At 55.2% G+C, this 115,343-nt stretch carries 93 protein-coding genes, 3 pseudogenes and 1 riboswitch (1 of these 97 running past the window's edge); of the genes and pseudogenes, 44 read left to right on the top strand and 52 right to left on the bottom strand.

The features are described 5' to 3' along the window. Both ABIB18_RS17265 and pagP read left to right on the top strand, forming a co-directional pair. A partial coding sequence (locus ABIB18_RS17265; protein WP_001401901.1) for an IS1 family transposase occupies positions 1 to 80 on the top strand: 80 nt, incomplete at its 5' end. After that, on the top strand, positions 73 to 624 hold the full coding sequence (gene pagP / locus ABIB18_RS17270) for a lipid IV(A) palmitoyltransferase PagP (protein ID WP_502922717.1): 552 nt from the start codon (positions 73 to 75) through the stop codon (positions 622 to 624). The genes ABIB18_RS17265 and pagP, both read left to right, overlap by 8 nt. Before the next feature lie 17 nt (positions 625 to 641). Here the strand turns inward: pagP and ABIB18_RS17275 are convergent, their stop codons facing one another. From ABIB18_RS17275 to ABIB18_RS17290, 4 genes and pseudogenes are all read right to left on the bottom strand, one after another. Continuing rightward, complete coding sequence (locus ABIB18_RS17275; RefSeq protein WP_354474957.1) at positions 642 to 1,736, bottom strand: tyrosine-type recombinase/integrase; 1,095 nt, start codon at positions 1,734 to 1,736, stop codon at positions 642 to 644. 189 nt (positions 1,737 to 1,925) lie between these two features. Next, a pseudogene (locus ABIB18_RS17280) lies at positions 1,926 to 2,393 on the bottom strand (LysR substrate-binding domain-containing protein). Positions 2,394 to 2,548: 155 nt separating this feature from the next. Then, entirely contained in the window at positions 2,549 to 3,760 is a 1,212-nt protein-coding gene (locus tag ABIB18_RS17285; protein WP_354474959.1) for an MFS transporter, read from the bottom strand. Positions 3,761 to 3,892: 132 nt separating this feature from the next. Beyond that, positions 3,893 to 4,810, bottom strand: a complete 918-nt coding sequence (locus ABIB18_RS17290) for a LysR family transcriptional regulator (protein WP_069729299.1) — start codon at positions 4,808 to 4,810, stop codon at positions 3,893 to 3,895. A 432-nt stretch (positions 4,811 to 5,242) separates the two neighbouring features. On the opposite strand from ABIB18_RS17290, the pseudogene ABIB18_RS17295 reads away from it, so the two are divergent. Then, positions 5,243 to 7,420: pseudogene (locus ABIB18_RS17295) on the top strand (TonB-dependent siderophore receptor). Between the two features lie 223 nt (positions 7,421 to 7,643). Here ABIB18_RS17295 and ABIB18_RS17300 read toward each other — a convergent pair. After that, positions 7,644 to 9,635 (bottom strand): BCCT family transporter, encoded by a 1,992-nt coding sequence (locus tag ABIB18_RS17300; RefSeq protein ID WP_046289327.1) that lies wholly within the window; start codon positions 9,633 to 9,635, stop codon positions 7,644 to 7,646. A 797-nt stretch (positions 9,636 to 10,432) separates the two neighbouring features. Between ABIB18_RS17300 and ABIB18_RS17305 the strand changes: the two genes are divergently transcribed. After that, a complete protein-coding gene (locus tag ABIB18_RS17305) occupies positions 10,433 to 10,678 on the top strand; it encodes a ParD-like family protein (protein WP_031377533.1) in 246 nt (81 codons plus the stop codon). Then, complete coding sequence (gene map, locus ABIB18_RS17310; RefSeq protein ID WP_069729297.1) at positions 10,675 to 11,460, top strand: type I methionyl aminopeptidase; 786 nt, start codon at positions 10,675 to 10,677, stop codon at positions 11,458 to 11,460. Before ABIB18_RS17305 ends, map begins: the two co-directional genes overlap by 4 nt. A gap of 58 nt (positions 11,461 to 11,518) precedes the next feature. On the opposite strand, the gene ABIB18_RS17315 is transcribed toward map, so the two are convergent. After that, a complete protein-coding gene (locus ABIB18_RS17315; protein ID WP_031377531.1) occupies positions 11,519 to 11,827 on the bottom strand; it encodes a hypothetical protein in 309 nt (102 codons plus the stop codon). 241 nt (positions 11,828 to 12,068) lie between these two features. Between ABIB18_RS17315 and ABIB18_RS17320 the strand changes: the two genes are divergently transcribed. Together ABIB18_RS17320 and ABIB18_RS17325 are read left to right on the top strand one after the other, a co-directional pair. Next, on the top strand, positions 12,069 to 12,290 hold the full coding sequence (locus ABIB18_RS17320; protein ID WP_031377530.1) for a hypothetical protein: 222 nt from the start codon (positions 12,069 to 12,071) through the stop codon (positions 12,288 to 12,290). A 210-nt stretch (positions 12,291 to 12,500) separates the two neighbouring features. After that, positions 12,501 to 13,199: a RipA family octameric membrane protein gene (locus ABIB18_RS17325; protein ID WP_354474964.1), complete on the top strand. Its 699-nt coding sequence runs from the start codon at positions 12,501 to 12,503 to the stop codon at positions 13,197 to 13,199. 91 nt (positions 13,200 to 13,290) lie between these two features. On the opposite strand, the gene ABIB18_RS17330 is transcribed toward ABIB18_RS17325, so the two are convergent. Then, positions 13,291 to 14,193 carry an AraC family transcriptional regulator gene (locus ABIB18_RS17330; protein ID WP_354474966.1) on the bottom strand — a complete coding sequence of 301 codons (903 nt, stop codon included), beginning with the start codon at positions 14,191 to 14,193 and terminating at the stop codon, positions 13,291 to 13,293. A gap of 193 nt (positions 14,194 to 14,386) precedes the next feature. Here ABIB18_RS17330 and ABIB18_RS17335 point away from each other — a divergent pair, with 193 nt between their 5' ends. Both ABIB18_RS17335 and ABIB18_RS17340 read left to right on the top strand, forming a co-directional pair. Further along, entirely contained in the window at positions 14,387 to 15,481 is a 1,095-nt protein-coding gene (locus ABIB18_RS17335; RefSeq protein WP_354474968.1) for an NADH:flavin oxidoreductase/NADH oxidase, read from the top strand. A gap of 109 nt (positions 15,482 to 15,590) precedes the next feature. Beyond that, positions 15,591 to 16,337: an SDR family oxidoreductase gene (locus ABIB18_RS17340; RefSeq protein ID WP_354474971.1), complete on the top strand. Its 747-nt coding sequence runs from the start codon at positions 15,591 to 15,593 to the stop codon at positions 16,335 to 16,337. A gap of 268 nt (positions 16,338 to 16,605) precedes the next feature. Here the strand turns inward: ABIB18_RS17340 and ABIB18_RS17345 are convergent, their stop codons facing one another. Next, on the bottom strand, positions 16,606 to 17,655 hold the full coding sequence (locus tag ABIB18_RS17345; RefSeq protein WP_354474974.1) for an NAD(P)-dependent alcohol dehydrogenase: 1,050 nt from the start codon (positions 17,653 to 17,655) through the stop codon (positions 16,606 to 16,608). A gap of 110 nt (positions 17,656 to 17,765) precedes the next feature. On the opposite strand from ABIB18_RS17345, the gene ABIB18_RS17350 reads away from it, so the two are divergent. After that, complete coding sequence (locus tag ABIB18_RS17350; RefSeq protein WP_354474976.1) at positions 17,766 to 18,158, top strand: winged helix-turn-helix transcriptional regulator; 393 nt, start codon at positions 17,766 to 17,768, stop codon at positions 18,156 to 18,158. Positions 18,159 to 18,236: 78 nt separating this feature from the next. Here the strand turns inward: ABIB18_RS17350 and ABIB18_RS17355 are convergent, their stop codons facing one another. After that, positions 18,237 to 19,058, bottom strand: a complete 822-nt coding sequence (locus tag ABIB18_RS17355; protein WP_143811584.1) for a Cof-type HAD-IIB family hydrolase — start codon at positions 19,056 to 19,058, stop codon at positions 18,237 to 18,239. 255 nt (positions 19,059 to 19,313) lie between these two features. Here ABIB18_RS17355 and ABIB18_RS17360 point away from each other — a divergent pair. Beyond that, positions 19,314 to 20,576, top strand: a pseudogene (locus ABIB18_RS17360) (DUF1479 domain-containing protein). Between the two features lie 75 nt (positions 20,577 to 20,651). Continuing rightward, complete coding sequence (locus ABIB18_RS17365) at positions 20,652 to 21,401, top strand: DeoR family transcriptional regulator (protein WP_354474978.1); 750 nt, start codon at positions 20,652 to 20,654, stop codon at positions 21,399 to 21,401. Positions 21,402 to 21,404: 3 nt separating this feature from the next. On the opposite strand, the gene ABIB18_RS17370 is transcribed toward ABIB18_RS17365, so the two are convergent. Then, complete coding sequence (locus ABIB18_RS17370) at positions 21,405 to 22,418, bottom strand: LacI family DNA-binding transcriptional regulator (protein ID WP_354474980.1); 1,014 nt, start codon at positions 22,416 to 22,418, stop codon at positions 21,405 to 21,407. A 253-nt stretch (positions 22,419 to 22,671) separates the two neighbouring features. Here ABIB18_RS17370 and ascF point away from each other — a divergent pair, with 253 nt between their 5' ends. The 6 genes from ascF to ABIB18_RS17400 all read left to right on the top strand — a co-directional run bounded on the left by ascF (position 22,672) and on the right by ABIB18_RS17400 (position 29,044). After that, entirely contained in the window at positions 22,672 to 24,123 is a 1,452-nt protein-coding gene (gene ascF, locus ABIB18_RS17375) for a PTS cellobiose/arbutin/salicin transporter subunit IIBC (RefSeq protein ID WP_354474982.1), read from the top strand. 31 nt (positions 24,124 to 24,154) lie between these two features. Continuing rightward, positions 24,155 to 25,585, top strand: coding sequence for a 6-phospho-beta-glucosidase (locus tag ABIB18_RS17380; RefSeq protein ID WP_089561818.1), 1,431 nt, complete (start codon positions 24,155 to 24,157; stop codon positions 25,583 to 25,585). A gap of 123 nt (positions 25,586 to 25,708) precedes the next feature. Then, positions 25,709 to 25,811, top strand: a riboswitch (TPP riboswitch). An 81-nt stretch (positions 25,812 to 25,892) separates the two neighbouring features. Next, positions 25,893 to 26,588 carry a thiaminase II gene (tenA, locus tag ABIB18_RS17385; protein ID WP_031377518.1) on the top strand — a complete coding sequence of 232 codons (696 nt, stop codon included), beginning with the start codon at positions 25,893 to 25,895 and terminating at the stop codon, positions 26,586 to 26,588. Then, entirely contained in the window at positions 26,585 to 27,325 is a 741-nt protein-coding gene (locus ABIB18_RS17390; RefSeq protein ID WP_354474985.1) for an ABC transporter ATP-binding protein, read from the top strand. Before tenA ends, ABIB18_RS17390 begins: the two co-directional genes overlap by 4 nt. Next, entirely contained in the window at positions 27,322 to 28,086 is a 765-nt protein-coding gene (locus ABIB18_RS17395) for an ABC transporter permease (protein ID WP_031377517.1), read from the top strand. Before ABIB18_RS17390 ends, ABIB18_RS17395 begins: the two co-directional genes overlap by 4 nt. Positions 28,087 to 28,108: 22 nt before the next feature. Beyond that, complete coding sequence (locus ABIB18_RS17400) at positions 28,109 to 29,044, top strand: ABC transporter substrate-binding protein (protein ID WP_354474987.1); 936 nt, start codon at positions 28,109 to 28,111, stop codon at positions 29,042 to 29,044. 36 nt (positions 29,045 to 29,080) lie between these two features. Here ABIB18_RS17400 and ABIB18_RS17405 read toward each other — a convergent pair whose 3' ends face one another. Both ABIB18_RS17405 and ABIB18_RS17410 read right to left on the bottom strand, forming a co-directional pair. Further along, positions 29,081 to 30,853 (bottom strand): sensor domain-containing phosphodiesterase, encoded by a 1,773-nt coding sequence (locus tag ABIB18_RS17405; protein WP_354474989.1) that lies wholly within the window; start codon positions 30,851 to 30,853, stop codon positions 29,081 to 29,083. A gap of 165 nt (positions 30,854 to 31,018) precedes the next feature. Then, positions 31,019 to 32,230, bottom strand: a complete 1,212-nt coding sequence (locus ABIB18_RS17410; protein ID WP_354474991.1) for an FAD-dependent oxidoreductase — start codon at positions 32,228 to 32,230, stop codon at positions 31,019 to 31,021. A gap of 165 nt (positions 32,231 to 32,395) precedes the next feature. On the opposite strand from ABIB18_RS17410, the gene ABIB18_RS17415 reads away from it, so the two are divergent. Continuing rightward, positions 32,396 to 32,695, top strand: coding sequence for a YicS family protein (locus ABIB18_RS17415; protein WP_180217262.1), 300 nt, complete (start codon positions 32,396 to 32,398; stop codon positions 32,693 to 32,695). 107 nt (positions 32,696 to 32,802) lie between these two features. Then, positions 32,803 to 34,203, top strand: coding sequence for a H(+)/Cl(-) exchange transporter ClcA (gene clcA, locus ABIB18_RS17420; protein ID WP_354474993.1), 1,401 nt, complete (start codon positions 32,803 to 32,805; stop codon positions 34,201 to 34,203). Positions 34,204 to 34,212: 9 nt separating this feature from the next. Here clcA and ABIB18_RS17425 read toward each other — a convergent pair whose 3' ends face one another. Then, entirely contained in the window at positions 34,213 to 34,737 is a 525-nt protein-coding gene (locus ABIB18_RS17425; protein ID WP_279809892.1) for a phenolic acid decarboxylase, read from the bottom strand. A gap of 443 nt (positions 34,738 to 35,180) precedes the next feature. On the opposite strand from ABIB18_RS17425, the gene aspT reads away from it, so the two are divergent. Then, positions 35,181 to 36,872, top strand: coding sequence for an aspartate-alanine antiporter (aspT, locus tag ABIB18_RS17430; RefSeq protein ID WP_069729701.1), 1,692 nt, complete (start codon positions 35,181 to 35,183; stop codon positions 36,870 to 36,872). A 45-nt stretch (positions 36,873 to 36,917) separates the two neighbouring features. Then, positions 36,918 to 38,522 (top strand): bifunctional aspartate transaminase/aspartate 4-decarboxylase, encoded by a 1,605-nt coding sequence (locus tag ABIB18_RS17435; RefSeq protein ID WP_069729702.1) that lies wholly within the window; start codon positions 36,918 to 36,920, stop codon positions 38,520 to 38,522. 59 nt (positions 38,523 to 38,581) lie between these two features. Here the strand turns inward: ABIB18_RS17435 and ABIB18_RS17440 are convergent, their stop codons facing one another. Beyond that, positions 38,582 to 39,097, bottom strand: coding sequence for an SRPBCC family protein (locus tag ABIB18_RS17440; RefSeq protein ID WP_354475126.1), 516 nt, complete (start codon positions 39,095 to 39,097; stop codon positions 38,582 to 38,584). Between the two features lie 168 nt (positions 39,098 to 39,265). Here ABIB18_RS17440 and ABIB18_RS17445 point away from each other — a divergent pair, with 168 nt between their 5' ends. Next, positions 39,266 to 40,192: a LysR family transcriptional regulator gene (locus ABIB18_RS17445; RefSeq protein ID WP_046289333.1), complete on the top strand. Its 927-nt coding sequence runs from the start codon at positions 39,266 to 39,268 to the stop codon at positions 40,190 to 40,192. A gap of 324 nt (positions 40,193 to 40,516) precedes the next feature. On the opposite strand, the gene ABIB18_RS17450 is transcribed toward ABIB18_RS17445, so the two are convergent. Further along, positions 40,517 to 40,696: a con-10 family general stress protein gene (locus ABIB18_RS17450; protein WP_031377499.1), complete on the bottom strand. Its 180-nt coding sequence runs from the start codon at positions 40,694 to 40,696 to the stop codon at positions 40,517 to 40,519. A 2,003-nt stretch (positions 40,697 to 42,699) separates the two neighbouring features. After that, complete coding sequence (locus ABIB18_RS17455) at positions 42,700 to 43,380, bottom strand: type 1 glutamine amidotransferase domain-containing protein (protein ID WP_031375547.1); 681 nt, start codon at positions 43,378 to 43,380, stop codon at positions 42,700 to 42,702. A 161-nt stretch (positions 43,381 to 43,541) separates the two neighbouring features. Between ABIB18_RS17455 and ABIB18_RS17460 the strand changes: the two genes are divergently transcribed. Continuing rightward, positions 43,542 to 44,459: a LysR family transcriptional regulator gene (locus tag ABIB18_RS17460; RefSeq protein ID WP_354474998.1), complete on the top strand. Its 918-nt coding sequence runs from the start codon at positions 43,542 to 43,544 to the stop codon at positions 44,457 to 44,459. Positions 44,460 to 44,565: 106 nt separating this feature from the next. Continuing rightward, positions 44,566 to 44,781, top strand: coding sequence for a YdgH/BhsA/McbA-like domain containing protein (locus ABIB18_RS17465; RefSeq protein ID WP_354475000.1), 216 nt, complete (start codon positions 44,566 to 44,568; stop codon positions 44,779 to 44,781). A 63-nt stretch (positions 44,782 to 44,844) separates the two neighbouring features. Here the strand turns inward: ABIB18_RS17465 and ABIB18_RS17470 are convergent, their stop codons facing one another. The 6 genes from ABIB18_RS17470 to pdxR all read right to left on the bottom strand — a co-directional run bounded on the left by ABIB18_RS17470 (position 44,845) and on the right by pdxR (position 53,487). Beyond that, on the bottom strand, positions 44,845 to 46,047 hold the full coding sequence (locus ABIB18_RS17470) for an MFS transporter (protein ID WP_354475002.1): 1,203 nt from the start codon (positions 46,045 to 46,047) through the stop codon (positions 44,845 to 44,847). A gap of 179 nt (positions 46,048 to 46,226) precedes the next feature. After that, positions 46,227 to 46,967 carry a nitroreductase family protein gene (locus tag ABIB18_RS17475; protein ID WP_031375551.1) on the bottom strand — a complete coding sequence of 247 codons (741 nt, stop codon included), beginning with the start codon at positions 46,965 to 46,967 and terminating at the stop codon, positions 46,227 to 46,229. Positions 46,968 to 47,050: 83 nt separating this feature from the next. Beyond that, positions 47,051 to 48,418, bottom strand: a complete 1,368-nt coding sequence (locus ABIB18_RS17480) for a glycoside hydrolase family 10-like protein (RefSeq protein WP_407719900.1) — start codon at positions 48,416 to 48,418, stop codon at positions 47,051 to 47,053. Positions 48,419 to 48,524: 106 nt separating this feature from the next. Continuing rightward, positions 48,525 to 50,672, bottom strand: coding sequence for a glycoside hydrolase family 3 C-terminal domain-containing protein (locus tag ABIB18_RS17485; protein WP_354475005.1), 2,148 nt, complete (start codon positions 50,670 to 50,672; stop codon positions 48,525 to 48,527). A 298-nt stretch (positions 50,673 to 50,970) separates the two neighbouring features. Further along, a complete protein-coding gene (locus ABIB18_RS17490) occupies positions 50,971 to 51,195 on the bottom strand; it encodes a hypothetical protein (protein ID WP_128088269.1) in 225 nt (74 codons plus the stop codon). Between the two features lie 801 nt (positions 51,196 to 51,996). Further along, positions 51,997 to 53,487 (bottom strand): MocR-like pyridoxine biosynthesis transcription factor PdxR, encoded by a 1,491-nt coding sequence (gene pdxR / locus ABIB18_RS17495; RefSeq protein WP_031375555.1) that lies wholly within the window; start codon positions 53,485 to 53,487, stop codon positions 51,997 to 51,999. Between the two features lie 110 nt (positions 53,488 to 53,597). On the opposite strand from pdxR, the gene gabT reads away from it, so the two are divergent. Both gabT and gabP read left to right on the top strand, forming a co-directional pair. Beyond that, positions 53,598 to 54,884, top strand: coding sequence for a 4-aminobutyrate--2-oxoglutarate transaminase (gene gabT, locus ABIB18_RS17500; protein ID WP_046289335.1), 1,287 nt, complete (start codon positions 53,598 to 53,600; stop codon positions 54,882 to 54,884). Positions 54,885 to 54,963: 79 nt separating this feature from the next. After that, complete coding sequence (gene gabP, locus ABIB18_RS17505) at positions 54,964 to 56,379, top strand: GABA permease (protein WP_279809884.1); 1,416 nt, start codon at positions 54,964 to 54,966, stop codon at positions 56,377 to 56,379. Positions 56,380 to 56,711: 332 nt separating this feature from the next. Here gabP and ABIB18_RS17510 read toward each other — a convergent pair whose 3' ends face one another. After that, positions 56,712 to 57,023 (bottom strand): YmdA family protein, encoded by a 312-nt coding sequence (locus ABIB18_RS17510; protein ID WP_089561831.1) that lies wholly within the window; start codon positions 57,021 to 57,023, stop codon positions 56,712 to 56,714. A 421-nt stretch (positions 57,024 to 57,444) separates the two neighbouring features. Next, on the bottom strand, positions 57,445 to 58,329 hold the full coding sequence (locus ABIB18_RS17515; RefSeq protein WP_046289357.1) for a LysR family transcriptional regulator: 885 nt from the start codon (positions 58,327 to 58,329) through the stop codon (positions 57,445 to 57,447). Between the two features lie 201 nt (positions 58,330 to 58,530). Here ABIB18_RS17515 and ABIB18_RS17520 point away from each other — a divergent pair, with 201 nt between their 5' ends. Then, complete coding sequence (locus ABIB18_RS17520; protein ID WP_069729712.1) at positions 58,531 to 59,382, top strand: Vmh family MBL fold metallo-hydrolase; 852 nt, start codon at positions 58,531 to 58,533, stop codon at positions 59,380 to 59,382. 81 nt (positions 59,383 to 59,463) lie between these two features. On the opposite strand, the gene ABIB18_RS17525 is transcribed toward ABIB18_RS17520, so the two are convergent. Continuing rightward, complete coding sequence (locus tag ABIB18_RS17525) at positions 59,464 to 60,888, bottom strand: amidase (protein WP_354475009.1); 1,425 nt, start codon at positions 60,886 to 60,888, stop codon at positions 59,464 to 59,466. A gap of 103 nt (positions 60,889 to 60,991) precedes the next feature. Here ABIB18_RS17525 and ABIB18_RS17530 point away from each other — a divergent pair, with 103 nt between their 5' ends. Beyond that, a complete protein-coding gene (locus tag ABIB18_RS17530) occupies positions 60,992 to 61,555 on the top strand; it encodes a TetR/AcrR family transcriptional regulator (protein ID WP_069729714.1) in 564 nt (187 codons plus the stop codon). An 88-nt stretch (positions 61,556 to 61,643) separates the two neighbouring features. Here ABIB18_RS17530 and ABIB18_RS17535 read toward each other — a convergent pair whose 3' ends face one another. The 6 genes from ABIB18_RS17535 to ABIB18_RS17560 all read right to left on the bottom strand — a co-directional run bounded on the left by ABIB18_RS17535 (position 61,644) and on the right by ABIB18_RS17560 (position 82,239). Further along, complete coding sequence (locus ABIB18_RS17535) at positions 61,644 to 62,834, bottom strand: beta-barrel domain-containing protein (RefSeq protein ID WP_084227939.1); 1,191 nt, start codon at positions 62,832 to 62,834, stop codon at positions 61,644 to 61,646. Further along, positions 62,831 to 65,041, bottom strand: coding sequence for a type I secretion system permease/ATPase (locus ABIB18_RS17540; protein WP_354475012.1), 2,211 nt, complete (start codon positions 65,039 to 65,041; stop codon positions 62,831 to 62,833). The genes ABIB18_RS17535 and ABIB18_RS17540 overlap by 4 nt, the downstream gene beginning before the upstream one ends. Positions 65,042 to 65,072: 31 nt before the next feature. Beyond that, a complete protein-coding gene (locus tag ABIB18_RS17545) occupies positions 65,073 to 66,395 on the bottom strand; it encodes a TolC family outer membrane protein (protein WP_354475014.1) in 1,323 nt (440 codons plus the stop codon). 281 nt (positions 66,396 to 66,676) lie between these two features. Then, a complete protein-coding gene (locus ABIB18_RS17550) occupies positions 66,677 to 79,219 on the bottom strand; it encodes a BapA/Bap/LapF family large adhesin (protein ID WP_354475016.1) in 12,543 nt (4,180 codons plus the stop codon). Positions 79,220 to 80,543: 1,324 nt separating this feature from the next. Continuing rightward, complete coding sequence (locus ABIB18_RS17555) at positions 80,544 to 81,215, bottom strand: hypothetical protein (protein WP_354475018.1); 672 nt, start codon at positions 81,213 to 81,215, stop codon at positions 80,544 to 80,546. A gap of 109 nt (positions 81,216 to 81,324) precedes the next feature. After that, on the bottom strand, positions 81,325 to 82,239 hold the full coding sequence (locus ABIB18_RS17560; RefSeq protein WP_354475020.1) for a LysR family transcriptional regulator: 915 nt from the start codon (positions 82,237 to 82,239) through the stop codon (positions 81,325 to 81,327). A gap of 98 nt (positions 82,240 to 82,337) precedes the next feature. On the opposite strand from ABIB18_RS17560, the gene ABIB18_RS17565 reads away from it, so the two are divergent. Beyond that, entirely contained in the window at positions 82,338 to 83,396 is a 1,059-nt protein-coding gene (locus ABIB18_RS17565) for an SDR family oxidoreductase (protein WP_354475022.1), read from the top strand. Between the two features lie 69 nt (positions 83,397 to 83,465). Here ABIB18_RS17565 and rluF read toward each other — a convergent pair whose 3' ends face one another. From rluF to ABIB18_RS17585, 4 genes are all read right to left on the bottom strand, one after another. After that, on the bottom strand, positions 83,466 to 84,341 hold the full coding sequence (gene rluF / locus ABIB18_RS17570) for a 23S rRNA pseudouridine(2604) synthase RluF (RefSeq protein WP_031375967.1): 876 nt from the start codon (positions 84,339 to 84,341) through the stop codon (positions 83,466 to 83,468). Between the two features lie 111 nt (positions 84,342 to 84,452). Next, positions 84,453 to 84,938: a GNAT family N-acetyltransferase gene (locus ABIB18_RS17575; RefSeq protein WP_031375966.1), complete on the bottom strand. Its 486-nt coding sequence runs from the start codon at positions 84,936 to 84,938 to the stop codon at positions 84,453 to 84,455. Between the two features lie 76 nt (positions 84,939 to 85,014). After that, positions 85,015 to 86,997 carry an autotransporter outer membrane beta-barrel domain-containing protein gene (locus tag ABIB18_RS17580; protein WP_354475129.1) on the bottom strand — a complete coding sequence of 661 codons (1,983 nt, stop codon included), beginning with the start codon at positions 86,995 to 86,997 and terminating at the stop codon, positions 85,015 to 85,017. A gap of 191 nt (positions 86,998 to 87,188) precedes the next feature. Continuing rightward, positions 87,189 to 88,079 carry a MurR/RpiR family transcriptional regulator gene (locus ABIB18_RS17585; RefSeq protein WP_031375964.1) on the bottom strand — a complete coding sequence of 297 codons (891 nt, stop codon included), beginning with the start codon at positions 88,077 to 88,079 and terminating at the stop codon, positions 87,189 to 87,191. Between the two features lie 471 nt (positions 88,080 to 88,550). Here ABIB18_RS17585 and ABIB18_RS17590 point away from each other — a divergent pair, with 471 nt between their 5' ends. Both ABIB18_RS17590 and ABIB18_RS17595 read left to right on the top strand, forming a co-directional pair. Further along, positions 88,551 to 90,680: a TonB-dependent siderophore receptor gene (locus ABIB18_RS17590; protein ID WP_354475024.1), complete on the top strand. Its 2,130-nt coding sequence runs from the start codon at positions 88,551 to 88,553 to the stop codon at positions 90,678 to 90,680. Beyond that, a complete protein-coding gene (locus ABIB18_RS17595) occupies positions 90,667 to 91,872 on the top strand; it encodes an ABC transporter substrate-binding protein (protein WP_046289546.1) in 1,206 nt (401 codons plus the stop codon). Before ABIB18_RS17590 ends, ABIB18_RS17595 begins: the two co-directional genes overlap by 14 nt. Here the strand turns inward: ABIB18_RS17595 and ABIB18_RS17600 are convergent. The 5 genes from ABIB18_RS17600 to ABIB18_RS17620 form a co-directional block, all read right to left on the bottom strand. Continuing rightward, a complete protein-coding gene (locus ABIB18_RS17600) occupies positions 91,810 to 92,799 on the bottom strand; it encodes an XdhC family protein (RefSeq protein ID WP_279810618.1) in 990 nt (329 codons plus the stop codon). The two genes, ABIB18_RS17595 and ABIB18_RS17600, sit on opposite strands and share 63 nt — an antisense overlap. Beyond that, complete coding sequence (locus tag ABIB18_RS17605) at positions 92,796 to 93,362, bottom strand: nucleotidyltransferase family protein (protein ID WP_279810621.1); 567 nt, start codon at positions 93,360 to 93,362, stop codon at positions 92,796 to 92,798. The genes ABIB18_RS17600 and ABIB18_RS17605 overlap by 4 nt, the downstream gene beginning before the upstream one ends. A gap of 110 nt (positions 93,363 to 93,472) precedes the next feature. Then, positions 93,473 to 95,800, bottom strand: coding sequence for a xanthine dehydrogenase family protein molybdopterin-binding subunit (locus ABIB18_RS17610; RefSeq protein WP_354475027.1), 2,328 nt, complete (start codon positions 95,798 to 95,800; stop codon positions 93,473 to 93,475). Beyond that, complete coding sequence (locus tag ABIB18_RS17615; RefSeq protein WP_031375960.1) at positions 95,797 to 96,789, bottom strand: FAD binding domain-containing protein; 993 nt, start codon at positions 96,787 to 96,789, stop codon at positions 95,797 to 95,799. Before ABIB18_RS17615 ends, ABIB18_RS17610 begins: the two co-directional genes overlap by 4 nt. Further along, complete coding sequence (locus ABIB18_RS17620; RefSeq protein ID WP_201306432.1) at positions 96,786 to 97,250, bottom strand: (2Fe-2S)-binding protein; 465 nt, start codon at positions 97,248 to 97,250, stop codon at positions 96,786 to 96,788. The genes ABIB18_RS17615 and ABIB18_RS17620 overlap by 4 nt, the downstream gene beginning before the upstream one ends. 458 nt (positions 97,251 to 97,708) lie before the next feature. Between ABIB18_RS17620 and ABIB18_RS17625 the strand changes: the two genes are divergently transcribed. After that, a complete protein-coding gene (locus tag ABIB18_RS17625) occupies positions 97,709 to 98,605 on the top strand; it encodes a LysR family transcriptional regulator (protein ID WP_354475131.1) in 897 nt (298 codons plus the stop codon). 22 nt (positions 98,606 to 98,627) lie between these two features. Here ABIB18_RS17625 and ABIB18_RS17630 read toward each other — a convergent pair whose 3' ends face one another. The 4 genes from ABIB18_RS17630 to ABIB18_RS17645 are packed head-to-tail and all read right to left on the bottom strand — an operon-like array spanning position 98,628 to position 102,056. Then, entirely contained in the window at positions 98,628 to 99,467 is an 840-nt protein-coding gene (locus ABIB18_RS17630; RefSeq protein WP_354475029.1) for a metal ABC transporter permease, read from the bottom strand. After that, positions 99,467 to 100,327, bottom strand: coding sequence for an iron/manganese ABC transporter permease subunit SitC (gene sitC, locus ABIB18_RS17635; RefSeq protein ID WP_089562259.1), 861 nt, complete (start codon positions 100,325 to 100,327; stop codon positions 99,467 to 99,469). The genes ABIB18_RS17630 and sitC overlap by 1 nt, the downstream gene beginning before the upstream one ends. Before the next feature lie 2 nt (positions 100,328 to 100,329). Further along, positions 100,330 to 101,145: a manganese/iron ABC transporter ATP-binding protein gene (locus tag ABIB18_RS17640; RefSeq protein WP_069729631.1), complete on the bottom strand. Its 816-nt coding sequence runs from the start codon at positions 101,143 to 101,145 to the stop codon at positions 100,330 to 100,332. After that, complete coding sequence (locus ABIB18_RS17645; RefSeq protein ID WP_354475032.1) at positions 101,142 to 102,056, bottom strand: metal ABC transporter substrate-binding protein; 915 nt, start codon at positions 102,054 to 102,056, stop codon at positions 101,142 to 101,144. Before ABIB18_RS17645 ends, ABIB18_RS17640 begins: the two co-directional genes overlap by 4 nt. Positions 102,057 to 102,405: 349 nt before the next feature. Here ABIB18_RS17645 and ABIB18_RS17650 point away from each other — a divergent pair, with 349 nt between their 5' ends. The 4 genes from ABIB18_RS17650 to ABIB18_RS17665 all read left to right on the top strand — a co-directional run bounded on the left by ABIB18_RS17650 (position 102,406) and on the right by ABIB18_RS17665 (position 104,208). Next, positions 102,406 to 102,810: a hypothetical protein gene (locus ABIB18_RS17650; protein ID WP_240493219.1), complete on the top strand. Its 405-nt coding sequence runs from the start codon at positions 102,406 to 102,408 to the stop codon at positions 102,808 to 102,810. 251 nt (positions 102,811 to 103,061) lie between these two features. Continuing rightward, entirely contained in the window at positions 103,062 to 103,307 is a 246-nt protein-coding gene (ycgZ, locus tag ABIB18_RS17655; protein ID WP_031375952.1) for a regulatory protein YcgZ, read from the top strand. A gap of 182 nt (positions 103,308 to 103,489) precedes the next feature. Beyond that, positions 103,490 to 103,783 (top strand): hypothetical protein, encoded by a 294-nt coding sequence (locus ABIB18_RS17660; protein WP_031375951.1) that lies wholly within the window; start codon positions 103,490 to 103,492, stop codon positions 103,781 to 103,783. A 170-nt stretch (positions 103,784 to 103,953) separates the two neighbouring features. Beyond that, on the top strand, positions 103,954 to 104,208 hold the full coding sequence (locus ABIB18_RS17665) for a biofilm/acid-resistance regulator YmgB/AriR (protein ID WP_046289544.1): 255 nt from the start codon (positions 103,954 to 103,956) through the stop codon (positions 104,206 to 104,208). A gap of 140 nt (positions 104,209 to 104,348) precedes the next feature. On the opposite strand, the gene ABIB18_RS17670 is transcribed toward ABIB18_RS17665, so the two are convergent. Both ABIB18_RS17670 and ABIB18_RS17675 read right to left on the bottom strand, forming a co-directional pair. Further along, positions 104,349 to 104,648, bottom strand: coding sequence for a hypothetical protein (locus ABIB18_RS17670; RefSeq protein ID WP_031375950.1), 300 nt, complete (start codon positions 104,646 to 104,648; stop codon positions 104,349 to 104,351). Between the two features lie 659 nt (positions 104,649 to 105,307). Continuing rightward, the gene (locus tag ABIB18_RS17675) at positions 105,308 to 105,502 is read right to left on the bottom strand and encodes a hypothetical protein (protein WP_354475035.1); all 195 of its coding nucleotides are present in this window, start codon (positions 105,500 to 105,502) and stop codon (positions 105,308 to 105,310) included. A 464-nt stretch (positions 105,503 to 105,966) separates the two neighbouring features. Between ABIB18_RS17675 and ABIB18_RS17680 the strand changes: the two genes are divergently transcribed. Further along, positions 105,967 to 106,983, top strand: a complete 1,017-nt coding sequence (locus ABIB18_RS17680) for a substrate-binding domain-containing protein (protein ID WP_031375948.1) — start codon at positions 105,967 to 105,969, stop codon at positions 106,981 to 106,983. A gap of 24 nt (positions 106,984 to 107,007) precedes the next feature. Here ABIB18_RS17680 and ABIB18_RS17685 read toward each other — a convergent pair whose 3' ends face one another. After that, positions 107,008 to 107,892 (bottom strand): LysR family transcriptional regulator, encoded by an 885-nt coding sequence (locus ABIB18_RS17685; RefSeq protein ID WP_316553337.1) that lies wholly within the window; start codon positions 107,890 to 107,892, stop codon positions 107,008 to 107,010. 99 nt (positions 107,893 to 107,991) lie between these two features. Here ABIB18_RS17685 and ABIB18_RS17690 point away from each other — a divergent pair, with 99 nt between their 5' ends. Continuing rightward, entirely contained in the window at positions 107,992 to 108,717 is a 726-nt protein-coding gene (locus ABIB18_RS17690) for an SDR family oxidoreductase (protein ID WP_354475038.1), read from the top strand. Positions 108,718 to 108,762: 45 nt separating this feature from the next. Here ABIB18_RS17690 and ABIB18_RS17695 read toward each other — a convergent pair whose 3' ends face one another. From ABIB18_RS17695 to ABIB18_RS17710, 4 genes are all read right to left on the bottom strand, one after another. Continuing rightward, the gene (locus ABIB18_RS17695; protein ID WP_089562256.1) at positions 108,763 to 109,494 is read right to left on the bottom strand and encodes a YoaK family protein; all 732 of its coding nucleotides are present in this window, start codon (positions 109,492 to 109,494) and stop codon (positions 108,763 to 108,765) included. A 207-nt stretch (positions 109,495 to 109,701) separates the two neighbouring features. Beyond that, complete coding sequence (locus ABIB18_RS17700; protein WP_031375945.1) at positions 109,702 to 110,031, bottom strand: DHCW motif cupin fold protein; 330 nt, start codon at positions 110,029 to 110,031, stop codon at positions 109,702 to 109,704. A 49-nt stretch (positions 110,032 to 110,080) separates the two neighbouring features. Next, positions 110,081 to 110,773 (bottom strand): aspartate/glutamate racemase family protein, encoded by a 693-nt coding sequence (locus tag ABIB18_RS17705; RefSeq protein WP_089562255.1) that lies wholly within the window; start codon positions 110,771 to 110,773, stop codon positions 110,081 to 110,083. A gap of 78 nt (positions 110,774 to 110,851) precedes the next feature. Further along, on the bottom strand, positions 110,852 to 112,006 hold the full coding sequence (locus tag ABIB18_RS17710) for an MFS transporter (protein ID WP_354475041.1): 1,155 nt from the start codon (positions 112,004 to 112,006) through the stop codon (positions 110,852 to 110,854). A 136-nt stretch (positions 112,007 to 112,142) separates the two neighbouring features. Between ABIB18_RS17710 and ABIB18_RS17715 the strand changes: the two genes are divergently transcribed. After that, positions 112,143 to 112,661, top strand: coding sequence for a MarR family winged helix-turn-helix transcriptional regulator (locus tag ABIB18_RS17715; RefSeq protein WP_354475133.1), 519 nt, complete (start codon positions 112,143 to 112,145; stop codon positions 112,659 to 112,661). On the opposite strand, the gene ABIB18_RS17720 is transcribed toward ABIB18_RS17715, so the two are convergent. Next, entirely contained in the window at positions 112,658 to 113,260 is a 603-nt protein-coding gene (locus ABIB18_RS17720) for an XRE family transcriptional regulator (RefSeq protein WP_069729622.1), read from the bottom strand. The genes ABIB18_RS17715 and ABIB18_RS17720 overlap by 4 nt on opposite strands. A 43-nt stretch (positions 113,261 to 113,303) precedes the next feature. On the opposite strand from ABIB18_RS17720, the gene ABIB18_RS17725 reads away from it, so the two are divergent. From ABIB18_RS17725 to ABIB18_RS17740, 4 genes are all read left to right on the top strand, one after another. Further along, a complete protein-coding gene (locus ABIB18_RS17725) occupies positions 113,304 to 113,999 on the top strand; it encodes a B3/B4 domain-containing protein (RefSeq protein ID WP_031375942.1) in 696 nt (231 codons plus the stop codon). Positions 114,000 to 114,116: 117 nt separating this feature from the next. After that, positions 114,117 to 114,443: a hypothetical protein gene (locus ABIB18_RS17730; RefSeq protein WP_031375941.1), complete on the top strand. Its 327-nt coding sequence runs from the start codon at positions 114,117 to 114,119 to the stop codon at positions 114,441 to 114,443. Between the two features lie 52 nt (positions 114,444 to 114,495). Then, positions 114,496 to 114,873 carry a RidA family protein gene (locus ABIB18_RS17735; protein WP_354475045.1) on the top strand — a complete coding sequence of 126 codons (378 nt, stop codon included), beginning with the start codon at positions 114,496 to 114,498 and terminating at the stop codon, positions 114,871 to 114,873. Between the two features lie 32 nt (positions 114,874 to 114,905). Beyond that, positions 114,906 to 115,343, top strand: partial view of a LysE family translocator gene (locus ABIB18_RS17740; protein ID WP_354475047.1) — the 5' portion only. It continues 165 nt past the right edge of the window; the window shows 438 of its 603 coding nt (coding positions 1-438); its start codon is at positions 114,906 to 114,908; its stop codon lies beyond the right edge, outside the window.

The raw sequence follows: 115,343 nt of genomic DNA on the forward strand, positions 1-115,343 counted from the left end.
AGTCGCTGTCGTTCTCAAAATCGGTGGAGCTGCATGATAAAGTCATCGGGCATTATCTGAACATAAAACACTATCAATAAGTTGGGACCATTACCCGTTTGCAGTGCTCTCCCGGCGGGTGCGGCTTCTGTTGCGCACAGTGTCAGTGCCGGTTGGGAGAATTTCAGTAACAACGTCGCCACCACATGGCAGCAGCCAGACGGCATCGACTTTTATCTGCCGGCGATTACCTGGCATAACCGGGCAACCTACGATCGTGAACACATTGATAAGTATAATGAAAGGCCGTGGGGTGCCGGCGGAGGGATATCCCGTTATGACCAAAAAGGTAACTGGCATGGCCTCTATGTTATGACCTTCAGGGATTCTTTTAATCAGTGGGAACCCTTTGGTGGTTATGGCTGGCTAGCGACCTGGCGGCCATTATCGGATGAAAAATTCCACTGGGGGGCCGGATATACCGCTGGTGTTACCGCCAGGCATAACTGGCAATATATTCCGCTACCGGCAATATTGCCGCTGGCGTCTGTCGGATACGGTAAGCTCGACTTTCAAATGACCTATATTCCCGGCACGCACAATAATGGCAACGTCTATTTCGCCTGGCTACGCTACCATTTCTGAAAATAAGGCAAGAACGATTAGGCTGACATGGCCATAATTGAACTTTCATTCAGAATCAGCGTTTCGCCGTCGAAGCGATGGCGTAACGCCAGGTAACTTTCGCAACCGATGATCTGTTCTACCGCCGCCGAATAAGCGTTCATTGCGCTGCGCATTTGCGTCAGATAATCGTGCGTGTCATACACCTTATCTATCCCTTCCAGCGCGTGATTCATGATTTTTCTGGCGACGTCGTTCGGGGTATCCAGCGCGGAAAGTTTGGAACGCGCGGTGCGGCGTAAATCGCGTGGGGTAAAGGCGTCGAGTCCCAGCCCACGCGGGGCGCGGATCATGCGACGTAATGCCTGATTCAGCGCACCTTTTGACAGGGGTAACTGCGGATCGCGCGGTGCCGGTACCAGCCAGGGTGAGTCAGCATCGGCGGCGCGCATCAGCGCATCGATGCACTGACGCATCAGTGGCGAAATCGGCAGGATATGTTCCCGCTGTGATTTGTTGCGGGTGCCCTGCTTCCACAGGCCGAGTGACAGATCAAATTCCGCTTTTTGCGCCTGTACAATTTCATCGGGCCGTCGTGCGCTGACCAGGCACAAGCGCAGCGCCCAGCGCGCCTGGTCAGACAAAGCCCAGTTATCCAGTCCGTGCCAGAACACCCAGATTTCAGCATCGCTCAGCTGGCGACTGCGGGGCGGCGTCGCGCGTCCGGCGACATCACGTTTTTTCATTGAGGCGATCGGAGAATGATCCAGATAGCCCTGCATCTCAGCCCAGGCGAGGAACTGTTTAGTCAGGGCAAATACCCGCCGCGCCTCTTCTTTCTTACCGTCGGCAATCAAAATGTTATACAGGCGGTTGAGCCGTAAACGGGTGATCGATTTAAGCGGCTGCGATCCGATATTCGGCAGGACATGTTTCAGCAGCGATGACACGGCAATTTCGGGGCGGCGCCGACTGACCAGCAACGATAATTTGACCCAGACTTTCATCACCTGCTCGACCGAGCCTTCATCGCCAAAGTTATCCAGCTCACCCAAAGAGGCTGCTCTGACCTGATCCAGCCAGATCAACACATGGCGGCCAACATGGGGCGAACGTAATTCTGCTACCGTCACAATGATCCTTTACCTGTTCTCTTCTGCGCTGCAAGGCGGCAAATTCTAACGTGTATCGTTGTGTGACTCCAGACCTAATAAGTCTGGAGTCACAGTGACGCGTTCTGGTGAAATCTGCGACTGCTGGCGGGGTTTTCTCCCGGTCGCTGTTTTAACAAAAATTGCCGTTAAATGTGACCACGGAACCCGCTACTCCCAGGGTAATTGGTGCTGCCAGCGCTCAACCAGCAAATCGATAAAAGCGCGTATCCGCGGTGATAAATGGCGTTTACTGGGATAGATAAGGCGAATCGGTTCGGCAGTAAAGGGATAGTCCTGAAGAATGGGGACCCGTCTTCCTTTGCGGAGGGCCTCACCGATCAGATAAGTTGGCAAATGCACAATATGATAACGCCGGGGCTCTTATTGCTTCAGAACTATCGAGATTTATCGGCCGGCTCCCTCATAGATAAAAGTGCCCTGCGGCGTTCCAAACCGCCAGCTACGCCCTTTTTCCGCGCTCAGCAGAAAGAGGGTGTCATGCTCGTTTAACGCCTGCGGCGTCTCAGGTTCCCCCCGCGAGCTGAGATATTCCGGTGAGGCACAAGTGACAATTTTCTGGGTGGCAATGGTTCGGGTCAGAATAGGTGAATCATCTCGTGGCTCGCCGATGCGCACGGCAATATCAACATATAATCTTTTTCAACAGGCTTATGGCAGGTGTTATTAGCACGATAACACAGGGTGTTAATCATTATTAAATGGCTTAGCAGCAATTATTTTATCATTCTCTTATCGGAGATTGTGGTTATCACTTTCACGGTATCGGACAGTCAAACCATCGGTGATTGATATAATTTTCGCGCTGAAACCTGCGCGGCTAAAGCAATACAAAATGCTAGCAGGCTACAGACTATTAAGTAATCGCTCAGGGCTTTTAGCAGCGGATAGTGATCCATCATAATGCTCAGCGCAAAGGGCAGCCAGTTACCCACATAGCCGGTGATATACAGCAGGTTGATAAGGTGTGTCCGCTGTTTCTGGCGGGCAACCTGATTCACAATGGTTGCCGCACCGACCAGTATCGCCCCATAAGCAAAGCCTTCTGCAATCACTGCAACCAGAACCAGGGCGGGACTGATAAGCTGCACGCTGACCAGGGCGAGTAATATCGCCGCCAGTTGAGTGCTCACCCCGATTTTTAGTGAAGAGTAATGGTGCCTTTTTCTCATCAGCCACTGGGTGATGCCCGCCGTAAGCAGGAATAGCGACAGGCAATAACTGACGATCTGCACGCTGCCGATCGCATACCCGTTGTGGGCCAGCGTCGGACCCTGTGACATCAGGGTTGATGCCATTGCCCACGAAAGAAAGATCGCCATGCAGCAGAGGTAAACATCTCTGAGAGTGAGCGGACGATGGCGGTGGAGCGTCAGGTTTTGCTGCGGCTCAGCAACCGGCTGGATTGGTTTATTCACCCATTCACGGCAACGCCAGATGGCGAAAAGGGAGAGTAAAACCAGCACCAGTAAAATAATGAACGGCGCTTTTAAACTGTAAAAATTATGCTGTACGATATTGCCGGTAATAAACGGGCCGATGGCCTGACCCAGAATTAAGGCGGCGGAGGCGATCAGCGCAGCATGATTACTGACCTCCGTTGCGAATATTTTTATCAGCGAGCGGTTAATATAGGCCATTAATATACCTGAACCTAAACCCGTTATTAATCGGGCAATCAGCAGCAGCGTAATATTATCGGCAAACATCATCAGCAGTGATGAAATCAATACGCATCCCAGTCCAGTATAAACAGGTCGGGTATAGGCTTCCGGCCGGACGTTAACTTTTGCGGTAAACAGCAGTGCGAGCAGAACACCGGCGGCGTAAACGCCAAATACTACCATGATCTGTGAGGCGCTGAACCGGTATAAGCTGATATAAACCGGATACAGCGGCGTTGGCAGACTGCTGCTGAGCATGCCTGAAAAAAAGGCCAGCGCCAGGGCCAGTCCTGCCTGTGAGGATTTTGTCGTCGGGATCATCAGTTTTGCTATCCAGGAAAGTCGTGAAACGTCGACAGAACGTTATCACAGCCCCTTCTGGATGGGATTCGATCCGCAGGCAAACCCACTGTGACCAGGATTCACAGTGGTCTTTGAAGAGGAGCGCGAAGGTTAACCGGCGGTGGTCTCAATGTGCCACGGATGCAGGGCAAGTTGCTGTTCCATGAAGTCGATAAAACAGCGGATGCGTGGGCTGAGATGCTGTCTTTTGGCGTAGATCAGATAGAGCGGCTCTCTGATCGGCGACTGGAAATCGGTCAATAGCGGCACCAGTTTTCCCTGCTTGATATCGCGGTGGATATGAAAATCAGCCAGCCGGACAATACCCTCGCCCTGAATAGCCAGATCGCGCAGTAAATCACCCTGCGACAGAGAAGCCACCGGCGTTACCGGAAAAACCCGGCTCTGACCGTCTTCAGCATAAACCCACTGGTTCCAGTGGCTTTCAAAGTTGAAATGAAAACAGCGATGTTCAATCAGATCACGCGGATGGGACGGGATGCCGTACCGGCTGAGGTATGCCGGTGAAGCACAGGTAATCCACTGGCTTTCGCCGATACGACGGGCAATACGTGATGAGCTGGCCAGCACGCCACCATAGATGGCCAGGTCCAGACCTTTGTCGAACTGATCCTGATAGAGCGGCCCGGTTTCAATATCCACTTTCAGCGCGGGATAAGCCGCAATAAAAGCAGGCAGCCAGGGCAGAATCTGGTAGCGAGCAAAGGTGGTCATGGTCCGTATCTTTAGCTGCCCGCTGATCTGATTAGGCATATCTTCGGCCAGTGAATCAGCTTCGGCCATCGCATCCACCACCGCACGGGCGCTTTTGAGATAGACATGCCCTTCTTCCGTCAGCTTTAACGCGCGCGTTCCGCGAACGAACAGCCTGACCTGCAGTCTGGCCTCCAGCCGACCAATCAGTTTACTCATCGCGGAAGGCGTTAATCCCTTAGCCCGTGCGGCAGCAGAGAAGTTGCCATATTCATAGGCCCAGATGAAAGCCAGTAGCTGATTGTAATTATCCATTCTGTTCCTGGTGAACTGTCGTGAAAATGTGGGGACGCGTGATATTACCTAAATAACCCGGTGCGAAAAGGGCTACCGCGGCGCTGACTGAATGAAACCGCCAGCGTTCACCGCCGGATCGCTTTACTGCCCGACTGACGCAGAGGCTTGTCTGTTGCAGCCAGCCCACCAATCTCTGTTGTTTTCCGGCAGCTTTCGCCGCCTGTGTTTCGCGAAGATCTTTAGTGCCTTTCCCTGCTGAACGAAAGGAACTGACGACCTGCTCTGTTCAGTCATCCGCCTGTCAGCAACCCGCAACGTACATTAAACGGCCTAATGTGAAGGAATGTAAAGTTACGCAGATCGCATATACAATGATAACTATTCTCATTATTATACGCATTTGCTTACATACCTTAACGATTCAGGGAGATTTTCTAAGTGAATGTAACTATGCATGTCCGGAAGCGCCCCATTGCGCTGCTGCTGGCGGGAATATTGAGTACCTCCGCCTCCGCCGCCAACGAGGCTGAGACAGAAAAGCTGGCTGATGACCAAACGATGCTGGTCACTGCTGAACAGGAGTTAAAGCAACAGCCGGGCGTTTCGGTGATTTCCGCGCAGGATATTGAAAAAAATCCGCCGGTCAATGACCTTTCCGACATCATTCGCAAAATGCCGGGCGTTAACCTGACCGGTAACAGCGCTAACGGGGTACGCGGTAATAATCGTCAGATCGACATTCGCGGCATGGGGCCAGAAAATACCCTGATCCTGATTGATGGCGTACCCACTACCTCGCGAAATTCAGTACGTTACAGCTGGCGTGGCGAGCGCGATTCCCGTGGCGACTCTAACTGGGTTCCGGCCGAAATGGTTGAACGTATCGAAGTGATCCGCGGTCCGGCGGCTGCCCGCTACGGCTCTGGCGCTGCGGGCGGCGTGGTCAATATTATTACTAAGCGTCCGACCAATGACTGGCACGGTTCACTGTCGCTGTTCACCAATCAGCCGGAAGATGACAAAGAAGGTGCTACCCGCCGCGCTAACTTTAACCTCAGTGGCCCGCTGGCCGGTGACGCGCTGACCATGCGGTTATATGGCAACATTAACAAAACCGACAGTGATGCATTCGATATTAACCAGTCGCAGAACGGTTCCGCTGCGGCTGGCCGCGAAGGGGTGCGCAACAAAGATATTAACGGCGTGCTGTCGTGGAAACTGACTCCGTTACAGGTGATTGATTTCAGCTACGGTTACAGTCGTCAGGGGAATATCTACGCTGGCGATACCCAATACAGCAACGGTGCCGGCAATGCCCTGATTGAATCACTGGATGGATCAGAAACCAACCGCCTCTACCGTCAGACCTACGGCATCGCCCACAACGGTATCTGGGACTGGGGACAGTCGAAGCTGACCTTCAATTATGAAAAAACCAACAATACCCGCCTGAACGAAGGGACCGCCGGCAGCGGTGAAGGACGAATTAACAGCAACACCTTTTCAACCAGTCGCTTCGAGAGTTACCGGGCCGGTGGTGAAGTCAGTTTCCCGCTGGAGCTGGTGCGGGAACAGACCGTCACGCTGGGGGCTGAGTGAAACCGCGATGAACTGAACGATCCCAACTCAATGAATGGCACCAGCGCGCCGAATGTGACCATTGGCGATGTGAGCGGCAACCCAGGTGCGCGCAACAGTAAAAACAGCGCTACCCTGAGTTCGCTCTATTTTGAAGACAACATTGCGGCTACTGACAGCACAGAAGTGATCCCCGGTCTGCGTTTTGATTATCATGATAGTTTCGGTGCAAACTGGAGCCCATCACTCAATATTTCACAGGGATTAGGCGATAACTTCACGCTAAAAGCCGGTATTGCGCGAGCGTTTAAAGCCCCTAACCTCTACCAGTCAACTGAAGGCTATTTACTGGCTACCCGCGGTAACGGTTGCCCGATAGGGGTGACGACCGGCAGCTGCTATTTGCTCGGTAATGAAAATCTTGATCCGGAAGTCAGCGTAAATAAAGAGCTGGGCATTGAGTATAGCCAGAACGGTTATATCGCAGGGCTTACCTGGTTCCGCAACGATTATAAGAACAAGATCGTCGCCGGTACCGAGCGTATTGGTTTTGCCTCTAACGGCAACAATATTCTGCAATGGTCCAACGGTGGTAAAGCCGTGGTCGAGGGGCTGGAAGGTAATATGACCATTCCGCTGGTGCGCGACACGCTGGAATGGCGTACCAACGCGACTTATATGATTGAGTCGAAGGATAAGAAGACCGGTAATCCGCTGTCGATCATCCCGGAATACACCATTAATACTATGCTCGACTGGCAGGTGACTCAGGACTTTTCAACCAACCTGAACTGGACGATGTATGGCCGCCAGAAACCGCGCGAAAATGCAGAGTCACGAACCGAAGCAAGTTCGCCGATGTCGACGCGTGAAGTCGGTGCCTATTCCGTCTTTGGGCTGAATCTCAATTACGACATCACTAAAAATCTGCGCGCCAATGCCGGTATTAACAACCTGCTGGATAAGCGTATCTACCGTGAAGCCGAAGGTGCCTCAACCTATAATGAGCCAGGCCGGGCTTATTATGCTGGCCTGACCATGTCCTTCTGATTGTGACAGGCGCTTCCGGCTGGAAGCGCTTTTTCATCATTACGGATCAACCCCTTCCGTCTTATCGCGCCTGCGCGCAGCGTTGAAATGTGAAACGGGGGATTGAGCAGGATACAGAGACGACACATCTGACCATAAAAAAGCCCGGGCAAAGAAGCCTGGGCTGAATCGACACACTATGCATCATAATCGGGGCCAGACGCAGTGAGCCAGGCCCCGATTATTAACGTACCAGATGCAGGAAATGCAGGTGTTTTTCGTACTGATCCAGAATATCGTTGATAATCTGCTCCTGCGTCCAGCTCATCACATCGTAATCCTGCCCGCCTTCCTTCAGGTATACCTCTGCACGGTAATAGCGATGCTCTTCTTTTTTCTCATCGCCTAATGCAGCAAGAGCAAAAGTTGGCTGGATATACGAGCGGAGGCGAACTTCATAAACAAAGTTGAGTTCATTTCCCAAATCCACTTCAAAATGTACCCGGTCGTCTGCACTATCATTGAGATGAGAAACGGTGCCTTGCTTGAGCAGTTCGCCGCTGACCATATGCATGGCAGGCTGAATAACTTCATTCATAAATCGTTTTACGTTTGAACGCTTGGGAAAATAGGCAATGTTCCTCAACCGGCGTTGCCAGGAAATAGGATTTCGTGAAGCCGGTGAGGCTATGGTGGTGATCTGCTTACTCTCACGTTTGTAATAATCAATTCGCAACGCTTTAAAAAGCCCGTAAATCGACGCCAGAAGAATAATCGCAAAGGGCAACGCACTGGCGATGGTGACCGTTTGCAGCGCTTTCATGCCGCCTGCCAGTAACAGCACGATGGCAACAACACCCATCATCGATGCCCAGAAAATACGCTGCCAGACCGGCGTATTATCGGTACCTCCTGACGCTAAGGTATCAACCACCATCGCGCCGGAATCAGCTGACGTCACGAAAAAGACGACAACCATGGCCATAGCAATAAACGACAGAACTGAGCTGAAGGGGAAGTGCTCAAGAAAGTTAAACAATGCGAGGGTCTGATCGGACTGTACGGTCTCTGCCAGGTCGCGAGCGCCTTTCCTCATGATCAGCCAGATAGCGCTGTTACCGAAAAACGTCATCCACAGCAATGTGAAACCGGCTGGCACAAACAATACACCGGTAACGAACTCACGGATGGTTCGTCCACGCGAAACGCGGGCAATAAACATCCCGACGAAGGGCGACCAGGCCAGCCACCAACCCCAATAAAACAGGGTCCAGCCTCCCAGCCACTTGCTGGATTTAGGCTCATAGGCATACAGATTAAAGGTCTTGTTTACTATTTCTGAAAGGTAACCGCCGGTATTCTCAACAAACGATTTCAGCAGCAGAACCGTTGGCCCCATCGCACCAACCAGAACCAGCAACAGCACCGCCAGCGTCAGATTAATTTCTGAAAGGATACGGATCCCTTTATCCAGTCCCGATACCACTGACAAGGTGGCGAGGCCGGTAATAACAACAATCAGTATCACCTGTATGGTTTGGTTAACCGGAATTCCGAAGAGATGGTTGAGTCCGGCATTGACCTGCAGGACACCATAACCCAGCGAGGTTGCTACACCGAGCACGGTACCGATAACGGCAAAAACATCCACGGCATGCCCTATCGGCCCATAAATTTTTTCGCCAATAATCGGATAGAGTGCTGAGCGCAGCGTCAGCGGCAGGCCGTGGCGATAACTGAAGAAGGCCAGTATCAATGCAACGATGGCGTAGATTGACCAGGCATGCAGCCCCCAGTGAAAGAAGGTAATGCGCAGAGCTTCCTTAGCGGCCTCAACACTCTCCGGTGTGCCTGACGGCGGTGCCATGTAGTGCATTACCGGCTCCGCCACGCCAAAGAACATCAGCCCTATGCCCATACCCGCTGAAAACAGCATGGCAAACCACGAGACATAGCTGAAATCGGGTTCAGAATGGTCGGGGCCCAGCTTGATGTCACCAAACCGCGACATGCCCAGATAGGCGACGCTCATGAGTATCAGGGCAACAGTCAGTATATAAAACCAACTGGCATTGGCGAAGATGCCGCTTTGCAGCGCGCTGAGCTGCTTGTCAGCTTGTTCAGGAAAAATTGCGGCAAAAGCAACGATAATAAATATCAGTATGGCGGAGCTGTAAAACACCGGAGGATTGATTTTACTTCGCTGAGTCTGCTCTGTTATTTTTGGTTGAGACATATAACCTCTCTGCTGGACCATTTCTGAATGTAACAGCCATTATGACAGAGCATATGAAAATTTCAGGAAACGAACGGATTTTATAGGATTTTTTTCCGCGCCTGACATAACTTCCTGACAACGTTTATTAAAATGTATTTTTATGCACACGGAATGATGGGCATTGTTCATATCGTCATGCGCCATAAAAAAAACCATGACTGATTCAGGCGTCACTGAGTAAAAGGTGAAACAATAAGAATTAAACCAGAATGGCCCTGAAGTGTTTAGCGGGGTCGTCTCAGGTCATAATCGCCACTGTATTGACACCTCGACACGCCAGAATCATCGAATGTTCGGAACCAGTCTACTTTTACCTGCTGAAACAGTGGCAAATGGCCTCACCAAACGCATCGATGAGATGATGATATTCTAATCGCTATGACGCTGAGTGACGTCATCGGAATCTGTCGCCAGGACTACCTTTCTCAGCACCCCCTTTATTCAGCTATCCACCGTCACGGGCGTTATCCCGGCCCTGTGCGTCCGGAAAAACTGACGCCGGCATTTACACGGGTTTAGGCGCAGTACGGTTTAAGTGAGGAGGCGAACCCGCTGACCTTCTATGAAATCAGAAACATTTCGATGTCCAAAAAGTATCCCGATTCATGCGCAGATGAATATCAGCTGATATAAGTCATGTCGGTGATGTTCGGACAAATTTCATACCTTTTCACATCGGTGAGAAAGTCTCCTTGCAAATCATATCGTTCTCATTAAGCTATATATAAAACATATACGTTTCATATAGGGCTTACATGGGCATCGTTAAAATTTCCGACCTGATGCATGAAAATCTGCGCATTGCCAGCCAGGCGATGAGTCGATCGATCAATGCACAGGCAGAGCACTGGCTAAAGCTGGGGATGCTGGCGGAGTTCTATCCGCAACTCACTCAACAGCAGCTTGCACAGATGCTGATTCGATTAGAACTGGAAGGCAGTTCTGATATCCGACATTTACTTCATAAAGAAAGTCTCACTTCACAAGGAGATGTGTCATGAACACCGTTAAAATTCATACTGCCGAAGAGATCGAAAAGGCACGCGCGGCCGGACACGCCGCCGCACAGGTGCTGGCGATGATTACCCCGCACGTTCGGCCCGGTATCACTACCGAAGAGCTTGATGATATCTGCCACGATTTCATTGTGAATGAGCTGAAGGTGATTCCGGCCAATATCGGCTATCACGGTTATACCCGTACCACCTGTACCTCGGTTAACCACGTGGTTTGCCACGGTATCCCTGCCAGCAAGAAGTTGAAAGATGGCGATATCGTGAATATCGATGTGGCGATCATCAAAGATGGCTGGTACGGCGATACCAGCCGGATGTATTTCGTCGGTACGCCGTCAGTACGCGCTAAACGCCTGGTTGATATTACCTATCAGTCGATGGTGGCCGGCATTAAAACGGTTCGTCCGGGCGCAACGCTGGGCGACATCGGTGCGGCGATTCAGCGTGTGGCGGAATCGGCTGGCTTCTCGGTGGTACGTGAATATTGCGGTCACGGCGTGGGCGAAATCTATCATACCGATCCGCAGGTGCTGCATTACGGTACGCCGGGAGAAGGGATGCCGCTTAAAGCCGGGATGATATTTACCATCGAGCCGATGATTAATGCCGGTAAAGCGGGCACCAGCGTGCTATCGGATGGCTGGACGGTGGTGACCAAAGATCGGTCTTTATCAGCGCAGTGGGAGCATACCGTGGCGGTGACCGAGGAGGGATTTGATTTGTTGACGCCGTGGCCCGAGGGCACTGGCGACTATGCGCCAATCTGAACCTGCAGCCTGAGGGTAATACCTCAGGCTCATTCTGACCTGATAACGCAGAGAGTGGCTATCTGCGGCCTTTAACCACTGAGGCTGCCCAGTTGAAATCACCCACTTCACTCGCCGCCAGCGAAGAAGGTTTCTTGCGGCGCAGGGGTTTTTTCTTTTCCTTTTCTGCCTGTGCTCTCTCTTTCTCAAGCTTGTTTGACATGATGAGCTGTCGCGCTTCCGTATTGAATTCTTTCTCTTTTTTACTATCAGGCTCTTTGCCGGTCCGTTGGCGATACTTCTGCACCAGCCCGTTGAACGTTTCCTCTACAGCCAGTCGTTCATCAGCGTTGAACTGATCAATCGAGATCATCTTCTTGTCGTTCATAGCATCGTGTCCAGTGGTGAATTCACCGGGCAAGTGTACCGCATCCGCGGCCGCTTCAGTGGGCTGTTTAGCATTAATCCGGCATAAGTCAGGTAATAGCTGCTGACATCGTTAACATCAGCACGATTCTCACCGAAAATGCGCGCTTTGCCCCTGTTAAAAATAAGGACATCTCTTAATATAAAACTCATCTTTATCAGGTTTAATAGCAGTGACCACGTACTGCCGGGGAGCTGAGGCTATGGCACAAGAGACCGACCGACTGTCGCAGGCTTTATTGCGACGGCATGGGATAGGCGTAAAGCAGAAACGCATCCATTTTCGCGGCAAAGATTTGCTGTTTCAGTTACATAACGCCCATTACGAGGTGTTCAATGGTAATCAATGCATTGCCACTCTCGACACCAACAACATTAATGATGCTATAAAGCAGTTTAAATTACGCAGTTTGTCGGCGGAATAAGGGTTACGCCTCCGCTCAGCCGGGCTGCTTAACCGCATCGCGGTCAGTAACAATGACCGGCCTGCGAGCTGATAATCAGTGGACATCCACCTGCTCTGCTGGCCTGGCTTGATAGATAAAAATCGGCGAAAGGGTTTCGTCATAAAGTTTCTGTTATTTCAGGCGAGGCTGATTAGAATAACCGGACATCCTTTCTGATACAGGTATCCGATGAAAATCTCTATCCACAAAGAAGATGAGCGGTTCATGAACGACTTCTTTGCTGCGCCCTGCCAGACTCTGGACGCTGATTCGCCGCAGGCCGGGCAAATCCAGCAGTCGCTGCAGTTAGCCATCCAACAAAAAAACATCGAAGCCGAAGGTGACTGGAAGCGCAGCCTGACCTTTCTGTTACTGTTTATCTTTCTCTATGCCGCACTGGGTGCCTCATTAACCCTGGATCTCAGCAGCAGCAGTGGTCATAAAAGTATTGAATATGCCCTTGAGGCGATTCCGGTATTGATCGCCTTCTCCGGCTTCTTTATGTCGATTCTGTTTGTATTTCTGACCCGCGCCAGCGCCCGTAAGCAGCGCAACTGGGAAAAAACTATTCTGGTGCTGGAAAAATATTCCATCGGCAACCTGTTTAAAGTGACACACACCCAGGGCGCAGGCACCAGTAACTATTCCGTCGCTAACCTGACCATTTCACTGGCGCTGTTTATTTGCCTCACCTGGCTGGTGATCTACAACTATCTTACCTTCACCACCAGCGGCGTGTTTGGCAGTGTGATCTCGCTGTTTATCAGTACCATGGTGTACGTCATTCTGGATATCCAGTTACTTAAGCCGTTCAGCCACGTTGCAGATAATGATGAAGCCGATAAAACGGATGCGGAGAAGGAAAAAGAGCACAAATCCGAAGAGTAATGCCTGCTCAGGCTGACTGACTACAGACTATCCGGCAGCTTTGCCGGATAGTTATTTTTACCCTTAGGGTGGCTGATTAGATCGCGACAGCTTACTCACCCTGTAAACGAAGACGTTTGATATCACGCTGCGGTGCTTCTCCAAACTCCCGGCTATATTCGCGGCTAAACTGTGAGGCACTTTCATAACCGACGCTTAACGCCGCGCTGCTGGCATCCAGATTGTGACTTAACATCTGCTGCCGGGCTTCCTGTAAGCGGAGTTTCTTCTGGTACTGTAGTGGGCTCAAGCCGGTAACAGCCCGGAAATGCTGGCGAAAGGTGGACGGACTCATGTAGGCATTCGCCGCTAATTCATCAATACAGACGGGGCGGGCAAAATTCTGCTTAAGCCAGCCCACAACTCTTGAAATATGCTGCCCGGGCGATCCGGCCGTGGCCAGATGACGGAGTTGCGGCCCATGATAACTGGCTAATAAGCGAATAATAATCTCCTGCAGGATCAGAGGCGCCAGCTGGCCCGCCAACGCTGGCTCATCAGTGAGTTTGATCAGACGACATAACGCATCAGTCAGCGCCTCGTCGAGCGAATCAACAGAAAGCGGATTAAACGGGATGTCTCTGACAGGTTTACCTGGTGTCATCAAGGCAGCCGTCTGAACCACTGTCTGCGGATCGAGCGTCAGCATCAGCCCGAGAAACGGTTGCTCAGGACTTGCCTGAGTGACATGGGATACCACCGGCAGATCGATAGTCGTGAGCAACGATTCACCGGCACCATAGTGAGTAGATTTACCCGCCAGCATAATAGTTTTTGAGCCCTGCACCACCACTCCCAGTCCCATCTGATAAATGCAATGCACTGGCGAGGTCGGAATACTGCGGCGATGTAGGGTGAGGCCTTCGATTGCAGTTGAGAAATCGCCATCATTTTGGGCAATTCTCTTAATCAGGTCAGCTAGAGACACTGGTTGTGAAAGTGAGTTTTGTGCCACGTAAATGCCCTTTATTCGCTGCAGCAGTACAGGTAAGCAAAGATAAGACTAACCCAGCCTCGCAGCAACCCATTTGCTTTATTCAAGCCACAGAAATCATTTCGTGCAAACATTTCAGCAGATCTGGCAAGCACATCAGAGTCTGAAAGGCGAATAATCAGTATCTGCCCATTGTTAATAAATGAGAGGACAAATGGCTGATTTATTTGAAAGCTACAATATTAAAGATATCACTTTGCGTAACCGGATTGTCGCATCGCCCATGTGTCAGTATCAGGCTAAGAAAGGTCTGGTTAATGACTGGCACCGGTCACATTATGCAATGCTGGCCCGCGGCGGCGTTGGCCTGCTGATTGTGGAAGCGACGGCCGTTACCCCGGAAGGACGTATCACACCGGGCGATCTGGGCCTGTGGAATGATGACCAAATCGAAGGGTTTTCCGCTATTGCTACTGCAATCCGGCAAGCGGGCGCGGTTGCCGGGATACAGCTTGGCCATGCGGGCAGAAAGGCGGGATGTACGCCGCCGTGGCAAGGGGGTGCGCCGCTGGATCGACAGGATCCCCAGGCCTGGACGCCGGTTGCGGCCAGTGCCATTCCTTACCTGCCTGACAGTGACTATATTCCTGATGAAATGTCATTGGCTGACATCCGCCAAACGATAAATGCTTTCAGAGATGCTGCCCTTCGCGCTGTAACGGCCGGATTCGAGTGGCTCGAATTACATTTTGCACACGGTTTCCTGGCGCAGTCGTTCCTTTCGGCGAAGACTAACCGTCGTCAGGATCAGTACGGTGGCTCCCTGCAAAATCGCGCCCGCTTTATGCTGGAAGTGGTAGAAGCGGTGAAAACTGTCTGGCCAGTTGCTCTGCCGCTTACTGTCCGGCTGGGCGTTGTTGAGTTTGATACCTGTGCAGAAAACCATTTTGGTGAATCTCTTGAAGTGATTCGCTGGCTGAAAGAGGCGGGCGTTGATTTGATTGACGTCAGTCTGGCGCTCTCCACCCCCGATGAGCAAATTCCATGGGCACCTGACTTTATGGTTCCTTACGCAGAACGGATACGCAGTGAAACAGGTATCGCCGTTTCGTCCAGCTGGATGATCAGCCGCGCTACTCAGGCCAGCCATTTTATTCAGGAGGGAAAACTAGACCTGGTATTTTTTGCCCGCCGACTGCTAAGTAACCCTCATTGGGTCTTTGAGGCCGCTCGTGAACTAAAACTCACTGCACCGGAATCAGTTTTACCTGAGCCTTACGCTTACTGGTTAAAGGAGTGGGCAGAATAAGTGATTGCCGCTAAACCTGGTTATAACCAGGAAGTGACAGCGCAAAACACCTGCTCTTTAAACTGCGCCAGCCAATGTGCCCTGTTTAATCTGAAGAAGAGGAAATTCCATGACTGACAATATTAAAGATAAAGTTATCGTTATCACCGGTGCGTCAAGTGGCATGGGTGAAGCTGCCGCGCGTCACCTTGCGCAAAAAGGGGCTCGGGTGGTACTGGCTGCCCGTCGGTCTGATCGCATCGATGCTGTAGCGAATGAAATTAATGAGCTCGGCGGATCGGCGATAGCGATGGCCACCGACGTCACTCTTGAAGATGATGTTAAGGCTCTGGTTGATGCCGCCGTTAAGCAATGGGGCCGTATTGATGTGCTGATTAATAATGCCGGTGTAATGCCTCTATCTACGCTTGATCAGGCTAAGGTCAGTGAATGGAATCAGATGATTGATGTTAACCTTCGCGGTGTTTTACATGGCATTGCGGCCGCGTTGCCTTATATGAAAGCGCAAAAATCGGGTCAGATTATCAATACCGCTTCTGTCGCCGCCCATCTGGTGTTTCCGGCATCGGCAGTTTACTCGGCGACTAAATATGCCGTTCGTGCGCTGACTGAAGGATTACGTAAAGAAGCCAGTGAGTATAACGTCAGAGCAACCCTCATCTCTCCGGGCGCTGTTTCAACAGAGCTGCTTGACCATATCAGCGACAAAGACGTCCAGTCGGCAAATCAGGCCTACGTGGGTAAAGTCGGCATTCCCGCCGAGACTTTTGCCCGAATGGTCGCATTTGCGATAAACGAGCCTGAAGATGTCGGCGTGAACGAAATTATATTTCGGCCCACCGCTCAGGACCTGTAAGCAGCGGAGCGGGCAAGTCAGGTATGATTTCGCCCGCAGTTGATGTGCTGAATAAATAACATTGAGCGGCCTGTTGTACTGCTGAAATGATGTCAGCACTGAAGCTGAAGTTTGAGTTACTGAATCGACTAAAAGTATGTTGTAACTATGAGCACTAACCATTTGAACCCATTCACTGCCCTTTCCTTCAGTGGTGCTTGTCTGTGACCTACTATGCGAGCTGCCTACCCAAAACTTACGGCCTGCCCACAGGCAGACCGTATTGCCGTTACCAGCCGGTTTTCTGCATATCAATCACAAAGCGATATTTCACATCGCTGGTCAGCATACGCGCGAAGGCGGTTTCAACCTCTTCGCCGGTAATCATCTCGACGTCAGCGGTAATATTGTGCTGACCACAGAAATCGAGCATCTCCTGCGTCTCTTTAATGCTGCCAATCGAGGTGCCGCTGATGCTAAGCCGACGAAATACCATCGGTGTGACGTTCGGTGAGGGATGCGGTTGATCGGGAATGCCGACCAGCACCAGCTGACCATTGGTTTTTAACGTCGCCAGATACGGATCAAGATCGTGCGGAGCCGCAACACAATCCAGAATGATATCCAGTGAAGTCTGGCACTCTGCCATCTGCGCGGCATCACGTGAAACGACGACCTGGCTGGCGCCAAGACGACGCGCATCAGCTCCTTTCTCAGGCGAAGTGGTAAATAAAGTGACCTCTGCGCCCAGCGCGCTGGCCAGTTTAACCGCCATATGCCCTAACCCACCCAGACCGACCACGCCAACCCGATCGCCGGCTTTGACATTGAAATGACGCAGCGGCGACCAGACGGTAACGCCGGCGCAAAGTAACGGAGCCACCGCGTTCAATGCCAGGTTATCGGGCACCGAAACCACAAAATTCTGGTCAGCGATCACCTGTCCGGCATAACCGCCAAAGGTAGACGCGCCGGTATATTTATCGATGCCGTTATATGTCGGCGTGAAGCCCGCCTCACAATACTGCTCTTCCTGCTGCTGACAAAAATGACATTGCCCGCAGGCGTCAACCATCACACCAACCCCGACAGTCTGCCCCATCGCAAACTGTGTCACATTGTCACCCACTGCGGCTACCCGACCGACAATTTCATGGCCAGCAACTAATGGATAGCGGCTGACGCCCCATTCGTTGCGTGCCATGTGCAGGTCTGAGTGACAAACGCCACAGTAAAGTACCTCAATCATGACGTCGTACGGCTGTAAATCGCGAATCTCAACCTGCCCTGCTCGTAACGGCTGGCTGGCCTGTGATGCAACCAGTGCATTAATTTTCATCTGTCGCCTCCTGGTGGCTTATAGCGCTAAAGAAAGCGGCACACTATAGACACAAGGTTACCATTTTGGTAGTAGTTACCCTTTGGTAACCATGCTAATGGAGAAAGGTTATGCCGGTCTGGGTTGATGGAAAACTCTGCTTTTATGCCGATTCACCGCCGCGCCGCCTGCTGGAATTGTTTGCGGTAAAATGGAGCACCATGGTGCTGCACGCGCTTTATCACTGGCCAGAAAACCGTGCCAGGACGGGTGAACTGGAACGCAGCCTGCAGGGTATTTCGAAGAAGATGCTGATTCAGACGCTGCGGGAACTGGAGCAACGAGGGCTGGTTTCACGTCAGGTATATCAGGTGGTACCGCCAAAGGTCGAATATAGCCTGACTGCGCTGGGTCATCGGTTCGCGGAACCGATTGAACAGATGTATCAGTGGGGACTGGAAAATCAGGCAGCGCTGGATGAGATGGAGCGCCATGCGCGAGAAAGTCAGGATACCGCAGGGTAACGATATCGCCGCTACCCTGCCGTTAGTGCAAAGAATCACGACCAGATGCCACGCGTTGATTCTTCGCACTGATGAGAATCAGTCGAAGGGGAATTCGCGAGCCAGTACCCGGGAAATGACGTTCAGCGCGCCTTCGTCATTGTTGCTCTGGGTCTGATAGCGTGCGACGGCAGCCACCGAATCAACCGCATTCGCCATTGAAAAACTGAAGCAGGCCTGTCGCAACATCTCAATGTCGTTAGCGCTGTCACCAATCGCCAGCACTTCGCAATCGCTGATGCCCCATTTTTCCTGCAGCAGCGCAATGCCGTGCGCCTTGTGACAGCCGGGAATAATCAGGTCGATAAAACCAAAGCCACTCGAAACCGGATGCATGATGTTCTCCAGTTCGCCCAGCTGGTTGTGCAGCCGTTGCAGCAGCGCATCCACATCTTCATGCGCCAGGTTAAGGGAGAATTTGAAAATGGTGTCGTCGATGTCATATAAATCATCACGCTTTTCCAGCCGGTGATAATGATTCGCCAGCATCGCCAGCACCTCATCCGAGGCGGATGAATGCACATAGGCACCGTTACGGCCGCAGACCACTACTGCAATATCCGGTTCGTGCGCCAGGATATCGAGGATCTGATGGACTTTTTCTTTGGCTAATTCGCCACAAAAAATCTCTTCGTTGCAGTCAGAGACCCACGCCCCGTTTTCCGCCACAAAGGCAATTTCATCTTTAATGTCGGGAAAATAGCGCTGCAACTGGTAATACTGATTCCCGCTTGCGACCACAAAGCGGATCCCCTTCTGCTTCAGCAATGCATACTGACGTGAGAACCGCTGGACATTGTACTGCTTGTTGTCATCCAGAAAGGTGCCATCCATATCCACCGCAATCATCTTAACCGCCATCTTGCCTGCCCCTATACCTGCGCCGTCGTATCCTTTCGGCTGATTGAATTGATTCATAAAGCTTACTCGCTGTGTGGATTATTGAGAATGCTGATAGTGAGTTTGTTAACGGCTTTCAGAGCGTTCCGGTTTGGAACATGTGTTACAGCGCACGTTTTTAATGGTTACAAGGATGTTAATCTCAGCCGTAATTTACGAATGAAGGTTAAATAATTTTCACTCGTAACTCAACCCTGACAAGTTAAGGAGCATGAGATGACGGTTAATTCCCGGGCTACCCCTCTGCCTGCTGACGTAAAAGCAGCGATTCGCCAGATGAAACAGCAGTTGCGCAGCCAGATTGGTGATGTGGAAGCGCTGTTCCGCCAGGTGTGTGACAAAATTGAAGCGGCAATTGCCGACGCTAAGGCTGATGAGCAGCGAACAGGCAGTGCCTGGCCCATGGTGGAGATGCAGACTCTGGCCAGAGGCGAGGTTTCAGATGAAACCCGGGCGCAGATCAAACGACGCGGCTGCGTGATCATCAAACAGCATTTTGCCCGCGAGCAGGCTCTGGCGTGGGATAAGTCGATGCTTGATTACCTCGAGCTGAACCACTTCGACCAGCAGTATCGCGGTCCTGGCGACAATTTTTTTGGCAGCCTGGAAGCATCCCGGCCAGAAATCTATCCGATTTACTGGTCGCAGGCGCAGATGCAGGCGCGTCAGAGTGATGCGATGATCCAGGCGCAATCCTTCCTCAATCGCCTGTGGACCTTCGATTCGCAGGGACAGCAGTGGTTTGATCCGGATGTCAGCGTGATCTATCCCGACCGTATCCGTCGCCGGCTGCCGGGCACCACCTCAAAAGGGCTGGGTGCGCATACTGATTCCGGCGCGCTTGAACGCTGGCTGCTGCCCGCTTATCAGCAGGTCTTTGCCAGACTGTTCAGCGGTGATTTCGCTGCATACGATCCGTGGGATGCCGCGCATCGTACTGAAGTGGATGAATATGACGTGCCAGATACCACCAAATGCTCGGTGTTCCGCACCTTCCAGGGCTGGACCGCCCTGTCAGATATGATTCCGGGCCAGGGTCTGCTGCATGTGGTGCCGGTACCAGAAGCGATGGCTTATGTGCTGCTGCGTCCGCTGTTATCCGATGTCCCGGAAGATGAGCTGTGCGGCGTAGAGCCAGGCCGGGTTTTGCCGATCAATGAGAAATGGCACCCACACCTGATTGCCGGACTCAGTTCCATCCCCGCTTTAGAGGCGGGCGATTCCGTCTGGTGGCATTGCGATGTGATTCACGCGGTGGCGCCGGTTGAGAATCAACGGGGCTGGGGCAATGTGATGTACATCCCGGCCGCGCCGATGTGCGACAAGAATCGGGCTTATGCCCGGCAGGTTGCCGAGGCGCTGGAATAGGGTCGTTCGCCCGCTGATTTTCCGCCTGAAGATTACGAAGCGAACTGGCAGCAGCGCTTCACGCTGGCCGATCTGAATCAGAATGGCCGCCGGGCGCTGGATTTAGCCTGATTTATCACCGCGTCGGCTCCGGCGCGGTCCTTTCCCTGTTAAACTGCGGCGATTATTATTCTGCGAAGCGGGCTTATGAATCCACGTCATCATCAGATTATTCAACTGGTTAATACCCGGGGCACCATCGCTGTCAGCGAACTGGCGCAGCTAACGGGCGTCTCAGAAGTCACGGTGCGTCAGGATCTGACCCTGCTGGAACGCGATCGCTTATTGCGGCGGATCCACGGCTCTGCGCTGGCGATCGACAGTGACAATGTGGGAACCCGGATGAATACCCGCTACCCGATTAAACAGGCGCTGGCCGATCGTGCCGCCAGCCTGGTGAAGGCGGGCGAGTCGGTGTTTATTGAAGGTGGCAGTACAAATGCTTTGCTGGCGCGCGCGCTGGCGGACCGCAGTGATATCACCCTGATTACCGTCAGTCACTACATCGCCCAATTACTGCGCGATGCCGCCTGCGAAGTGATAGTGCTGGGCGGCCTGCTACAAAAAAGCAGTGAGTCGATGGTCGGTCCGCTGACCCGTTACTGTATTCAGCAGACGCATTTTCATAAGGCGTTTGTTGGGGTCGATGGCTGGCACCCGGAAAGCGGCTTTACCGGTCGTAATATGCTGCGCTGCGATGTGGTTGATGCGGTGCTGGCAAAAGGTGTTGAAAGCTATGCACTGACCGACAGCTCGAAATTTGGTCAGATTCAGCCCTATCCGCTGTCGCCGGGTTACCAGGTCCGTCAGGTCATTACCGACGATCAGCTTGATGCCGCCATCCTGTTGCAACTGCAGGAGCAGCAGATTGAGGTGATTCAGGTCAGCACGGGCTAAGCCCTACGCCGCAGGGCAGTCAGCAACCGAATCACGCAGTATCAGGCTGCCGTTAAACGGCGGCCGCGGTCGCCACTCACCGCCATCCAGCATGGTGACCAGCCGGCCAATGGTTTCGTTGATCATTTCGGTGACCGGCAGTTTGATGCTCGACAGCGAAGGCGTGATGTAGGGTGCCAGCGGAATATCATCAAAACCCAGCACCGACACCTGCTGCGGAACGGCAATACCGCATTCGGTCAGCCGCTTGATGGCACCGATCGCCATCTCATCGTTGCTGGCAACAATCGCAGTAAACCCCACCTTGCGCGCCAGCAGGCTATCGACCGCCGCCATGCCGCTCTGTGCTGTCCACTTCCCTTGCACGATCCGCTGCGGATCAAGCGCAATCTTCGCATCTTTCAGCGCGGCCTGATAACCCGACAAGCGTTCCATACCGGTCGGTGAATCCAGCGATCCGGTTATAAAGGCGATCTCACGATGTCCACGGGCCAGCAACTGGCTGACAGCATCGGCGCTGGTGGCGTGCTGGTCGATGTAAATGCAGTAGCTGTCGTTAACGCGCAGGCGGCGATTGATCACCAGGATCGGCTGGCGATGCTGGGAGATGATGGCATCAAGCGCATCGATAGAGAGAAAGCGCGGATAGATAATAATCCCGTCACAGCGCAGATCGAGCAGGAACTGGATCGCCGCCCGCTCCTGCTCCGCAGTATGCTTGCCGTCGGCCAGAATAAGCTGACGCCCCTGCTGCTCCATCATCCGCGCCGAGTGGGCCATCAGTTCAGTGAAGTAACTGCCGCTGTAGAGCGTGTTGGTAATCACCAGGCCAATCGTCTGGCTGGATTTGGTCGCCAGGTTACGCGCCAGTAGATTCGGCCGGTAGTCGGTTTCAGCTATCGCCTGCAGTACCCGTTCGCGCTTCTCCTGCCCGACATAACCGTTGCCGGACAACACCCGCGACACCGTGGCTTTTGAAACGCCTGCCCGCGCGGCTACTTCCTGAATCGTTGCCATTTCACTGCTCCTTCACTGCGTCGGTTTCCAGTCTACCTAAGCCTCTCATTATTGGAAATATTTTCACCGGCACGCCGCCGCTTTTCATCCACCCGCGTGGTGACATCCATCACAAAACCGAAAATTGAGTATTTTTAGCGCTTGTCGCATCCAATAAAGATCTTCATGATTTTGTGAAACCGGTTTCCTATTCGCCGCTTAGTCAGGGCATAAAACATAACACTGACCGATTACCCTACAGAGAAGATCCATCATGCCCAGAAACTATGCCGAGGTTTCACGCGCTATCGTCGACGCGTTAGGTGGCCTCACCAATATTGACGCGCTCACCCACTGCATGACTCGCCTGCGCTTTGTGGTTAAAGATCAGACGCAGGTCGATCTTGTGCGATTAAAAGCCATTGATGGCGTGATGGGCGTGGTGCACAACGACAGCCAGTGCCAGGTGATTATTGGCAACAATGTGTCACAGGCTTATCAGGCGGTATTGCAGCTGGGTTCGCCTGGCGGTGCCTCTGCGCCGGTGAAGCGTAAGCTGACCTTAAAAGGGATTGGCGCAGGGATTCTCGATGCGCTGGTGGGCACCATGTCACCGTTAATTCCGGCCATTATCGGCGGATCGATGGTCAAACTGCTGGCGATGATCCTCGACATGGCTGGAGTCTTTGAAAAAGGCTCATCAACCCTGGTGATCCTGAATGTGATTGGCGACGGGGCGTTCTTCTTCCTGCCGGTGATGGTGGCGGCGTCGGCGGCGCTGAAATTTAAAACCAACATGTCGCTGGCGATTGCCATTGCCGGGGTGCTGGTGCACCCCAATTTCATCGAGCTGATGGCTAAAGCGGCGCAGGGCCAGCCGGTAGAATTTGCCTTCATTCCGGTCACCGCGGTGAAATATACCTACACGGTTATTCCGGCGCTGGTGATGACCTGGATCCTGTCGCACATTGAACGCGGCGTCGATCGCATCACCCCGGCGGTGACAAAAAACTTCCTTAAACCGATGCTGATTGTGCTGATTGCTGCACCGATCGCCATCGTCCTGATCGGGCCGATTGGTATCTGGATCGGCAGCGGGATTTCGGCGCTGGTGTATACCGTTCACGGCTATCTCGGCTGGCTGTCGGTGGCAATTATGGGTGCCATCTGGCCGCTGCTGGTGATGACCGGAATGCACCGGGTGTTTACGCCGACCATCATCCAGACCATTGCTGAAACCGGCAAAGAGGGAATGGTGATGCCGTCCGAAATCGGTGCCAACCTGTCACTGGGTGGCTCGTCGCTGGCGGTGGCGTTCAAAACCAAAAACCGTGAACTGCGTCAGACCGCGCTGGCCGCGGCGGCGTCGGCGATTATCGCTGGCATTTCAGAACCGGCGCTGTATGGCGTGGCGGTCCGGCTGAAACGTCCGCTGATCGCCTGTTTAATCAGCGGCTTTATCTGTGGCGCAGTAGCCGGTATTGGCGGCCTGGCCAGCCATTCGATGGCCTCGCCCGGCCTGTTTACCAGCGTACAATTTTTTGATCCCGCTAATCCGATGACTATCGTCTGGGTCGCGGCGGTGATGGTGCTGTCGGTCGTGCTGTCATTTGTGCTGACGCTGATTTTAGGTTTCGAGGACATTCCTGAAACCGAGCCGGCCACAGCGGCTGCACCAGCACCGGCTGCGGTGACCGAGCGAACCAACGCGATTAACGCCAACTAACGGGCAATGCTGACCCGAAACAGAGGATTTCATGTCTGAATCAAGATTCCCGCAAGGATTTTTATGGGGCGGCGCGTTAGCCGCCAATCAGGCTGAGGGGGGCTATCGTGAAGGCGGAAAGGGCTTAACCACCGTTGACATGATCCCCCACGGTCCGCACCGGATGCCGGTAAAGTTAGGCCTGGAGCAGCGCTTCACCCTGCGTGACGATGAGTTTTACCCCAGCCACGACGCAATTGATTTCTATCATCGCTATCCGGAAGACATCGCACTGATGGCGGAAATGGGATTCAGCGTATTTCGTACCTCCATTGCGTGGAGCCGTCTCTATCCGAATGGGGATGAACTGACGCCTAATCCGCAGGGGATCGCCTTTTACCGCGCGGTGTTTGAAGAGTGCCGGAAATACAATATCGAACCGCTGGTAACGCTCTGCCACTTTGATGTACCGATGCATCTGGTTACTGAATATGGCTCATGGCGCAACCGCAAGATGATCGACTTTTTTGCCCGCTATGCTCGCAGCTGCTTTGAAGCGTTTGACGGTCTGGTGAAGTACTGGCTGACCTTTAATGAGATCAATATTCTGCTGCACAGTCCGTTCTCCGGCGCCGGGCTGGTGTTTGAAGAAGGTGAAAATCATGAGCAGGTTAAGTATCAGGCAGCCCATCATGAGCTGGTGGCAAGCGCGCTGGTGACCAGAATCGCCCATGAAATAAATCCGGCTAATCAGGTCGGTTGCATGCTGGCAGGCGGCAACTTCTATCCGTGGTCAAGCAAACCGGAAGATGTCTGGGCGGCGCTGGAAAAAGACCGGGAAAACCTGTTCTTCATTGATGTGCAGGCGCGCGGGTACTATCCCGCCTACGCGGCCCGCCTGTTTCGTGAAAAAGGAGTCAGCCTGCAGATTGATGACGGCGATGCGGAGATCCTGAAAAACAGCGTCGATTTTGTTTCGTTCAGCTACTACGCCTCGCGTTGCGCGTCGGCGGAGATGAACGAACTTAACAGCAGCGCCGCCAACGTGGTGAAATCTCTGACCAACCCGCATCTGACGCGCAGTGAATGGGGCTGGGGCATTGACCCTCTTGGCTTACGCATCACCATGAATATGATGTATGACCGCTACCAGAAGCCGCTGTTTCTGGTCGAAAATGGTCTGGGCGCACGCGATACCTTCAATGATGCCGGTGAGATTGAAGATGATTACCGCATCAGCTATCTGCGTGAACATATCCGGGCGATGGGCGATGCGATTGCCGACGGTGTGCCGGTGATGGGTTACACCAGTTGGGGCTGCATCGATCTGGTTGCCGCCTCGACCGGCGAAATGAGTAAACGTTACGGATTTGTTTATGTCGATCGTGACGATCTGGGCAACGGCACGCTGGCGCGCAGCCGGAAAAAATCGTTCTGGTGGTATAAAAAAGTCATCGCCAGCAATGGTGAAGATCTGGAGTGACGCTGTCACCTTGTATCGACAGAAAAGGCTATTATGGTCAGCCGACCCGCAGCAACAAGCGGGCTGCTGGTTGAGCTGGCCTGCGGCCTGCCGTTGTATTCAGCTAACAATTATCGTATAACAAACGTCTCCGAGGGGTGTCCTGTAATGGGCTGAGATGGCGCAAGCCGAACCCTTTGAACCTGATCTGGGTCATGCCAGCGAAGGGACGGGTCGGCAGCGTTTCTGCACCATCTTCTGCGTTTTTGCCTGTTCTTCATCGTATGCCCGGATCTCCTTATGTTAACGAACCGTTAATGGGGATCCTATGTCACTTGCACTTTTCGAGACCGGCTTTTATGGCCGCCTGCGTCAACAGGCTGGCGATCACTGGCACGCCTACGTGTCGCACGATTTTGTGCAGCAACTCGGTCAGGGTCAGTTGCCTCCCGCCGCTTTTCGTCATTACCTCACCCAGGATTATCTGTTCCTGCTGCACTTTGCCCGCGCCTATGGACTGCTGGTCAGTAAACTGCAGGACCCGGCAGCACTGCGCGCGGCTACGGCTTCTCTCAACGCCATCGTCAATGAACTGCCGCTGCATGTGGCTTACTGCCAGCAGTGGGGAATCAGCGAAGCTGCGCTGGCCCGCCAGGCCGAAGCCGTTGAAACAATCAACTACACCCGTTACGTGCTGGATGTCGGCCACAGCGGAGATGCACTTGAATTGATGACCGCGTTAATGCCATGCGTTGCCGGCTATGCTGAAATCGGCCTGACGCTGTTACATCATCCCGCGACGGTGCTCGCAGACAATCCTTACGCCGACTGGATCCGCAATTACGGCGATGCCGATTATCTGGCCGGCGTCAGCGCCGCGCTGAATCTGTTTGAAACCCTGGCCCACCAGCGCGCCGGGGCTGAACGATTCGATCAGCTGGCGACGATATTTACCACCGCCACCCGACTGGAATCTGCCTTCTGGCAGATGGGCCTCGACCCGCAACTGACGTCATCCCAATGAGCCGTTCAACACTGTTATCACCGCCGGGCATCTCTGTCCGTCAGCTCAGGCTGGATTTTGGATCGCATCGGCTATTCGACTCACTCAACCTGGAGATCCCTGCGGCGGCCTGCACTGCGCTGCTGGGTGCCAGCGGCGTCGGGAAAAGTAGCCTGATGCGGGTCATTGCTGGCCTGACGCCGCCGACTTCCGGGCAGATCAGCGGCAGTGATGGCCTGCCGCTGGCCGGTCGGATCGCCTGGATGGGCCAGCAGGATTTGCTCTATCCGTGGCTGAACGTGGAGCAGAATGTTTGCCTCGCCAGCCGTCTGCATGGCGAAAAACCGGACCGCGACTGGGCGCATCATCTGCTGGCACGGGTCGGTCTGACTCGCTACGCAACGGCGCGGCCCGCCACGCTATCTGGCGGCATGCGGCAGCGGGCTGCGCTGGCGCGCACCTTATATGCACGAAAGCCGATCGTCCTGATGGACGAGCCCTTTTCCGCGCTCGACGCGCTGACCCGCAGCCAGATTCAGACCCTCGCCGCCGGGGTGCTGGCGCAGCATACCGTGTTGCTGATTACCCACGACGCGGCGGAAGCCTGCCGACTCAGCCATCATATGCGGGTGCTTACCGGCTCAGGCATTGAACCCTGCCCGCCATTAGCGGGTCAGCCGCCGCGCGCGCCTGATGATGCTGGCGTGATGCGCAGCCAGGCCGCTTTGCTGCAACAGCTGGCTAAGGTGGCGCTATGAAACACCTCAGCCGCTTTGCCCCGCTGTGGCGTGGTATCACTCTGTTCTGCGGCCTGATTGCGCTGTGGTGGCTGGTGACGTTGCTGCCGGTGCCGGCGTTTTTGCTGCCTTCGCCAGCAGCGGTCGCGCAGGCGTTATGGACCAGTAAGAGCTGGCTCGGCTATCACAGCCTGATTACCTTCACTGAAATTCTGAGCGGTATGATGATTGGCGTGGCGCTGGGTTGCCTGCTGGCGCTCGGCATGACTTTTTCGTCGCGTCTGCAGCGCTGGATGATGCCGCTGGTGCTCACCAGTCAGGCGATCCCGGTATTTGCGCTGGCACCGCTGTTAGTACTGTGGTTTGGCTTCGGCATGAGCGCCAAAGTGGCGATGGCGGTACTGGTGATTTTCTTCCCGGTGACCTCGGCATTTTACGATGGCCTGCGCCGCGTCAGTCCGGGTTATCTCGATCTGGCTCGCACGCTGGGTGCCTCGCACGGATCGCAACTGCGTCATGTCCGGTTGCTGGCCGCCCTGCCGGCGCTCGGCTCTGGTCTGCGAATGGCGGCGGCCGTGGCACCGATTGGCGCGATTATTGGCGAATGGGTCGGTTCGGCCGAAGGGCTGGGTTACGTAATGCTTAATGCCAACGCCCGGATGCAGAGTGATATCTGTTTTGCCGCGCTGTTTATTCTGGTGCTGATGACGCTGGCGCTGTGGCTGGCCGTCGATGCCCTGCTTCGCCGCCTGATCGACTGGGCGCCGGAGAGTTCCTCATGACCTCTACCCTGCGAGAAAACTGATGCTTAAACCTTTTCTGTCGACGCTGATCATCAGCGCCGCACTCACCAGCCCGCTTCATGCAGCAGAAAAACTGACGCTGATGCTCGACTGGTATATCAACCCAGACCATGCGCCGATTATGGTGGCGCAGCAAATCGGCGCATTTAAAGCGGAAGGACTGGATGTCACCCTGGTTCCACCGTCCGACCCGGCGCTACCTCCACGGCTGGTGGCGGCGAAGCAGGCAGATTTAGCCATTACCTATCAACCGCAGCTGCATTTCTTTGCTGACCAGGGATTACCGCTGATGCGGGTCGGCACCCTGATAAACACACCGCTGAATACCCTGATTACGCTGGATAAGACGGTAAAAAAACCGGCAGACTTAAAGGGTAAACGGATCGGCTATTCGGTCAGCGGGATTGAGCAGGCCACGCTGGAGGCGATGCTGCAGCATGACGGGGTGAAGGCCAGCGAGGTGAAGCTGATTAACGTCAATTTCCAGCTGACCAGTGCCCTGCTGACCGGCCAGGTGGATGCGGTAATTGGCGGCTATCGGAATATTGAAGCGCTGGAAATCAGGCTGCAGGGTAAAGTTCCGGTGGTGTTTAAGGTCGAGGATTATGGCGTGCCGGCCTATGACGAGCTGATTATTGTCGCTAACCGCGATGAAGCGCACGCAGAGAAAATCAAAAAGTTCATGCGGGCGCTTAAACGCGGCAACGCGGAATTGCAGGCTCATCCTGAAGCCAGCTGGCAGACTTTTGCCGCCCGGCATCCTGAACTGAATACGCCGCTGAACCATCAGGCGTGGCAGGCTTCGCTGCCGCTGTTTGCTGCCGATCCGGCGAAGCTGGACCGTGCCCGTTATCAGGCCTATGAGCAGTTTTTGTTTGATAACCGGCTGATTAAAAAGATTACACCGGTTGAGCGTTACGCTATCGACGGGCAGTGATCGGCTAAGCCCGCAGCGATTGCTGCGGGCTTAGTATCACAACGGTTTCTGATAGAGCCAGTGTTCGATGTCGCTGGCAGGCAGTGGTTTAGAGAAGAAGTAGCCCTGAATTTGATCGCATCCGTACTCTTTCAGTAATGACAGCGTCGCCTCGGTCTCCACCCCTTCCGCCAGCACGGTATAATTCAGCTCTTTCAGCATCTGAATAATCCGTTTAACGATAATTTTTGATGAGTCATCTTCAGCCATACGGGATATCAGCGACATGTCGATTTTGATCACGTCCAGCGGGATATCCTGCAGATAGCTGATGTTGCTGTAGCCGGTACCAAAATCGTCGAGCGAAATAACAAACCCGTGCGATTTCAGCGCTTCCAGACCGCGGATAGCGACGTTGCTCTCGGTGATCAGCTCATTTTCCAGACACTCAATGCCAATCACCGAAGCTGGCAGTTGTGCCGCCTGCAGTTTCGCCAGCAGCGAATCGGCAAACTCCACTTTAGAGAAGTCCCGCTCACTGACGTTAATCGACACCGGAATCAGGCTGTACTCGCGGTTCCAGCGCGCGAGTTGCTCGATAAGATGATCGATGACCCAGTTAGTCAGGTCGGAGATCAGATTGGTTTTGCCGGCTAAAGGGACAAACTCAGACGGGAACAGCTCGCCACGTTCGGCATGATGCCAGCGAATCAGCGCCTCCAGCCCGACAGTTTTACCGGTTTTAAGGCAGACTTTCGGCTGATACGCCAGATAGAGGCCTTCATCCTTTTTCAGCGCCTGCGCCAGATCGTTCATGATCATAAAGTCGTCGGTACGGCGGGTGTCGTAACTTTCATCAAAAGACATCGCGCTGATGTTTTCATCTATCGCTTCATGCAGCGCGCTGACCGCCTGACGGACCATCTCATTGGCGTTAATCTGGCCGGGCACGAACCCGGTTTCGCCGGTAAAGATATCCAGATCGAGGGTAATGTTTTCCGACAGATCGGCTTTCATTCCCTGCAGCACGTCGATCATATTGTGTGCCGTATAGCGGCCCGACCACGGCTGAATCAGCGCAAAACGACCGGGGGCAAAGGAATAAAGCGTATCCCCGGCGGGCAGGTTGAGTCGGGCGGCTACCTGCTCAGCCATCTGCCGCAGCAGTTTTTCCATCGGCGCAATGCCGACGGTGCGGGAGAGTTCATAAGCGCGTGGAATATCGATGCAGTCGATCAGAATCAGGCGGAAACGGCTGTGCGGCGCAGTAACCGACAGCTGCTGGATATCACGAATTAACCGTGGGCGATTGGGCAGATGGGTAATCACATCGGCGAAACCGGCATTGTTCCACGCATCCAGAAACGACGTGACCAGTCTGGCCAGCAACTTCAGGGTGTCGAGTTTTTCTGAGCAAAAAGTGTGTGGCTGGGTGTCGGTCACGCAGAGTGTGCCCAGTACGGCACCGTCGAGATTCTCCAGAGACACACCCGCATAAAAGCGAATATGCGGTTCGCCTTCGACAAACGGGTGCACGGCAAAGCGTGGATCCAGCAGCGTATCAACCACCACCAGCTGCCCCTCACCATCAATGACGTGGCGGCACAGGGATTCATCGCGGGTCGACTGCTTAAGATCGAAGTTACGTGACGCCTTAATATATTGATTGTGGTCGTCAATAATCGAAATAAAACTGCCCGAGATCCCTAACACCTGGCTGGCAAGATGAACAAACTTCTCCAGCACTTCATCCCTGGCTTCATCAGGCGTCAGAAGTGCTTTAATCGCATTGAGACGTTTTTCGTCACTGCCATTTTGTTCGTTATGCACTGAAATCTCCCCTCTACAGGCGCAAAAACTGAAAATAATTTAGTTTAATAAGACTTAATTAGCGCCCAAATTTCAGATAAGTAGCGACACTGGCTGACATTAATTTCAGCGTGAAACAGTGTCGCATGATATCTGATCGCTGTCGAAATCATTTACGTCTTTCCTTTACTTGTGCAACATCGGCGATTCGGGGCGGAAGCCCAGCCCAATCAGCCGGCCAAAGATAAATCGCAGAAACGGAAGGCGGCGGATGATTGACGGAATTTTGCTGCCGCGAGTGGATTTTCGTCTGGCTTTGTTGCTGCTCATTTTGATTTGCAGGAACTGCGTGGCAACCGTCGGGAATTGACGGCGCTGCTGAACCTTTTCCAGATCGCCGAGGCTCAGCTCACCGGCCAGCAAAGGTGCCGTGAGAAGGTTGGCGGTCGCTACCGCATCCTGAATCGCCAGATTGACCCCGACCCCGCCAATCGGCGACATCGCATGGGCAGCATCACCGATACACAACACGCCCGGTTTCGCCCATTTATCCAGCCGGTCGATGCGTATCGACAGCAGCCTGAACTGCTCCCAGCTGCTGATTTCGTCCAGACGCTGCGCGCCAAACGGCGAGACGGCGGCCACCTGCGCAATGAAGGCCTTAAGCCCTGCCGCTTTCTGCGCCTCGAATTCGCCTTTCGGGATCGTCAGGCCGCACTGCCAGTAGTCACCCCGGTCAATCACGATGAAGTTTTGCCGCGGTCCTTTGTGGCCCATGCCTGAGACCGGATCGTCTGGCTGTTTGCTCAGCCGGAACCAGATGACATCACGCGCTACGCCGAAAGTCTGGCTGGTGAGGTTGGCTCGCGCCCGGACCTGCGAGTGACGGCCATCTGCGCCAATCACCACTTTGCAGCGGATATGGAGTCGCTGGTCGCCGCGGCTGGCAATCACGCCGCTGACGCTGTCGTTATCGTAGAGAAAGTCCTCAAACGCCGTCGATTGCAGCAGCGTGAAGCCCGGATAGCGGGCGCTTTGACCGGCGAGGAAATTAAGGAAGTCCCACTGTGGCATAAAGGCAATAAACCGGCACTGCACCGGCAGCCGCGAAAAATCTGCCATGGTGATGCTCTGACCGGCGATCTCCGCTTCCAGTTTTTCCGCGCGCTGGTGCGGCAGTTTCAGCAATCCGTCCAGCAGACCAAGCTGATGCATGATCTCCAGCGTGGAGGGATGAATAGTATCGCCGCGAAAATCGTGCAGAAAATCGCCGTGCTTTTCAATGACGACCACCCGCAGGCCAGACCGGGCGAACAGATATCCCAGCATCAGTCCGGCTGGGCCGCCGCCGACAATACAACAGTCTGCGGCGAGAATTTCAGTGGAATGTGGCTGCATCTCAGCTCCCTCTGGCACCAGTATTGCTATGATTAGTGAGTCATTCGTGGCGCGTTGGCCGTCAGCCCTCAACGATTCAGCTGTCAGGCTACGCACTCATCGCGATTAATTCTAACTGAAAACGACGCAGGACCCGCTGTAGGTCGACCGTCGCTGGAGATCATCATGATTAACGTTGTCCGCAGTGCCCTGGTCATTTCGCTGCTGTTAAGCCCACTGGCCCAGGCAGACTCCGCTTACGAAACGCTGCAATTTGCTCTGAGAGAGCAGCAGATCACCAACGATCTCCGTGAAAAATGCCAGCTGCCGCCGTCGCTGTCGGATGAAGCGCTGCGCCAGACCTTTCTGAACGATAAAAACGATAAAGCGCCCTTGATTGCAGCGGCGCAGGCGCTCAAAAATAACGATAACTCAGCCTACCGCGAACGGATGGCGCAAGTGGTATGTCCACCGCAGGCGGGCTAATCATCAAACCCGAAGAGTTGAGATATTCATTGATCTGAGGTTTTGCTTTACGGACATCCCTCAGTACACTGTGTGGCCTGGTCCGATTCAAACAAGAACTCTCCCGCATGAATGAAGAAACACCGCAAACGGTGTATGTTCCCCGCACGCTGGCTGCTCGCAGCCGGATGTTCCGCGCTCTACTCTATCGCGATAAAACCCCGCTGGCGGTGCTGTTCTGTGCTGCACTGGTCGGTACGCTGGTGGGCCTGGCTGGCGTGGCGTTTGCCCGCGCCGTTGAGGCGATCCAGCAGTGGCGTGCCGTCACAATTTCTCCGGCGTTGATTCAGGGCTGGCCGCTTTATGCTGCTGCGTTTGCTGTCTCTGCCCTGCTGGCAATGGTTGGCTATCTGCTGGTGAAGCGGTTCGCGCCTGAAGCAGGTGGCTCAGGGATCCCTGAAATCGAAGGGGCACTGGAAGAACTCAGGCCGGTGCGCTGGTGGCGGGTGATTCCGGTTAAGTTTTTTGGCGGCATGGGCACGCTCGGCGCCGGTATGGTGCTGGGACGGGAAGGCCCTACCGTTCAGTTGGGCGGAAATATTGGTCGTATGGTGATTGATATCATCGGCTTACGCAGCAACGAGTCGCGCCATACGCTGCTGGCGACCGGGGCGGCCGCCGGGCTGGCTGCGGCATTCAACGCGCCGCTGGCTGGCATTCTGTTCATTATTGAAGAGATGCGTCCTCAGTTCCGTTACAACCTGATTTCCATAAAAGCGGTGTTCACCGGGGTGATCATGGCGAGTATTGTTTATCGCTGTTTCAACGGTGAGCAGGCGGTAATCTCGGTCGGCAAACTGGCTAATGCGCCGGTTCAGACGCTGTGGCTCTATCTGGTGCTGGGGATGATCATCGGCCTGGTGGGCGTATTATTCAACCGCCTGATATTCCTGACCCAGGATCTGTTTGCCCGTCTGTATGCCGGTAAAACGGCTCGTGTAGTGCTGACAGGCGCTCTGCTCGGCGGCGGATGTGGGGTGATGTCGCTGTTGTTTGCACCTGGCGCGGGCGGCGGGTCAGAACTGATACCGCAGGCGGTACACGGGATGTTCCCTCTCGCCCTGCTGCTGCTGATCTTTATCGTCCGGCTGATAACCACCCTGCTTTGCTTCGGCTCCGGTGCGCCCGGTGGCATATTTGCGCCGATGCTGGCACTCGGCACGCTGCTCGGTACCGCATTTGGCGTGGCAATGACGCAGGTTTTTCCACTCTACCAACTCGATCCGGGCACCTTCGCTATCGCCGGTATGGGCGCGCTGTTTGCTGCATCGGTGCGTGCGCCACTGACCGGCATTGTACTGGTGCTGGAGATGACCGATAACTATCAGCTGATCCTGCCCATGATTATCACCTGTCTCGGTGCCACGCTGCTGGCCCAGTTTCTGGGCGGCAAACCGCTTTATTCCTCGATTCTGGCCCGAACGCTGGCTCGTCAGCAACAGGTTACCCGCCCGCAACAAGGCGGATAACCTGACCCGCTATTTCCCGTCAAAAAAGTCGCTGGGCAACTGGCCCGGCGCTTTATCGATGACCGCGTCGTTATCCGCGCCCTCATTTTTCATGTAAGTCACCTGAGCAAATTCAGGAATAATCACATAGGGATAGGCGGGGCCTTCATCGCGGAAGCGATGCATATCCTCGATAAAATCGTTCTGGTAGCAAATCGTCTTCTCCGGATGCTGGCCTTCACCGGCAATCCACTGCGGGAAGAAAATGGTGCCGTGGACGATCTTACGTGACAGATCAAATAGCAGGCTGACGCAGGTTCCGGTGGGTTCGTGCCAGTCGACCTTATAAATTCCCGGTGCAAACTGAACCGCATTCATTTTCTGGTTAGTGACCCAGCGTCCTCCTACCAGCCCCTGATGAATGCGATAATCGCAGGTGGTTTCATTGCGCGCATACCATTCATATTTCCAGCCATTATCGTAGGTATAGACAAAATGTGTGCCGACAAACTGTGATAAATCGTTGGATATATCGTTAACAGATTCAGTGGTCATATTAGTCCTTTACATCATCAGGTATTTAGAAAATAACAGGAAAGAAACGGGCATAAGTCATAAAACAGGCTGTCCGGACCGGAGTAATTAATATGGACCAGGAATTTTTTTTTGCCATTCGAAACCGATAAAAGCGTAAAAATACAGTTGTCAGATTATTTCTTCACACACACTCTGCAATGCGCAATACATTTACAACCTCTTGTTTTTTAAGAGTTGTGTAATATTTTTACTGTTAACAGCGATATTACATTGCTGACCATATTCGCCACCTCACTACATAATTAATCATTATAAATCATGGAGATAAAAATATAATTTGCATTAATCCTGATTGCGACCAGACTTTTTTATGCTTTTTCCATAACGGGCTCCGCCATATTTTTTTACTCTGATGCAGCTGCCTTTGCTGTCCGTTCAACCTGACTTCAGGATACGTTTCTATGGATTTGCTTCATGAACTTTTCCGACTCTCGCCTGAACTGGCTCTGTTTCTTTCTCTCGCGATAGGGACCTGGATTGGTAAATTCAAACTGGGTGCGTTCCAGCTTGGCGGTGTCGCAGGCGCGCTGCTGATTGCCGTCATTATTAGTCAGGTCGGCGTTACAATTGACAGCGGAATTAAAAACGTGCTGTTCGCAGTATTTATTTATGCAGTTGGTTTTGAAAGCGGACCTAAATTTTTCTCCTCGCTGGGGCGGCGCACGTTGCGCGAGATCGCCCTGGCGCTGATTCTGGTGGTTACTTCGCTGGCAACGCTGTTGGTGATGGCGCGGCTGTTCTCGCTGGATAAGGGAATAGCGGCCGGGATCGCCGCGGGTGCGCTGACCCAGTCGGCGATAATCGGTACCGCCAGCGCGGCGATCGCCAAACTCAACCTTGATCCCGCCCAATTACAGCAAATGCAGGGGAACGTCGCCGTTGGTTACGCCGTGACCTACATTTTTGGTTCACTCGGCGCCATCATCATCTGCGTCAATATCCTGCCTAAAATCATGGGCCGTTCGATTCGTGAAGATGCGATTAAAGCTGAGCTGGAGCAGATGCGGGGCGCGCCGGTGCTGGCGCCAGGACAGCAACCCGCGCTGCCGGGTCTGGTCGGGCGGGTGTTTCTGGCCGGACCGGCGGCCGGTAAACGCGTTGCCGAAGTTGAAGCCGGTGCCGATCCGCATTTCCCGGTCACCGTCGAGCGGCTTAAACGTGACGACAAAGTGATCGCCGTCACCCCGGAGATGCAGCTTAACGAAAACGATGCGCTGCTGCTGGTTGGTCGTCGTAAGGGCATCATCGCGCTGGCCACATCACTCGGTAAGGAACTTGATGCTGCGGAAGGGCCGGAAATGACGATGCAGACCACCGAGGTGCTGCTAACCAACCCGGCGCTGGTCGGTAAGCGCATTGATGCGCTCCGTAAGGAAATTTCAGGTGACGTGCGTCATGGCATTTACATCGCCACCCTGAAGCGTGGCGATCTGCCGGTGCCCGTCACCGATGACACGGTCATTCAGCACAATGATGTGGTCACCCTGTACGGCAGTGAGCAGGATATCCAGCGAGCGGCCGCGCTGGCCGGTCCGGTGCTGATTAAAAGCCTGAAAACCGACCTGATGTTTCACGGCCTCGGCCTCTCCTTCGGTTTGCTGATCGGCCTGCTGGTGCTGCGTATCGGTTCCGTCCCACTGACGCTTGGCAGCGGCGGTGGCGCGCTGCTTTCCGGCCTGCTGTTCGGCTGGTATCAGGCCCGTAAACCGCTGAGTGGAAACATGCCGCTAGCAGCCTCCGGCCTGCTGCGCGATCTGGGACTGGCCGGCTTTGTCGCCGTGGTCGGTCTGCAGTCGGGATTGCAGGCCGTCGAAACGGTGCGCCAGAACGGTCTCTCTATTTTCCTGATCGGCATCGTCGTCACCGTGGTCCCTTTAATGCTGACCTTGCTGATTGGACGTTACCTGTTGCGTTACGACAACACCGCTATTTTTGCGGGCGCCCTGTCTGGCACCCGCAGTGCGAACCCTGCCTTTGGGGAAATCCTCGACAAAGCAGGTAATGCCATCCCGACCGCACCGTTCGCGGTGACCTACGGTCTGGCCAATGTATTTCTTACCCTACTGGGCCCGCTGATTGTCGCGCTGGTCTGATAGCGACCTGCTAATCGATGCGTCCTTATCCGGAGAACTATTCCTATGTCGAATCCTTACGAAAAATACGCCGCGCTGAGTCCGTTTGAACTGAAAGATGCGCTGATTACGCTGGCTTCAGGCAAACCAGACCGCATGATGCTAAATGCCGGACGCGGCAATCCCAATTTTCTCGCCACCCTGCCGCGCCGTGCCTTCTGGCGGCTGGGACTGTTTGCCACTGAAGAAGCCGAGCTTTCATATTCCTACCTGCCGCACGGTATCGGTGGTCTGCCGCGCATTGAAGGGATTGAGGCACGTTTTGACGCCTTTCTCTCCCGTGAGCATCAGCAGCCTGGCGTCGCCTTTTTATCGCGCGCGGTGAGCTATGTTCGCGATCAGTTGGGCCTTTCGGCCTCGGCATTTTTACATGAGATGGTAGAAGGGATCCTTGGCGCCAACTATCCGGTTCCGCCACGCATGCTCCATCTGAGCGAGAAAATCACCCGTGAATACATTGTTAAAGAGATGATTGGCGGCCTGATATCGGCAGAAGATGTTGACCTGTTTGCGGTGGAGGGCGGCACGGCGGCAATGACCTATCTGTTTAACACCTTACGCACCAACGGCCTGGTGACCGCCGGTGACAAAGTGGCAATGGGCGCGCCAATTTTTACCCCGTACATCGAAATTCCCCATCTGGAGGATTACCGGCTTGAAAGCGTGATGATTAACGCTTCTCCCGAGGAAAACTGGCAGTATCCGGACCACGAACTGGATAAGCTGCTCGATCCGGCGGTTAAGATCTTTTTCTGCGTCAATCCGAGTAATCCGGCATCGGTAAAAATGGACCAGCGTTCGCTGGACAAGATGGTCAAAATTATCGAGCAGCGGCCCGATTTGATTATTCTGACCGACGATGTTTACGGCACCTTTGCGCACGATTTCAAATCGCTGTTTGCGACCTGCCCGAAGAACACCATTCTGGTCTACTCCTTTTCAAAATATTTTGGTGCTACCGGCTGGCGGCTGGGGGTGATCGCTACCCATCAGCAAAATATTCTGGAGCAGCAGCTGAGTGACCTGAGTGCGGAAGAGAAGCAGCGTCTTGAGCTGCGTTATGGCTCACTAACGCCAGACGTGCCGGGCCTGAGCTTCCTCGATCGCGTGGTCGCGGATAGCCGCAGCGTAGCGCTTAATCATACGGCGGGCCTCTCTACGCCCCAGCAGGTACAGATGGTGCTGTTCAGCCTGTTTGCCCTGATGGATGGCGAAAATGGCTATAAGTCTGCCGTCTCAGAGATCATTCGCCGTCGTCAGGCGGTGCTTTATCGTGAACTCGGCATTCCTCATCATGAAACTGAAGAGGCGGTTGACTACTATACCCTGCTGGATCTGGGGGCGATTTCGCGTCAGGTGTACGGCGATGAGTTTGCTAACTGGGTCAACGCTACCCTTAATCCCACCGACCTGCTGTTCCGTATTGCGGAAGAGACCGGCATCGTGATGTTGCCCGGCACCGGATTCGGCACACAAAAACCTGCGGGCCGGATCTCACTGGCTAACCTCAACGAATATGAGTATGCGGCCATTGGTAAAGCCTTGCGGCAAATGATGGAGCATTATCATGACGAGTTCATTGCGCGCGGCAAAGATCAGCCCAGCGCGTAGTGACTGGACGGAGTAATGTCTGACGGTCTGGCACCGCGCAGAGTGCCAGACCATTCGCCTCAGGCTCTGGCCGCTTTCGCTGCTGCCACCAGCCCATCCAGCCAGTCCTGATGACCATTGATCATCGGATTCGGTTTGGTGACCGCCAGCTCGCGAGCCGGTTGTCCGTTTTGCGTCTCCTGAGTCAGGATGCGTACCCGGTTACCCGGCAGAGCCTCAATCAGCCAGGCATGCAGAACATCAAGGCGATCGGCGGCACCCGCTTCACCCGCCCAACCGTGCCAGGTCAGGCGTGCGGCCTCGCCTTCTGTCGGGGCAATACACTCTGTCACCTGAGCCTCAACCGGGAAGCCAAAGGTCTCGAAATAGAAGCGTACTCCCTGCTCCAGTACCGGACCTTTGTTGTCGTGAAAGCGCGCATTGGCTGAGTTAGCGTAATAGTCAGACCAGCGTGCGGGTTCACTCAACAAGCGCCAGATTTCCTGCACCGTCAGGTCGGCGACAATCACTTCATTTGAGCAAAAATTATCGGTATAGCCCGGTACAAAACCTTCCGGCCAGTTAATCGCGTTCATTTTCATTTTATCCTGCCTTATCTGATTAAGTGGTACATCACGCCTGTGCAGCGAACAGGGGCAGTATCATGCCGCTGCTGAAATAACGCCAATCGCAATATTTTATCCGTGATATCATTCCAGCTAATATCAAATCCACATTGTCTGCTGGTCAGCTGCGAGAATAAAATGAGCACTCTTCACAACGTGGACTTGAATCTGTTGAAGACGCTGGACGCCTTACTGGATGAGCGCAGCGTTACCCGGGCTGCCGAGCGCTTATCGCTGACCCAGCCTGCGGTGAGCGGCATGTTAACCCGGCTACGTGAGAGTTTTGACGATCCGCTGTTTACCCGGGCGCAGCGCGGTATCGTGCCGACTTTGCGGGCGCTTGAACTGGCTGCACCGGTTAAAGCGATACTGGCAGAAGTGGAGGGGTTGCTGCAGCCACAACAGTTTGATCCGTTGACGGCCGATATGACGTTGCACATCGCCGCGACAGATTATGCGTTGCGCGCGGTGATCGTCCCGTTTATGGCCCGGTTACGGCGTGAGGCTCCAGGCATTCGGGTGGCGGTGGTCCCGGTCAATAATGAAACCTTGCAGGATCAGTTTGAACGTGGAGCGGTCGATTTAGCCTTGCTGACGCCGGACACTACGCCGCAGGAGTTGCATACCCGCCGCTTATTTGATGAGGAGTATGTCTGTTTGCTGCGCGACGATCATCCGCTGATCAGCACCGGACCGCTGACGCTGGATGCTTTTTGTGCGCTGGAGCATGCCCTGGTTTCCTATCCTGGCGGTAATTTCAGCGGTGTGACAGATACGGCGCTGGCAGCACTGGGCCGCAGCCGCCGGGTCACTCTGTCAATATGCAGCTTCCTGGTGTTGCCCGAGATCCTGCGCCTGAGTGATTTAATCAGTGTGGTACCACGTCGTCTGGCGATTGCTGGCGCGGGCCTGACTCAACTTCCGCCGCCGCTGACCATACCGGGCTTTACCAAAACACTGGCCTGGCATGAACGAACCCACCGGCATAAAGGTCATCAATGGTTGCGTCAGTTGTTAATCACCATTGCTGATGAGACGACAAATCCTGTTACATCTCTACCCTGACTGGGTTACCTGAGCGAGCCGGCTGCGCATTTTTTGTCCCTCCGCGCAGCCGCTGGCAAGAATAAGCGAATGGATAATGCAAACTACAGGCAAGGCGTTTTATATCTGGAAGTCAGATAAGAAAATTTGCACAGCATTATTCTGCTTTCAGCGGATTGATATTATTCAGAGATAGGTTAGAGGGAATATATAGCAGGAGTGAAAATCAATAGATATCAGCGTAACCAAAGAATAAACCACAGCGCATTAACTTTTAATATTGGTTATAACAGGCCCCGGCAAAATGCCGGGGCTGATGGTTAAAAAGTCCGCATCAGCGACTTTCTATTCGGACTTACGTCCACCACCATGGCTGTTTTGGCCACCTTTCTTACCGGCTTCTGAAGCCTTTTCACGGTCATTAGCGAAGTTACCGCCGCTGTTTTGTCCGCCTTTTTTACCTGCTTCAGATGCTTTTTCACGATCTTCTGCGAAGTTACCGGAACCACCACGATGTTCGGCCATAATTTCCTCCTGAACATATTGTCATTTGATTAATGGCAACCAGCATAATTCTATTACGCCAGCCGTTTTCGTGTTGCAGTGATAAGTCTAGCCGGGCCTTTTCGGGCTGCAAGTCTATTACAACCTTCTGGTCCTGATTTATATTTAGCCGAAGCGAGACAGCGCCATGAATAAGCAAAACGGTAAACGGGAAAAATTTATTGAGGCTAAGCACTTACCCAGGGCGATCAATTATCGCCCCCTCGCCTGGCGATTAACATTTTTTTACTTTTGATTAAAAAGTTAAATGCCATGTAAAACGCAGCGGCCTGATGTTCAGCGGTTGGCTTAGTCTTGCAGCGCGCAGCCCGGCTGCGGCATCAGCCTGTTAACCCGCTGATCATCAGTCTCAACCCACCTGACAAGATGAAGATAAACGCCGTTCTGAGGCGCTTTCCCCGCCAGGCAACAGCGCCCGGGCGCGTTAAACGTCTCGCTAAATGTCTCGTTAAGCGCTATGACCGATTCCGATACTTCATCTCAACAAGCTTTGGCTCTGAGGTATGGCAGCGATAAGAAGCTTCAGCTGAGTACACGCCTGGAGAAACGATCGTGAGCAAAGGATTGATGTCAGCGGAATGGCCTTGTTTTGAGGTGGACTGGGTTGCCGGACTGATTGGTTAGGGGGTGCGATTACCGGGCTGGTTCTTTGGGTTGGCGGTTTGATTAGTTAGCTGCGGGACTGCCGGGCTGATTCCTGGGATTCGGCGGTTTGATTAGTTAGATGCAGGATTACAAGCCGGGTGCTGAAGAGTGGCGGATTTCTTATGTAGCGGGTGGGATTGCCTGGCGGGAGCTGTGGATTTGCCGGTTGATTTGTAAGTTGGTGATATTGCCGGGCGGTTGCCCTGGAGTGGAAGGTTGTTGGGTTGCTGGGTTGTTGGGTTGTTGGGTTGTTGGATTGTTGGATTGCCGGGTTGCTGGCTTGGTTAGCCGTATTAAGCAAAATTTTTTCCTCTCTTGCTGATCCTTTCTGTGCCTATCCCTTTCTGTGCCTGATGGTAATCCAGCAAAAATGTCGCCTGGCCAGCTACTTCCACCCTGCGCGCAATGATAAAAGCCCTGACTGAGATAGCCAGGGCTTTTAAGTTACTACCGATTTAACATTTACCATTAAGGAACTTAATTGAGATTTACTGCTTCGGTACTGCTATTTATGAACAGGTCCTGCGGATAATAATGAACACCAGAAGTCACTCATTATCATTAGCGGTTTTCACCACCTGATAGTCTTTTATGAGACAAAGACAGGTCAGGCCCGGATAAACCTGCACACCCCCATCGCGATATATACTCTTTGATGCGTTGCCTTACTTTCATTACGACGTTTAAACCGCAATCGTATCCTGTCGTAACGTAAACGTTCAGAACTACGAGGCCTTACATCATCGCGAATACTTTTTACTGCAATAACATCAACTTACTAAAAATGCTTTACTGACTACAGGTTACTGCTTTGTTACTAACGATACTCCATTCAACAGTGCTATTAATACATAACTCAATTTAACAGGAGTGCTTACTAATTTAACTCAAACTTCAACTTCATATTACTTTATCAGTGACGTCTTGTTTGCCGCTGATGTGTCTTACTTTACGGTTTTAAATTTCAAAGTCAACACTGTTTTTAAAAACATGTTTATATCTTCAGTAGCTTAGCAATAGCGTTAATAATCATTCTCAGGCAGGATGAGAACCCCCGCTGTTTTATTATCACTACGACTAAAAATAGAATTCTAATCTATTTATACTGAATAATTAGCCTGGTGATTATATCATTATTGCCCCCCCTGCCTTCGGGTACGAACCGTCGAGACATTCTCCGTTCAGGGACTGCGCGCTTAGCCATTCTGGTGCTCAGCGAAGTGCACAGAGCACTGTACAATAAGCGACCTGTGAGACACGAAAAAAGGCACCTTATCGGTGCCTTTTAGCGGTCCATCTTTAGTAATACAATCAGCGAATTAGTTCGACAGCTGGGTCATCAGCAGTTTAGCTGTCTCAACCGAGGAACCTGGGTTCTGACCGGTAATCAGCAGACCATCCTGCACCGCATAAGATTGCCAGTCATCACCGCGAGAGTAAATGCCGCCATTCTGTTTCAGCACATCTTCCACCAGGAACGGCACCACGTTGGTCAGGCCAACGCCCTCTTCTTCAGTGTTAGTAAAGCCGGTCACTTTCTTACCTTTTACCAGTGGTTCGCCATCGGCGCTTTTGACATCGCGCAGTACGCCCGGCGCATGACAGACCAGCGCTACCGGTTTACCCGCCTGCAGAGTCTGTTCAATCAATGCAATTGAGTTTTTGTCGTTGGCCAGATCCCACAGCGGACCGTGACCGCCAGGATAGAAAACAGCGTCAAACGCATCCTGCGAAACTGAATCGAGGCGGACGGTAGCAGCCAGTACTGCCTGAGTCTCTTTGTCGCCATGGAAGCGACGTGTCTGTTCAGTTTGTGAACCAGGCTCATCACTTTTTGGGTCGAGCGGCGGCTGACCGCCTTTTGGTGATGCCAGCGTGACCTCAACGCCGGCATCGGTAAAAGCGTAATAAGGGGCGGCAAACTCCTCCAGCCAGAAACCAGTTTTCTTGCCGGTGTTGCCGAGTTCATCATGCGAGGTGAGTACCATTAAAATTTTCATATTTGCTCCGTCTCTGTGTATCGGTTCAGGCTAAAATTTAGGGTTCGGAACCGGCCGCTGTTCAGCCGTATTCTCTGTTGACCGGACCATCATTACCTGGCTGGACATATTTCTGAAATTTATTTCTTCAATTTCAGCTATTCACATAGCATTATAGCTCAATGAAATACGATCTGAATTTACTGCCTGTCCTGCTGGTGATGATGGAGGAGCGCAACGTCACCCGCGCTGCGGAGCGGCTCGGGATTACCCAGCCGGCGCTTTCCAATGCGTTAAACCGGCTGCGGGAAACGCTCAACGATCCGCTATTTATTCGCGAGCGCTATGGTATGCGCCCAACGCCAATGGCGGAACAGCTGGCCGAAGTGGTTGCGGCTTCGCTGGGCGCTATTGATAAAGTTATCCTCGGTCAGCAGGATTTTGACCCACGCCACGCTACCCGGCTCTTTACACTGGCCCCCAACAGCTACGTTGAATTCGTCATGATGCCGACCATCGTGGCACGCCTGCGCACCACCGCCCCGGGCATTCGCCTGCGACTGACGCCGTTTGGCAATGACATTGCCGAAACCGGGGTGATCTCCGGTAACACGGACATGGTGTTGGGTCGTATCGTTGAGCCGCCGGATAATCTGGTGGTACAGCATCTGATGGATGAAGGACTGGCATGCGTAGTCCGGGCCGATCATCCTGAGGTTACTGACGAGCTGAGCGCGGAACAGTATGAGCAACTCCGGCATGTCAATGTACTGCCGCCCGGCCGGATGCGAGCCGGTTTATACCAGGCACTGGAACAGCGCGGACTACGCCGCCAGGTCGCGGTTTCAGTGACGCATTTTCTGGCGGTGCCGGAGATGATTGTGGTAACCGATTACTGCGCGACGCTGCCCCGGCTGATCTGTCAGCAACTGGCAAAAGATCCGCGGCTTAAGGTACTGCCTGCCCCGGTCGATCTGGGCACTTTTCCGGTTGAGATGGGCTGGCACGCACGTTATCGCGACGATCCGGCTCACCGCTGGTTGCGCAGCCTGATGATTGAAGTGGCGCAGACGCTCTCATCCGGCCAGCCATTTAGTTAGCGCGATCATCATTAGCGCACTAATTGTCACTATTGATATGGTAACTATGGTTATCATTATTCCCATCGGAGGCAACAACCTCCTCACAACCAACAGGAATATGACCATGAAAATCATTAAAGCTACTTCAATCGCTGCGCTTGCCGCTCTTTCGCTGATTTCATTCAGCAGCTTTGTACAGAGCGTCTCTGTCACCTCTTCTACGCTGGATGGCGCAGAAGCGAAAATCGCCGCACAGGCTCAGGAACAGGGCGCGCAGTACAAAATTACCGAAGCGAACACCAACAATCGTGTTCACATGACCGCTGAACTGTATAAATAACGGATGGTCGCAAACGGATTTGCCAGAAACGGCTGCCCACTGGGCAGCCTTTTTTGTGTCTGCTCAGGCAAGGCGGGTGTCAGAGGTTGAGCCGCCGCGCCACCAGAGAATGAATGCGCAGAGTGCAATGGCACCCAGTACGTAAAATGCGATGCTGTAGGAGTAACGAGCGGCGATGGCGCCAGTCAGGGCCGGGCTGAGTGAAGCGCCTGTTCCCTGCATCAGCATAATCACGCCCTGGCCGGCGTTGACATGGCCGGTACCGCGTAACAACGAAACAATATAGCCCGGCACCGCCACGCCCAGTATTCCGGCGGCAATGCCGTCCAGTATCTGCACCGGTATCACAAATATCGGTTCGGAGTAGCTGGCGGCCAGCAGCGCGCGCAGCGGCAAAATCAACAGCGCCGCCATAATCAGTGGGCGATAACCGACTGTCCCAATCCGCTTTGATACCCATAGCGCAACCGGAATCATCACCAGTTGTGATATCACCACCGTTGCCGCCGCATACAGACCGGGACTGACCGCCGCCTTAGTACCCGAAGACGCGACACGCATGCTGAGCATCGGCAATAACGCGGCATTAGCCAGATGAAACAGCAGCAGAGTAATCCCGGCGATCAACAGCGCGGGTTGCCGCACCAGCATCCATAAACCCTGAGCCGGAGACGCTTGTTGATGCTTTTCAAAACCACGCGCCACCTGATGATCGATCTCATCGCCACGGATCGCCAGCGTAGCGACGGCGGCAAATATCGCCATCATTGTCATCAGAATAAACACCGCAGCCATTCCCCAGTACCAGGCCGAATAGCCAGCCAGCAGCGCAGCAACGGTATTACCGCCATGGTTAAAGGCTTCGTTACGGCCCATCTGCCGGTTAAACCCTGCCTGACCGCTTAGTCCCAGAGTGATACCGGCTACCGTAGGGCCGATAAACGCCGCAGCAATGCCCGCCACGATTTGCGATACCATGACGGTCCAGCTCTGATCGCTGTACCACAGCAGCAGCGTGGCGAGCGTAATGACCAGACATCCCAGCAGCACGATTGTTTTTTTATACCGGCTGGCATCCGCTGCAATCCCGGCAGGCAACGTGGCCAGCAGCCCGGCAATGCCGCCGCAGGTCATCACCAGCCCGATTTCGTCGGGCCGCCAGTGCCGCCCGGTCAGAAAGATACCCAAAAACGGGCCGAGGCCGTCACGTACGTCGGCCAGAAAAAAACTCATCAGACAGAGAGCGGTGAGAGAACGCTGAGACATAAAATTTCCCTGAAAGCGAAGTCACGCGTTTGCGCTTCGTTTAAAACAGGAATTATGGTTTAGCGCCAGAAAAGTTACGGCGAGTTAAAGTAACAAAATAAAAAAGGCCAGCCGTATACCACGTTACGGATGGCCCTGAGAAGAGCTGGCACAGGCCAGCTACGCTTTAGCTAAGCGGCTTATTTATCGTTGCCGAAACCCTGTTTAATCAACGCGGGCAGCACGTTCGGGAAGTAGATGTTTTTATAGTAACCGCTGACGCTTTCGCTCCAGCTTTCGCCATCACTGCGTCCGATGTTTTTCCAGTGCTGGACCATCTCATCGTTATAGGCAGCGATGTGTTGCGCCATTTGCTCAGTCCGATAGGTCTCTTCATGGCGGAAGGTTGCCATCGGCAGACGCGGTTTCTGATGCGCAGGCTGATCAACGTGGCCGATAACCACACCGGCAATCGGGAAAGTCAGAGCCGGCAACTCCAGCAGCGAAATCATCGCCTGCGGATCGCGACGAATACCGCCGATTGGTACAATACCCAATCCTTCCGCCCGCGCGGCTGCCATTACCGAGCCCAGCGCAATGCCGATATCGGTGGAGCCGGAGACAATACTTTCAATGCTCTGATGGGCAATCTGCTGCTGATCGATGGCCGATATCGCCAGATCTGATTTATGCATATCGAGCACGAAGGTAATAAATACCGGTGCTTTGGCAATCCACGGCTGACCGCCAGCTATGGCAGCGATCTGAGCGCGTCGGCTGGCGTCACGCGTCACCACCACTGAAACCTGCTGCGAGTTCACCGACGTCGGCGCGCGATAGGCGGTACTGATTATCCGATCCAGAACCGCATCATCGACCGGTTGCTCTGTAAAACTGCGTTCACTTTTGTGGCTGGTAAAAATATCGATCAGGTTGCTCATAGTTCTCCCCTTATAAAGCCCAAGAATAACAGCTAACTGCGGGGAAAAACTTAACCGCACTGGCCTTACACTCGCGCCTTCTGCTACCTGCCCCAGCGGCTTCTCAGATACTCCACCGCCTGGCGGGTCTGAGGCTGATTAAGGTAATTCTCGCGAAACAAAATGGTGCCATCGATATTGGGGTTCGATTCATTCAAATCGAGCTGCTTTTTCAGCTCAGGCACGCCACCCTGTCGGGTCCAGTCAGGTTCAATCTTTGACGGTTCGCCCACTTTATACAGCGCCAGCCCGATATAAAGCCGGGTTTTGGTCGGTTTCACCACCTCAGCCCACCAGTTAGCCAGTACGTCATACCGTGCGGCCTGGCGCGAGAACGGCCAGTAGAGCTGGGGCGCGATGTAATCCAGTAGCCCCTGCTGCACCCAGCGCCGGGTATCCGCATAGGCTTCGTCATAGGCGGCGGCTCCACGGGTATCAGAACCGGCAGGATCGTGTGACAGATTGCGCCAGACGCCTGCCGGGCTGACGCCAAATTCGACCTCTGGCTTCAGTTGCTTAATGGTGCGGGATACCTGCTCAATCAGCAACTGGGTATTGTGTCGCCGCCAGTCTGCTTTAGCAGCAAATTCCTGGCCGTAGCGGCGGAAAGTCTGGCTATCGTTGAGCATCGAACCGGGCGATTCAGCATAGAAGTAATCATCAAACTGCACCCCATCCACCGGATAACGCGCGACAACTTCGGCCACGATGCTGGTGATCCAGTCACGCGCCGCCGGTATGCCAGGGTCAAGCACAAAACGGTCGCCGGCCGTACGTATCCAGTCCGGATGCAGCACAAATACGCTGGCCGGATGCAGCGACAGGGTGCGATTCAGCGCACTGACTGTCGAAGGTTTGGTGTTCACCGCGACGCGGTAGGGATTAAACCAGGCGTGTACCTTGATGCCGCGCTTATGCGCTTCATCCAGCATAAACTGCAGCGGATCGTAGCCAGGGTCCTCACCGATTTTGCCGGTCAGCATATCTGACCACGGCAGAATTTTTGATGGCCACAGCGCGGTAGCATCGGGTTTAACCTGAAAGAATACCGTGTTGATGCCGAGACTTTTTAGATTGTCCAGCTTAGCGATCAGCGCCTGCTGCTGCTGGCTGATACGTAGCGCGGGTGCATCGCCGTTGACCGATTCAACCGGCGGCCAGTCGAGACGTGAAACGGTGGCGATCCAGACGCCGCGCACCGGCTGTTGAGTCTGCGGCTTTGGGGTCACCGGCAACGGCTGTTTCGTGACCGGTGGCAAAGGGGTAACCAGCGAGCGCGGTGGTTGCGAGGCGCAACTGACCAGCAGCAGTGCAGTGGCCAACGCCAGGCCTCGCCTGATAAAGGTCCGTGTCGGGCCGGGACGGTGATAAACGGCGATGATGAACTCCGGTAAATTCTGGTCGGGTCGCAAAAGGGACATTCTCGATGACCGGGATTAAAAGTCAATGCGTTACGACGATGAAACCGCCGCTGTCCCGTCCCTGCTTGCTGCATCACCGCCGCCTGATGCTGGTTGGCTAGTGGCTGCGCCACGCTGACAAGGTGACGGTCTGGCTGATGCCATCGTCAAGCGCATGGTCAGCCAGCCTGAACTGATAATCGCCAGCGGCGAGTTGCCAGTATCGGCTTGCGGGATCAAACACCGCCAGACAACGGGATTCAATCCCGATCGGTATCGTCCGCTGTTCGCCCGCCTCCAGCATCACTTTATGAAACCCCACCAGACGCCACGTCTGGCCGGGCTCTCCAGTCCGTCGGCCATACAGCTGAGCCACCGTTGCGCCGGCCCGCTCGCCACTGTTTTTTACCACCACGCTGGCATGTAGCTGATCATCCTGCTGGGTGATCTGCAGACTGTCGGCAGAAAAGGTGGTGTAGGAAAGACCGTAACCAAAAGGAAACAGCGGGCTCAGTCGCTGCCTTTCAAACCAGCGGTAGCCCACATCAGCGCCTTCAATATTGTAATCGACATGAAACACGCCACCGCGCAGCGGTTCACCCGGATTGGAGGTAGTGACTGACGGATCGGTCATCGCCGGGCGCGGCAGTTGGTTTTCATCACGCGGGAAGGTTACCGGCAGGCGTCCTGATGGATTCACCCGACCAAACAGCACTCCGGCAATCGCTTCTCCCCCACCCGAGCCCGGATAAAATGCTGCCAGCACGCCGCTGACCTGCTCCAGCCAGGGCATCTTAACCGGGCCGCCCGACTCAATCACCACAATAGTATGCGGATTGGCACGCGCCGCCGCGCTAATCAGGCGGTCCTGTTGATCCTGCAGGGCCAGATCGGGCAGATCCTGTCCTTCGGTATTCCACGATTCAACAAACACAATCACTGCATCAGCTCCGGCGGCCTGCGAGGCAATCGCGGCGTGATCGCTGCCGTCGAGATAATCCACCCGGGCCGCGCCCGACTGGCAGCGGATGGCGTGCAGCGGCGAGGAAGGATGATAAACTTTCGGTACCGCCACGCCCATGATGGCAGCACCCTGTTCCGCATAGTGCCCAATCGGCGTGACTGAAGAGGAGCCGCCGCCGGATAACACGCCCTGGTCAGCGTGGCCGCCAATCACCAGCAGTCGTGGCAGATTCAGTGCCAGCGGCAAACAACCAGCGTGGTTTTTCAGCATCACGAGGCCATTTTCTGCCGCCCGCTGCGCAATCAGCCGGTGCGCGGTGTAATCTATTGGCACGCCAGGCCGGGCCGGGAAGTCAATCGCCCCGACCGCAAACAGGCTTCTTAACTGCCGTCTGACCATCTCATCCAGCCGCTCAGCCGGGACCCGTCCCTGCTCCACCGCCCGCCTCAACGGCTCGCCAAAAAAAGGCTCGGGGTCCATATTGCTGCCGGACTGAACATCTAACCCGGCCAGCGCCGCCTTTTCGGTAGAATGGGTCGCGCCCCAGTCGGACATCACCCAGCCTTTGAAGCCCCACTCGGTTTTCAGAACCTGCTGCAATAGATGGTGGTTTTCACTGGCCCATTCGCCGTTGACCAGGTTGTAACCTGGCATCACCGCACCCGGTTCTCCCAGTTCAATAGCTATCCTGAACGCCAGCAGGTCAGACTGCTGCATCGCCTGTTCATCCAGATCGGAACTGACCAACACCCGTCCGGTCTCCTGCGCATTGAGCGCAAAATGTTTCACGGTAGAGACCACATGCTGTGACTGAATGCCTTTTACCGCATGTCCGGCGATGATGCCGGTCAGCAGCGGATCTTCTGCGATATACTCAAAATTTCGACCGCCACGCGGTTCGCGGATCAGATTGGCACCGCCCGCCAGCTGCACGTTAAATCCTTTTGCGTGCGCCTCCCGCCCCAGCATATTGCCGGTGGTTTCCGCCATCGCCGGATCAAAGCCCGCACCCAGTAATAGTGAAGAAGGCAGCGCGGTGGCATTGTCGCCGGGCCGCACATTAGCCAGGTTGCCGACGCCAAGACTGGCATCCGATTGTTGCATTGCCGGTATGCCTAGCCGCTCAATTGCCGGATAACAGGCAGCCGAACCTAGTGCGCCAGGGATTCGGGCTTCACCCGGCGCGGGAATCGCCATCGGACCACTCAGCCAGCGCATTTTTTCATCCATCGTCATCTGTTCCACTACGCTTTGGGCGCGTTGATCAGCGCTCCGCGTCCGGTCCTGCCAACGGCTTGTCATGATATTCTTCCTGAAGTGGGTGAGAGTTATTCAAGACTAGCGTTAAACGGGACGGTTAGCCCCGAAACGGTAATCAATCCAGCTCCGGGTACCCGTTCGACCGGCGAGTTACAGTCCATGCAAAGACGATAAAAGTGCTGAGCTGGCATAACATCTGTACCTCTTTGGGCCGTTACAGATACCATTGGATGACAATCACTACTGCTACAACCTCGTGGTCAGTGACCGCTACCGTTATTATGACGGAAATAAAAAAGCCCGACGATGCGGGCTTTTTTATTTACTTTTAATGCGGAAACTAAGATTTACTTTCTTTACTACTGTTCGGATTGGTAAAAAAACGTGATATTAAAAATAAAAACACCTTAACAAACGCTGCAAGCGTTGCGACTGTTACCACTGCCTTTGAAATTGTTGCTGGCATAGAATACCACTCTAAATATGATACGCCAGCGCCACTAAGGAAAGCGGCACCTGTAAGCACTCCTGCCATTGCAGCTAAACCGCAGATTAATTTTGCCATCTATTCCCTCAGCTATCGTTGCTGCTAAGTACTTTACCAGGTGCACTGGCCACCAATACTTCCTCCAGCATTATTTCTGCCGGTATTGTTATTACAGGAACCGATACCACCACCGATAGCACTGGCTACGGCCGTACCTGCGCCACCTACCGAACCCGCAACCATTCCGCCCAAAATACCATTGAGACAGTCTTTCAGTTCAGGATGAGCGGCGACCAGCTGAAGAACGCCATTGTCTGGAACAAAGATATTAGGGTGACTGCCAGAACTGCTACCGTGCTGACTGGTTCAGGCGCCTGCGCCAGCATAAGCAGGATCCTAAGCTCCACTTGCACCTGCGATAAACGTCAACTGCATTTTATTTAACATTTCCATTTTTAATCCTCTTAAATATTTATTCTTACCTGAAGAGAACTGTACTGCAGAACAGGTATATCAATTAAGTGAAGCATAATCAAAACGTGTCTCAGCTAATATTTTAAAGTGACGTAGTTGAAACAAAAGAAGATTGTGATAAAGCAGACCCAATTGGCAATGAATTAATAATAAATAAAGCTGAAATGCCCTGATGCTTTTTAAAGATATGTGCGTAATTTCACATTCCCCATTAAATGCAGACCCGTATGTGGCTCTCCCATATTTCTGTCGCATTTAATAATCAAATTCAATGTGTGATGCCTTCTATGCAGCAGGTAATAGCACCAGACAACCCTCTTATGGGGTAAAAAAGATAGGCTGGCACGTTTAACCTGATATCGCTCATCTGGCAACCTGCCGACCGTTGAAAGCGCTCCAGATCTTTTAGCGCGGCGGACTGAATTCGATGCCAGCCGAGGTCAGGCAGGCTTTCAGCGTGCCGAACGCATCCTGGCACTGCCGTTCGTTAACGCAGGCATAGCCGAGCAGCAGACCGCGTTGGTCCTGCGGATGCATATAGTATTGTGATAACGGCCGGACTTTGACGCCACGCGTTAACGCCTGCGCCGCAATCGCCACATCATCTGTTCCGGGCGGCAGCGGCATGACCAGATGCAGGCCCGCTTCATGATTGACCGGCGGTAAGAACGAAGCTCCGAGATAGCGCTCGATCAGCTTACATAAAAACTGACGTCGCTGACGGTAGAGCAGCCGCATGCGGCGGATATGATCCATGTAATGGCCCAGCCGGATGAACTCCGCCAGCGCCCGCTGAATCAGCAAATGTCCGCCGCGATACAGCTCCGCCGCTGCGATGCGTAACGGTTGTGCCAGCGGCTTAGGCACCACCAGATAACCAATCCGCAATGCCGGATAAAGCGTTTTGCTGAAGGTGCCCATATAGATTACCGGTGCGTCCGCTTCCAGCCCCTGCAGCGAAGGATAAGGCTGGCCTGAGAAGCGAAACTCACTGTCGTAATCATCTTCTACGATCAAGCTATGATGACGACGAGCCAGCGCCAGCAGTGCCTGACGTCGTGCCAGACTAAGATGCACGCCCAGCGGATACTGATGTGACGGTGTAACAAATACCATTTTAGGCGCCGGTCCGCTGTCCGGCACGATGCCCTGCTCATCAACCGGCATCGCCCGAATATCCAGACCGTTCATCCGCAACAGATTACGGGTGCCCCAGTAGCCCGGCTCTTCCATCCATACCCGGTCGCCCGGATCGCACAGCACTCGCGTCACCAGATCCACCGCCTGATGCACCCCTTCGGTAATTAAAATCTGGTCGGCATCGGCCCGCACCGAACGCGCCACCCGCAAATAGTCCACCAGAGCATGACGCAGATCGGGGCAGCCACCGCCGCTGCTATACACCAGCCGGTGAACGTCCGGTTCCCGGTTCAGTCGGGCCTGAATCTGACTGAATAATTTATGGGGGAACTCGGTAACGTCCGGCGCGCCGGGCACAAATGCCCCCCACTGATAGGGTGAAGCGGTGGCATGTCCGAGCAAACTTGCGCCGCGTTTTGACAGCGTTGCCGGCAGCGGTAACGTCACCGGCTGAGTATCAAGCACTGCATCACTTTGCAGGCAGTTTTCTGGCAGCGTTTCAGCAATCCAGGTGCCGCTGCCGGTACGCGCAGTGACATAGCCCTGCGCCATCAGGCTCTCATAAACATGCATCACAGTATTGCGCGACACCCCGAGTTCACGCGCCAGATCGCGGGTCGGTGGCAGTTTTCCGCCGCGCGGGAACACCTCTTCAATAATCGCCGCCTGCATACAATTCAGCAGACGCTGATGCAAAGAGCCGGCGGGTTCAAACTGTAACCGCGCTAATAGATGATCTGCGTACAACAGTTGCAATTGGCTCCACCTTTCCTTCAACAATTGGCTCTGGCAACTCACCGCGCCTCACGCATAAATAAGCGTGTTTGTCGGGAATTGTAAATACTCAATACAGCGAGGTGGATCAAATGAGCGAAAAAAATAGTCTGATGCAGCAACGCAAAGCACAGGCGCTGCCTAAGGGTATCGGTACGCTTTGCGACTGGTATGTCGCCCGGGCCGAGAACGCCACCTTATGGGATCAGGCTGGCAACAGCTGGATCGATTTCGCTGGCGGCATCGCGGTGCTGAACACCGGTCATCGCCATCCGCGCATTGAACAGGCGGTCGCCGATCAGTTAACGAAGTTTACCCATACCGCTTTCCAGATCACCCCATATGAAAGTTACATCGCCCTTGCTGAGCGCATCAATCAGCGGGTACCCATTGCCGGGCCGGCGAAGACGGCATTCTTCACCACCGGCGCGGAAGCGGTAGAAAATGCTGTCAAAGTGGCGCGAGCCTATACCCGTCGTCACGGCATCATTACCTTCGGCAACGCGTTTCACGGCCGGACGTTTATGACCATGGCGATGACCGGTAAAGTGGCCCCCTACAAGCGGGATTTTGGCCCGATGCCAGCCTCAGTCTGGCACGCCCGCTACCCCAGCGAAGTACAGGGGATCAGTGTTGCAGCGGCACTCAGCAGCCTTGACGACATTTTTAGTCAGGACGTTGCGCCGCACGACGTCGCCGCCATTGTGCTGGAACCGGTGCAGGGCGAAGGCGGATTCCACGCTGCGCCGCTGGCCTTTATGCAGTCGCTACGCGAGCTGGCCGATCGCCACGGCATCCTGCTGATTGCGGATGAAGTTCAGAGCGGCTTTGCCCGTACCGGCAAGCTGTTCGCCATGGAACATTATCCGGTGAAAGCGGACATCATCACCATGGCCAAGAGCCTGGCAGGCGGGATGCCACTGTCCGCCGTTGCCGGTCGGGCCGAGGTAATGGATGCGCCCTCACCCGGCGGCCTTGGCGGCACCTACGCCGGTAATCCGCTGGCTATTGCCGCCGCACATGCGGTGCTGGATGTGATTGAAGAGGAACAGCTGTGTCAGCGCGCCGTCAAATTAGGTGCGTGGCTGGAGGCGGAACTGCAAAAACATCATGCCACTTATCCGGCGATTGCCGACGTCCGCGCGCTGGGATCGATGGTCGCGATGGAGTTTCATCAGCCCGGCGATGCACAGGCGGTGCAGCAGGCGGCAATGGCGAATGGCCTGCTGCTGCTGACCTGTGGCGCGAAAGGCAATGTGATCCGCTTCCTTTATCCGCTCACCATCCCCGATGCGCAGTTCAGCCAGGCGCTGGATATTCTGAACGCGGTGCTCAGCCAGGCTCTGACGCCCGTGACTCAGGGTAGCGTTCCGGCCTGATTCCCCCGGCTGATTCATCCGGGCTCTATCCCCCTGCTCGTCCGGGCCACATCCCGGACGCAGCGTCGGAGACGATGACATGACAATGACTCACAACGCGAATGATGATTCGCTGGCGCAAAATCTGAAGCCTCGCCACGTACGGATGCTTTCCATCGCCGGGGTAATTGGTGCTGGATTGTTTGTGGGCTCTGGCCACGCCATTTCAGAGGCAGGACCGGCAGTATTAATTTCCTATGCGGCGGCCGGAGCGTTGGTGGTGCTGATTATGCGAATGCTGGCTGAGATGGCGGTCGCATCACCTGATTCCGGCTCGTTTTCGACCTATGCCGACAAGGCGCTCGGCCGTTGGGCGGGCTTTACCATCGGCTGGCTCTACTGGTGGTTCTGGGTGCTGGTGATCCCGCTGGAGGCCAATGCGGCCGGAACGATACTGCATGCCTGGTATCCACAGGTGGCTATCTGGCAGTTCACTCTCGCCATCACACTTATTCTGACCGTGACCAATTTGCTGAGTGTGAAAAATTATGGCGAGTTTGAATTCTGGTTTGCGCTGATCAAAATCGCCGCCATTATTCTGTTTCTCGGCGTGGCGGCGGCGGCGGTGTTGGGGTGGTTGCCCGGCAGCGGGACTCAGGGACTGTCACATCTGTATGATACCCACGGCTTTATGCCGAACGGAATGGGCGCGGTGATGGCCGCGATCCTCACCACCATGTTCTCCTTTATGGGCACCGAGATTGTGACTATCGCCGCCGCCGAGTCGAAGAATCCTGGTAAGCAGATCACCCAGGCAACCAACTCGGTCATCTGGCGTATCGCGCTGTTTTATCTGCTGTCGATATTCTTTGTGGTGGCGCTGGTACCGTGGAATACGCCGGGCCTGGTGCAACAGGGTTCCTGGCAGACGGTGCTACAGGCGATGAACATCCCGCACGCCAGGCTGATCGTTGATCTGGTGGTGCTGATGGCGGTGTGCAGTTGCCTCAACTCGGCGCTCTATACTTCATCGCGGATGCTCTATTCACTGTCACGCCGTAAAGATGCGCCCGCCGCCGCCTCCCGCACCAACCGCAGCGGCACGCCGTGGATTGCGGTGCTGCTCTCTACGGGTGCCGCCTTTCTGGCGGTGATAGCCAACTATCTGGCCCCAAGCGTAGTATTTGAGTTTTTGTTGGCGAGTTCCGGCGCTATTGCGCTGCTGGTCTACCTGGTGATCGCCGCCTCGCATCTGGTGCTGCGTAAAAAACGCGAAAAAGCGGGTGAAGTGCTGAGCTATCGGATGTGGCTGTTTCCCGGCCTCACCTGGTTCACCATCCTGTTTATCGTTACGGTGCTGGTGGTGATGCTGTTTGATGACCGTCATCAGGCTGAACTGCTGGCAACCGGCGGGCTGACGCTGGTGATCATCGCCACCAGCTACCTTTTGCACCGCAAAAGAGAGAAACGGCAGAGCGCGAAGTTTTATCCCCTGCACTCTTCCGATCACTCCTGATTATAAGCTCTCCATCAACACGCCCAGGGAGGGGCGCTGTTCAATAACTCACCATTTTTTCCGTTCCGGCTTCAGGCTGCATTATTCTGGCGGCGAGCCTGACGAAATTATTAACAGGCCGTTTATTGCGTGACAGCTTCCATTCAGCCGTAATGAAGATTGAATTAACCCGCGTGGCGAACAGGTTGATAAAAAGCTGATTCAACTTTGCCGATTTACATTAAAAAATCCGTAAAAAGCGAGGATCTATCATTTATAACAATCTGCAAAACGGGACAGCGTCATTCACAGCGCTGACCCGCAGTTGTTTATAACCTCAACAGTGGCGTCATTTAAAGATAAGTGACCGAAACAATCCCTTTACGTTTAGCGGCATCAAGCCAGTGCGTCGCCACAGTCACGGGCAGAGAGTCGAGTGACTGCGACTTCATCAGGTCAGCGGTGCGGACTACCGTCTGGCCATTCTGCGGATCGGAGCAATAAAAAGTCGCAGGATTGTGGATCACTTTCATATTACAGGAGGCCGTGAATATTCCTCCACTGAAGCCGATCGCACCTGAAGATGACGCCATCTCTGCGCTGGCAGACGGGCCGGCCAGGGTAAATAGCAGTGTCGCCAGACAAGCATACCGATATGATTTCATTGTGCATTCTCCTGGATGTGTATACCTGTTATCGGCAGCTGCACCGATACATTAAGCTCAGAGATAAAAACACTGGGAAAGAAACGGTTTGATGCGATAAAGAGCCAGAGATTCAGACGACCGCTGGCGTGCAATATAAAACAATGAAAATGACTGAACAAAATCAAGTATAGCGTAGCCGCTGATTTTTTAACGCAATCTGAAATTTACTTATTCATGCAGTCCATAAAATGTCGGTTTACTGACTGGTCTTCTATCCGAGCATCTAAATAAACGCATCATGAAACAGGCAGAAATTACCGACAGCATTTCCACATCGCATTCTGGTAACGCACCTGCTGACTTTATTAATTATCAGGCGTTAATTGTTTTACCTTAAGCTGGCCAGCGCGCATAAACACATGATGACAGCATCAATGAATCAACTTACCTGAGCGATACTTTTGTACAGCTCATCAAGAAACAGCCGCAGCGCGGCGGACTGGTGCTCGCGCGACAGATAAAGTCCCCAGATACCCAATGTTTGTGGCCGGTAATCAGGGAGCAACTGCACCAGCTTGCCGCTAGCAAGGCTGCTGCGGGCTTCCTGCTCGGGCACCATTGCCACACCGCAGTCGGCAATGGCGGCATCACACAACAGCGATGAGATGCCGGCACTGAAATTCCCCCTGACCGCCACGGCGATCTTTTCACCCTGTGGTGCCGTAAAATGCCAGCTTTGTCCGGCAAATCGGCTGTAATAAAGACAGTTGTGCGACGATAACGCCTCTGGCGTCTGTGGCGTTCCCTGTTTCGCCAGATAGCCCGGCGAGGCACAAAGTACCGAACGACATTCGCCCAAACGACGCGCGATCGCACCCGGCTCCGGCGCGTCTGTGATGCGGATCGCCAGATCGATGCGCTCGCCTATCAGGCTGACCGGTTGATTATTAATTTCCAGCTCAATACGCAGCGCCGGATAGCGACTAAGGAAATCAGGAATTGCCGGGCCGACCAGGTGAGTCGCGGTAAAATGCGCGCAGGCGATACGCAGCGTACCGGCGGGCATCGCCTGCGTCGATTCCTGCTCAATCTCTTCCGAAAGCCGCGCCAGCTGACGGGTTCGCAGCAAAATTGCCTCGCCGGCGGGGGTGATAGTCAACCGACGCGATGAACGGTGCAGCAGGCGCGTCCCGGCCCACTTTTCCATCTCTTCCAGATAGCGGCTGACCATCGGCCGCGAAATGCCCAGCGCCCGTGACGCCGCACTCAGGCTGCCCAACTCACATATCCGGTTAAACACCGCCGCGGCTGTCACGCGATCCATCTCATCACCTGTACGATTTATGAAACTCAGCATCTCTGATTGCGGGAATTCTATCAGATATCAAAAGCCGTAAAATAGCGCCCGGTGATGTGCAGATAAATAAAGCGCCAGCGGATGAGCGAGCAGTAACGCCTGCATTCTCCACCGGTGACTGCGCTGAAGTTCGTCAGGCAACCTTTTCCGCTACTCTGAGGATTAATAATGAAAACCACGCTGTTACCGTTAACGCTGATTCTGGCCTCGGCCGCCGCCACGGCGGCCCCGCTGCAATTCGAAACCTACAACCCGCAGCACGACGGTATTTTCGCCGTTTCCTCAACCCTGGTGAGCGGACCGAAAGAAGCCATTCTTTTCGATGCGCAGTTCAGCACCATTGACGGTGAAAAACTGGTTGAGATGATTAAACGGAGCGGTAAAACGCTGAAAGAGATTGTCATCACCTCTGGCGATCCTGATTTTTATTTTGGTCTGGAACCGATTGTGAAGGCCTATCCTGACGTGAAGGTGGTTGCGACGCCGGGCGTGGTGAAACACATTCAGCAGACGCATCAGGCCAAGCTGAAATACTGGGGACCGCAGATGAAGAAGGGCGCGCCGGATAAACTGACCCTGCCGAAAGTCACCGATCAAACCCGCTTCAGCGTCGATGGAGAAGTGCTGGAGCTGCGTCATCCGGATGAATATGCCGCTTACGTCTGGGTCCCGTCGGAAAAGACCATTCTGGGTGGAACGGCGATTTCATCCGGCATTCATGTCTGGACCGCCGATACGCAGACGGTGCAAAGCCGCACCGCCTGGCGCAACGTGCTGACTGAAATGCAGGGGCTGAAGGCGAAAAATGTCATTCCGGGGCACTACCTCGGCGAACGCCCGGCCGGGAGTCAGGCGGTAGATTTCACCCTCAATTACCTCAAAAGCTTTGACGCGGCTCTGGCGCAATATAAAACCTCATCGCAGGTCATCAGCGCGGTTAAAGCCACCTGGCCACAGCTGGCAGAAGAAGGGTCACTGGAACTCAGTGCCAAAGTGAATACCGGCGAAATGAAATGGTAAGCTGAACGCATTGTTCACGCGCCCTGACCCGCCGTCTCTCCCGGGACGGCGGGTCGTCAGCCGCGTTGCGGTGCTGTGGAATTATTCTGCAGTCAGCTGTCTGGGATGCAGCCCCGCAACCGGACTTAATGCTTCAAGCCGGGCAGCAATAGCCAGAATTGTCGCTTCATCGTGCCATTTCCCGGTGATCTGAATGTTGATCGGCAAGCCCTCACTGCTCTGACCAAAGGGTAAGGCAATACCTGGCAATCCGGTCACGTTAAGCGGGACCGTGGCCGCCTGCAGCCAGCTGACATCCACCGTCTGCCCATCAATCACCAGCTGTTCAATTCCGTGCTTATGCGCCGGCGTCGGCAGTACCTGGGTAATCAGTGCATCATAACGTGAGAAGTAATCGGCGTAGCCATCGCGGATACGCTCTGCTGCCTGTTCCGCTTCGATGTACGCCTGCAGCGACGTATCGGGCAGTGACAGCATGGTTCTGGCCATTTTATAGATTTCCGCCGGATCCCGGCCCGCCACGGCTGCCGCAAAAGCAGGCTTCATCTCCATCACGTGCAGACGGTTGAACACGTCCAGCGCAAAGTCACGTTCCAGCGCGGCAATCCCCACCTCCTCAACCTGCACCCCGCTCTGTTGCAGTGCCGCGGCCGCCGCTTTCACCACCGCCGCCACTTCCGCATCAACCGGACCGAAGCCGGGTCCGGTCATCCAGCCAATACGCAGCGGACGAGGCTGGACACTATGATCGGATAGCGGATGGGCGGCACGGGTAGCAAAAGCATCCTGCCCATCCGGGCCCGACAGCAATGAGAAAGCGAGCGCTATGTCGCGTACGGAGCGCGCCATCGGGCCGACATGCCAGAAACGACGCGGTGCGCGCGGCCAGATACCGGTCATCGGTATGCTGCCATGGGTGGCTTTGATTGAGGTGATACCGGTCTGAGACGCCGGACCACGGACAGAAATGGCCAGATCGGTGCCCAGTCCGAGTGGCGACATCCCGGCGGCAATGGCGGCAGATTCGCCCCCGCTAGAGCCGCCGGGCGTGCGCGTCAGGTCCCAGGGATTGTTCGTGCGGCCGCTGAGTAAATTGTCGCTTTCGATCCAGTATGAGAATTCAGGCAGATTGGATTTAGCCAGCAGAATGCCGCCGGCCGCTTTCATCCGCGCCACGCTGGTAGCATCCTGCGACGGCATACGATGCCTGAAGATTGGCGATCCGCGCTGCGTCATCACACCAGCGGTATCAATCGAATCTTTGACGGTAAAAGGTACGCCGTGCAGAGGCCCCAGCGGCTGACCTGAACGGACAGCCTGCTCAGCCGCTTTTGCCTCACTCAGTGCGTTCTCCGCCAGCGTGACAATCGCATTAACCTGCGGATTAGTTTGTTCAATGCGATCAAGGTGTGCTTTAACCACTTCCACCGGTGAAACGTCGCCGTTGCGAATCAGTTGAGCCAGTTCAGTCGCGTCGTTAAAAAAGAGTTCATTTTGCATTTTCATTACCCTACCTGTCAGTTGGTAGGTAAACAGTAGATCGCTTATTTTACACTGTCAATAACTACCTGCCAGATGGTAGGATAATGACTTCACCGGAGGAGACACTATGAGTAAGAATGCAAAAGAAGCGATCCTGTCGGCGGCACGTAAAAGTGCGCAGGCCCATGGCTATGTCGGCCTCAACTTCCGCGAACTGGCGAGTGAAGTCGGCATCAAAGCCGCCAGCATCTATCACCATTTTCCTGGCAAGGCGGAATTAGGGGCGGCGGTTGCCCGACGCTACTGGGAAGATACTGCCGCCGATCTTGACGCACTGCGTGAATCAAACCCGGATGCAGCGGCCTGTCTGCGCCAGTATCCGCATATTTTCCGCCGTTCGCTGGAAAGCGAAAACCGGCTCTGTATGGGCAGCTTTATGTCCGCAGAATATGACGATCTTCCCGAGGCGGTGAAGACCGAGGTGCAGCATTTTGCGGAGGTGAATATTGCCTGGCTGGCTGCGCGATTGCAGGAAACCGGCATGACCGACGTGGAGCAGAGTCAGGCACGGGCGCGGGCCATTTTTGCCGCCGTGGCCGGGGCACAGTTGCTGGCCCGCAGCCGTTCCGACATTTCGCTGTTTGATGCGCTGATAACCGATTATCAGGCTGCCGGTCTGCTGCCGGCTTAAGCGCCGGGTTATCGGGCCTGGCACGTCCCGATCGGGTTTCTCACCCCCACCACCAACCCGGTGGGGGATTTCTGCGTTACGGCTTTGCTTACCGTTCGCGCAGCGCTTCGCGGGCCCGGTTAAGCGGCTTGAGCAGATACTCGATGATAGTTTTGCTGCCGGTATGGATCTCCCCCATGGCGATCATTCCCGGATAAACCGGAAAGTGCTTCCCTTTTTTGTTCACCAGATAGTCTTTATCGGTCCGGATATAAACACGGTAAAAATATTGGTCGCGATGAACCTCATCCTGAATCGTATCAGGCGATATCGAGGCAACCTCTCCTTCCAGCCCGCCGTAAATGTTAAAGTCATACGCGGTCAGCTTGACCACGGCGCGCTGACCCGGGGTGATAAAAGCCACATCACGCGGCGCGATCTGCGCTTCAATGATCAGCTGTTCATCCAGCGGCACGATCTCCATCAGGTTGCCACGTTGCGGGATAACGCCCCCCACCGTGTTCACTTCAATATCTTTCACAATCCCTCTCACCGGCGCGACCACAACGGTTCTCTTCAGCGTATCGGCCCGCCCGATAATAATTGAGCGCTGCGAGGCCGCTTCCGCGTTGGCTTTCGCCAGCTCCTCACGCGCCCGTACGATATACTGGTTTTCGGCATCGCTGAGTTTGTTATTCAGTTCATTAGCCTGGCGCTTGAGCCGCAGAACTTCGACGTTACTGGCCGCCCCTCTGGAAACCAGTGACGACGTCAACTGCAGCTCGCGGTTAACCAGGCTTAACGCTTCACGCAGTCCGCTTACCGTCTTCTCCAGATTTTCACGACGCGAGTGATAAAGCGCGGTTTCGGCTGCCACCAGCGCCGGATCCTCGCCCACCTCAGCAGGAAATGTCAGCTCGGTACCGGCGGTTTCCGCCTGTAAGCGCGCGGCGGTTGCCAGCGCAGCGCGCAGTCGTGAGGTACTTTCCTGCAGGCCGGAGTCGATCTGGGTCGGATCCAGCAGCGCCAGGACCTGGCCCGCCTCGACCACATCCCCTTCGTGCACCTTAAGCTCTTTCAGGATCCCGCCTTCCAGCGACTGAATAATCTGCTCATGCGAACTGGGAATCACCTTACCTACCCCGACGGTGACTTCATCCAGCTCAAAATTTGATGCCCAGATAAAGAACAGCAGCAGCATCACCATTACCGCCATCACGATCATGCCGCCAGCAGAGAACCACTGCCGGAAGCGTGCCGTTTTCTTTTTCTTCAAAGCAGAAAGAGGAGTGGTGATCATTTTGCGGCTCCTGAAGTGTTCAGATTGACTCTGCCGTGGTGAGGCGTCGGTTCAGCGCTGGACGGCCGGCTGACCAGCATGGCTTCTTTGCTTCCGTCCCGGACAATTTTACCTTTCTCAATCAGCAGGATACGGTCCACCAGCTGCAGCGCCGCCGGGCGATGAGTGGCAATGATCAGCGTCCGGTTACCCATCCAGACCTTCAGTTTTTCAATCAGGTGCTTCTCTACTCCATCATCCAGCCAGGCGGTTGGCTCATCGAGCAGCAGCACGCTGGGCTGACGCAGGATGGCGCGCGCCAGCAAAAGCTGTTGCCGCTGCCCGCCGGAGAGCCCTTTTCCGCCTTCCTGCAACGGGTAATCCATTCCCTCTGGCAGCTGGCGAATAAACTCAATCGCCCCGCTGATCTCCAGCGCCTGTAACATCTCTTCCTCGGTCGCCAGCGGCATACCTAACCGCAGGTTTTCCCGAATCGTGCCGTAGAACAGCGAGGACGTCTGGCTGACCAGGCCGACATCACGGCGTACATCCAGCGGATCAATCGAAGAGAGACGAACCCCGTCGAGCAGCAGCGCACCTTCGCCTGGCTGTAACAATCCGGCCATCATCTGTAATAAGGTTGATTTGCCTGAGCCGTTGCGGCCCAGTAGCGCAAGCTTCTCGCCCGCCGCGATGGTCAGTTTGTTGACCGCAATAACCGGATTGGGCGAATTGGGATCGTAGCGATAGCTCACCTCAGAGAAGCTGTATTCGCCATAAATTCGCGGCCGATGGATCTGCACGCTGCGCTCAGGCTGATCGACCTCGCTTTTCAGCAGGTTTTCGAGGCCTTCGCGCGCGACTTTGGCTTGCTGCCAGCGGCTGAAAATCATCGTCAGTTGCCCGAGCGGGGCCATCATGCGTGACGCCAGCATTGAGCAGCCGATCAGCACGCCGGTGGAAAGATCGCCGCTCATCGCAAAGAAGGCCCCCACCAGCACCACCCCGATATACGCCACGGTCTGGACTTCACTGGTCCAGCTCATTAGCAAGCTGCTGATAAAACGCTGCTTCTTCGATGATTTACTGATCGCCTCGTTCAGATGATTCCACTGATTCTGAAAGTAAGGCTCAGCGCGCAGCAGTTTGATGTCATCCATGCCCTGAACCGCTTCAACCAGCATGGCGTTGCGTACCGCCGATTCACGCATCGTGGCTTTAGAGAGTTTCGCCAGTGAAGATTGCGCCAGCAGTCCGGGAATAATGATCAACGGCAGAGCCGCCAGCGGGACCAGCACCAGCCAGCCGCCCAGCAGCCAGAGAATAAACAGAAAGATGATCAGAAACGGCAGATCGGCGATAGCAGAGATGGTGGTTGAGGTAATCAGTTCACGGATCTGTTCCAGCTCACGGATTTGAGCAATAAAAGAGCCGGTCGATTTTGGCCTCAGATCGTTGCGTATGCGCAGCGCATGACCAAACACCCGGTCCGAGATCCGCAAATCAGCGCTCTTGCCCGCCATATCTGAAATATGAGTGCGGATAATCCGCATGATAAAGACGAAGGTCAGGGCAATCATCACCCCGCCGAACAACACCCACAAAGACGGAACCGACTGTGAGGGGATGACACGGTCGTAAACCTGCATGGTAAATAACATCGCCGACAGGCCGAGCACGTTGGAAATCAGCGAGGCGAACATGACGTGCACGTAAGCAGGCCACTCTTTCAGAATGGTTTGCCACAGCCAGTCGGCGCGATGCGGTTTGATATAGTCATCTACCCGCGCATCCGGTACCGAGGTCTCCGGTTTGGCTAACAGCACACGCTGCGCATGTTCCGCCAGTTCATCAAGGGTAAGCACGGTCTGCAATTGCTGCTCGCCATTCAGCATCAGGCTGACTTTGCCCTCTTCGCCCAGCGTGGTAATCACCCCAACGCCACGCGGGCCGAAATCAACGATCAGCGGCAGACGCCACGGGTCCAGCAGGTCCGGATGAAAATCATCAAAAATGACCAATAATCCCAGCTGGCGCGCCATGTTTTCAATCAGTTGCTCCTGGCTAAGCTGGTGTAACTGCCACTCCGCCTCGCCTTTAACCCGCTCCGGCGAGCCATCCAGACGATAATGTTTTGCCACCAGCAGCAGCGCTTCCAGCCACGGCGTATAGGTTTTTTTAGGTTGCCGGGAGGATGAAAAATCCTCGTTGCGTTCGGTTTTTATCATAATAATTTTCTCTTACTCACTGCGAGGCGTATTAAGACGTGATACGCAAACCCTGGATAAGCTGGTTATCAAAATTAAATGCTTCACGGGCCAACCCGGCCAGCACCACATAATTAACCGATGAAGCCCATAAATCGCAGCGGGCATTAATAAGATCCTGTTCGGCCCGGCTAATTTCCTGTTCGGCATTCAGTAAATCGAGCACATTGCGGGTACCTAGCGATAAATATTGCTCACGGTAGAGTGCACGCGTTTCCAGAATAGTTTTCATTCTGCGGCTGAGTAATGAAATATTACGCTGCAGGCCGTTGACGCTCTGAAAATAGTTGCGTTGCTGATCGGTTATTTCCAGTTTTTTACTGGCAATGGCCGATCTTGCCGCTTCAAGCGCCCGGGCGCTGGCACTTTCCTGAGCAACCAATGCGCCACCCTGATAAAGGGTACTGTTCACCGATAAATAGACGTTCTGATACTGACTGTGACGCTGGCTGCTGGCGATATCACCCATATATTTGTTGCTGTTCGCTTCCAGCGACACCGTGGGATAACGCTGCGCTTTATAGCTGCGTAATTCAGCCTGGGCGACGGCTGCATCTGCCTGCGCCATAAGAATCTCTGGATTACGGTTGAGATCGATATGGTTGCGCTGGCGCTCAATTAACGGCAGCAGCGAGACGGGCGCAGAGAGGCGAGTGGAACCCAGCGGCTGGCCGATCAGTGACTGCAGGTGATACTTCTGCTGCTGCAGTTTGATCTCAATATCCTGCTGTTGCGCCAGCGCGGCTTCCACACGCGCCTGCGCCTGGACCGGATCAACCCGGGTACTGGCGCCCGCGTCGGCCCGCATCTGCGTCAGCGCCAGGATGTTGCGTAGTGCTTTGACTTCTTTTTTTGCATTATCAAGCAGCTGCGCGTATCGATACACTTCATTCATCGCCAGCGCAGTTTGCTGGATAATAGTATCGATCTGTGCCAGTACAGCGGCCTGCTGGCGCAGATATTTCGCGCTGGCCTGATCCACTGCGCTGCCGGTTTTGCCAAAGTCATACAGCATCTGAGAGAGGCCTACCGTGGCGATCTGCCCATTGCCTTCATCCTCCTGGCGACCTGAGGTGATGCCAGCTTTTATAGCCGGCAGATAGCCTGCACTGGCAGCATCAATACTGAAGCCAGCTGATTCAAGCGTGGCGATGCTGCTGCCAATTGAGGGATGATAATTAACCGCCTGCTGAATAGCCTGCTGCCAGTCGGTGGGCCATTCAGCAGGTAAATGTGGATTACGACTGGCCTGATTTTTTTCGGCTGGCTGCATCTCAATCTGAGCCGGTTTGATCTGTAGTTTGTCCGCCAGCACAGCACTGCCTGCTGGCGTAGTCGCTGGATCCGGCGTATCAGAAAAAGCGCCCCAAAACCCTGCCGGCGCTTCTTTTATTTCAGCCTGGGTAAAGGGATTGCGCCCCTTTTCCGCTGAAAAAGCGCAGGGCATGCTTATTACACAATAAAGGGTAATAAATAATTTTCTCATATTTATCTGAAGCACTCTGGTGTAAATGAATATAATTGTTATTAAAAAGAGGCAGGAATAACGGGCTGGAAATAAAAACCCAGCCCGCCATCATTACTAATTACTTTTTATTAACCAATATTGACATCATCTTCGACATACAACTGCACGACAGAACCATCGGCGGCCGCACTGGTATACTGGTGATAACTGACACCGTTAACCAATAGATCGCTCGACTGATCCCAACTCCCTTTCAACATGACGGTATCCCCATCAGCCCCTCTGACATAAAGCGTATTATTGTCATCAGTCACTTTCAGCAAACTTTCCGCGCTGATAATCAGTTTGTCGTTTTCACTGTCGTTCAGCAGGTTGATGGTTTCAATATTATCGACCTTTGCCGAAATATCGCTGAGGTTCAATGGCGCGCTGCCGTGCCACGCCAGCGTGTCCTGACCGTCTGCACCGTTAATGGAGGTGAAACTGGTGTCATATACCTCGAAAATATCGCCGCCTTTGGTGCCGCTGAACAGAATCTCGCCACCGGCGCTGCCATCAACATCAATGCCCAGATTAAAACTCAGTGCAGCATTACTGCCGTCTGACAGGGTATAGGTAAAGGTATCGGTCAGCCCGCTTTGCGCATGTGTGACATCCGCAACATAGTTGTAATGCCCTTCACCGTCGATCGTCAGGGTGCCATAAGCGCCTTTGAAGCTCACCGCATCATCAGCAACGGTCATTACTTCCCCGTTCTGGCTGACCGACACCACTGACGCATCTTCAGACAGCGATCCGGTTATACCTTCAGCCACTTCGTTGAAAGTCAGCCCCTGCTGGACGTAGAGCGTGATCGGCGTGCCATCAAGCGCCGTGCCGGTGTAGAGGGTGTAGGTAATGTTGTTAAGCGTTTCCGCCCCATTCGCCTGCCAGACCCCTTGCAGCGAGAGTGAATCTTCGCTGCCGCCGCGCACATACAGCACGTTACTGTCGTCGGTGATGTTTTTAATATCATCGGCATCAAGCATCAGCACCGTTGCTACCGCGTTACTTTGCAGATCGATCGCTTCAATATTGCTGACCTTGCCGGCAATCTCGCTAAGCTGCAGGTCACCTTCACCGTTCCAGATCAGCGTATCCTGACCCGCTTTTCCATCCACCGAGGTGAACTGGGTATCGTGGATCATGAAGCTGTCATTGCCCACCGTGCCAGCAAAGATCAGCGCCCCGCCTTCTGAGCCATCCACGGCGACACCCAGCGTCATGACCAGGTTTTTAACCGTACCGTCAGCCAGCACATAGGTAAATGTGTCTTCGCTGCCGGACAGTTTTATCACCGAGTTACTGTTCAGTTGATAAGTGTAACTGCCGTCGTTATGGATGGTCAGCGTACCGTAGGTCCCGGTAACGGTAGTGCCTGCGGCGGCAATCAGCGTATAGCTTGCTGCTCCGGAGACGATCCCGGCGGCGATCGATTTCACCAGAAGTGCGCTGTCACTGGCGCTGTCACTGGTAAAGACCGAGCCCGTCACGCTTGAGCTGGTACTAACTTTGTAATCGGTGGTGCTGACAATATTGGCCGCCACCCGGACAGTCAGCGCATCGTAGTGGGTTGTCCAGAACAGGCCTGGATAACCGGACTGGGTGCTGTCCACCACCACGCGATAGGTGCCTGCCGGTTGCCCTTCCAGCGAAACGTTCAGCCCGATGCCTGCAGTAATCGGCTGAGACCCTTCAGTCACGGTATCCCAGCGCAGTGTCTGGCTGTTGTAAACCTGTAATGACCAGTTGATCGATACGAGATTGCTGGTATCGATCTCAGCACCGGAGACGCTGATACTGATTTCCTGCAGATCGCTGATGTTGTTAATCGTGAAGCTTTCACTGCTAAAGTGACCAAACGCCGTATTTAAGGTGGTGGTCTGGTCGATGCTGTCGCTAAGCAGAGAAACCTGCCCGGTAATATCAGCCGCGCTATCTTCAGCCAGCGTAATGCTGCTGCTCTGCTTAATATCGCTGTCGACATACAGATTAACGACCTGACCCTCCGCGGTGGTGCTGACATAGTGCACGTAATCAACGTTATTGAAGACTTCGTGACCACTCAGCGTCCAGCTGCCTGACAGGGTCAGCGTGTCGGTTATCGCACCTTTCACAAACAGGGTATTTTGATCATCGGTGATCTGCGCCACGTTTTGCGCGGTGATCACCAGATTATTCACACTGCTGTCGTTGACCAGATCAATTTCTTCGATATTGCTGATTTTACTGGCGATATCACTCAGGGTCAGGGTGCCGGTACCGCTCCACACCAGCGTATCGAAGCCTTCAACGCCATCAATACTGGCAAAGCCGGTATCGCTGAGGCTGAACGTGTCATCACTGGTCGTCCCGGTTGCTGCTTGCGACGCCGCCACGTTGTACGCCGTACCGTCCTCGCTGTTCTGATATTCGACCGGGGAGAGCGTAAGGCCCTGCTGCAGGTAAATATCAACCGACGAATTGTCTGCAGCCGTGGCGGTATAGTGGGTATAGAAAACATTCTCGACCACCACCGTGCCGCTGTTTACCCAGACACCTTCCAGCGTAACGCTATCGCCTGCCACTCCTTTGATGTACAGCGCATTGGCGTCGTTGGTGACATCAGCCACACTCTGCGCATCAATGACCAGGTTGTCGCTTCCATCGGTCGAGGTCAGACTGATTGCTTCAATATCGCTGACCTTAGCGGCGATGCTGCTTAGCACCAGCTGACCGTTGCCATGCCACGCCAGCGTATCGTTGCCGTTGCCGCCTTCGACAGCGGTAAAATTGACGTCATGGATATCAAACACATCGTCTGCTTCAGTACCGTGGAACACCAGTGCGCCTCCGTTGCTGCCGTCAACTTCGACGCCAAGATGAATGGTAACCGTCGCAGTAACCACTTCACCGTTAGCGCCCTTAAGCGCATAGGTGAACACATCTTCCGAGCCAGCCGGCAAGGTAGTGGTGCCTGGCGTGTAGGTGTAAGCGCCGTTGTTGTAAATCACCAGGGTGCCATACTGGCCAGTAATGGTGACGCCACTTTCGGTAACGTGGGTATAGCTATCATCAATTGCGCGATCGCTGCTGCTGTCGCCGGCTTTGACAAAGATGCGGGTATACACCGAACTCAGTTTATCGGCGGTGCCGTCCGTTCCTTCGTCGGTCAGAATGTTGCCTGTCGCGACGTCGCCGGTGGTAATCACATAATCACTGGCGCTGACCGTCTCTACCGCAAGATCGAGTTTCACCACATTTTCCGCGCCGGTAGTGCTGATCGCCACACGGTAGGTGCCTTCACCTAAACCCTCGAGCAGATCGGCCATCGCCACATCCTGAATGACTTCAGCATTATGTTGTCCGGCCGCTACCACTGCGTTTTGGCTCTTCACCGTGCTCCAGCTTCCGTCACCGTTCTGCATCTGAACGGCATAAGTGATGTTCAGATCGGTGGCGAAGTTGTTGCCAAATAATCCCCATTCGGTGGTTAGCGTCAGCGAACCGGTGACAATATCGTCCGTGCCGGTCAGGCTGAAGGTGGAAGAGTAGTTCTCGGTACCACCGGCAGTGAGCTTAACGTCGGTATCACTGGCGCTGGAGGTTTCATAGATTACCGTAATGCTGGCATTCGCTTCGTTATTTGAGGCAATATCGGTGACCGCATTAGCCGCCGGATCGGTAGCATTCCAGCTCAGCTGCAGTGCGTCGTTGGTGCTACCAATCTGCACATGCAGCTGCGCTGAGGCGGTCTTACCGGTTGCTGAGTCGGTAATGGTATAGGTAAACGAATCCACTTTACCGATGCTGTCCATTGACGAATCAGGCGTGTACTCATAGCTGCCATCGGCATTAATCACCAGCGTACCGTAGCGGCCAACCAGGGTGGTTTTAGGCGATGCCTGGTTCATTTCAGCGGAGGTCACTATGCCTTCGCTGTTGGTCACGCTCACCGACGTCACTGAGGTGTAAGCGCCGTGCGGAATCCCATCGGTGCCGTAAGCGCTATCGACGTCAGTAATGACGTTGCCGATCGCCGTGGTGTAGTCGGTAGGCGTACCCTGTTCTGCCAGGGTGTAAACCGTCTTCGAGGCTTCGAGGTCAAAACTGGCCCCCAGGTTAATCCCTGAAGTGGTATAGACCAGCTGATACTGACCGGCGGTTAATCCCGACAGCGTAATGGAGGAGGTCGATGCGCCCATGCCAAACATCCCGAACAGGTTACCGCTCTCCTCCTGCGATACCGTGACCCACTCTCCGGTAGAGGGATCCAACTTCTGCAGTACCAGCGTCGAGTTACTGGCGACGTTAACGAATGAGGAAGAGGTCGCGTTAACCTGCAGATCCATAATGGTGCCATCTTCAACCACAATCGGATCGCTGGTTATCTGGTTGTTAAACGCGATCAATCCCCCATCGCTAAGCACGGTCCCCAGATCCTGCTCCACACTCACCGGATAGGTGAAGCCTACCGCAGCGCCTGAACTGATGTTATCTGACGCGCTCAGCTCAATGGCCTGAACATTCAACGGCAGCACGGCAGAAGGATCGCTGCTGTTGCCTGCGGCATCGGTAGTGACAAACGTCAGCTCGTGACTGCCGTCATACAGCCCTGCTTCGGCTGTAAACTGCCAGCTACCGTCTTCAGCAACCGGGGTTTCACCGATCGCTTCGCCTTTATCGTAGAGGGTCACCGTGGCACCTGGTTCGAGATCGCTGCCACTGAACGTCAGCTTGCTGTCACTCTGCGTTTCTGCCGGATTGGTTATCTCCCCAGCTTCATCGGTGATCACCACTGTGCTGAGGTTGACCGCCTCAGGCGCCACAGAATCCACAACATATTCCACGGCCGCAGATTCACCGCTGCTGTTACCGGCGGCATCTACCGCTTCAAAAGTGAAGTCGTGCTCACCTTCACTCAGCGCCGCGTCTGGCATAAAGCTCCAGTTACCGTTTTCGTCAACGGCTGCTTCGCCAAGTACCGTGCCATTATCCCGGACGACTACGGTGGATCCCGCTTCCAGCCCTTCGGCGGTGAAGGTCGGGGTCGTCTCGGTAATTTCACTGCCCGCCTCCAGGATTGTGCCTGCCTCGTCGGTCAGGGTGATGTCAGCCAGGCTGATCGGTTCTGGTGCGAGGGTGTCGATAACAACATTAATGGTATCGCTGCCCGAATTACCCTGGTGATCCTCAATCGACACGCTCAGCGCATGATCGCCATCGTCCAGTGGCGCTGCGGGCGTAATGCTCCAGCTGCCATCTTCGGCGACGTCGACCACGCCCAGCACGCTATCGCCATCGGTTAAGGTGACAGTAGATCCCGGTAACTGATCTTTACCGCTGAAGGTTGGTGTGCTGTCGTTGATGAGATCGCCATCAGTGATGATATTGCCGTCGTCATCACTAACCACCATACCGGTGTTAATGCCTTTATTGACCGAGATGGCTAAATCCAGCGCATCAGAGATTCCACTGCTGTTACCCACCTGATCTATCACTTCAAAGGTGAAGCTGTGGTCACCATCCATAAGTTTTTCAGATGGGGTGAAGCTCCAGTTCCCGTCTTCGTCAACGGTGGTTTCACCCAACACGGTGTCACCATCGCGAACAATGACGGTGGCGCCAGCCTCAAGGCTCTGGCCGCTGAAGGTAGGGGTATTGTCTGCCATCACATCCGAGGCGATAACGGCATCCCCATTATCATCAACAAGGGTTATGCCTGTGATATCAACGCCTGCTGGCGGTGTCGTGTCAACGATGACGTTGAAGCTTCCTTCATTGGTCACTCCTTGCGGATCGGTCACAGTAACATTGATGCTGTGCTCGCCCTCGCTCAGTGGAGACTCAGGGGTAAAGCTCCAGTTACCGTCAGCATCCACTTCGACGTTAGCCAGTACGACTTCACCATCGGCAATAACAATCGTTGAGCCGGGCACGAAATCTTTACCGCTGATTGTCGGATCGTTGTCGTTGACGGTGTCGCCGCTGTGGATCAGGTTGCCGTTATTATCAGTAATTTCAATGACAGGGATTACCGGCGTTTCGACAATGACGCTGACTTCATCACTTACCGCGTTACCGCTGGCGTCGGTGCCGTCCACTACGATGGCGTGCTCACCGTCTGTCAGCGGCTGATCCGGCGTGAAGCTCCATTCGCCGTCATCGCCCGCGATCACTTCGCCGATTACCGTGTCGCCATCGGTGATGGTGACGGTTGAGCCCGGCTGCATGCCTTCGCCGCCGAAGGATGGCGTGCTGTCGTTAGTGGTGCTGCCATCGGCAATCGGATTACCTTCGTCATCGGTGATTACCGGGGCCGTGATGCTTTCTTCTGATCCGGTCTCGCCTTCTGGTTCACCGGTGCCTTCTTCTGAACCGGTCTCACCTTCTGGTTCGCCATTACCTTCTTCAGAGCCGGTTTCGCCTTCTGGTTCACCGGTGCCTTCTTCTGAACCGGTATCGCCTTCTGGTTCGCCTTCAGCGGTGCCCGCATCGACAATAATGGTGATGTCGTCACTGACGGTGCTGCCGTCGGCGGCCGTGCCGTCGACCACGATGGCGTGCTCGCCGTCCGTCAGCGGCTGATCAGGCGTGAAGCTCCACTCACCGTCATCGCCCGCGATCACTTCGCCGATCACCGTGTCGCCATCGGTGATGGTGACGGTTGAGCCCGGCTGCATACCTTCGCCGCCGAAGGATGGCGTGCTGTCGGTTGTGGTACTGCCGTCGGCAATCGGATTACCTTCGTCATCGGTGATTACTGGGGCCGTGGTAGCTTCTTCTGAGCCGGTTTCGCCTTCAGGTTCACCTTCAGCGGTGCCCGCATCGACAATAATGGTGACGTCATCGCTGACCGTGCTGCCGTCGGCGGCCGTGCCGTCAACCACAATGGCGTGCTCACCGTCCGCCAGAGGCTGATCAGGCGTGAAGTTCCACTCACCGTCATCGCCTGCGGTGACTTCGCCGATCACCGTGTCGCCGTCGGTGATGGTGACGGTTGAACCCGGCTGCATACCTTCACCGCCGAACGACGGCGTGCTATCAGTCGTGGTGCTGCCGTCGGCAATCAGGTTGCCTTCGTCATCGCTGATTACCGGTCTGGTGGTATCTTCTTCAGAACCGGTCTCGCCTTCAGGTTCACCGGTGCCTTCTTCTGAACCGGTTTCGCCTTCTGGTTCGCCCTCAGCGGTGCCCGCATCGACAATAATGGTGACGTCATCGCTGACCGTGCTGCCGTCGGCGGCCGTACCGTCGACCACAATGGCGTGCTCGCCATCCGCCAGAGGCTGATCAGGCGTGAAGCTCCACTCACCGTCGTCGCCCGCGGTGACTTGGCCGATCACCGCGTCGCCGTCGGTGATGGTGACGGTTGAACCCGGCTGCATACCTTCACCGCCGAAGGACGGCGTGCTGTCGGTTGTGGTGCTGCCGTCGGCAATCGGGTTGCCTTCGTCGTCGCTGATTACCGGTCTGGTGATCTCTTCTTCTGATCCGGTCTCGCCTTCAGGTTCACCGGTGCCTTCTTCTGAACCGGTCTCGCCTTCAGGTTCACCGGTGCCTTCTTCTGAACCGGTCTCGCCTTCGGGTTCGCCCTCAGGTTCACCCTCAGCGGTGCCCGCATCAATAACGATATTCACACCGTCGCTGACCGTGCTGCCATCTGCTGCCGTGCCGTCGACCACAATGGCGTGCTCGCCGTCAGCCAGCGGCTGATCAGGCGTGAAACTCCACTCACCGTCGTCGCCCGCGATCACTTCGCCGATCACCGTGTCACCATCGGTGATGGTGACGGTTGAGCCAGGCTGCATACCTTCGCCGCCGAAGGATGGCGTGCTGTCGTTAGTGGTGCTGCCGTCGGCAATCGGGTTGCCTTCGTCGTCGCTGATTACCGGTCTGGTGATCTCTTCTTCTGAGCCGGTTTCGCCTTCGGATTCACCAGTACCTTCTTCTGATCCGGTTTCGCCTTCAGATTCACCGGTGCCTTCTTCTGAACCGGTTTCGCCTTCGGATTCACCGGTGCCTTCTTCTGAACCGGTTTCGCCTTCTGGTTCACCTTCAGCGGTGCCCGCATCGACAATAATGGTGACGTCATCGCTGACCGTGCTGCCGTCGGCGGCCGTACCGTCGACCACAATGGCGTGCTCGCCGTCCGTCAGCGGCTGATCAGGCGTGAAGCTCCACTCACCGTCGTCGCCCGCGATCACTTCGCCGATTACCGTGTCGCCGTCGGTGATGGTAACGGTTGAACCCGGCTGCATGCCTTCGCCGCCGAAGGACGGCGTGCTGTCGGTTGTGGCACTGCCGTCGGCAATCGGATTACCTTCGTCATCGGTGATTACCGGGGCCGTGATACCTTCTTCTGAAACGGTTTCGCCTTCGGATTCACCAGTGCCTTCTTCTGAACCGGTCTCACCTTCTGGTTCGCCCTCAGGTTCGCCCTCAGCGGTGCCCGCATCAATAACGATATTCACACCATCGCTGACCGTGCTGCCGTCTGCTGCCGTGCCGTCGACCACGATGGCGTGCTCGCCGTCCGTAAGCGGCTGATCAGGCGTGAAGCTCCACTCACCGTCGTCGCCCGCGATCACTTCGCCGATTACCGTGTCGCCGTCGGTGATGGTAACGGTTGAACCCGGCTGCATACCTTCGCCGCCGAAGGATGGCGTGCTGTCGTTAGTGGTGCTGCCGTCGGCAATCGGGTTGCCTTCGTCGTCGGTGATTACCGGGGCCGTGATACCTTCTTCAGAACCGGTTTCGCCTTCAGATTCACCGGTGCCTTCTTCTGAACCGGTTTCGCCTTCAGGTTCACCGGTGCCTTCTTCAGAACCGGTCTCGCCTTCAGGTTCACCGGTGCCTTCTTCTGAACCGGTTTCGCCTTCAGGTTCGCCGGTGCCTTCTTCTGATCCGGTTTCGCCTTCAGATTCGCCGTTACCTTCTTCTGAACCAGACTCATCTTCAGGTTCGCCATTACCTTCTTCAGCACCCGCTTCACCTTCTGATTCACCGGTACCTTCTTCTGAACCGGTCTCACCTTCTGGTTCGCCCTCAGGTTCGCCCTCAGCGGTGCCCGCATCAATAACGATATTCACACCATCGCTGACCGTGCTGCCGTCTGCTGCCGTGCCGTCGACCACGATTGCGTGCTCGCCGTCCGTCAGAGGCTGGTCAGGCGTAAAGCTCCATTCGCCGTTGTCGCCCGCAGTAACCTCGCCGATCACCGTGTCGCCATCGGTGATGGTGACGGTTGAACCCGGCTGCATACCTTCGCCGCCGAAGGATGGCGTGCTGTCGGTTGTGGTGCTGCCGTCGGCAATCGGATTACCTTCGTCGTCGGTGATAACCGGGGCCGTGATACCTTTTTCTGATCCGGTCTCGCCTTCAGATTCACCGGTGCCTTCTTCGGAGCCAGTTTCGCCTTCTGGTTCACCGGTGCCTTCTTCTGAACCGGTTTCGCCTTCGGATTCACCGGTGCCTTCTTCTGAACCGGTTTCGCCTTCTGGTTCACCTTCAGCGGTGCCCGCATCGACAATAATGGTGACGTCATCGCTGACCGTGCTGCCGTCGGCGGCCGTGCCGTCGACCACAATGGCGTGCTCGCCGTCCGTCAGCGGCTGATCCGGCGTAAAGCTCCATTCGCCGTTGTCGCCCGCAGTAACCTCGCCGATCACCGTGTCGCCGTCGGTGATGGTCACGGTTGAGCCCGGCTGCATGCCTTCGCCACCAAACGACGGCGTGCTGTCGTTAGTGGTGCTGCCGTCGGCAATCGGGTTGCCTTCGTCGTCGGTGATAACCGGGGCCGTGGTATCTTCTTCTGAACCGGTCTCACCTTCTGGTTCGCCCTCAGCGGTGCCCGCATCGACAATAATGGTGACGTCATCGCTGACCGTGCTGCCGTCTGCTGCTGTGCCGTCGACCACAATGGCATGCTCGCCATCTGTCAGCGGCTGATCAGGCGTGAAGCTCCACTCACCGTCGTCGCCTGCGGTGACTTCGCCGATCACCGTGTCGCCATCGGTGATGGTGACGGTTGAGCCCGGCTGCATGCCTTCGCCACCAAACGACGGCGTGCTGTCGTTAGTGGTGCTGCCGTCGGCAATCGGGTTGCCTTCGTCGTCGGTGATAACCGGTCTGGTGATCTCTTCTTCAGAACCGGTTTCGCCTTCTGGTTCGCCTTCAGCGGTGCCCGCATCGACAATAATGGTAACGTCATCGCTGACCGTGCTGCCGTCGGCGGCAGTGCCGTCGACCACAATGGCGTGCTCGCCGTCCGTCAGCGGCTGATCCGGCGTAAAGCTCCACTCACCGTCGTCGCCTGCGGTGACTTCGCCGATCACCGTGTCGCCGTCGGTGATGGTGACGGTTGAGCCCGGCTGCATACCTTCACCGCCGAAGGATGGCGTGCTGTCGGTTGTGGTGCTGCCGTCGGCAATCGCATTACCTTCGTCGTCAGTCATAACCGGTCTGGTGATCTCTTCTTCAGAGCCGGTCTCGCCTTCAGATTCACCGGTGCCTTCTTCGGAGCCAGTTTCGCCTTCTGGCTCGCCTTCTGGTTCACCCTCAGCGGTGCCCGCATCGACAATAATGGTGACACCGTCGATAACGGTGCTGCCATCGGCGGCCGTGCCATCTACCACAATGGCGTGCTCGCCGTCCGTCAGCGGCTGATCAGGCGTGAAGCTCCATTCGCCGTCGTCGCCCGCGGTGACTTCGCCGATCACCGTGTCGCCATCGGTGATGGTGACGGTTGAGCCAGGCTGCATGCCTTCACCGCCGAACGACGGCGTGCTGTCGGTTGTGGTACTGCCGTCGGCAATCGGATTACCTTCGTCGTCGGTGATTACCGGGGCCGTGATACCTTCTTCTGATCCGGTCTCGCCTTCAGATTCACCGGTGCCTTCTTCTGAACCGGTCTCACCTTCTGGTTCGCCCTCAGCGGTGCCCGCATCAACAATAATGGTGACGTCATCGCTGACCGTGCTGCCGTCTGCTGCTGTGCCGTCGACCACGATGCCGTGCTCGCCGTCCGTCAGCGGCTGATCAGGCGTGAAGCTCCACTCACCGTCGTCGCCCGCGATCACTTCGCCGATTACCGTGTCGCCGTCGGTGATGGTAACGGTTGAGCCCGGCTGCATACCTTCACCACCAAAGCTTGGTGTGCTGTCGCTGGTGGTGCTGCCGTCGGCAATCGCATTACCTTCGTCGTCGGTAATTACCGGTCTGGTGATCTCTTCTTCTGATCCGGTCTCGCCTTCGGATTCACCAGTGCCTTCTTCAGAACCGGTCTCACCTTCTGGTTCGCCCTCAGGTTCGCCCTCAGCAGTGCCCGCATCGACAATAATGGTGACGTCATCGCTGACCGTGCTGCCGTCGGCGGCAGTGCCGTCGACCACAATGGCGTGCTCGCCGTCAGCCAGCGGCTGATCCGGTGTGAAGCTCCACTCACCGTCGTCGCCCGCGATCACTTCGCCGATCACCGTGTCGCCGTCGGTGATGGTGACGGTTGAGCCCGGCTGCATACCTTCGCCGCCGAACGACGGCGTGCTGTCGGTTGTAGTGCTGCCGTCGGCAATCGGATTGCCTTCGTCATCGGTGATTACCGGTCTGGTATCTTCTTCAGAACCGGTTTCGCCTTCAGGTTCACCGGTGCCTTCTTCAGAACCGGTCTCGCCTTCAGGTTCACCGGTGCCTTCTTCTGAACCGGTTTCGCCTTCAGGTTCGCCGGTGCCTTCTTCTGATCCGGTTTCGCCTTCAGATTCGCCGTTACCTTCTTCTGAACCAGACTCATCTTCAGGTTCGCCATTACCTTCTTCAGCACCCGCTTCACCTTCTGATTCACCGGTACCTTCTTCGGCACCCGCTTCGCCTTCTGCTTCACCAGCACCTTGTTCTGAACCGGTCTCGCCTTCGGGTTCGCCCTCAGCATCACCTGCATCGACAATAATGGTGACGTCATCGCTGACCGTGCTGCCGTCTGCTGCCGTGCCGTCGACCACGATTGCGTGCTCGCCGTCCGTCAGCGGCTGATCAGGCGTGAAGCTCCACTCACCGTCATCGCCCGCGGTGACTTCGCCGATCACCGTGTCGCCATCGGTGATGGTGACGGTTGAGCCCGGCTGCATGCCTTCGCCACCAAAGGTCGGCGTGCTGTCATTGGTCGTGGTGCCATCGGCAATCGGATTGCCCGCATCGTCACTCAGCACCGGCTTGGTGGCTGGCACGACTGCGGGATCGCTGCTGTTATTGTCATCAACCACGACGCCGGTGTTGTCATCCGGGTTCGTTGCGGCTGAAGAGGAGGAGCTGTGATGTTTGCCGCCCGAATGAGAGGAAATGGCAATGCCGGCTAATGCGGCAACGCCTGCCAGCGCGCCACCGGCAAGCAGCATATTATCGATACTCGCGGCATCAACCGTATTTGATGTCAGCGTATAAAAACCGTCAGCGGCGTCATAGTCATAAGCATATAAGACACCGTCCGGGCCCGATGCGAGCATAACTGGCGCTTCTGTCTGACCGACATTGTCGAGGATGATCTGGTAATGCTCACCGGTAACCGCATCTTCCAGTTCGAACTGGAACTTATCGTCAACTTTTGCGGCTTTGATCTTTTTGGGCGGTTTTCCGTCACTGTTATGGACTTCATAGGACACAGCCTGCTGAGGCACATTGACCTGCAGGGATTGATGTGAGTTTAAGGTATGTTTAGTGATGACATCGCCTTTGATGTCTTTGATTATTAATTGCAAGCTCATTTTTCACCAATTAAATTTGTTAGGTTCCATCCAATATGTGGGGCAAGCTGTGTTACGTCTTAAAAGCGTGTCTTAAATGATTAATCAATCCGCAGGCATATAAAGTCCCGATTCAAAACAGGGTAAAGCTTAACGCTTAGCAGATTTATCGGCTTTGATAAAATGCCAACCCATGCATTGCAAAAAATTTACAGGCAGAGTAAAGCAAATACATTTATCAGTACGCCCCCGATAAACCAGCGAGATTAACCGGTACAGGTGTTATCGGAGGTTATTAGGAACTTTATTACAGAAGCCGTTTAAAGGAAAGATTAAGAATCAATATCGGCGAGCCAGAGAAGCTTTACATAAAACAAAGTAAAACAACACACAAATAGATAAAACCACGCTACCAACGTAAAATGACCGCAGCAGACAAAACCAGTAAAAACAGGCGCATAATAAAACATCCATATGTAAAACATGACCTATACCTGACTATCCAGATCAACATCCCCCTGCTCACATTAACTTAGTTTTAAATACAGATTAGCGAATTCAAAACATGCAATGCCAAATGAAACCCATTAATTTCCATTTCATCCTTATATCGCATTCCAGAATTGGAATAGATTTTAATAACAGCGACATGATTAGCCAAAAACTCCAACTAATCTCTATGCAAACACACTTACCCGAATGGAACCTGGTGTTAATGAAATGCGTTACATTGTTTTTTGCAACAGTTCACAGAGCAACTAACACCGTTTTATAAAATAAAACATCATCATATGACAACGTTATTTAACAGGTTTAGCTTTCAATTCTCCTTGATCTGAAGGATGAGATTTTCAGTACCCACGGCTTTGTCTATCGGCGGGGACGATATTAAGGATAGAGGTTACTGATTAGCCGAGGATAATTGATAAGAGATTATGTTTACCGCTTCCGTTAACGGGCGTTAAGCCGCTATCAATTACGGAAAAATTCATCTGACCTGCAATGGCAATAATGACCCGGCAGAAAGCCACGCTCTGAATCACGAACGATCAAATAATCGTCCCAATCAGTTACAGCAATAAATTACAGCTATAAAATACACCGTTAATAATTCCAGAGCGAAATTACCAGGCAAGCCGCGAGCCATACGCTGTTTAAAGCGCTGAACTCCAACATTCAGCGAAGATTACAGCGCCAGATACCCAGCCCGCTGGCTGCGCAATACAGCGGTGAAAACAGCAGGTTACATTTTGTTCAGCAGGCGTCTGTCATCACGCGCCTGCAGTCGTGCTGCCGCCGGGGACGGAAAGATATAGCTGAATAAATCCCGGTAGAAGTTGAGATGTTTCACCAGGCCTTCGTGAATCGTTTTGGTGATGTCTTTGACCAGGAACGCCTGTGTGGTACTGAAGTTGGCGACCGAGAAAAAGGTTTTATCATAGACGTTGACCATCCCTTCCCACTTCATCACACGCTCTTCATCTGCGGCGTCATCTGAAGCGACAAAGATAGCCTTATGTGATTTCACACCGTGGTTACTGACATAGGTCAGCGAGGAGTCGTAGCCTCGCTTGCTGCGCCAGCGGCAAAATTCATAAGGCACATCGTAACGCGGCAAAAAGAAGTCCGGACAGCGGAAGTTATCGTCGCAAATCAACCCTTCCAGCGTCACCGAAACATGCAGAAAGTCCTGCATGAAATCAAATTGCCGGGTTTTGCTGCAACTGACGTTTATGCTGAAATGACCCGCCTGTACGTACCAGTAATTGGTAAATCCGGTCACCAGAATACAAAATACCTGCCAGTCACTGAGTTTACGATCGCCTGCCAGCCCTCTGAAACGGCTAATCATCATCCGTGATTTAGGATGCTGATACGCTTTCAGCAGCGGATCGTTCATACCTTTCAGCAACATCAGGCGCTCTCCTTAACATTTTGCGCTTATCCTGCCACGCCCTCTGAACCCTGAAAAGGGGTCATCTTCTGAATGTGTCGGGGAGGCGGCGGTCGTGCGGTGCCAGCTGCTAATCCTGCCGCTGTTGGGTCTGTTGTTGCAAAGCGGCAAGCCTCTGCTCAAAACAGCCCACCAGCTGGCGTACCTTTTGCGGAATGAAGCGTGCATCGGGAAAGATGGCATAGAGATAGCGGTCCGGCAGCCGGTAGTCAGGCAAAATTCTGACCAGCTTACCGGCTGCCAGCGCCTCGCTGGCCATCAGCCTCTGTATCCCGCCTATCCCCAGCCCGGCTTCAATAGCCTCTGTCAGCGAGTGACTGTTATTCGAGCGAAAGACGCATTCCACTGCAAGCGACACGCTCTCTTGTGCTGAGACCAGGCGCAGCGGCGCATCCGGCTGAAGGCCACTGAAGCGAATGTGAGGATGACGCTGTAAATCGGCGGGCGTCAGCGGTTGCCCGTGCTGCGCCACCCAGTCAGCGGAGGCCACCAGCATCGTTTCAATCGTGGCCAGCATGCGCACAGCCAGGCCTGCCGGCGGCGCTTCACTGAGACGGATGGCAACATCGACGCCTTCAGAAATCAGATCCGACAAGCGATCGTCAAGCGCCACCTCGAGCTGTAATGCCGGATGCTGCTGCTGAAACGCCAGCAGCTGCGGCATAAAGCGCTGGCCCAGCCCGCTGGGTAACTGGATGTGCAGCTTTCCCTGCAACGGCTGCGAGCCCGGCCGTAATTGCTGCTCCAGCTCATCCATGGCATGTAACAGTTGCCTGACCTGTTGCAGATAACGCTGTCCCTCTTCGGTTAACGCCATCGCACGCGTAGTTCTGTGCAGCAAAACCACGCCCAGATCATCTTCGAGCGCCGCCACCTGCTGACTCATCGCCGACTGTTTCAGGCCGTGTTGCCGTGCGGCTGCTGAAAACGATCCCGCTTCGGCAACGCGAATGAATGACTGAATCGCAGTCAGTTTGTTCTGCATTTAGTGGATTTCTTAATAAGTGTTATCGGTATAAGGGGGATTTAATCACAAAGAAGCCCAGGTGAGACTGTGATTTCACTCCAGATGAGATCGCTATCATGAATAACAGGCAGGAAACAAACGTCGCGCTGGTGGCAGGCGCAACCGGTATCGTGGGCCAGCAACTTATTCGCGCGCTCTCGGCACAGCACTGGCAGGTTATCAGCCTGAGCCGCCAGCGACAGCCCGACCCCGGTCAGTCCAACGTGCTCGCTGTTGATCTGCTCGATCAGCAGCAGAGTAATCAGGTGCTCTCAGCGCTCACCGAGGTTACGCATATTTTTTACAGTGCCTGGCTCAATGCCCCGGATTGGGCCGCCATGGTGAAACCCAACGTAACGATGCTGCAAAATCTGGTCAGCAGCATGGAGCAGGTCGCGCCGCTGCAGCATGTCAGTCTGATGCAGGGATATAAGGTCTACGGTGCCCATCTCGGACCGTTTAAAACGCCAGCGCGGGAAAGCGATGCTGGCGTACCGGGTGCTGAATTTAATGCCGAACAACTTCGCTGGCTGGCCGATCGGCAACAGGGTAAAGCCTGGCACTGGAGCGCGCTGCGTCCCGGCGTGGTTGGCAGCGACCGGCCGGGCAACAGCATGAACATGGCGCTGAGTCTGGCGCTCTATGCCTCACTCTGTCGTGCTGAAAAGCTGCCTCTGCGCTTCCCGGGTTCGGTGCAGACCTGGCACAGCCTGGTCGACTTTACCGACGCTGAATTACTGGCAGACGCCACGATCTGGGCCGGACAGGCATCCGACGCACGCAATCAGGCGTTTAACGTGAATAATGGTGATTTATGGCGCTGGAGTGAGCTGTGGCCGGTGATCGCGGCGTGGTTTGATCTTGAGATCGCGCCGCCCGTTTCCTTATCGCTGCAGCAATTGTTCAGCGATTATCGACACAACTGGCAGGATATCGCTGCGGCTAACCAACTGGTTCAGCCCGATATTCTGGCGCTCAGTGACGGCAGTTTTGCCGATTTCGTCTTCGGCTGGCACTACGATATGTTTGGCGACGGCAGCAAAATCCGTCAGGCGGGGTTTCATCAGTACCGCGCAACCGACCGGATGTTCTGCGATCTGTTTGCCCGCTTTCGCGCCGCCAGAATTATTCCCTGACCGCCTCAGTACGATTGGCATACGCAGACAGCACGGCCGGAACGCCTGGCTGGCTGCGCGGCATAACGATTAGCGCCCTTTCTTCCTGCGTCCCGGCTGCGCAAAACGCTTGCGGGAGGCGCTGTCAGGCTCGGCTTTGCCAGCAGCCGGACGGGACGGGCTTTTTTGCGGTTTTTTTGCTGCGGCGGTTTTAGCCGGCGCTTTCTTTGCCGGCTTATCTTCTGAAGAAGAGTTCTCCAGCAGTTTAAACAGTTCGATCAGTTCGTCATCAGTCAGATCGCGCCATTCGCCCAGCGGCAGACCTTTCAGGTTGACGTTCATGATGCGGGTACGCTCAAGCTTCGTCACTTCGTAACCAAAGTGCTTACACATGCGGCGGATCTGGCGATTCAGCCCCTGCACCAGGGTGATACGAAACACAAAAGGCGCTTCTTTTTTGACTTTGCATTTTTTGGTCACGGTACCCAGCATCGGCACGCCCGCGCCCATTCCGGCGATAAACTCGTCGGTAATCGGCTTATCAACGGTAACCACATACTCTTTTTCGTGATTATTACCGGCGCGCAGGATTTTATTGACCAGATCGCCGTGGTTGGTCAGGAAAATCAGCCCCTGAGAATCTTTGTCCAGACGGCCAATCGGGAAGACCCGCTTACTGTGGTTAACGAAATCGCTGATGTTGTCGCGCTCACCCTCTTCCATGGTGGTGATAATGCCGACCGGTTTGTTCAGCGCAATCAGCACTAAATCATCTTCATCACGCGGTTCGATAAGCTGACCGTTCACTTTCACCACATCGCCTGCAAAAACCTGCGCGCCGACAGTGGCGCGTTTGCCGTTAATGAAAACGTTGCCCTGTTCGATATAACGATCGGCGTCGCGACGAGAACAGATTCCGCTCTCGCTGATGTATTTATTGAGACGAGTTGATGAGTGAGTCAGCATGGTTCCTCCAAAAAACGCGGACTATACCTTACCGGCGTGGGCTTGCGAAGTGTTTGCGAGCGAAACTTTTCCACGCCGGAAGCGCGGCCCGGTCCGGCTGAACGGCGTGACTCAGTCAGACGGCGCTGACAGGTCAATGGCCATATCCATACAGCGCAATCCACTGCCGGCCAGCTTTGAAGGATAAACACTTTCTCCCAGCAACTCGAAGCCATGTTGCAGGTAAAAGCTGGCGGCGTTAGGGGTAGATGAGAGCGTCAGGCGCCGGTAGCCACGGCGCTGTGCTTCTGCTTTGATGGTCTCAATAATCTCGCCCGCCAACCCCTGCCCGGTGAAGCCAGGCAGGGTGAAAATGGCTTCAATGCTGCCGGCCGCCAGATCCAGCGAGCCGGTCGCCACCGGCTGGCCGTCAGGGCCGTCGATCACCAGGAAAGGATTTTCGCGGATCATCGCCGGAAAGCTGGCGGGCATCCGGTCCGGCGTCCAGGCTGCAATCACCTCGGGCGCATACGCCGTCTGGCAGCCGTGGCGAATCGCCTGGTTTCTGATATCCCACAAGATTGTTGCCTCTTCAGGTGAAGCCCGTCTGACCTTCATCATCCTCTCCTGCTTCATCAATGCGACCGTCTCGCTACGTTATCACACCGCTTCCCTGCAGTGCGATCGCCGCCGATCAGAAGCGCGCATTGAGCCCGACGTTCCAGCTCACCTGATGATATTCGCTGTTGCCCGCCACCGCAGAGACGCCAGCAAATGCGGTTACCGCAGTGCCAAGCGGCACGCTGGCCCCGACCGCCATATCCAGCCAGTGGTCATCGCCGGTTTCGCTGGTGCGGGTAAACGCCGTGCGGGTCGATTTCAGCCCGGCCGTCACCGCTGAGTCACTGTCGCCAAACTGATGGTTGTAACTGATCTGCGCCCACGGATTGATCAACAGCTGCCTGCTGTCAATGCGCCAGCCGACAGACCCGACCTGCGAGTGCAGCGTCTGATCGCCAAAGCGCATGGCGCTGCTGCGATTGCCCTGCTCCTGATAGCCTGAGACCCGGCTATAATCCAGCGCATAGCTGGCAACCGGACCGGTAGAAACATACTGGCCGAGCGGCAGATCCCAGCCAGTTTCAATTCGCATTCCCAGCAGCTTACCGTCGGTACTGCCCTGTTCAGTCCGGGTGGCCGGACCCAGCCTGACCTGACGCTCAATATCATCGAAATCGAGATCGGCATAATGCAGATCGGCGTTAATCCAGCCCTGATCAAACAGCCGCAACTGACTCCACAGCGCCACCAGATTGCCACGCAGCCGGTAGTCGTAACGCGACGAAGGCTCCTGACGCTGCGACGTCGCTGAAAACATCGCCCCGGCCTGCCAGCTGTCGTTTAGCTGATAACCGATACCGACCGCGCCATTGGCGGTGGTGGCATCGCCATCCTGATAACTGTCGCCACGGAAATTCCGTGACTGACCGGCATAGCCACCAAACACGGTAAACTGTCCGGCCTCCGCAGGCTGCTGGCGCTGCTGCTGTAAATGTCCTTCCAGGGTACTACGCGCATCCTTCACCAGCATCAGCGGTGACTGACTCAGCGCCGCCACCTGTAACGGCGCATCCAGCACCGACTGAATATAGTCAGCGATCAGGGCATGCACCGCCGGGCTGGGATGCAGACGATCCGCAAACAGATACTGCTGCGCCTGAGAGAAACCCGGCGTGGCCGAGGTGCAATCCATTGCCGAGACGCCAGGCGGACAGGCCATGCCTGCGCTGTTGCTGATGCCGTACTGAACGGGATTGTCGATCACCTCATTGAACAACCGGTTGATATCGACCCGCGCGATATTGCCGCCGGTTGCCACCAGCCCCTGCTCTTCGAGCTGGTTATAACGGTCGGTCAGCGTCGCCGCGGTGTCGCTTAACAGTTGCCAGGCGGCAAACAGCTGGCGGGCGATAGCCTCACGCACCAGTGGAATGGCCGGGATCTGATCCGCAGCCTGGCGGAATGCCGCCTCAATAGCCTGCTCGCGCGCCGCCTGATCGGGAGTTGTGACGCTGCTTAACGACTGGAACAGCGCCGCCATAGCCGGTTCTGCTACCGGGCCAAGCGGTTGCAGAATGGCCTGCAGTAATGCCGGCGTCGCCCCGACGTTTGGCACCGTCGGCACCACCACGGTACCCGCCCCGGCCGCCAGCAGCCGGCTGACCTGGTCGGCCGCAGAGCGGGCACTGTGATCAATCACCTGCACCGCATTCAGCGGATCGGCTGCGGCAGCAGCCAGATCGTTACCGCCGATCCAGTGAATATAGAGACCATTGCCGTCAGCGCGACCGCCACTGGCGGCCAGATAACGGTCTAGCTGATCCTGACTGTTGTACTGCGGATTAAGCGCCGGCACCGCCACCGCACCTCCGGCGGCATAGTTACTGCCGCCCTGAGAAGACGGCTGCAGGGTTTGATTCAGCTGTTGCGCCAGTATCTCGTCATATAACGGATGGGACGCCGCGTCGTAGGTGAAGCGGCCCACATTGCCACCGTCGCTCAGGCTATCGCCAAACACGGTGAGTTGACTCCAGGCCGCTGCCGGCAGCGGCGACAGCAGACTCAGGGTGGTTATCGCTGCACTGGAGAGCAGGTGTCGCGCGTGAAAGGATTTCATCATCGGCTCCGCACAAGGTAACAGGGATTAAAAGAAGCAAAAAAGAGGCTCAATCTCGCAAAGCAAAGTAAGCGTAGTCGGCAGCAGAAAATGGCAGCAGAAAAGCCGCGATCGGGATCTCAAAGCGGGAAAATTTGGTCAGATGCGGTGTCTCGCCCGGCAGAGATGATGACCGCCGGGCACTGCAGGGACTATTTTTTACCGGCAGGTTTCAGGCCGCGATAGAGATCCTGCAGCCGTTTCATGGTTTTGACCGTGCGCTGAGGTAGCGTGGACGCCACCGAAAGAATCAGCATTTCCAGACAGACCATAATGGTGCCGTGCAGCGGAATCCGGCCGTTTTCACCGCCGCGCGGAACGTTAATCACCACATCGGCTTCGCGGGCAAAAAACGACTCGGTGGCATGAGTCAGCAAAATAATCGGAATTCCCAGCCGTTTTGCCTCGCGGACCACGGTAGTGCCTTCGCGGTGCGCCGATTGTTGCGCCATCATCACCAGCACGTCACCGCGCTGAAGTGCCAGCATCTGTTCGGCCAGCGCAATACTGGCGCGATTAAGGGAAAACGCCGGCAGCCCGATACGATTTAACAGGCGGACGCTGTAATCCGCCAGAATTCCGGAGGCGTTGATGCCAAAAATCGCCACCTGACGCGCCTCCCCCAGCAGCGCCACCGCATCGGCGACGGCGACACGGTTCTGCGGCTGCGACATCACCTCACAGGCGCGCCGGTGCCCCTCCAGTACAAAATCAATTGCACTGTTAACGTCGCTGGTCACCTCACTGACAGTGGTGATCATCTTTTCTTCGGAGGTCAGCGACGGACCAAACCACGCCTGCAGCGTCTGTTTCAGATCGCGCAGGCCGCTAAAACCCAGCGCCTGAACTGCCCGGATCACCGTTGCATCGGAGGTCTGATTAGCCAGTGCTATCTCCATCGCGGTGCTTTCCAGCACCGTTTCCCGCTGTTGATCGATATAGCGAGCCACCGCCAGCAGCCGGGGCGACAGCTGCTTTTCCCGCGAACGCAGACGTTCCCCGAAAATATCGACCCGATTTTTGCCGGTCCTGGCCTGTTTCATTTTCATACCTGCTGGCTGAGTTTTGGGTCGGACAAGAAGGTTTACCCACCCTGAAAAGCGCTGATTTTAACCTGAACGCTGTAGTGGGCAAGCCTAACCATGCTGTAATTCACCTGATAATGCTGGGGAATTAACCGCTAATCAAGCTAGGGTAATTTGTATTAAAACCTATATTTCAATGAGTTATATCGAAAACCCTGACTGATTAAACCGGCAAAATGCGGCAACTGAAAATGTAGTGTTTTCATCATTATTTATGTTTACTACTACAATCGGCAATGGTTGAATGATTCTCAATTACAGATGAGAAGTATTGTCGTCGCCGCAGATTGCCCTTCTGATCCGCGCCGCTATCGCCGTCCGATCACTGTTTATTCTCTGCGTTTTGCAGAATACCGCCAGGGCGGTCAGCAGCAGCCCGCGCTGTGCTGAACCGTAAAGCATGACTCGCTTCAGACATGAAAAGAAAAAATGACCAACCGTTCAGATAAAAGTACAACTCCGGCACGCCATTCGGCGCTGGCGATGGCGATCTGCAGCGCACTGTTTGTGATGCAGGCACAGGCTGCAACCGTTGCCGGCACGCCGGATATGACCGTAACCGCCGACGACAACCCGGAAACGGGTTACACCAACAGCCAGAGTAGCGTGGCCAGCAAAATGCCCACCGCGCGACTGGATGAGGCGCAATCAATCAGCACGGTTACCCGGCAGCAGCTGGAGGATTATCAGGCCAGTTCGCTGGCGGATGCGATGCGCTTTGTCAGTGGCGTAACGGAAGCGAATACGCTGGCCGGCACCGAAGATGGTTTTGTCCGGCGCGGATTTGGCAGCAATGCCGATGGTTCGATCTATCGTGATGGCATCCGCAGCAGTCAGGGACTCAATTTCGATGCCACCACCGAGCGTGTTGAGGTGCTGAAAGGCTCAGCCTCGCTGCTGTACGGTATTCAGAATCCCGGCGGGGTGATCAATGTGGTCAGCAAGAAACCGCAATATCGCTGGCACACCAAAGTCAGTGGCCGTTATGCCAGCGAGGGTGGCGGCGCAGGTACGCTGGACGTAACCGGCCCACTGGGTAATGGCTTTGCGTTTCGACTGATCGCTGAGAAGCAGAATCAGGATTACTGGCGCAACTTTGGCAGTGAGCAACATACTCTGCTGGCTCCGTCTTTACAGTGGTACGGCGATCAGGCGAGTTTTTTAATCAGCTATGCCGATTACCGCTATGACATTCCTTACGATCGCGGCACTGCGTTTATTGACGGCAAGCCGATCGACATCGGTTATAAGGATCGTCTGGATGACACCGCTAACCACGCCTGGGGGCACAACAAAACCCTTAATGCGCACTACGAATGGCAGTTTAATGATGAGTGGCGCACCCGTTTCACCCTCGGCTGGAACCAGCGGCGCTATGACAACAATGAAGTCCGGGTGACGGCGGTCAATACCACCACCGGTGCGGTGACCCGTCGGGCCGATGCCAATCGAGGCTTCAACCACAAGACCAAATACCTGAGCTGGGATCTGCTGGGCAACCCGGAAATCGCCGGACTGTCGCACGCGCTGGTGGTCGGCACCGACTATGAGATGAACCAGACTTATCGCGCCCATCAGTATCAGGGCAAGGCGACCACTAACTTCAATTTCTTCCAGCCTGAATATGACCAGTTGTCACCGCTGACTGACAGCAGCACGGAAAACAGTGCTAACGCCAACAACCTGAACCGCATTCATAGCCGTTCGATCTACGCCAAAGATAGCGTGACACTGTCACCAGAATGGACCGTTGTGTTTGGAGGCCGCTATCAGCACTATGAGCAACGCGCCTCTAAAGGCTTTGATCCGCAGGTTGAAACGCTCAACGATGAGGGTAACAAGTTTCTGCCCCAGGCCGGGATCATCTATAAACTCACGCCCGCGTTATCGTTCTACACCAGCGTGAGTAAATCCTTCACCCCATCCACCGACGTGGACGACGATGGCAACGTTGGCAAACCCGAACAGGGCACCAGCTGGGAGATCGGCAGCAAATGGCAAGTCTCACCGAAGCTGTTTGCCTCTGTCGCACTGTATCGCATTGATGAAAAATCGATGTCGCTCAGCATTAACGGCACGACCCGCGCGATTGATAAAGCCCGCTCCAGCGGCGCTGAATTTGAGCTGAATGGTGAAGTCGCACCCGGCTGGGATCTCAGTGCTAATTACAGCTATGACCAGGCCGAAATCATTGAGGATCGGGTCAATCCGGATAACAACGGTAACCGGCTGCAAAATGCGCCACGCCATGCCGGGGCGCTTTATCTGAGCCATGAGTTGCAGTTCAGTAACCTGCCCGGCACCTTCCGGCTTGGCGGCGGTGCGCGCTATGTAGGCAGCCGTGCTGGCGATCCGGATAACAGTTTCACCCTGCCGGATTATGTGGTGGCCGACAGCTTTGTCGCCTGGAATCATCGTCTGTTCGGGCAGAAAACGCAGCTGCGGCTCAATCTGAATAACCTGTTCGATAAACACTATTACAGTTCAAGCGGCGGCAACCTGCGCGTCCGCGAAGGCGAAACCCGTAATCTGATGGTACAAGCCAGTGTTGAATTTTAATCCGCTCGCCCGTCTGCTGCGTAACAGCCTGTTACTGATCGGCCTGGTCTGCGCCAGTTCGCCAGCCGGGGCGCGCACCCTGACCGATATCACCGGACAAACGGTCAGCGTGCCGGATCGGCCACAGCGGATTGTGCTGGGCGAGAGCCGGATGTTGTATAGCATCGCGCTGCTGACGCCCGGAAATCCGCTCCAGCAGATTGTCGGCTGGCCGCAGGATCTGAAGAAGTACGATCCGCAGACCTGGCAGATTTTTGCCCGCCAGTTTCCGCAGATGCTGACGATACCGGCTCTCGGTCAGGAGGGGGTAAATGACATTAATCCGGAACAGGTGATCGCGCTGAAGCCCGATCTGGTGATCCTGCCGCAGCTGGCACGCAACAGCGATGCCGGGCTGCAGCTGGAAACGATGCTGAAAGCAGCAAAGATTCCGGTGCTGAAGGTTGATTTGCGGGTTCATCTGCTGAAAAACAGTGAGCGCAGCATGACGCTGCTGGGCGAAGTGTTCAATCAGCCGCAGCGGGCAGCCGACTTCAATCGTTTTTATCGCAGCCACATGCAGCGAATAGCGAACAGGCTGGCACGCTATCACGGGCCGAAACCGACCGTGCTGCTGCAGTTGCATCTCGGACGGCGCAGCGAGTGCTGCGTCACCTCGGTAAACGGCAACCTTGGCGAACTGCTGCGCTTTGCAGGCGGCGAGAACATTGCCAGCCAGCAGGTTAAAGGGGTGTTCGGACGGCTGAGTGAGGAGCAGGTGATTGCCGCCCAGCCGGATTACTACTTCGCGACCGGTATCGGTAACGCTGATGAACCGGATAGGTTAACGCTGGGCCCGGCCGTCTCAGCGGCCCAGACCCGCGAAAGCCTGCTGAGGCTGACCCAACAGCAAAACGGCCTGAAGCAGCTGCGGGCGCTGCGTGACGGGCATAGCGGTGCGCTGTGGCACAACTTCTATCTCAGCCCATGGCACGTGGTAGCAACCGAGTTTTTTGCCACCACGCTCTATCCTGAGCTGTTTCACGATGTTGATCCGCAGCAGACGCTCAGGCAGATGTTCCAGAAGTTTCTGCCGATTCCGTTGTCCGGCAGCTACCTCTATCGGCTGGCGCCGGTCAACGCCCCGCCGTCAGGCAGCCGGGAGCGATCGCCCGAGGTTCTTCACCCTGACGATATCAGCCATCACCGATAGCGCGATCTCCGCCGGGGTTTTACTGCCAATCGGCAGGCCAATCGGGGCATGGATGCGGTCCAGCTCGCTGCGATCCATCCCCGCAATCTGCTGCAGCCGCGCCCGGCGCTTTTCGCTGTTCTTCACCGATCCCATAATGCCGATATAAAAGGCAGGCGTGGCGATCGCTTCCATCATCGTCAGGTCATCAATGCGTGGATCGTGGGTCAGCGCCACAATCGCCACGGCCGCATGCGCCCCGTTCAGCTCCAGCCAGCGCGCCGGATGCTGGCGCACCAGCGTAACGTTATCGGCTGCGCCGAAGTGGCGCTCCAGTTCATCGAGCATCCCGGGACGATGCTCGCAAACCCGCACATGAAATCCCAGCATCTGGCCCAGCCGGATGCATTCAAACGCCACGCTGGAGTAGCCGGCCACCAGCAGTTCCGGGATCGCGCCGACCGGTAACCGTACCAGCTGGTCGCTGACGCTGAGAGCGGGTAATCGCCGATCCGCCGCCATCGCTTCCCACTGCGCGCGCTCACCGGGCCGGATCAGCTTCACCATCGGCTGCTGGCCGCTCAGCGCCCGCTGCATCGCGATCAGCAAATCCAGACTGGCGGTATCGGGCGGCAAATATTCAATCATAATCTCCAGACTGCCGCCGCACGGCAGACTGACATTCGGACGCATGCCGCCTTCGCCATAACGCACCTGCTGACTGCTGGCACGGTAATCGCCGGTCGCCAGCTGGGCTAAAAAATCCTCTTCGATGCAGCCACCTGACAGCGAACCGCAGTATGCGCCCGCCTGATTGACCGTCATCAGCGTCCCGGGCGCGCGCGGCGACGAGCCGTAAGTCCGCAATACCGTACACAGCCAGACGGATTGCCCCGCCTCGCAGCTGCTTAACGCCGCATTAATCACCCGTTGGTCCAGCGTAATCATGAAAATTCCTTTATCGCCTGCAAATCGCCCGGCAGGTCAATGTCATAAACACAGCCGCGATCGCTAAGGGGCAAGCGAACCGCGTCACGTTTGACTATTGCCTGCGCGCCCACATCACCCAGTAAGCCGGTTAACAGCGGGTAATAGTGCCGCTGAAAGCCGACCGGATGGCCCGGTATGCCGTCGACCCAGGGTCTGACCACCGCCGCATCGGCCAGCGCTGCGCTGACGGCCCGATAGCTGTCGGCGGTGATCAACGGCATATCACCGAGTGCGATCAGCCAGCCGTCGTATTCGCTGCTGGCAGCAACACCGGCGGCAATGGAATCACCCAACCCGTGGCTGTCGCACAGCACCGCCGTCGCCGGATCGATCAACGCCCGAATCGCTGCCTGCTCCGGACGGGTTACCACAAACAGATCCAGACCGCTGGCCGCCGCCTGTTGCAGGGTATGCTGTAACAGCGGCTTGCCATTCAGTTGAGCCAGCAATTTGTGTTCACCGCTCTGCTGACGAAAACGGCGGCTGAAGCCCGCCGCCATCATCACAATCGCTATCTTCAAAACAGCCTCTCCCGCTGGCGATAAAAACGGGCGCAGGATTGGCCCTGCGCCCGTAAACCTGATCTCAACGCCGGCGGCATCAATTGCAGCCGGCCCGGCATCCGCCGTAATCAGATGATTTTGTCGAGGGTGATCGGCAGGTCACGTACCCGCTTGCCGGTGGCATGGAAGACTGCATTACTGATCGCCGCCGCCACGCCAACGATGCCCAGCTCACCGACCGCTTTACCGCCCATGGTGGTCGCCTCAAAGTCGGGTTCACCGACATTGATGGTGGTGATGCTGGGAATATCGCCGTTAACCGGCACCAGATAGTCCGCCAGGTTATTGTTGATTACCCGACCGTTGCGAGGATCGATAATCCCCTCTTCCATCAGTGCCTGACCGACGCCCATGATCATCCCGCCGATCCACTGGCTGCGCGCCAGTTTAGGGTTGTAGAGCCGACCGCTGTCGAGTGCCGCCACCATGCGTTTCACCCGGATGGTGCCGAAATCTTCATCGACCCGCACCTCAACAAACTGTGCGCTCCAGCTGTGGGCGGAAAACGCCTCTGGCCGGCTCATGTCGTTAAGGTTACGCACGATTTTGTCGCGTTCGCTTTGCGGCATGTCGTCCGGGAAGGTCCCGCCTTTCACGCTCAGGCTATCGGCAGGTGCCAGCGTCGCCAGTTGGGCGAGCGAGAGGCCCGATCCACCGCTGTGCTGAATTGCGCCATCCTGCAGGGTAAACTGCGACACCGGCAGGCCGCTGAGCGGCGACGCGGGCAGCTCACTGGCCAGAGCCAGCAACCGTTCGCGCATTTTCTTCGCGGTATCGTTCACCGCCGCCGTCAGGTTACCGGCCAGCTGCGATCCGCCTGCCACGCCTGCGCGCGGCAACGCTGTATCGCCCAGCTCTACCTCAATGGTTTCCGAATCGACGCCGAGATGATCCGCGGCCGTCTGCGCCAGAATAGTGTAAGTGCCGGTTCCGATATCTGCGCCGGCGCACTGCACCACAAAGCGGCCCTGCGGCGTCAGGATGATTTTCGCTTCGGCCGGCAGTCGGTTGACCGGATAAGTGCCGGAGGCCATGCCCCAGCCTATCAGCTCACGGCCTTCACGCATGGAACGCGGCGTCATAATGCGCTTATCCCAGCCAAACGCTTCTGCCCCTTTCTGGTACGCCTCTTTCAGCCGACGCGTACTCCACGGCAGATCGAGCTGATAATCTTTATCTGCCCAGTTGCGCAGACGCAGTTCCAGCGGATCGATGTCCAGCGCATAGGCCAGCTCATCCATCGCCACTTCAAGGCCAAACGCACTGGGATTCTCGCCCGGCGCCCGCATCCAGCCTGGCGTGACGGTGTTAATCAGTCGGACCTGATGCTGTGCCGACACGTTGCTGACGGCGTACATCCGGGCGGTCACTTTGCTGCAGTTCTCAGCAAATACATCAATCAGCGAGGTTTCGCTGAAGCTGCGCTGAATAATCGCCTCAATTTTACCGTCACGTGAAGCGCCCAGCTCCAGCTGCTGCGAGGTCGCCGGACGTCCACCCAGACCGGTAAAGTTCTGCGGCCGGGTCAGTGAGACTTTCACCGGACGGTTCAGGGCGCGCGACGCGACGCTGGCTAAGGCAACGTGAGTGTAAGGCACCGGTTTGGACCCAAAACCCCCGCCGACATAGGGTGAAATAATCCGTACTTTTTCGGTCTCAATCCCCAGCCATTCGGCGATTTCAACCTGCGCGCCCGCCACCCACTGGCTGGGTTCCCAGACCGTGATCTGACCTTCGTGCCAGTGCGCGATGCAGGCATGTGGCTCCATCGGCATGTTGTATTCACGCGGGGTAGTATAACGCTGGTTGATACGCACCTCGGCACTGTGCATTGCGGTCGCCGCATCGCCCAGATCAATATCCTGCGCCGACATCGGTTTAGCCTCGACGCCCTCGTCGGTGGCAAACACCCGCGCCGGCGTGGTCTCATACTCGATCTCAACCAGCGAGGCTGCCCAGGTGGCCTGCTCGAAGGTTTCAGCGATCACGATGCCAATGTTCTGGCCGTTATGAATGATCACATCGTCCTGAATCGGGGTGTAAGTGGACTGCGCTGCGCCGCCGTCAGCAATCGCGGTCGGCTTGTTAATCTTTAACGGATTCAGATGGGTATAGACTGCCAGCACACCGTCAGCCTGCAGGGCTTTTTCGGCTGACAGGCGGGAAATGCGGCCACTGGCGACGGTTGACTGGAGCACGACGCCGTACAGCGGATTTTCCGGCTGATGTTCGATGGCATAACGTGCTTCACCGATCACCTTAACCCGGCCGTCACCCCGCGATCGGGCCGCGCCCAATCCTTCAATCGGGCTGCCAGCTTCGGCCGTCGCCGTGTCGCCCGCGGTGGCTTCAGGGATGTGTTTAGCCTGGCGTGCGTCGTGGTTTACTTCACTCATGCGATCTCTCCTGCTGCCATTAGCGCACGCGCTATTACGCGCGGGGCCAGCTTCACTTTATACGCATTATGCTCCAGCGCCTGGGTTTCCTGATTGATCAGCTCCGCGGCCTGGAATACCGTCTCTTCGTTGAACGGCTGTCCCTCTAACGCCTGCTCAACCCGCGTGGCGCGCCAGGGTTTGGTGGCAACGCCGCCCAGCGCAATATGCACCTGACGCATCACGCCATTCTCCAGCGTGAAACCAGCGGCTGCGCTGGCGGCGGCAAACTCGTAAGAACTGCGATCGCGCACTTTGAGATAGTGAGAGCGTTGCAGGGAAGCGGTTTGTGGCACTTCAATCGCCACGATGATCTCGTCATCGCGCAGATCGTGTTCCTGATCCGGCGTCTCTCCCGGCAGCAGGAAGAAATCATCAATGGCGATCCGGCGAGTTTCGCCCTGCGGGTTCTGCACTATCACCACCGCATCAAACGCCACCAGCGCGACCGCCAGGTCACCCGGATAGACCGCAATGCAGCTGTCGCTGGCACCCAGAATGGCGTGATTACTGTTGACGCCCTGCCGTGCGGCACAGCCGGAGCCGGGATTGCGTTTATTGCAGGCCGAAAAGGTCGCCGGATCGCGATAATAAGCACAGCGGGTGCGCTGACGTAAATTGCCGCCCAGCGTGGCCATATTGCGGATTTGCGGCGACGCGGCCTGCCATAAGCTGCCGTAGATAGCGGGCGCATGTTGCTGACAGTCGGGATGATCGGCCAGCTGGCTCATGGTGATCAGCGCGCCAGCACTGATTTTATCATTGTCAAAACTCAGGCTGCGAAGTTCAGACAGGCCGTTAATGCCAATCAGCTGCGGCGGGTTAAACACGCCGCATTTCATCAAATCGAGTTGAGTGGTACCGCCCGCCAGAATCTGACTGCCTGACTGCTGCTTTAACGCTGCGGCTTCGCTGGCTGACTGTGCGACTTTCCAGTGAAAGGGATTCATGCGGACTCCTTCGCCATTTCAGCCGCCGCCTGTTTAATGGCATCGACAATGTGTGGATAGGCACCGCAGCGGCACAGGTTGCCGCTCATGTATTCGCGGATTTCATCGTCCGATCCGGCATGGCCCTCTTTAATGCAGGCGACGGCCGACATGATTTGGCCTGGCGTACAGTAGCCGCACTGGAAGGCATCGTTTTCAACAAAGCAACGCTGCACCGGATGTAATTCACCGCTGGCAGATTGCAGCCCTTCAATGCTGGTCACCTCAGCGCCGTCAGCCTGAGCGGCCAGCGTCAGACAACTCAGCACCCGCTGACCGTTAACCAGTACCGTGCAGGCCCCACACTGTCCCTGATCGCAGCCTTTTTTAGTGCCGGTCAGGTTGAGGTGCTCACGTAATGCATCAAGTAAGGTGACCCGGGGATCGATCTCCATCGGGTATGGCTGGCCATTGACCTGCATTGTTAGCGAAATTTTTTCTGACATTGTCTGCTTCCCATTGTTGGGGGCTAAAAGTGTAATTTTTTTATTAGTCTGTTTCGGACGGGATATAAATCGGGGAGAATCCGGATAACCCTAAGCTTTGCGCGCGTATGCACGTCTTTAGTTTTAGCAGCTTTTTTACGATCCGGCAGCGCAGCGGGCAAAAAGCCCACTCTTATCCTGCCAGACCGATCCACTGTTAAGCACTGAACTGGCCTTATCGCCAGGCTATCTGTTTGATACAGATAGATTCTTTAACGTCGGGTTTTATTAATCACCTTCACAAGCGTAATGCACAGAATTCATCAATGCCGCCGGGGAAGATGCACTATGCTGTTGCGCCCTGAACTTAAAGTCCGCACCTGCAGCCCTGGTGCGCAAAAATATGTCAACGACCTGCAGAGGCAGTGCCGGCAGGTTTAATGAGCCAGAAAAATATGCTGAGAGAGAATTTTAACGACCTGATGTATCTGGTGGTGGTGGCTCAGGAGCGCAGCTTTACCCGCGCCGCAGCGAAACTGGGCGTATCGCAATCGGCGCTTAGCCACGCGATCCGTGGACTGGAGGAGCGTCTTAACCTGCGATTACTGACCCGAACCACTCGCAACGTTGCGCCGACTGACGCAGGCGAGCGCCTGATCAAAAATATCGCGCCGTTATTCAACGAGATTGAGTCCGAGCTGGTCAGCGTCACCGATACTCAGGGAGAGATCGCGGGCAACATCCGCATTACGGCCGGTGAACATGCGCTGATGTCGACGCTGTGGCCGCTGACTAAGCCGTTTCTGCAGCGCTATCCCGCAGTGAATATCGAGTTTTCGGTTGATAATACCCTGACCGATATTGTCAGTGGCCGCTTCGATGCGGGTGTGCGGCTGGGTGAGCAGGTCGAAAAAGATATGATCGCAGTACGCATTGGGCCGGACTGGAATATGTGCGTGGTCGCCTCGCCCGACTACTTCGAACAGTATGGCGTGCCTGCCACCCCTTACGATCTGCAAAAACACAACTGCATCAATCTGCGCTTACCGACGCGCGGGGGACTCTATAACTGGGAGTTTATGCGCGACAAAAAGGAGATTCGGGTCAGGGTCGAAGGTCAGCTGATCTTAAATACTCTGGCGGCGCGCATTGATGCGGCGCTCTGTGGCATGGGCATCTGCTATGTGCCGCAGGACAGTGTTGCTGAGCACATTGCTACGGGGCGTCTGGTGCAGGTCCTGGCCGACTGGTGTGAACCGTTTCCCGGCTATTACCTCTACTATCCCAGCCGCAAACAGCATACCCGCGCGTTTGCTCATCTGATTGAGGCAGTGCGCTATCGCGGCGAGTAAGCAGCGATAGCGCAGCGCTCGGTTATGCAACCGGCCGTTGCTGGCGCTCCAGCCGCCGTGTCTTCTGACCAGAGACGATCATCGCGACGATGAACACCAATGCAAACAGCACCACGATAGTCGGCGCCGGTGCGCTGTCGAGAAAGAAAGAGAGATAGACGCCGCTGAGTGACACCAGTACTGACACCAGCACCGCAATCAGCAGCGCGTGGGAAAAGCGGGTTGTCAGCAGAACCGCAATCGCACCCGGCGCGATCAGCAGCGAGATCGACAGGATAATACCCACCGCTTTCAGGGTCACCACAATGGTTAACGACACCATACACAGCAGGCCGTAATGCATCAACCGGGCCGGCAGGCCACATACCTGTGCCTGCTGCGGATCGAAGCTGAACAGCATCAGATCGCGCCACTTCAGCGCAATCACCGCGACAATCAGTGCGGCGATAATCAGCGTCTGGATGATGTCGGCGCGGGTGATGCCGAGCATATCGCCGAACAGAATATGGTCGAGATGCACTTCAGGCTTCACCGCGATGTAAAGAATCAAGCCGACTGCGAACATGCCGGAGAAGACAATCCCCAGTACTGTGTCCTGTTTAATCCGGCTGTTGTCCTGCAGAAACCCGCTGGCCACAGCACAAAACAGCCCGGCCACAAAGGCTCCAATAGCCAGCGGAATGCCCAGCACCCAGGCCAGCACGATGCCGGGAAACACCGCATGGCTCATCGCATCGCCCATTAGTGCCCAGCCTTTCAGCACCAGAAAGACCGACAGCAAGGCGCAGGGGATCGCCACGACCAGCGCGATCAGCAACGCGCTCTGCATAAAAGCGAACTGGAAAGGTTCAAACATCGACATCAGGCAGGCTCCTCATCGGCAGGGTTGCGGGCGCGACGCCGACTCGCCAGCAGGCCATGCTTCGGGGCGAAGACAAACGCCAGCAGGAATAACAGCGTCTGCGCCACCACAATAATCCCGCCGGTTGCACCGTCGAGATAATAACTCGCCCAGGCACCGAGGAAGCTGGTTATGCTGCCAATCGCCACCGCAATCATCAGCAGGCGCGGAAAGCGATCGGTGAGCAACCATGCCGTAGCGCCCGGCGTCACCACCAGACAGATCACCAGAAACGCCCCGACGGTTTGCAGTGCCGCCACGGTCGAAACCGCCAGCAGAGTAAAGAACAGGATCTTTAATCGCTCGGGCCGCAGACCGATAGCGCGCGCATGATTCTCATCGAAAAAGGTCACCATTAAATCCTTCCACTTAAACAGCAGAATGATGATCGACACGCCGCCGATCAGCGCCAGTTGCAGGATATCGGCCGGTGCAATCGCCAGGATATTGCCCAGCACGATAGTCTGAATGTTCACCGAGGTGGGATTCAGCGACACCATGAACAGGCCAAGGCCAAAGAACGAGGAGAAAATCAGACCGATGATCGCATCTTCTTTTAAACGGGTGCGCTGATTAAGCAGCAGCATACTGCCGGCCGCCAGTCCGCCCGACAGAAACGCGCCCAGTGCAAACGGCAGCCCAAGCATATAAGCGCCCGCTACGCCGGGAACAATCGAGTGCGACAGCGCATCCCCAATCAGCGACCAGCCTTTGAGCATCAGGTAGCAGGAGAGAAACGCGCACAGTCCGCCAACCATGGCGGAGACCCACATCGCGTTGAGCATGTAGTGGTATCCGAACGGCTCCAGTAACAGATTCATGGTCACTTCCCGTCGTTAAGCGAGGCGCGCGGCGCGATAAACGGACGCTCATCATCGGTAATGATCTGATCGTCCAGCCCGTTGACCGCCACGTGACGCAGCACCCCGCTAAACGCCCGCTCAAGGTTGGCTGTGGTAAAGGTGGTGCGGGTCGGACCGCTGGCGAGGATGGTGCCTTTGACCATCACGGTGTAGTCGCAGAATTCCGTCACCGATCCCAGATTATGGGTTGAGACCAGCATGGTTTTACCTTCGTCACGCAACTCATCGAGCAGGGCAATGATTTTCGCCTCGGTCTGGACGTCGACGCCGGTGAACGGCTCATCCAGCAGGATCACGCTGCCCTGCTGGGCAATCGCCCGTGCGAGGAAAACCCGTTTCTTCTGTCCGCCGGAAAGTTCGCCGATCTGTCGCTGGCGATACGCCAGCATATCGACCCGCGCCAGCGCCTCATCGACAATATCGCGGTCGTGGCGTTTAGGCCGCCGCAACAGGCCCATGTGGCCGTAGCGGCCCATCATCACCACATCCTCCACCAGCACCGGAAAAGACCAGTCAACCTCTTCAGACTGGGGAACATAAGCCACCAGGCTCTGGCGCAGCGCCTGACGGGTCGGCATACCCAGCACTGAAATCGTCCCGGCGGAGAGCCGGACAAAGCCCATCAGCGCCTTAAACAGGGTCGATTTACCCGACCCGTTAACGCCGACCAGGGCGGCAATGGAGCCGCCGGGGATGCTGAAGCTGGCATCACGCAGCGCCGTATGGCCGTTTCGGTAGGTGACGCTGACCCCGGAAACCACGATAGTGTCGCTCATGGCGCGCTCCTCCCGTGATTAATGCCGTCGACCAGCGTCGCGGTGGTAACCCGCAGCAGGTCAAGGTAGGTTGGCACCGGCCCCTGCGCCTGACTTAATGAGTCGACATATAACACGCCGCCATACCAGGCACCGGTTTCGCGCGCCACCTGCCGGGCAGGCTTGTCAGAGACGGTACTTTCGCTGAATACCGCCGGAATGGCATGCTGCTTCACCTGATCGATCACCTTTCTCACCTGCTGCGGTGTACCTTGCTGATCGGCGTTGATCGGCCAGAGGTAAAGCTCTTTCATACCGAGATCGCGCGCCAGATAGGAGAACGCACCTTCACTGGTCACCATCCAGCGTTGATTTTCAGGGATTGCGGCCACCTGCTGGCGCAGCGGCGCCAGCGCCGACGTGATCTTTTGCTTATAGGCGGCGGCATTCTGACGGTAGGTTTCAGCGTTAGCGGGATCGTACTTCACCAGCGCATCCCGGATATTATCGACATATATCAGCGCATTATCCGGGGACATCCAGGCGTGAGGATTGGGCTTGCCGTTATATGGCCCTTCGCCAATGCCAATCGGTTCGACGCCCCGCGATACTACCACTTCCGGTACGCCTTCAAGATGCTGATAGAAGCGCTGAAACCAGCGTTCGAGGTTCAGCCCGTTCGACATAATCAGTTGCGCGCCCTGCGCACGTTTAATGTCACCCGGCGTCGGCTGATATTCATGAATTTCGGCACCCGGTTTGGTAATTGAGGTTACCTCTGCCGCATCGCCCGCCACGTTTTTTGCCATATCAGCAATCACGGTAAAGGTGGTCACGACCTTAAATTTTTCTGCTGCATAGCTGCTGGTGGATATCACCGCGCTCAGCAACAGGCTGAAAACCAGCGTTACGCTTTTTTTTATCGGGGCCATCGCACGATCTCCAGAGATGATTAAAATTAAAACATAATTAGCCTGTGCTATTTTTTATAGCACAGGCTATACCTTTACGACAGGCTCCATTTGTGAAGTTTCTTCAACGTCAGCGTCGTAATGCGAAGTTATGTCAACAAGCGTGGTTATTGATTGATTAGACTGGATTATTTAGGCATGTGCTTTGTCCGCTGATCGGCGACGCTGAATGTATGAGGTTGTGCGCCGGGTGGTCAGCACCGGATCAGAACCGTCCTGAAAAGCCCGCTTTACTGTCGAATCAAACGATATAGGCCAGGCGATAAAAGAAGTGAAATGCACGGTCAGCCGGGTTGTCAGGGAGAGATCGGTGACTAATGGCTATCAAAAGAGACAAATTGATAGTCAGGATAAATTAAATTTAACGAATTTTTTTGCTACAGTGAATGTTACTTACCGCAATAAAACCAGGGAGGATAATTTGTATTTTTCCAGCGACGAAAAAGCGAATTTCATCATTGGCGAAGCAGCAATGAACCTGATTGAAGCCAGTCAGGAGGTTAATGTAGAATTGCTGATTGGTGAGTTGCTTTCGATGTCTGCTTCAGAAGTGGATGAAAACCGTCTGGAACAGCTGCATCAGGTACGACAATGGTTAATGGGTTTCAAAACGATTGGCGCACGTAACACTGAGCAGGCAGGCTGGTTATCAAAGCCGCTGAACGCTGACAAAATGAGCACTGACTCTGCTGATGATATTGTGTTTAAAGGTTGACCTGACCGGTCTTCCCCACTGTCGGCCTGTGCAGGTGTTGTACAGGCCGGATTCGTTTAGCGCTGAAAAAGCCAGCAAAACACCGTTTTAACCCCGCAGTAAACTCTTCGTAACACGCTGATTAATAACGCATAGCATTTTTTGCACAAAAAAAATTGTTCCGGGAATTCAAAATTCTGTACAAGTTTTTGAAAGATGTATAACTTGCGCATCCAGAGCGCGATACATTTTAACCATCTGAGGACAACACTATGCGTCAGAACGGACATGCACCGGAAGCCATCAGCGACATTGCCCGTTACTTCAATCAAGCCAGCCAGCCGTCACAGCAGGAGACGCTGGGTGAGATTGTGGTTGAAATTCTGCGCGCAGGTCATAATCTGAGTCGTAAAGCTATTTGCAGCAAACTGCTGCGCCGTCTGGAACTTGCTTCTACGCCAGAGGAAGAGAGTCATCTGCATGAACTGATCGGGCTGCTTTTCCGTCGGGAAGAGTAATACTGATACCCGGCGTTGATGAAGGTGCATTACGCCTCAGCTCACAGCAATTCTGATCGGACTATTTTTCGCATTAACGAAGCCCAGTGTTGCTGTCCCGTTTCAGGCGCCCCGTCAATGGCGCCTGTTTCTACATCAGGAGCCGCAACGTGGCCAATAATTCGTAAATCAGAGAAGCCAGTATGTACAGAAGTGATGATGAGAAACTGACAGATGTCATGATCGGCGAAGCCGTATTGACATTACTTAAGTCAGACAAACCGGTATCGAGCAATGCCCTGATCAATCAGCTGGAGCTGATGGCCGCTGAGACGGACGAGGAAACAAAGGTGAAGACGATCCGCAAAGCGATTACCGAAGTGCGTAATGGCATGGTTGCGGCACGTAAGCGCGCCAGTGGCGGCCTTCCCGAACGCGAAAATGCTTCACACCGTTTAAATAATGATGGCCCGCCTGAAGGTTCAAAAAAACACTAAACGATCCGTTTTTTGCGGAAGCTGTGGCCATAATTTACCTGTCCACCAGGCGCTGAAGGTCATCAGAAAAAACTTTGCGGGTCGCACTGGGCAAACCCGTAACAGCGACTACACTGCTTTCTGACTTCAGTCGATGCATCTAACAAATTTTCCGCAGAGAAAGAAAAATCATGCAACACTCATCTTCAGATTCAACTCTCATTGACTATTTTCGCAGCGCAGGCGATCAGCTTGCTCCAGAAACCGAATTACTGGGCGGTATCATCAGAAATATCGTGGCTGACCAGGGTCGCGTGACCAATAAAGCCATCATCCTCTATCTGATTGCGGAACTGGAGAGTACCTCAGACGTAGTTAAGCTGGATGTGTTACGCAAAACGCTGGAAATCGTTGTTGGCCGCACGCCGGACGACGCCGGAGTCTGATGCCGGCTTCCTGCGCAATCACATGCCGGTTGCGCAGGAAGCGTCAGACGACAATGCCTTATCCCCTCACCCGCCTTGCTCAACCCTTGCCAGCCCGCCAGGCTCTGAACAACAAGCCCCTGCAAAAGCTGACGCTGTGATTAATCGAGTGAATCGCGATGCTGCTGACATTTCACCAGCACATGACCATTAAAGGTGGTCGGCATACGGTTTCTGACCACCGAAGCTGAGCCGATGTTGTTTTCCAGGTTGAAGTCATCGCGGGTAATGATCAGGGTTGCAATTTCAGTAAAATAGTCACGCTGAGTGTTATTAAGTGCTTTGTTATCAATCACTTTCACCACGAAAGTATCGTCATCGGTCTTGATAACATCGTATCTCACCAGCCGACTGTTTTGATTGCTGCTGATATAGTGCGTTTCAACATCTGAAAAGATCATCTCATATCCTTAATTGCGCTGACCTCTGTTAATCCACCCGCTGTTGCTTAACAGTCAGGTGATGCAGCGTACTGTCGTCTCGTCTCGCAGCGTGAACAGCCTGACTGCAGCCCGCTCCGGCTTTGCCGCTGCGAAGAATCTTTATAACGCGTTGCGGTCGCCAATGAAACATTTCCCTTTTCTGCCGGGCTCGCCAGGCTAATGCCCGGGCGCAGCACGCCCGTCGCCACCCGGAACTTGCCAGCCGTCATTGCCAGCTCAAGGCGGAAGCGCCGCTTTCCCGGCTACACCAGCCCACGCAACGCCTTCGGCACATGTTATTCCAGCCCAGGCACAGGACCGTCCGCCATGACCTTACCTCTATCTGTCATCCATGCCGCATATTATTCAGCTTATCCGCGGGCAACCGATTAAGTAAGAATAGTCTTATCTGGCAAAGGAAAGTTTTGCAACACCCGCGCGCGATCAGAGCGGCCGGTATTGCGCGGATAATAAGCGCACTGGCGGCAACGCGTAATTTCTTCGTCGATGAGCGCGAATATTTAGCGCCGCTATACAACAACAATACAGCGTTCACGGATTAATCCGTGTTGCCCGAGGTTGCTAAATAAAGCAAAAGGTTTGAGCAAGGCGGGCGTTTATTCACAACGCCCCTGGCCTTAATGCATTTTGCGGGTAAAAAAGCCGATCGCTTCATGGCACAGCGCTTTCAGCCGGTTATCACGCGTCTCTTCGCTGAGGCGAAACAGCGCGTCAGTAATATGATGAAAATGAACAGGCTGCCCTGTCTTAATCAGATCACTGACAATTGCGCCAACCAACGCGCGAATATCTTTTTCTTCATCGTACTTCATACGACCTCCAGACGGTGTATGCATATACAGTTTAACACCGTTGGAAGACAAAAAACAAAAGTGTCCGGTTCAGGGAAATATAAGCGAAGCGGCAGAAAAGGTTATTATTCGCACAGGCTCAGAATAATATCTGGTACTATTTCGTTAGCAGGGTAACGGCAAAGATATTATCGCCAGATATGGCGCGGGAACTGCTGCAATATATTTATCCCGCCTTTAAGCCCACGGTTAAACATATATATTATGAAACTTATCAACGCCGCCGGATGTGATCCGTTAACTGATGGAGGTTAACCGGCACCGTCTGATGCGTCATCGTCAGGGCCTGTTTCTTCACGGCCACCGGTTTCCTTCACTGACCTGCCAGTTGGCGGATAAAAAATTTTTCGCCAGCCAAAGCCGGTGCGGTTTAGCGCCAACAGTGTGATAAAACTAAGCCTGTTTCCCCGTCTCACGAGTGACGTATGGCTAAGTTCACCTTAAAACAGATTGCTGCCCAGTCCGGCTTAAGCCTGGCGACGATTGACCGGGCGCTGCATCAGCGTGGCCGGGTGCATGCTCAAACGCAGCATCGCATCCGTCAGGCGATTGCTGACCTTGAACTGCTGCAAAAAACGGCGCTGGCAAAAGGCAGAACCCTCTACTTTGATGTCATTATGCACACGCCCGATCGCTTTCGGGAACTGGTGCGCGAGGCGTTCAGCAGTCAGATAGCCAGCTTCGCCAGCTTTAAGCTCCAGCTGCGCTTTCACTTCAGCGAGACGTTAACCGCCGGGGAGATCAACGCGCTGTTAAGCAAAAGCGCGCTGCACAGCCACGGCATCATTCTCAAAGCGGCCCACTCTGAGTTGCTGAATCCCACTATCGACACCCTGCTTAAGCAGCGGATACCGGTCGTGACGGTGATGAGCGATCTGCCGACCAGTGCGCGCCTGCGCTACATCGGTATGGATAACTTTGATGCCGGCAAACTCGCCGCCTTCTTAATGACAAAATGGCTGCGATCGGAGCAGTCGCACATTGTGGCGATTACCGGCAGTAAAGACTTTATCGGTGAGCAGGAGCGCATTGAAGGTTTTGAACGGGCGATGCAGCAGTTTGCGCCACAGCATCGGGTCAGCGTAGTGGCAGGAGGATACGGTATCGATCCGTTGATGTATCAGTCGCTTAAGCAATTTTTGCAGGCCCACCCGGAAACGGATGCGGTCTACACGGTGGGTGGCGGTAATCCAGGCATCCTGCGCGCTTTTGACGAGCAAAAGAGGCCGATTAACGCCTTTATCGGTCACGATCTGGATCGGGAAAATCGAGCGCTGATGCAGGCAGGCAAAATTGATGCGCTGATCGAGCATAATTTACAACTTGATGCTCAACATGCCTTCAGGACGCTGCTGGAATTTCACGGCTTTCTGCCCGCATCAGAGCCACTCGCCCCTTACTCAAAAATCAACATTATTACCCGCTATAACATGACCACCTGAGCCTGCCGCTGACACCGTCAGGTATTACAGCTTCACGTGATCGATCAGCGCACGGAGCTTGGGTGCGAGGTTTTTGCGGCTGGGAAAGTAGAGATAAAATCCCGCAAAGCTCGGCAACCATGCGTCCAGCAACGTCACCAGCTCTCCACGCGCAATGTAAGGCTGAAACGTCTCTTCCATGCCGAAGCTGATCCCACCACCGGCGCAGGCGGTGCGAATCATTACGCCCATGTCATTGGTGGTGAGCTGCGGATTGACTGCCACATCGAATTCACGCCCCTGGTCAGCGAACTCCCAGCGATACGGTGACAGACCCGGTCCTTTACGCCAGCCTATACAGCGATGCTCAATCAGCTGCTGCGGATGCTGCGGCGTTCCATGTCGCGCGAGGTAATCTGGTGAGGCCACGGCAACCTGACGCTGCGCGGCGGAGACCGGCACCGCAATCATATCCTGGGCGATCACTTCCCCCAGCCGCACGCCCGCATCATAACCCTGATCGACAATATCAAACTCTTCATCGGTGACGGTGATATCCAGCTCGATCTGCGGATAGGCGGCCATAAAGCTCGCCAGCAGCTCCCCGCCAAGCATCCGTTCAGCGATGGAGGAGATCGCCAGCCGCAGCTGCCCGCGCGGCTCAGCGGCCAGCGCAGCGATATCGCTAATGGCCCGGTTCAGCTGATTAATCGCCGGTGCCACCTCGGCATACAGCCGTTGCCCCGCCTCGGTCAGTTGAATGGTGCGGGTGGTGCGTTGCATCAGTGACAGGTTGAGCCGGTCTTCCAGTCGCCGCAGCGTCTGACTGATTGCCGGGCGGGTAACCCCCAGCTGCTCGGCCGCCAGACGAAAATTACGCGTCTGCGCCACGATGACAAACACTTCCAGCGCATTTTTATCAGCCATCATTGGTTAGTTACAGTTACCAGTCTATGAAGCAGTGAGCGGATTATCTTTATAGTCGAGCCATCGTAAGATCACCAGCGATATCAGAACAGGAGAAAATTTATGACGCAGAAAGTGATCTTAATTACCGGTGCCTCCAGCGGCATTGGCGCGGGCATCGCCCGTGAACTGGCGAAAACCGGCACTACCTTGCTGCTGGGTGCCAGGCGCGAAGAGCGGCTGAATGCGCTGGCCGAAGAACTGCGGTTTAATGGCGCTGAGGTGGCCGTTAAACCGCTGGACGTCACCCAGCGTGATCAGTTGACCGATTTTGTCGGGTTTGCGCTGGCGCAATGGGGCCGGGTCGATGTGATGATCAATAACGCCGGTATTATGCCGCTCTCACCGCTGGCATCGCTGCGGGTCGAAGAGTGGGACCAGATGATCGATGTCAACATCAAAGGGGTGCTGTACGGCATTGCCGCCGTGCTGCCGCCGATGCTGGCCCGGCAATCCGGTCATATCATCAACATCGCCTCGATTGGCGCACTGGCGGTATCACCAACTGCGGCGGTCTATTGCGCCACCAAGTTTGCGGTACGGGCGATTTCCGACGGGTTACGTCAGGAGAACAGTCAGCTTCGGGTCACCTGCGTGCACCCTGGTGTGGTTGAAAGTGAACTGGCGTCGACCATTACTGACCCGACCGCGGCGCAGGCGATGCAGCAGTATCGGGCCATCGCGCTGCAGCCGGATGCTATTGGCCGGGCGGTACGCTACGCGATTGAACAGCCGGAGGAGGTAGACGTGAATGAAATTGTGGTGCGGCCAACCCGCACCCAGCACTAAGCCCTGGCCCGATGCCGTGCTGGCATCGGGCCGCGGTAAACGCGATCAGTAGAAGCTTCTGCGGCTACGCTGCACGGTGATGGCAATTGCGGTCAGCGCCACCAGCATCAGAAATAGCCCTAAACCGATCATGGCGTTGAAGCCATAGGTTTTGAACAACAGCAGACCGGCAATACAACCGATCAGGAATGAGAACACCGTGGTCAGGTGGGTATGCAGCACCTTCTGGAAGAAACGGCGGTCGGCGCTTTCATCGTGCGAAACATGCGACGACAACCACGATCCCAGCGCAATGCCGGCATCGGTTAAGGTGCCGGTAATATGGGTTGATCTGACGCGACCGTTCGACAGCTGGGTGGAGGTAGCGTTATGAATCCCCATCAGGAAACCCAGCATCACCAGCACTTCGCCGTTAAAGCGCGGGGTATAGAACATGGTTTCAAAGATGGATGCTGCCGTCAGCGCGACGCCTTCAGCCAGAATAATCAGACAGAAAATGGTGCGCAGCCGATGTTTCTGACCGACGATCACCACCAGTCGGGCAACGGTGCAGCCCATAACAAAGGCGGTAATCAGCGCCAGCAAAAACAACAGAGTGTGCAGGTCGCTGGTGGTGACTTCGGTGGATATCTGTGAGGTGTTACCGGTCATGTGCGACGGAAAAAAACCGAACGCGCCCAGCGCCATGGCGTTAAGGATGCCCGCGGTGGTGGCCAGCACCAGTGCCAGCAGGCGATCTTCAGTATGCGATCTGACTTTCTTCTTTTTTATAAGCACAGGATTCCCCAAAACAGGTGGATGCAAACGGGTTTAACCGCTTCAAGCATACAACCTGATAAGAAATAATCCTGTCAGAAACAGATTACTCCGATGAAATAAGCCATTAATTTTGCTGATTTTTATAAAGCAGTTTCAGTTTATCTCTATAAGTGTCAACCTGACTCGTTTGCGCCAGACCGCAGCACGCCAGCGGTTGGCAGAGCGTTAATCAACAATAAACAGTCGCGCGCCAACCGGCGTTGAAGAACGATGCGGTTCTGCGTTGTCTGCCACCTGGTAACTGATGCCAGGCGTCAGCACAAAGCGGCGGCCATCGGCCAGTTCGGTATGCAGTTCCCCGGCAAGACACAGCAGTATGTGACCTTTAACGCACCAGTGATCGGCGAGATAACCGGGTGAATAATCGACCATCCTGACGCGAATATCGTTGAACTGCAGGGTTCGCCAAATCGCCTGGCCCTGATCGCCGGGATGAACCGTTTCTTCCACCTGCTCCCATTGCGTCAGTCCAAACGGCAAATTATCAATTTTCATGCGTGCTCCCGGGTAAATAGCAGCCAGTCTGCTGCCATGTTGAAAAATGCTATGCCAGCGCCTGGTTTACCGCTTCTTCCGCGTGAATCAGCGTGGTATCAAATAACGGGACGCTGGCATCGCTGTCATCCACCAGCAGGGTGATTTCGGTACATCCCAGAATGATCGCTTCTGCTCCCTGATCCACCAGCTGCTGCATAATCTGCCGGTAGCGCTGACGCGAAGCCGGATTAATTGTGCCGAGGCACAGCTCGTGATAAATCACCTGATGAACCAACGCGCGGTCCTCTTCCGCTGGGACGATAACCTGCAGATTGAACTGTTGCTCCAGCCGCCCGCGATAAAACGCCTGTTCCATGGTGAAGCGGGTCGCCAGCAACCCCACCTTGCGCAATCCCGCCTGCTGAATCCGTCGCCCGGTGGCATCAGCGATGTGCAACAGCGGCACGGAGACCGCTGCGCTGATCTGCGGGGCCACTTTATGCATGGTATTGGTACACAGCACGATAAACTGCGCGCCGGCACGCTCCAGATTCTGCGCCGCTGCGGCCAGCATTTCGCCCGCCTGCTGCCATTCACCCGCCGCCTGCAACTGCTCGATCGGCTGGAAATCGACGCTGTAAAGCACCAGCTGCGCCGAGTGCAATCCACCCAGTCGCTGTTTAACCTGCTGATTGAGGATGCGATAGTAGAGCGCGGTCGACTCCCATGACATTCCCCCTAACAGACCGATGACTTTCATTACGGCTCCTGAATATGTGACCCATCAGCAGCATGCCAGATCGCGCGATATCAGCAATGGTTTGTTGAGACTTGTGATTTAGTTTGCCTGCAGTCTGAACTGCCAGGCAATCGCCATCAGCCCCACCACCCCGATGCTCATCATCAGCCAGGCGCTGGTCAGCGATGCCCCGCTGTCACGCACCCAGCCAGCCACCAATGGCATAATGGACGCGATGAGATAGCCTCCGCCCTGCACCCGCGATAACAGCACGGCGGCCTCGGTGGCATTTCGGGCATGATCGAGCGTGACGATCAGCGACAGCGGAAACAGCGCCCCGATCCCAAGGCCGAGTAGCAGCGTCGACAGCAGCGGCATGGTACCCGGCGCGACAATCAGCGCGATCAGTCCGGCCAGCAGCAGCGTCAGCACCAGCAGCAGTAACCGGCGGCGATCGGGAAAACGCTGCTGAACGGCAGAGATCGCCAGTCCGGCAACCACTTCTGTCAGCGTCAGCCCGGCGAGCAGGAAGCCGCTGTTGCGGGCGCTCCAGCCAGCCTGGATATAAAACGGCGGCAGCCAGGCCAGCACCAGGGTATAGGCGCCGGTTCCAATACCGAAAAACAGTAACAGTAACAAAGTGCGCGACGCGGACAGCGCAGCTACCCCAACGGACGGCGCGAGATCCGCCGGACTATCCGGATTCGCTGACCGCCAGACCAGCAGAGTGATCAGTGCCAGCCCGCCCGCCGTGGCCAGCGTCGCGGGTAAACCGAGCAGCGAAAACAGCGGATCCGCACCCGCAGCCATCAGCGCCGCACCCGCCATAATCCCGGTGCTGAATAACGCCATCAGCGTCGGGGCGGCGTGGAGATAGCGCTGCCGGATCAGCGCCGGTATCAGTGCCTGTATCACCCCGATCCCCGCGCCGCCCGCCAGCGCCGTCAGGATCAACGATAACGGCGAGAGCGAAAAGCCACGCCACAGCGAGGCGATCGCCAGACAGATCAGCCCTGCCGCAATGCCGCGCGCCGCACCGCTACGCTTAAGCAGCCACGGGCCAGCCAGTGCGGCAAGCCCCATCATGGCGACCGGCAGCGTGGTCAGCAGGCTAAACGTCGTCGCCGACAAACCGGCCTGCTGTTGCAATGCCGGAAACAGCGGGCCGATAATCGCCAGTAGCGGGCGCAGATTGAGCCCGACAAGAAAGGCGATCGGTGCGAAGATAGCGGGTAATAAGCGGGTGTTTTTCATAGCCGACTCCGTGGACAGGAACAACGCTGACAGCACCAGGCTGTCACTGTTTATCTTAACGTTAAGATATATTCCGGCCGCCGTTAAGGGGCTGAGCACAACCCGACAAATTAGCCACACAGTTAACAGGTGAATGATGCAGGACCATATCGATTTTGTAGTCAGTCAGTGGGACAGCGCCATGCCAGATCTGGATGCCTCCTCAATGCGCATTGTCGGCAGGATGCTGCGCCTGATGAAACATCTGGCAAAAGCACGCAGTCAGGCGCTGGAGCAGTTTGACTTCCATGACGGGGAATTTGACGTGCTGGCGACATTGCGCCGGGCCGGGACGCCGTACTGTCTGTCACCGACCCAGCTGTATACCTCGCTGCTTGTCACCTCCGGCGCGATGACCCATCGTCTCAAGCGGCTGGAACAGCGAGGTCTGATCGCGCGCGTGGCGTCACCCGATGATAAGCGCAGTATGCTGGTGGGACTGACCGCGCAGGGTCAGCGCTGTATTGAGCAGGCGTTAGCGGTGCATACTGCCACCCAGAATGCCGTACTGGCACCGCTTTCGCTGACAGAACGCAACGCGCTGGAAGGAATGCTGAAAACGCTGTTGCTGCCGTTTCCCGGTGAAGCGGTTACCGCAGCGGCAGAAAAAGATTAACGGTGCAGTTCAGCAACCGTCATGGTGAAGATCACCGGCTGTTGATCGGCGCTGGCATAGGCGTGCGGCATATCGGTTCGCGCGACTGCCGCGCAGCCCGGCCCGACCACCAGCGTCTGATCGCCAACGGTTAACGCCAGGCTGCCCTGCTCAACGTGCAGCAACTCCAGCGTACCGGCCGGATGGCCTTCGGAGCGGAATGTTTCACCGGCAAACATCTGCCAGCGCCACAGTTCAATCATGTCAGGCCCGCGGGTACCGGCCAGCAGCTGCGCGCGACCACCCTGTTCGCCCTGCCACAAGGTCGGTATCGCACTATGATCAATCAGCCAGGCGGCGGGCGTATGGGTCACATTGACGATATCCGCCACCGACACGCCCAGCGCGGCGGCAATTTTGCATAAAATCGCGATGCTGGGATTGGCTTCGCCCTTCTCAATTTCCACCAGCATCCCTTTGCTGACTCCGGCCCGGCGCGATAGCGCATCCAGCGACAGTTTCTGGCTTTTACGCCAGTTTTTAATGCTGTCAGAGACAGCCTGATTGACGCTCGACACGTCAGCGCCTGCGTCGGTCGATATATTGACTTTTTTGGTCATCGGTCATTACTATGAAATAAATTAGTCACTGAGAGATTATCCAATGTTATCTGTTGATCCGTCAATCGACCCGGCCGTATTTGCACTGGCACCCGGCTTTCGCGCCATGAGCATTGTGGTGGAGGCCGCGCCAGTCACCTGCCCTGAGGTTGCCGGGCAGGCGCTGAAACGGGCCTGCCGCCAGGTGCTGGAGCAGGATGTGGCGTGGGCCGACGCCCATCTCGCGGCGTGGGCGGAGGTGTTCAAAGCGTTTGGCGCGAAGGCGAAACGGACTCCCTGCTCGGCTGACGCGCTGCGCAAACGGGTACTGCGCGATGGCGTAATGCCGGCTATCGATCCGGTGGTGGATCTGTATAACGCCATCAGCATTCAGTATGCGCTGCCGGTCGGCGGTGAAAACATTGCCGCCTACGTTGGCGCGCCGCGGCTGGTGATCGCCGATGGCAGTGAGTCATTCGATACGGTCAAAGAAGGCGAAGTGGTATATGAGTCGCCGGAGCCAGGAGAAGTAATCTGGCGCGACGATCGGGGCGTAACCTGCCGCCGCTGGAACTGGCGTCAGGGTGTGCGCACCCGGCTGGATGCGCAGGCGCGACAGATGTGGTTTATCCTTGAAAGCCTGCCGGCAATGCCGCTGGCGGCGCTGCAACAGGCCAGTGACGATCTGATCGCCGGTCTGCAACAGATGATGCCAGACGCCACCATCGACGCACGCCTGATAGACGCCTCTGACGCGTAAACCTGACCTCAACCGCCTGACAGCATGGGTTAACGGCGAACCGGAAATATGGCAGGATACGCGCCCTGTGTCCGGCGATTCTCTGGCGGACCTCTTCTGCAGATAACGGGGGTAGTGTTGGTTAAGGGTAAACTCAAGTGGTTGATACCGCTGCTGGCGGTGCTGGCGCTGGCGGGCTGGTGGTTGATTCCGCATTTCAGCAGCGAGGATAAAGCGTACTACGTTGCGGTATTCTGCGGCATCGATCATCATGATACCCAACGGTTGCTGCCGCAGATGCAGCAGATCATCGAAGGCAGCAATTCTGACTATGCGCTGCAGAAAATCACTTTCAAGCCGGCGCTGGGCCGTCAGGTGATCGACCACTGGCAACAGCTGAGCGCCGATGAGCAACGCCAGGCAGCAACCGATAACCTCACCTGCCAGCAGTTACTGAAACGCTGAAACGGCTAAAGAGATGCTGCGCCGCCCCGGCTATAACCCGCAAGGAAACAGTATGCCGCAACCTGAACGCATCAATTATCCGCAGCTCGGCGAGGTGAAAGCGCCTTATGTGCATGCGGTGAAACATGGCGATACCCTCTACGTTTCCGGCCTGACCGCCTTTGGCACGCCGGCACAGCAGGGTGACATCGCTGAACAGGCGGAGGCGATCTTTTCACAGCTTAAACTGATCGCCGACGCTGAGCAGACGTCGCTGGCCGCTCTGTTGAAGGTGACCATTTTTATCACCGCCTTCACCGACATTGCGGCGCTGCGCGCGGTGCTGTTCCGTCTCTACGGCAGCCATCTGCCCGCCAGTTCCCTGGTGCAGGTCAGTGGCCTGTTTTCGGCTGATTTACGCATTGAGATTGAGGCGATTTTCGCCCTGTGAATCTCTCACCCTGGAGAGCGTAACCCGTTCCGATGCAGATCGATTATAGTGGTTTCCTTGTTGCCATCTTACCGATAGCGCTGTCGCCGGGCGCCAGTTTTACCCTTGCTATTAACAGCGCGCTGGCCGAAGGTTGGCGCGGCGTCGCGACCATCATTGTGGGCACCGCGCTGGGGATTTATTGCCACGCCATGCTGGTGGGATTAGGCGTTTCGTCAATGCTGATGGCTTTTCCCTCGCTGTTTCATCTTCTGCAAATCGCCGGTACCGTTTATCTGCTGTGGCTGGCTAGCCAGTTAATTATCAGTGGGCTGCGGGCCCGCCAGCAGGATGTCAGCCTCGATCCGCAACCGGTGACACTGTCACAGGCATTCTTTGCTAACCTGCTCAATCCGAAAGCCGTTTTGCTCTACCTGACCGTGGTATCGCGCTTTACCAGCCAGAGCGGCAACTTATCCGATTTCCTGCTG

The organism is Pantoea sp. UYEF8, from assembly GCF_040546285.1.
GTDB classification, from domain to species: Bacteria; Pseudomonadota; Gammaproteobacteria; order Enterobacterales; family Enterobacteriaceae; genus Pantoea; species Pantoea brenneri.

Bases quoted from the DNA above. Each gene is read 5' to 3' on its own strand.
- ABIB18_RS17610 (WP_354475027.1), bottom strand. From the start codon at position 95,800: ATGAGTGAAGTAAACCACGACGCACGCCAGGCTAAACACATCCCTGAA.
- ABIB18_RS17470 (WP_354475002.1), bottom strand. From the start codon at position 46,047: ATGTCTCAGCGTTCTCTCACCGCTCTCTGTCTGATGAGTTTTTTTCTG.
- ABIB18_RS17490 (WP_128088269.1), bottom strand. From the start codon at position 51,195: ATGGCAAAATTAATCTGCGGTTTAGCTGCAATGGCAGGAGTGCTTACA.
- ABIB18_RS17700 (WP_031375945.1), bottom strand. From the start codon at position 110,031: ATGAAAATTGATAATTTGCCGTTTGGACTGACGCAATGGGAGCAGGTG.
- ABIB18_RS17645 (WP_354475032.1), bottom strand. From the start codon at position 102,056: ATGGCCCCGATAAAAAAAAGCGTAACGCTGGTTTTCAGCCTGTTGCTG.
- gabP (WP_279809884.1), top strand. From the start codon at position 54,964: ATGACAATGACTCACAACGCGAATGATGATTCGCTGGCGCAAAATCTG.
- sitC (WP_089562259.1), bottom strand. From the start codon at position 100,327: ATGAATCTGTTACTGGAGCCGTTCGGATACCACTACATGCTCAACGCG.
- ABIB18_RS17640 (WP_069729631.1), bottom strand. From the start codon at position 101,145: ATGAGCGACACTATCGTGGTTTCCGGGGTCAGCGTCACCTACCGAAAC.
- ABIB18_RS17555 (WP_354475018.1), bottom strand. From the start codon at position 81,215: ATGTTGCTGAAAGGTATGAACGATCCGCTGCTGAAAGCGTATCAGCAT.
- ABIB18_RS17305 (WP_031377533.1), top strand. From the start codon at position 10,433: ATGGGCATCGTTAAAATTTCCGACCTGATGCATGAAAATCTGCGCATT.
- ABIB18_RS17670 (WP_031375950.1), bottom strand. From the start codon at position 104,648: ATGATCTTTTCAGATGTTGAAACGCACTATATCAGCAGCAATCAAAAC.
- tenA (WP_031377518.1), top strand. From the start codon at position 25,893: ATGTCACTTGCACTTTTCGAGACCGGCTTTTATGGCCGCCTGCGTCAA.
- ABIB18_RS17365 (WP_354474978.1), top strand. From the start codon at position 20,652: ATGAATCCACGTCATCATCAGATTATTCAACTGGTTAATACCCGGGGC.
- ABIB18_RS17615 (WP_031375960.1), bottom strand. From the start codon at position 96,789: ATGAATCCCTTTCACTGGAAAGTCGCACAGTCAGCCAGCGAAGCCGCA.
- ABIB18_RS17575 (WP_031375966.1), bottom strand. From the start codon at position 84,938: ATGAAGGTCAGACGGGCTTCACCTGAAGAGGCAACAATCTTGTGGGAT.
- ABIB18_RS17565 (WP_354475022.1), top strand. From the start codon at position 82,338: ATGAATAACAGGCAGGAAACAAACGTCGCGCTGGTGGCAGGCGCAACC.
- map (WP_069729297.1), top strand. From the start codon at position 10,675: ATGAACACCGTTAAAATTCATACTGCCGAAGAGATCGAAAAGGCACGC.
- ABIB18_RS17390 (WP_354474985.1), top strand. From the start codon at position 26,585: ATGAGCCGTTCAACACTGTTATCACCGCCGGGCATCTCTGTCCGTCAG.
- ABIB18_RS17715 (WP_354475133.1), top strand. From the start codon at position 112,143: ATGCAGGACCATATCGATTTTGTAGTCAGTCAGTGGGACAGCGCCATG.
- ABIB18_RS17450 (WP_031377499.1), bottom strand. From the start codon at position 40,696: ATGGCCGAACATCGTGGTGGTTCCGGTAACTTCGCAGAAGATCGTGAA.
- ABIB18_RS17585 (WP_031375964.1), bottom strand. From the start codon at position 88,079: ATGAAACAGGCCAGGACCGGCAAAAATCGGGTCGATATTTTCGGGGAA.
- ABIB18_RS17580 (WP_354475129.1), bottom strand. From the start codon at position 86,997: ATGAAATCCTTTCACGCGCGACACCTGCTCTCCAGTGCAGCGATAACC.
- ABIB18_RS17710 (WP_354475041.1), bottom strand. From the start codon at position 112,006: ATGAAAAACACCCGCTTATTACCCGCTATCTTCGCACCGATCGCCTTT.
- ABIB18_RS17725 (WP_031375942.1), top strand. From the start codon at position 113,304: ATGTTATCTGTTGATCCGTCAATCGACCCGGCCGTATTTGCACTGGCA.
- ABIB18_RS17485 (WP_354475005.1), bottom strand. From the start codon at position 50,672: ATGACAAGCCGTTGGCAGGACCGGACGCGGAGCGCTGATCAACGCGCC.
- ABIB18_RS17460 (WP_354474998.1), top strand. From the start codon at position 43,542: ATGAAATACGATCTGAATTTACTGCCTGTCCTGCTGGTGATGATGGAG.
- ABIB18_RS17675 (WP_354475035.1), bottom strand. From the start codon at position 105,502: ATGAAGTACGATGAAGAAAAAGATATTCGCGCGTTGGTTGGCGCAATT.
- ABIB18_RS17455 (WP_031375547.1), bottom strand. From the start codon at position 43,380: ATGAAAATTTTAATGGTACTCACCTCGCATGATGAACTCGGCAACACC.
- ABIB18_RS17400 (WP_354474987.1), top strand. From the start codon at position 28,109: ATGCTTAAACCTTTTCTGTCGACGCTGATCATCAGCGCCGCACTCACC.
- ABIB18_RS17395 (WP_031377517.1), top strand. From the start codon at position 27,322: ATGAAACACCTCAGCCGCTTTGCCCCGCTGTGGCGTGGTATCACTCTG.
- aspT (WP_069729701.1), top strand. From the start codon at position 35,181: ATGGATTTGCTTCATGAACTTTTCCGACTCTCGCCTGAACTGGCTCTG.
- ABIB18_RS17350 (WP_354474976.1), top strand. From the start codon at position 17,766: ATGCCGGTCTGGGTTGATGGAAAACTCTGCTTTTATGCCGATTCACCG.
- ABIB18_RS17665 (WP_046289544.1), top strand. From the start codon at position 103,954: ATGCAACACTCATCTTCAGATTCAACTCTCATTGACTATTTTCGCAGC.
- ABIB18_RS17600 (WP_279810618.1), bottom strand. From the start codon at position 92,799: ATGATTACGCTGGACCAACGGGTGATTAATGCGGCGTTAAGCAGCTGC.
- ABIB18_RS17475 (WP_031375551.1), bottom strand. From the start codon at position 46,967: ATGAGCAACCTGATCGATATTTTTACCAGCCACAAAAGTGAACGCAGT.
- ABIB18_RS17285 (WP_354474959.1), bottom strand. From the start codon at position 3,760: ATGATCCCGACGACAAAATCCTCACAGGCAGGACTGGCCCTGGCGCTG.
- ABIB18_RS17440 (WP_354475126.1), bottom strand. From the start codon at position 39,097: ATGAACGCGATTAACTGGCCGGAAGGTTTTGTACCGGGCTATACCGAT.
- clcA (WP_354474993.1), top strand. From the start codon at position 32,803: ATGAATGAAGAAACACCGCAAACGGTGTATGTTCCCCGCACGCTGGCT.
- ABIB18_RS17720 (WP_069729622.1), bottom strand. From the start codon at position 113,260: ATGACCAAAAAAGTCAATATATCGACCGACGCAGGCGCTGACGTGTCG.
- ABIB18_RS17530 (WP_069729714.1), top strand. From the start codon at position 60,992: ATGAGTAAGAATGCAAAAGAAGCGATCCTGTCGGCGGCACGTAAAAGT.
- ABIB18_RS17510 (WP_089561831.1), bottom strand. From the start codon at position 57,023: ATGAAATCATATCGGTATGCTTGTCTGGCGACACTGCTATTTACCCTG.
- ABIB18_RS17335 (WP_354474968.1), top strand. From the start codon at position 14,387: ATGGCTGATTTATTTGAAAGCTACAATATTAAAGATATCACTTTGCGT.
- ABIB18_RS17300 (WP_046289327.1), bottom strand. From the start codon at position 9,635: ATGTCTCAACCAAAAATAACAGAGCAGACTCAGCGAAGTAAAATCAAT.
- ABIB18_RS17435 (WP_069729702.1), top strand. From the start codon at position 36,918: ATGTCGAATCCTTACGAAAAATACGCCGCGCTGAGTCCGTTTGAACTG.
- rluF (WP_031375967.1), bottom strand. From the start codon at position 84,341: ATGCTGACTCACTCATCAACTCGTCTCAATAAATACATCAGCGAGAGC.
- ABIB18_RS17355 (WP_143811584.1), bottom strand. From the start codon at position 19,058: ATGGCGGTTAAGATGATTGCGGTGGATATGGATGGCACCTTTCTGGAT.
- ABIB18_RS17685 (WP_316553337.1), bottom strand. From the start codon at position 107,892: ATGATGGCTGATAAAAATGCGCTGGAAGTGTTTGTCATCGTGGCGCAG.
- ABIB18_RS17560 (WP_354475020.1), bottom strand. From the start codon at position 82,239: ATGCAGAACAAACTGACTGCGATTCAGTCATTCATTCGCGTTGCCGAA.
- ascF (WP_354474982.1), top strand. From the start codon at position 22,672: ATGCCCAGAAACTATGCCGAGGTTTCACGCGCTATCGTCGACGCGTTA.
- ABIB18_RS17525 (WP_354475009.1), bottom strand. From the start codon at position 60,888: ATGAAAATGCAAAATGAACTCTTTTTTAACGACGCGACTGAACTGGCT.
- ABIB18_RS17515 (WP_046289357.1), bottom strand. From the start codon at position 58,329: ATGGATCGCGTGACAGCCGCGGCGGTGTTTAACCGGATATGTGAGTTG.
- ABIB18_RS17325 (WP_354474964.1), top strand. From the start codon at position 12,501: ATGAAAATCTCTATCCACAAAGAAGATGAGCGGTTCATGAACGACTTC.
- ABIB18_RS17465 (WP_354475000.1), top strand. From the start codon at position 44,566: ATGAAAATCATTAAAGCTACTTCAATCGCTGCGCTTGCCGCTCTTTCG.
- gabT (WP_046289335.1), top strand. From the start codon at position 53,598: ATGAGCGAAAAAAATAGTCTGATGCAGCAACGCAAAGCACAGGCGCTG.
- ABIB18_RS17590 (WP_354475024.1), top strand. From the start codon at position 88,551: ATGACCAACCGTTCAGATAAAAGTACAACTCCGGCACGCCATTCGGCG.
- ABIB18_RS17320 (WP_031377530.1), top strand. From the start codon at position 12,069: ATGGCACAAGAGACCGACCGACTGTCGCAGGCTTTATTGCGACGGCAT.
- ABIB18_RS17290 (WP_069729299.1), bottom strand. From the start codon at position 4,810: ATGGATAATTACAATCAGCTACTGGCTTTCATCTGGGCCTATGAATAT.
- ABIB18_RS17540 (WP_354475012.1), bottom strand. From the start codon at position 65,041: ATGATAAAAACCGAACGCAACGAGGATTTTTCATCCTCCCGGCAACCT.
- ABIB18_RS17445 (WP_046289333.1), top strand. From the start codon at position 39,266: ATGAGCACTCTTCACAACGTGGACTTGAATCTGTTGAAGACGCTGGAC.
- ABIB18_RS17345 (WP_354474974.1), bottom strand. From the start codon at position 17,655: ATGAAAATTAATGCACTGGTTGCATCACAGGCCAGCCAGCCGTTACGA.
- ABIB18_RS17630 (WP_354475029.1), bottom strand. From the start codon at position 99,467: ATGTCGATGTTTGAACCTTTCCAGTTCGCTTTTATGCAGAGCGCGTTG.
- ABIB18_RS17620 (WP_201306432.1), bottom strand. From the start codon at position 97,250: ATGCAGGTCAATGGCCAGCCATACCCGATGGAGATCGATCCCCGGGTC.
- ABIB18_RS17705 (WP_089562255.1), bottom strand. From the start codon at position 110,773: ATGAAAGTCATCGGTCTGTTAGGGGGAATGTCATGGGAGTCGACCGCG.
- ABIB18_RS17415 (WP_180217262.1), top strand. From the start codon at position 32,396: ATGATTAACGTTGTCCGCAGTGCCCTGGTCATTTCGCTGCTGTTAAGC.
- ABIB18_RS17535 (WP_084227939.1), bottom strand. From the start codon at position 62,834: ATGATCACCACTCCTCTTTCTGCTTTGAAGAAAAAGAAAACGGCACGC.
- ABIB18_RS17690 (WP_354475038.1), top strand. From the start codon at position 107,992: ATGACGCAGAAAGTGATCTTAATTACCGGTGCCTCCAGCGGCATTGGC.
- ABIB18_RS17625 (WP_354475131.1), top strand. From the start codon at position 97,709: ATGCTGAGAGAGAATTTTAACGACCTGATGTATCTGGTGGTGGTGGCT.
- ABIB18_RS17370 (WP_354474980.1), bottom strand. From the start codon at position 22,418: ATGGCAACGATTCAGGAAGTAGCCGCGCGGGCAGGCGTTTCAAAAGCC.
- ABIB18_RS17520 (WP_069729712.1), top strand. From the start codon at position 58,531: ATGAAAACCACGCTGTTACCGTTAACGCTGATTCTGGCCTCGGCCGCC.
- ABIB18_RS17380 (WP_089561818.1), top strand. From the start codon at position 24,155: ATGTCTGAATCAAGATTCCCGCAAGGATTTTTATGGGGCGGCGCGTTA.
- ABIB18_RS17660 (WP_031375951.1), top strand. From the start codon at position 103,490: ATGTACAGAAGTGATGATGAGAAACTGACAGATGTCATGATCGGCGAA.
- ABIB18_RS17425 (WP_279809892.1), bottom strand. From the start codon at position 34,737: ATGACCACTGAATCTGTTAACGATATATCCAACGATTTATCACAGTTT.
- ABIB18_RS17315 (WP_031377531.1), bottom strand. From the start codon at position 11,827: ATGAACGACAAGAAGATGATCTCGATTGATCAGTTCAACGCTGATGAA.
- ABIB18_RS17680 (WP_031375948.1), top strand. From the start codon at position 105,967: ATGGCTAAGTTCACCTTAAAACAGATTGCTGCCCAGTCCGGCTTAAGC.
- ycgZ (WP_031375952.1), top strand. From the start codon at position 103,062: ATGCGTCAGAACGGACATGCACCGGAAGCCATCAGCGACATTGCCCGT.
- ABIB18_RS17340 (WP_354474971.1), top strand. From the start codon at position 15,591: ATGACTGACAATATTAAAGATAAAGTTATCGTTATCACCGGTGCGTCA.
- ABIB18_RS17735 (WP_354475045.1), top strand. From the start codon at position 114,496: ATGCCGCAACCTGAACGCATCAATTATCCGCAGCTCGGCGAGGTGAAA.
- ABIB18_RS17410 (WP_354474991.1), bottom strand. From the start codon at position 32,230: ATGCAGCCACATTCCACTGAAATTCTCGCCGCAGACTGTTGTATTGTC.